Origin of the sequence: Wolbachia endosymbiont (group B) of Ennomos erosarius (genome assembly GCF_964026905.1) — a bacterium.
Lineage (GTDB): Bacteria > Pseudomonadota > Alphaproteobacteria > Rickettsiales > Anaplasmataceae > Wolbachia.
The window spans coordinates 1,095,757-1,211,099 of sequence record NZ_OZ034708.1 but is presented as its reverse complement, the minus strand read 5'-3'; the positions used below and the strand labels follow the sequence as shown (position 1 = coordinate 1,211,099).

The window sequence follows — 115,343 nt, the reverse complement described above, 5'->3', positions numbered from 1 at the left end:
TAACTACCACCTCAAGAGGTATTATCTTGAGCTTTTTGACTAGCTGTTCTCTTTCGTTTAGAGTTTTTATAAAGTGCGTGCTAGTTCCTGCTTTCTCAAGTTTTTCCATGATAAAAGCACTAACATGATTATTAATTATTCCTTTGCCCTCAATAATTTCATATTTTTCCTTATTGAATGCTGTAACATCATCTTTAAAGTGCTGTATAACAGTTAATGGGTCTTCAGTTTCAATAATGGCTTTCGCTTTACCTTCGTATATCGTTTTATTCAGTGACATGCTTAATTTAACTATATATTATATCAATTTACTGTTTTTAGAGTATAGCCCCAAATAACTTAAAATAAACCTTAATGGCATTCAATGTTACAATATTAACCATATTTCCAGAAATGTTCCCTGGGTTTTTGAACTATTCTCTTGCCGGAAAAGCGTTAGAAAAAAAAATATGGAACCTTGAAGTAGTAAATATTCGTTCTTTTGCTAAAGATAAACATTCAACGATAGACGATGTTCCATATGGAGGTGGAGCAGGAATGGTTATGCGCCCTGATGTAATTGGTAGTGCAGTAGATAGTATGCTCTCTGTTCATAAAAACACTAAGTTTATTTACATGACTCCATCTGGCGCAAAGTTTAATCAGAATATTGCTAGAGAATTATTAGAGTTTCCTCATATAACAATATTGTGTGGTCGATTTGAAGGTATTGACCAAAGGATAATTGATGCGTATACTCCTTATGAGTTAAGTATTGGAGATTATATCCTTTCAGGAGGTGAGCCAGCTGCGATGGTGGTTCTTGATGCATGCATTAGGCTTCTTCCAGGTGTAGTAAATAATTCCGATAGTATTACTGAAGAAAGTTTTAATTATGGTGGTGGTATGCTTGAATATCCTCAATATACTAGACCTGAGCAGTGGAAAGGATATAAAGTACCTGAGGTTCTGTTATCTGGCAATCACAAAAAAATAAGTGATTGGAGGCAGAAACAGTCTCAAGTTGTAACAAAAAAGCGTCGGCCTGAATTATTAGATGGAGAGATAAATGACAAATTTACTTGAAAAGTTCAATAAGCAACAAATGCAAATGTTAGCTAAAGAAGTACCAGAATTTCGTCCTGGCGATGATCTGAAGATTACTTTCAAGGTAGTTGATGGTGCAAGTGAGCGTATACAGATATTTGAAGGTGTATGTATATCAAAAAGGAACCGCGGGTTACATTCTTCTTTTGCGGTCAGAAAAGTAAGTCATGGAGAAAGTATAGTGTCTCAATTTTTTGTTTATTCTCCTGCACTGGTTTCAGTGCAAGTGACAAGAAAAGGAAAGGTTCGTAGAGCAAAACTGTATTATCTGTGCAAGCTGTTTGGAAAAGCTGCAAGGATCAAAGAACGTACCACTTATGTTAAAAAGAAATCTAAGTAGGTACAACAGAGAATGATATCAATTGTGTCATCCAAATGTATTTTTTCACTGTCATCTAAGTAGCTGACAATGAGATGACACCTTTGTGTTTGAGGCAAAAGTGGCTATAACATTTAACATACTACCTTCGCAAATAAATGTCCATACGGCTGTGTGTCAACTACTTGGATGACAAAAGAAAAATAAATGAGTATAAAGAAAAAATTCCTTAAATTACTTCAGTCAAGGCGTGTGCACGCTCGCATAAAAAGGAAAAATAGAAAGAACAGAGCGTTACGCTTTTGTTCTTTTACGGCACTAGTTATCTCACTTGGCTGTCCTGTGTGTATATTGTTGAGTATATTAGTTAACTCTTACAGTGCCTTAACAGTAACGAAAATTTTATTGCCAATTGAAATAAGTGCTGATCTTACTTTAACAAATAATCCTGGTGATTTGCGGTATAAGTCCATTGGCTTACTCAACGATTCTTTACGTAAGGTGTTTAAAGGAACTGATTTTAAAGACAGTGACGAAATTTTAAGTCGTAATTCTTACAAAGAACTAGAGAAATTTTTTCGTAAGAAAGTAAAAGATAGTGGTGAATATGAGATCTGGTTTACCGCGTCAAGTATAATTAATTCAATAAATAAAGATAAACATTTGAATGATCATTATGCTAAATTACTTGATTGGCTAAAAGAAAAGAGGAGAGTGAAAAAATTTTTTAATAAGTCTTTATTCCTTAAATCTGACTCTCGTGAACCTGAAAATGCAGGGATTTTAGGAGCGTTTATCGGCTCATTGATGACAATTATAGTGTGCCTAGCATTAGCATTACCAATAGGAATTATGTCGGGCATCTGTCTTTACGAATTTATGCCTAAAAATAGGCTAATGACTAATATTGTAGAAATTAGCATAAATAATCTTGCTGCAGTGCCTTCAATAATATTTGGTGTAGTAGGCTTAACTCTCTATCTTGGCATATTTGGGCTACCACGCTCTTCACCACTTGTTGGTGGAATGACTCTTTCATTTATGATGTTACCTAATATTATAATTGCAACAAAAAATGCCTTTGCGAATGTTCCTATTACGATAAAAGATGCAGCGTTTGCGCTCGGTGCACCTCACATCAAGGTGATATTAGATCACTCTCTGCCGATTGCATTACCAAGAATAATACATGGTACTGTGCTTGCAATTGCAAGGATTTTAGGTGAATCTTCCCCTTTACTTATGATAGGTATGGTAGCATTTATTGCTGATACACCTATGTCCTTCTTCGATCCGGCAACTGTTCTACCTGTGCAAATATACATATGGTCAAGCAGTCCTGAAATTGCATTTGTTGAACTTGCTGCTATCGCAATTATAGCTTTATTATTGGTGTTATTTGCGTTAAATTTAGTAGCAAATTTTGTAAAAAAGAAATTCGAATTTTTTAATTTTTAGCAATTCATGAAAATCACAGTCCTATCTGGTTATGGCTTAAATTGCGAAAAAGAAACTGCATTTGCATTTATGGAATGCAGCAGAAAACTTGGTATTGGTAATATTGAAGTAAAAATCGTTCACATTAACGATATCATAGATAATCCAGGTGAACTGAAATTAAGCAATATACTTGCAATTCCAGGGGGTTTTTCCTATGGTGATGACACTGGTGCTGGTAATGCGTTTGCTTTACGTATTAAAAACAACTTGTTGGATGAGTTTCAAGAGTTTTTATCTCAGGACAAGCTGATTATAGGAATATGTAATGGTTGTCAGATATTAGTAAAGTTAATTCCAGAATTCTCTAGTCTAGCTTTAATCCATAATGATATAGGCAATTATCAATGCCGTTGGATTAGAGTGAGAGTTAATTCAAAGAGTAGTTCTGTTTGGCTACGGGGCCTGAGTGAACTATATCTCCCTATTGCTCATGGGGAAGGCAAATTTTTTATGGATCAAGATATTTTGAACCAATTGATTGAGAGCAATTCCACCGCATTACGTTACATTGATGAAAATGGCAACTATGCTAACCTACAAGTTCCTTACAATCCGAACGGATCTACATACGATCTGGCAGCTTTATCAGATAAAAGTGGGAGAGTATTGGCTTTAATGCCCCATCCAGAAAGGGGAATATTTTTTACTCAGCAAGATAATTGGCCTCTTGAAAAAGAAAAATGTAAACGTTTAGGAAGTGCTATACCAAAATATGGCGATGGAATGCTTATATTTGAAAATGCACTAAAGTATTTTTGTTAAAATTTATTGATAGGGATTTATGGTCGAAATTATCCCCTGATATTGCAAAAAACTTGCTTGACACATTTTGCCAGCCCTCTTATCATGAAACTGAAGCTATTGTATTTGCTTTCGCCAATCTGCAGATTAAAAGGTAAGGATTACTTAATGTATCGGCGTCTTATGTTCAATTTTTTGCAGTATATAGATACTGTATGTCTTTACAAAACTTCATCTACATCTAGATTTTTATCTAAATAAGCTGAACGCGCTTATAAAGCGTTACAAGACATCAAAAAATGCCAATATTTTAAAGCGGATAATAACCACGGGGCTTCTTTTGCCTTTTTTTTCGTTTGGTAAATTTCTTAACATTTGTAGCTAACATGAAGCTAAGTACGAACTTTGTTAAACACAACAAATGGTGTCATCCCAGTGCGTGACACTGGGATGGCTTTGTTGCATATAGCTTAATGCATAAAGGTAGAGACAAAGGTGTAGAGATATGGTAGAGTAGAAAAAACCAAAAGAGAGGTAATAGATGGCATCACCATATCAATATGAGCTAAGGGAAAGAGTGATTTCAGCAGTGGAATCTGGAATGGCAGTAGTAAAAGTAAAAGAAATCTTCAAAGTAGGTAGGGCAACTATTTACAGATGGAAAAAAATCAAACAAGATACTGGAGATATAAAATCGAGGACCTGCTATCAAAAAGGTCATAGTCATATAATAAAAGATCAAGAAGAATTCAGGGAATTTCTCGATAAAAATAATGATAAAACTTTACAAGAACTATCGAAGATATGGCGAAAAAAAGTATCTCCAACAACAATACACCGAGCAATAAAAACACTTGGTTACAGCTATAAAAAAAACTTTTTATCATCCGAAAAGGGATACTGGAGCAAGAAAAAAGTTTCAAGAAATAATTGCAGAAATTCCAAGAGATAAGCTTGTATTTATAACGCGAATTCTGGATTAAAGGAGAATAGAAAAGGCAAGAAAACAGGGTAAACTCAGCAGTTATAAAAAAACAGATGAGGTTAACCATGGAAGATATAACAAACTGTTTTGTTTGGTCGATGATTTTTGCAGAGATATAGAGAAAAATTTTGCAGGTAAACTACTGCCAAATGGTAAAAAACCCACAAGAACAACGGAAATTGAGCACTCCGAAATCATGACAATAATCCTGCTATATCAACAATCTCCGTGTAAAAATTTCAAAACTTTCTATCTACATTACCTAACGTTGCTCTACAAATCAGAGTTTCCAAAGTTGCCTTCATATACCAGGTTTGTTGCTCTAAAGCCTAGGGTTTTGTGGCATTTAGCAATGTTGTTGCATTGGCTTTGTGGACAGTCAGAAAACACTGGAATTTCATATATAGACACAACTCCCATTGCAGTTTGTCATGCAAAAAGAATATCCAAAAACAAAGTTTTTGCTGGAATTGCAAAATTAAGCAAGAGTACTTACGGCTGGTTTTTTGGTTTCAAATTACATATGGTAATCAATGAAAATGGTGAAATTCATTCACTTACGCTAACAAAAGGCAATGTTGATGATAGGATACCTGTGCCAAATCTGACGGAAAAATTAACCGGCCTTTTGTTTGGTGACAAAGGTTATATTGCAAAAGAGCTTTTTCAGAAGCTGTTTGACCGAGGTTTGAAACTTGTTACCAAGGTGAAAAAAGGTATGAAAAATGCATTGATTTCGCTAAATGAGAAGATTTTACTGAGAAAAAGGTCTATCATTGAGACTGTTTTTGGTTACCTAAAAAATAGACTAGAAATTGAACACACTCGCCATAGATCCCCTGTTAATTTTTTGGTTCATATCTTTTCTACTCTCATTTCCTATTCCATCAAATCCAAAAAGCCTTCTATTTCCTATACTTTCTTCCTTCCTTAATCCAGAATTCGCGTTAAAAATACTGTGTTAAACAGTAGAGTGTTATCTGCAACGATTAGCCCATCTCGTTTAATGTATGACTCTGCCCAATCTAAATACTTAGGATAACTGCTTTTGTCAGCATCGATAAATATCATGTCAAATGGTGCCTTTGCTGATAATTCATTAATTTTTTCCAGTGCATCGCCTTCTATTAGAGTAATTTTATCACTTAGATTAAAAGCACTAAAATTTTTTTTGCTATTCTTGAGTGTTGAGGATTATTTTCTATTGTATATATATGACCGTCTTTCAGTAGAGCTTTTGCCATACAAATTGACGAATAACCGTATAACGTGCCAATCTCAACAATACTTTTGATTTTATGGATTTTTATAAATAAACTTAATAGCTTTCCTTCTTCAGGGCCAATCTGAATATGTTGCTTTTTTTCAAGAATACAATACTCTTCTATTGTTTTATATTCTTTTGCAAATAGATTTCTTATGTATGACAATTTTGTACTAGGATTATTACGCATTACGTTTTATATTATAAATTAGAGAGGCTTAATTCATACACAATTTATAAATATAATAATATAGTTTAAAATAATAAAAACATTTATTTTAAGTTATTATTTCATAGTATAAAATTTTAAGTGACAAGAATTATTATATATTGTACTATAGTTAACTAGTATAATAAACAATCGATTATTATGCTAGAATTAAAGGGATTGTTTATGCGCATTTCTCTTTTTAAAATATAATTTTTATAATCAATTAGAGGGGGTTATATGTCTTATACTATTGCTGGTGAAGTTGAAACGTTAAACAAAAAATCTAACAAGAATGAAGGGGTTATGTTACTACATAATCCAGCTTATCGTGAAAAGTATAAAGAACGTTTTAATGAAGCTCAGAAAAAAGTTATGGATATGGTTCAGTTTTATGATGGGACAATAATATTAATAGAGAATAAAATCGCTATGTATTACTACACTTGGCACAGTAAAAAAAGAGAGTTTGAGCGTAAAAAACAACAAACAGTAGTGAAAAACAATGACTCAGCATAGAGTCTTTTATATGGTAAGCTACAGTGGTATTACTTCACTATAGCTTTTCCATATAATTCATCTATTACGTTAGTGAAGTATTTCAGCTCTTTATACCCTTCATGTTTAACTTTATTATGCTCTATATATGACTTACCATCGTTGAGCTTGATGAAAAATATTGGAGTGGCTGTGATACCAAGTTTATTAATTGCCAGTGATTTATCATTTATGATTTTATCCATCATTTTCTTATCATTAATGCATTGGTTAAATGCATCTTGCTTTAAGTTGCTTAGTGCAGCAATTCTTTGTAGTAAAGTCAAATCACTCAAATTGGAGTAATTCCACGAATCTATTGAGTTAAAAACAGCTTTGTTAAAATTAAAGTAGTCTTCTTGTTTTTCGTAGCAATGACTTAGCATTGCAGCCTTTAGCCCTCTGTAATCCAAAGGAAAATGACGAAATATATATAACATCTTACCTGTATCTATATATTTCTCTTTAATTTTAGGAAAAACATTCTTATGAAAAAGAGAGCAGTGATAGCAAGTTAATGAAGCATATTCTATCATTAGAATTGGTGCTTTTGGATCTCCTAATAATTTATCATCAGGTAATAGTGATAGTAACTCCTTTGATGTTATTTCATTAGTTTCTTTTTGAATATGTTGGTTAACAACTGCATAAGAATCAACACTCATAAGAATTAGTAAAAACAATAGTCTAAAAATCATTACAATACAAACACTTAACTTACTAAAAAAATTACATATTTATATTAATAATGTCAAGATAACTTTTGTTTAGCAAGGCTTTCAGCCCTATCTTTAAATGCAGCAATTATTTTACTTTGTGTATATTTATATACTGAGTTTAATAAAGTGGAAAATGAGTTGGACTTAAACTTAAACTCTATATAAAACTTTACCATGGTTTTATTTTCATCTATGGGAATGAATTGCCATTCATTGTATAGATGTTTAAATATTCCATTTGATGATACAGCTTTTATCCAACTTTCATTTGTTCCACTTGGAGAAAGAGAAGTAACTTCTGATGTGTACCTTCCTTTAATTCCATGAAAAGCTGCGAGGAGATCCACAACCATTTGGTTGTTAATTTTTTCTTTTATATAAACGGCTTTGCACCAAGGAACAAAATCAGGATACCTTTCAACATCAATTACAATTTTGAATACTTCATTAGGCGAACATAGGAAGGTACCTTGTTCTCTGTATTGATGAAGCATAAATTTAGTACCAATCAAAAAAGGATCCGTATCTACCGTCAGCCTTAGTAGATTCCTGAGACCTGAAGTTAAGGTGGGCATCGCATATTAGTTTCAACGAAACCAGCAGAGGCAATTCCCTTCTCTAGAAATTATCGCTCGGGAAATTTAACTTAACTCATAACGCATAGCACAGACCCCTACTTGAATTATAGATGATTTACACAGGGCATGTCTATAGGTATATTAAAGTCAGCGATTATTATTTAATCTTTATTAAATTTTGCATTTTAAGTATTATAGTTTATCTTATGAAGATTACTAAAGTTTTAATCATTATTGTTTTTATTGTAATTTCTTCAAGTGCTTATACTAATTGTACAGATCACAAAATTTTTGTGCATACTATGAAGCAACAAGTGGATGGTATATCTACAAAAGGAAATAGAAAAAACCTAGAGCATGTACACGAAAAGCTTCAGGATGTCATTCAGAATAATGTTAACCTCAAAGGAATATCGCAATTCGTTATAGGGAAACATTGGGCTTTAGTTAAACAAAAAGAAAAAGAAGATTTTTTAAGAGAGTATGAAGTGTATCTTACGCGTTTGTGCGTTAAAATTTTATATAAATACATGCATGATAGTGAAATGATCATAATGAGTGCAAAAGCAGTTGACGATGAAACTTGCTTAATTGGTACAAGGTTCTCTTATGGCGATGAAGAATTTACAAATATTGATTTTAAAGTTACTAAAAATAACAGTTCTTTCTTGATAAGTGATGTTGTAATGAGTGGAATAAGTATTGCTATTAATCAACGTTCTCAATTTAGTGAGAAGATTGATACGCATGGTATAGCGAGCGTTATAGATGAATTAAGGTGCAATAATGATCTATATGCCTCATTGGCCTAAGCCACTTGGTAGCAGGCCGAATGATTTTTCTCTTGATCGCATAAAAGGCTTTCTTAGCAAACTAGATAACCCCGAGAAAAAAATGCCTCCCGTAATTCATATAGCTGGAACTAATGGGAAAGGCTCAACACTAGCATTTATAAGATATATAATGCAAGCAGCAGGGTATAAGGTACACGCATACACTTCTCCACATTTGGTGAATTTTAATGAAAGAATAGTTATTGCAGGCAGTTATATCGACGATAATGAATTATATAGCTTGTTAGAAGAATGCCGTGCCGTAATTGCAGAACAACCTATCACTCTGTTTGAAGCTGCAACTATTGCAGCTTTTTTAGCTTTTTCTCGTCATAAAGCCGATATAACTTTAGTTGAAGTGGGTATGGGTGGAAGGCTTGATGCAACAAATGTTATAGATAATCCGATTTTAACAATCATTACTTCCATTGCACTTGATCATACAGAATATCTTGGCCCTACTGTAGAAACCATAGCAGGTGAAAAAGCTGGAATAATGAAACCTAATATTCCTTGTGTAATAGCACCACAAAAAAAGTCTATAATGAATACACTAGAATTCCATGCAATAAATAAGAAATCTCCTTTATATAGAGGAGGCTTTGAATGGAATTGCAAAAAAAAGAACAACAAAATGGTTTTTCAATCAGCTATTCAATCAATAGAATTTCCTTTGCCGTCTTTAAAGGGTGATCACCAAATAATCAATGCAGGAAACGCCATTGCAGCATGTAGCATTTTGAGTGGAAAATATGGATTTGACATTGGAGAAGAGGATATCACTTCAGGTTTACAGCATACCTATTGGCCTGCACGACTGGAGCGTATAAAAGAGGGCAATTTAATTTCTTTATTACCAAAAGATTGGCAATTATTTTTAGATGGTGCGCACAATAATGATGGTGCTAGAGTGCTATCTCAGTGGGTAAGAGATAACTTTGCTGAAGGTGTCTATATAATTTTTGGTGTTACTTGTAACAGAAATGTAGAAGAGTTCTTAGAACACTTAAAACCATATATCAAACTACTATGTGCGGTTTGTGTTAAGTCTGAACCTAAAGCAACAAATACAAATTTGATTAGGGAAAAAGCCAATAACATAGAAATAAAGGCAGTTGAATGTGAATCAATTGGCGATGCAATATCAAATCACATATTAAAAGCCTCTATCTATAATGTAAAAACCATACTAATCTGTGGCTCGTTATTTCTAGCCAGAGATTTGAGTATGGAGAATAATCAACCCACTTCATGAGCTGAGGCGTTAAAAGCACCATCAACGCGAATTCTGGATTAAAGGAGAATAGAAAAGGCAAGAAAACAGGGTAAACTCAGCAGTTATAAAAAAACAGATGAGGTTAACCATGGAAGATATAACAAACTGTTTTGTTTGGTCGATGATTTTTGCAGAGATATAGAGAAAAATTTTGCAGGTAAACTACTGCCAAATGGTAAAAAACCCACAAGAACAACGGAAATTGAGCACTCCGAAATCATGACAATAATCCTGCTATATCAACAATCTCCGTGTAAAAATTTCAAAACTTTCTATCTACATTACCTAACGTTGCTCTACAAATCAGAGTTTCCAAAGTTGCCTTCATATACCAGGTTTGTTGCTCTAAAGCCTAGGGTTTTGTGGCATTTAGCAATGTTGTTGCATTGGCTTTGTGGACAGTCAGAAAACACTGGAATTTCATATATAGACACAACTCCCATTGCAGTTTGTCATGCAAAAAGAATATCCAAAAACAAAGTTTTTGCTGGAATTGCAAAATTAAGCAAGAGTACTTACGGCTGGTTTTTTGGTTTCAAATTACATATGGTAATCAATGAAAATGGTGAAATTCATTCACTTACGCTAACAAAAGGCAATGTTGATGATAGGATACCTGTGCCAAATCTGACGGAAAAATTAACCGGCCTTTTGTTTGGTGACAAAGGTTATATTGCAAAAGAGCTTTTTCAGAAGCTGTTTGACCGAGGTTTGAAACTTGTTACCAAGGTGAAAAAAGGTATGAAAAATGCATTGATTTCGCTAAATGAGAAGATTTTACTGAGAAAAAGGTCTATCATTGAGACTGTTTTTGGTTACCTAAAAAATAGACTAGAAATTGAACACACTCGCCATAGATCCCCTGTTAATTTTTTGGTTCATATCTTTTCTACTCTCATTTCCTATTCCATCAAATCCAAAAAGCCTTCTATTTCCTATACTTTCTTCCTTCCTTAATCCAGAATTCGCGTTGTAAGCTCTTTATCATCAACAAGAGGACTCACATTAATGGATGTTAATTTACTTGATAGGAAGTTTGAATGCAATTCAGCTACTGCTGCTATAGCAAACACTGCAGCCATAGCAAGTAGTCCTGCTCCTATCAATCCTGATGTCATTGCTCCTGCAACAATGCACCCTATTGTGGAGAGAGCACAACCTGCTACAAATGCAACGTGAAGATTTCTGTTATTGGGTTGGTTTTTAAGTAGGATATCTTTCTTAACTTGATCTGGATTTGCTTGACCATCTGAGTTTTCATTTTCTTGCATTTTTGGCTCTTTTTTTACAGTCTGCTCTGGCTGCACTTGAGTCTCGTTTTCTTTTGGGGATTCCAAATTTGATTCTAATAACTCAGTTTTTTCTCCACCCTCTGGTTGTAAGCCATTATCTTCTTCAACAGAGCTCAATGTTGAGTTTAAACTTTCCTCAGATGAAGTGCTTGCTATTGATGTTAAACTGTTTTTTCTACTATTTATTGGTGATATCGAGTTTTTTTCACTCAGTCCAGGTGAGTTTATTCCACTATCTGAACCACTACCGTTACCAAGCTTAGGAGTTTTTATATTCTTCTTTAATTGCTCCATAACTTTACTATATTTTCTAGATACCTCTTTCGGAATATCTAATTGGCCAAGTATTTTAGTATCACCACTTTTTTTCTCAGCTACATTCAAGGGTGTTTCTTGTGTGTTGTTTTGCTCTTCAATATGTCCTAGCTGCATTTGATCTTCAATATTTTCTTCAACAACATTTGGTATTGAGCTTACACTGCTGCTCCTGTTAGTAATATCCAAAATTGTTTTTACTATTTTTCCTCTTTTTGTTTGTGGTCTTTGTGATTGTTCTATTCCATTGCCAAATACTATAGATACAGCTAGTGCTTCTGATTTTATTACTTCATCTTTCAATACAGGAAGAAAGTTTTTGATATAATACTTATAATGTTTTTGATATTCCTCTTGTTTTTCCGGTGATTTTTCTAATTCAATTCGTTCTCTCAGCGATTTTTCTAATTTAGTTAATACCTCAGGGTCAGCCTCTTTCTTGAATAACTCTATGCATTCTTTCAGAGTTCTGTCTTTTTCAGATTGTGGGCTTGGATGTTTGTGCTCTTTTTTTGTTACCTTTTTGTATATAGTGTTGTGCAATTGTTGGTTAATATCTCCTGTATTATTCTGAGATTTTTTTAAAGGACTTAGCATAACATTCCTCCATACATAATAAAATGTATAGATACCTTTTTAGCGTTAATTTTACATTAAAACTGGGCAATTATGCCATATATGGATAATTTGCTTATTGTGAGGTCGCTTAACTATTTGCTTTCTGGGCTTTCTACTTCTACAGATTTGCTCTCAATATAATTGTTTGCATGTTGAACTAACATATTCACTACTTCTTTTACAGGCTTTTCCTTATCAACCATGCCAACACTTTGGCCAGCCATTAAAGATCCCGTTTCAACATCTCCATCAATTACTGCTCTTCTTAAAGCTCCAGCCCAGAATTTTTCTATTTCAAGCTGCCCATCTTCTTTTGAGATCTGTCCCTTTTGGTATTCATCAATAACTTCTTTTTGACGCTTCATAAAGTCATCGCTTGCTTTGTTGGCTATAGCTCTTACTGGAATTACAGGAAAATCAGCACTTATCTGTACAGAAGGTATTGCATTACGTGCGGCTGATTTAATAAACACTTCCTTAAAATTTTTGTGGGCAATTGATTCATTAGTGCAGACAAATAATGTACCTATTTGACAGCCACTTGCTCCCATTTCTAGGTAATTAACTATCATTTCACCTCTGCCTATTCCACCTGCGACAAACACTGGTATTTGTTCATTTTTAAAATGAGGTAATATCTCTTGTGCAAGAACAGAAGTGCTAACTGGCCCTATGTGCCCACCTGCTTCCATTCCTTCTATTATTAACGCATCTACTCCCATTTTTACTAACCTTTTCGCAAGGCTTAATGCTGGTGCAAAGCACATAACTTCAATGCCCGCACTCTTGATTTTTTCTATATTAGGCTTCGTTGGCAGTCCACCGGCAAGAACTATGTGGCTTACTTTCGTTTCAATACACACATCTATCAACTCACTCAACTTTGGGTGCATAGTAATTAGGTTTACACCAAATGGCTTGTTAGTTAATTTCTGTGTCTCTATGATTTCCTTTTCCAGTAAGTCTGGAAACATTGCACCACATGCAATTACACCAAAACCACCAGCGTTTGAGATTGCTGAAACCAAGTTTCTCTCTGAAACCCAGCTCATAGCACCACCCATTATCGCAAACTCACTGCCAAGAAAATCTGTTCCTTTTTTCCAGAGGCTACTTAACATATAACCTATATCATGCGTTTAAAAATGTTTTGTTTATCTATAAATGTGTGCTTCAAAGCGCCAAGTATATGTAAGATTATAAAGAGTACCATAAAATATGCAAGCATCGAATGTAGCTCATTAGCCGTGTTAGCTAGGTCTTTGTTTTGATTAAATCAACAAAGGGATATGAAAAAAATACTTGATCTTTTTGCCAGAAGCAGAAGACATGACATAGCCAGATAGTGGCATTAGCACCATTAAAGAATATAAACCAAAGTGTACTGTTTTACTTGCATTGATTACAAACCGAGAAAAATTTGCTGGAAGTGGTGGAACATAAGTAAAGACGCGAAAAAATATGCGTACTATGATTAATCCAAGAATAGTGATACCGCAAGCCTTATGAATAGCGTATATGTTGAACTTAATCTCATTGCTAAGTGGTAAGCTTTTCATATAAAGTCCAGAGCAAAGCATACCGATAATAAAAACAGCCATCAACCAATGGATAACTCTTAAACCTAGGCTATATTTATCGTTTTCCATTTTGATTACCCTAAAGTAGCATTTATATAATAGAAAAACTATTTTTCAATCAAAATTATTAAAGCAATTTAGATTTACCGACAATGTAGCTATACAAATTCAAGAGCAATCCTGTCATCTAGGTAGCTGATAACGCGAATTCTGGATTAAAGGAGAATAGAAAAGGCAAGAAAACAGGGTAAACTCAGCAGTTATAAAAAAACAGATGAGGTTAACCATGGAAGATATAACAAACTGTTTTGTTTGGTCGATGATTTTTGCAGAGATATAGAGAAAAATTTTGCAGGTAAACTACTGCCAAATGGTAAAAAACCCACAAGAACAACGGAAATTGAGCACTCCGAAATCATGACAATAATCCTGCTATATCAACAATCTCCGTGTAAAAATTTCAAAACTTTCTATCTACATTACCTAACGTTGCTCTACAAATCAGAGTTTCCAAAGTTGCCTTCATATACCAGGTTTGTTGCTCTAAAGCCTAGGGTTTTGTGGCATTTAGCAATGTTGTTGCATTGGCTTTGTGGACAGTCAGAAAACACTGGAATTTCATATATAGACACAACTCCCATTGCAGTTTGTCATGCAAAAAGAATATCCAAAAACAAAGTTTTTGCTGGAATTGCAAAATTAAGCAAGAGTACTTACGGCTGGTTTTTTGGTTTCAAATTACATATGGTAATCAATGAAAATGGTGAAATTCATTCACTTACGCTAACAAAAGGCAATGTTGATGATAGGATACCTGTGCCAAATCTGACGGAAAAATTAACCGGCCTTTTGTTTGGTGACAAAGGTTATATTGCAAAAGAGCTTTTTCAGAAGCTGTTTGACCGAGGTTTGAAACTTGTTACCAAGGTGAAAAAAGGTATGAAAAATGCATTGATTTCGCTAAATGAGAAGATTTTACTGAGAAAAAGGTCTATCATTGAGACTGTTTTTGGTTACCTAAAAAATAGACTAGAAATTGAACACACTCGCCATAGATCCCCTGTTAATTTTTTGGTTCATATCTTTTCTACTCTCATTTCCTATTCCATCAAATCCAAAAAGCCTTCTATTTCCTATACTTTCTTCCTTCCTTAATCCAGAATTCGCGTTTGCAGGTGCGGTTATTTAGGTGATGCAAGTAGATCGTGCAACAAAGCTCCAAAGTGTGGCACAGATTACAAAAACAAAATATCAGGACCATTGCTTGATAGAATAGACATATGCATTGAAATGCCAAACGTTAGCATACTCTCTCCTGAAATCTCTGTGGAGGGAGAAAGTACTAAGATCATGAGAGAAAGAGTGATAGCAGCGAGAAAAATTCAAACTGAGCGTTATAGTAAATTGAATGTTCGTTGTAACGCAGAAGTAAGCGGTGAAGCATTTAATAAATTTACTGAACCAGATCAGGCAGGGTTAGAATTGCTAAAATACGTACTGAAAGAAAATTACATTTCCAATCGAGGCTACACACGCGTATTAAAAGTTGCAAGAACCATTGCAGATCTTACAAAAAGTGAAGAAGTAAAAAGAGCACACATTGCTGAAGCGTTGAATTACAGAATAAGGGTATATTAAAAAATTAGTTTACTTGACAGACAATTTGTTTCATTATATACTGCCCTTAATGAAATTTTAACATTCTATTTAAGGAGTAGAGTTATGACAATAAATATTACAGCAGAAGATTCTTTCATTGGAGCTAATAAAACAGGATATAATAAGTCTGAGAAAGGGTTTTTGAATACAACCAAGGGAGTTGCTAGCGTAAATTGGCAATACGTATGTCACCATCCATACAAAACGGCCGCGACTTTTGTAGCAATTGCAGCAGCAATTTCGCTTACAGCTGCTTATTTTTTGAGCCCAGCTTATGCGGCTTTCGTTGGTACAGTTGGAACAAAAGCTGCAACACTCGTTAGTCCTGCTATTACTGCAGTATCTGCATTTTTAGTTGCTCATCCATTAGTTGCTAGTTTGATAGTTGTTGCTGCGGTGGCAGCTTTAATAGCTGCACCTGTGTATGCATGTCTGAACAGTAGTAAGGCAAGTCAAATTGATGCAGTGAAAGAAGTATTCAATAAGTGTGAAAAAGATAAAGATGGTGATAAGCCTGCAATGGATGGTGATAAGGTTAAAGTAAAGGATGGTGATGCATCAACGCTCTTGACTGAAATTGGAGTAGCAATTGGAGTAGTTCCAGCACCAGCAAAAGCATAATAAAGTAGCTTAAGCAGAATAAAAAGGGATAGGTTTCTATCCCTTTTTATAACATTTTCTATTTTTTTTGTATCGATAGAATGATACCTTCTAAAAATACAAAGTTATTATCTGTTATTTAAAATGTTATTAAGAATAAGTAAACCATATTTACTATTTTATGTCTATAGGAGTGAAAAGTATTTGCTTATTATTAAAAAAGCGGTAACTTATTATCAAGTGAATTCGCTAAATTTGAGTAATTTAAATGTCTATTGATCTTAGTCTGCCAGAGTTACCTATATTACACCCAAGGATTACCGTTGTGGGAGTAGGTGGTGCTGGTGGAAATGCTGTGAATAACATGATCCAATCTAATTTGCAAGGAGTGAATTTTGTTGTCGCAAATACCGATGCTCAAGCACTAGAAAAGTCTTTGTGTGATAAAAAAATTCAACTGGGTATTAACTTAACCAAGGGTCTTGGTGCTGGTGCTTTGCCTGATGTTGGCAAAGGTGCAGCAGAAGAATCAATTGATGAGATTATGGAGCATATAAAAGATAGTCATATGCTTTTCATCACAGCAGGAATGGGCGGTGGTACTGGAACCGGTGCAGCACCGGTAATTGCAAAAGCAGCCAGAGAAGCAAGAGCCGCAGTTAAGGATAGAGCGCCAAAAGAAAAAAAGATATTGACTGTTGGAGTTGTAACTAAACCGTTCGGTTTTGAAGGTGTGCGCCGTATGCGCACTGCAGAGTTTGGACTTGAAGAATTGCAAAAATACGTGGATACACTTATTGTCATTCCAAATCAGAATTTATTTAGAATTGCAAATGAAAAAACTACATTTTCTGATGCATTTAAACTTGCTGATAATGTTCTGCACATTGGCATCAGAGGAGTAACTGACTTGATGGTCATGCCAGGGCTTATTAATCTTGACTTCGCTGATATAGAAACAATAATGAGCGAGATGGGCAAAGCGATGATCGGCACCGGAGAGGCAGAAGGAGAAGATAGAGCAATTAGTGCTGCGGAAGCTGCAATATCCAATCCATTACTTGATAATGTATCAATGAAAGGTGCGCAAGGAATATTAATTAACATTACTGGTGGCGGAGATATGACTCTGTTTGAAGTTGATGCTGCAGCCAATAGAGTGCGTGAAGAAGTAGATGAAAATGCAAATATAATATTTGGTGCTACTTTTGATCAAGCGATGGAGGGAAGAGTTAGAGTTTCTGTTCTTGCAACTGGCATTGATGGTCGCAATAATAAATCAGAAACTTCACCTATAAGTCAGAGCGAAGACTCAGAGAAAGAGAAATTTAAGTGGCCCTATAGTCACAGTGAAAGTACGCAAGACAAAACACTGGAAACAAAACCAACTGAACAGGTAAGCGAAGGAGCTAAGTGGGGCAGCAATATCTATGATATACCAGCTTACTTAAGAAGAAAAAAATAATGCAACTTTGGCTACTCAAGTCAGAGCCAAGTGAATATTCATGGCAAAAAATGGAAAAGGAGCAGGTAGTTGAGTGGGGTGGCGTGCACAATTATCAAGCTCAAAATTACATGAAAATTATGAAAGTAAGCGATCTTGGGTTTTTTTATCATACAGGTAAAGAGAAAGCAATACTTGGAATCGTTGAAGTATTTAAAGAGTATTATCATGTCAATGATCCCAAGTTCGGATTAGTGAATGTAAAGTTTTTGAACCCTTTAAATAACCAAGTAACGTTAAATAATATAAAACAAAACCCACTTTTGAAAAATATGGCTATATTAAAACAACCACGTTTATCAATTGCCCCAGTTTCGGAAATTGAATGGAATGAAATAATAAGCATGAGTGATGTGTAATACCTGTCATTTCAGTTCCTAAATGATGTCATCTCAGCACGCAACGCACAGCTGTATGAATATTTGTCTCGAAGGCAGTGCATTAAACGTTATAGCCGATTTTGCATCAAACACAAAGGTGTCATTCCAGTGCGTGACACTGGAATGGCTTTGTTGCATCGCTACTTATGAAAGGCTAACTATAGTTAGGATTATAAGCAACCTATTGAAAATCTTGTTTTTTTGCAATCAATCTGATCAAATTTAAGAATAGTAATTTATTATTTATATTAATAAACTTAATTCTATTGAAAATAGCTAAAGCATTGAAATTCTTGAATTTTAGCCGGATTAGTGAGTGGTAGTGAAATTTCTTTTACTCAAATTTAGGTATTCACTGACCGTTCTTGTTATAAATACCAGAATAATAAGCTACTGATATTCTCCATCTTTTTTATCTTTAATCCATCATAGCTAGCGATGCAACAAAGCCAGTCCGGTGCTAGCATTTCCTTGAGGATCAAGATCTACCAATAAAGTGCTTTTTCCCACAGCAGCAAAGGCTGTCGACAAATTTATACTAGTTGTGGTTTTGCCAACTCCACCCTTTTGATTTGCTATTGCAATAATCTTGCTCACGCCTTTTATCTTATGTATAGAATAATTCTATTGTATATATGCAAGAAACTTTTGCATTAGAAAATTTTTTTGTTGCTAATCACACTAAAATTAGACTGTCTTTTTTGCTTTGTGTAACACACTTTGAACCTTGTTTCCTAATTCATTCAGAGTGAATGGTTTTGGCAAAAAGTGAAAATCTTCTATATTGATGTCATCACTCTTTAAAAAAGCATCTTCTGCATACCCAGAAATAAAAATAACGTTGATATTTGGCCTATGGATCAATGCTTCTTTAACTATTTCTGGGCCGCTCACCTCTGGCATGATTACATCAGTGATTATAAGATCTATATGTTGACTTTTTTTACTGATTATTTCTAGCGCCTCGCTGCCTATGCTTGCTTCTATTACATCAAATCCTTTTCTTTTGAGTGCTTTAGAGATGAATTCCCTTACTGAATCTTCATCTTCGATTAATAAAATTATACCATTACCTTTAATTTCACTTACTACCGGTTTTTCTGTTTCTTCACTATCTTCCTCTCTATCATTTTCATCTGATATGTAAACCATGGGCAAAAATATGCTAAATTTAGTTCCATGATTTACTTTGCTAGCAACATAGATGTATCCTTCAGTTTGTTTAATAATGCCATATACAGTAGAGAGGCCAAGACCTGTACCGGAAGCAATATCTTTAGTAGAAAAAAATGGATCAAAGATCTTTTCAGTTGTATCACTCGTCATTCCACATCCAGTATCAATTACTTCAATCACAACATAATTTCCATGTTCAATCGCTTCCTTGTCTGGAGAAAACATATCCTGAGGTGTAGAATTTAATGAGTCAATCTTTTGATTAAAGGTTCGTATAGTTAATTCTCCGCCCTTTTCCATAGCAGCACTAGCATTGACTGCTAAGTTAAGTATAACTTGCTCTAATTGCCCTTGATCAGCCCTAACAGCACCCAAGTCTCTACCATAATAAATATTAAATTTTATATTTTCACCTATTAATCTTTTTATCATTTCATAAAGATTAGCTATAGTATTATTTACATCAATAATTTTTAGCTGCAAGGTCTGTCTTCTTGAGAAAGCAAGCAATTGTCTTACTAAATTTGATCCACGCTTTGCATTTTGCTGTATCTGTATTATATCTCCAAAAGATGGATCACCAGCTGAGTGTTGGAGTAAAAGCAAATCGCAAAATCCTATTATCCCAGTCAATATATTGTTGAAGTCATGCGCAATACCACCTGCTAACTGCCCTATAGCTTGCATCTTTTGATAATGCTCAAGCTTTATCTCTAGGTTTTTGTGTTCAGTATTGTCAATAAAATAACAAAGTATGAAGATCATTTTATTATGAAGAAACTTATTGAAATATATTTTTATGTTATTACCGCCGTTGAGCTGTACATCAAAGGACGCATTATTTATTCTATTACTCGAAAAATATTCACGTATTTTCACATGATAACTATCCAATATCAATGTAAAGATTGAATTATTATCTGACCCTGCAAGCTTTATTAGTGCCGTATTTTTCTTTACAAAGTTGCCGTTTATGTCACATTGTGCAATAGCAATTGATGAATTTGCAAAACAAGGGTGTAATTGATAATCAACAAGATTTGATTCGGTTGGTGTTATAAAGCCATATATATAGCTATGGTTGTATTTATCACAAAATATAGCAGTGCTCATATAAGCCTTGAATGGAATACCACTTATAGTAAAAAACAAAATTTCATTATCGGTTATTGTATTGTTATACTTAGATTGAGATATAAAATCACTGATTGAGCTACCTTTTTCCAGTTTTTTCAGTTCAAATATGTCTAAAAATCTTTTATTTACAGATAAAATCACCCCTTTGGCATTTGCAATGTAAGTTCCTATACTGTGTTTTTCTATTAACTCTTCATATATCTGCTCCTTGTTTGTCTGTGTTGCTTTTAACACAAAATACCCATCTGGCCTTGCTATTGGCACTAATGATAAATTTAAAATCTTATTACTATTTATAGCAATTTGGGGATTATCTGGTATCGGCTCAAAGAGCAAAAGAAAGTTAGATACTCTATTCTTCTTGTTTAAGGAAATGCATACCTGTACAGAAGAGTTATTTTTTAGTGCATGATAGAGTACTTTTTTGTCTTCTTCTGAAACATCTCCTATTTCAAGAATCTTGCCCAACGTAATGTCATCATCTATATGATCTTTAAACCTTTCGTAGAACCTTGCATCAGCATAAATAATACCCTCATCTTTGTGTAAAATAAGGCAAAATTCTGTATTATGATTTAGTGCATTTGCAAATATTGCATTTTGAAATTCTATAATATTAAGTAGGTATCTGTAGCGTTTTACATTATATATCATAAAGAGAGTTGTTAGAATGCTAACTAATAAATTAATCTCTATATTAATATGCTGACTATATATATCAAAAAAGTAGAGTATCGATATTGCTACTGGAGGTAAGAGCATAATAACTGCCATCACAACAATTGACATTCCATAATTTCTTAGTATGAAGTCAACCCTGTTCTCTTTTTTGTTATCTATGTATCTTTTACTCATTATTGTTACTTGGCATCGTTGTACATACGAAAATGTTTTATTATATTGATTTAATTATTATAGATTTATTAACGTCTTTGATAGATAATTATCATCCAAATCTAATTAAGTTCCTTAAATATCAGATATAACAATGTTAATAAGCTAGCGAGAGGATATTATGGAAAAACAAAGAACACAAGCATTTAAGTGGTTCTGTGCACTAAGAGATAAGATTATAGAATCTTTCTTATTAATTGAAAAACAATCATCCGCAGAGCCAAAGATCGAAAAGAGAAAGTGGGATCGCCCAGGTGGTGGAGGTGGTGAATCTACAATTATTTTTGGTAATGTTTTTGAAAAAGTTGGAGTAAACGTTTCAAAAGTACACGGAAAATTTGCAGATTCAGCCATTAATGAGATTCCTGGTGCAAGTGAAAGTAACGGAGAGTTTTGGGCAAGCGGTATATCTTTAGTGTCTCATATGCAATCGCCCCTTATCCCTGCAGCGCATATGAACACAAGGCTGATATATACTTCAAAACAATGGTTTGGTGGAGGAATGGATTTTACGCCGATATATAAAAATGAAGAAGATTGCAAGTATATTCATGAATTAATCAAAATGACATGTGATAGATTTGACACCGGATATTATCCAAAATTTAAAGAGCAATGTGACAACTATTTTTTCTTACAACACAGAAAAGAGCCGCGTGGCATTGGTGGTATTTTCTATGATAATCTGAGTTCTGGCAATTGGGAGAATGATTTTGAGTTCACAAAAGCAGTAGGTGAAGCCTTTTTGGAAATTTATTTGCACATCATACGTAAACATATACAAAAATCTTGGACAAAAGAACAACGAGAAAATCAATTAATAAAACGTGGCAGATATGTAGAATTCAATCTGTTATACGATCGTGGCACAAGGTTTGGTTTGATGACTGACGGCAATCCAGATGCAATTATGATGTCAATGCCACCACTTGTTAAGTGGGTGTAAATCACTCTTATTACAAATTGGGATTTCACAAAAACTGCTTGTGTCGTAAAACAATTGAATTGACTTTATGTGCATAATCAATATAACTTGAGTTATTAACATTGACTCTTTCGTCTAGTGGTTAGGACACCACCCTTTCACGGTGGTAACACGGGTTCAAATCCCGTAAGAGTCACTCAAATAGAATATAATTAAAGTTTTAAATGGGAAAAATTAGGCTTTATGTTGAAGAAGCTTTATCACAAGGCGTGAGTTTAGCACTTAATCCACAACAAAGTCACTATATTTGCAATGTAATGCGGCTTAAGAAGTATGATAATCTCTCTCTTTTTAATGGAAAAGATGGAGAATGGTTAGGAGAAGTAGTTAATATATCGCGTAAATTGACAAAAGTTACACTCAAAACGCGAATTCTGGATTAAGGAAGGAAGAAAGTATAGGAAATAGAAGGCTTTTTGGATTTGATGGAATAGGAAATGAGAGTAGAAAAGATATGAACCAAAAAATTAACAGGGGATCTATGGCGAGTGTGTTCAATTTCTAACGCGAATTCTGGATTAATAGATGAGTTTACCCTGTTTTCTTGCCTTTTCTATTCTCCTTTAATCCAGAATTCGCGTTCTTTGCTTACACTGGTATCGATAATAAAGTCACTCATCTTCCTTTTCTCCTCAATAGATAACTGAACATTGGAGATTAAATTTAGCTTTTCTTTATCTATGTTGCGTTCGTTAAGTCTTTGAGCTTGCACAACGCTATCTGCATGGACGAAAACAATAAGGTTGCAATATAAATAAAATTTTGTTTCTAATAGAAGTGGCACATCTAAAACTAAAAGTTTTCTATCGATCTTTATTTCCTTAGCAATAAAAAGTTCTAGTTCATTTCGCACAACGGCATGAACCAAAGATTGAAATTGTTTCCAATTTTCATCGTAGGCTAAGAAATATTTAGACAGTACTGTTCTATCTATTTCACCATTTACTACCACTCCAGGAAAATTTTTTTCTGCATAGCTTATTATGCTTTTATCCACTTTATAAAGTTGGTGTACAACAGAATCAGCATCAAATACAGCAGCACCAAACTCTTGAAAGCAATTAGCTACAAAGCTCTTTCCTACACCAATTCCCCCTGTTAGACCTATGATCATATAGCAAAATACATCAGACTCTTTTCGAAACTATAGCTAAGGTTTCTCTATATATATTAACTAGATTTTCTAGATCCCAGTGGGCTTTGTTGCATAGCACCTTAAACGCGAATTCTGGATTAAGGAAGGAAGAAAGTATAGGAAATAGAAGGCTTTTTGGATTTGATGGAATAGGAAATGAGAGTAGAAAAGATATGAACCAAAAAATTAACAGGGGATCTATGGCGAGTGTGTTCAATTTCTAGTCTATTTTTTAGGTAACCAAAAACAGTCTCAATGATAGACCTTTTTCTCAGTAAAATCTTCTCATTTAGCGAAATCAATGCATTTTTCATACCTTTTTTCACCTTGGTAACAAGTTTCAAACCTCGGTCAAACAGCTTCTGAAAAAGCTCTTTTGCAATATAACCTTTGTCACCAAACAAAAGGCCGGTTAATTTTTCCGTCAGATTTGGCACAGGTATCCTATCATCAACATTGCCTTTTGTTAGCGTAAGTGAATGAATTTCACCATTTTCATTGATTACCATATGTAATTTGAAACCAAAAAACCAGCCGTAAGTACTCTTGCTTAATTTTGCAATTCCAGCAAAAACTTTGTTTTTGGATATTCTTTTTGCATGACAAACTGCAATGGGAGTTGTGTCTATATATGAAATTCCAGTGTTTTCTGACTGTCCACAAAGCCAATGCAACAACATTGCTAAATGCCACAAAACCCTAGGCTTTAGAGCAACAAACCTGGTATATGAAGGCAACTTTGGAAACTCTGATTTGTAGAGCAACGTTAGGTAATGTAGATAGAAAGTTTTGAAATTTTTACACGGAGATTGTTGATATAGCAGGATTATTGTCATGATTTCGGAGTGCTCAATTTCCGTTGTTCTTGTGGGTTTTTTACCATTTGGCAGTAGTTTACCTGCAAAATTTTTCTCTATATCTCTGCAAAAATCATCGACCAAACAAAACAGTTTGTTATATCTTCCATGGTTAACCTCATCTGTTTTTTTATAACTGCTGAGTTTACCCTGTTTTCTTGCCTTTTCTATTCTCCTTTAATCCAGAATTCGCGTATAAAGCCTCTACTCCATTTCCCCTTGGGCAAATTACTCCTTTATTTGTCTGTTTTGCATTGATTGCTGTTGGCAGCACACCTGAAACTGGAATAACTCTGCCATCAAGGGCAAGCTCACCCATAATGATATAAGACTGAACTTTTTCAACTGGTATCACATTCATTACAACAAGTAGTCCAATAGCAATAGCCAAGTCATAATGACTGCCTTCTTTCAGCAAATCCGCAGGGGAGAGATTAACTGTAATTCTTTTTGGAGGTAGTAGTAGATTGATTGAATTTAACGCTGCTCTGATGCGCTCTTTGGATTCTGCAACAGTTTTATCCGGTAATCCAACAATATTAAAAGCTGGAATACCATTTGCCATATGAATTTGTGCATTGACATTTACTGTGCTAATTCCCTGAAGCGCAACGGTATTTATATTTGCAATCATAATATATTATATAAAATTGTTAATATAATATATTAAAGAAGTGATGAAGTAAAGGCTACAGCAATTAAAGATGGCTTAACTTAGCAAAAAAGTGCATAGTATCCTATCGCTTTGCTGATTACAAAATGTTTATAAGGATAATAACTTTTCTTTTGCTATACTCAAGCGCGGTTTTCTGTGGTGATTGTAATTTTAATTTACCATACTGTGGGCTTAGTTGTAATCTGGATCTATCATATAGAAATTTAAGTAATATAAAAAAATTGTTGAATAACGACGATAAGTTTGTTGTGCTTACGTTTGATGATGGACCGTCTAACAATAGAGTAAACGATATTATTAATGTTCTGGAAAGCTATGAAGCAAAAGCAACATTTTTTGTGCTTGGTGAACGTATAAATGAAAAAACGTCTAAAATAGTAAAGAAAATTCATGAATCAGGTCATGAGTTAGGCAATCACTCTTGGTCGCATAGGAAGTTGACATCACTTTCAAGTGAGGAACAATTGCAAGAATTGGAAAAGACAAATACAGCAATTAAAAATGTAATAAAACAAGATGTAAAATGGTTTCGTCCGCCATATGGATGTCATGACGATAATCTGATTGAAAATACTGATCAATTAAATATGTATTCAATATTATGGACAGTTGATTCGCTAGATTGGCAAGGTGATAAACCAGAAGCTTTAGTTGAAAGAGTTTTAAGTAATGTACATAATGGAGCAGTTATACTGTTTCATGATCACAATAACAGATCAAACACAATTGAAGCTTTACCTCATATTATTAAAATACTAAAAAAATCAGGTTACAAATTTGTTACCTTAAGTGAGTGGGAAAAAAGGGTTTGTAATACGGTAAAAGCCAGAAGTGTAACAATAAAAGAGGGGGGAAAAGTGCGTTTTGAAGGAATGTTATGTGGACAAAAAACAAAGTCTTTAACCGCAGAGCATTTATATTAGGCGGTATTCAGCTTACCATTTCCGCTGTTTTTAGCTATAGGTTATATAATTTACAAGTACGAAACAGACAAAAATACGAAACGCTGTCTAATAACAATAGGGTACGAATCACCACTATTATGCCTCAGCGAGGCAAAATTTTAGATAGGAATAGCATTGAACTTGCGATAAACAAAATTTCGTATGTTGTTTTGTTTGATGGTTCTGGTAAGGAAGTTGATTTGCAAACATTATCAGAAGTCGAGTCTAAAATAGCAAAATCGTCAGAAACAAAAGTAACTGCTCTTTATAAACGTTATTACCCGTTTGGTTCAATGTGTTCTCATGTAATCGGATATACAAAAAGACAGCAAGGCATAAGCGAAGTAGGAATCAGCGGTATTGAATATACATATGATCATATATTGAAAGGCAAGCCAGGAAAATCTGAGCAGGAAATAAATTCTAAAAAACGCGTCATAAAAGAATTATCAAGCATACCACAACAAGACGGACAAGATGTACAACTGACAATTGATATTAATCTGCAAGAGAAAATCGCAGAGGTATTTAAAGATCACCAAGGCTCCGCAGTGGTAATTGATGTAAATAATGGAGAAATTTTAGCATTATATAATTCACCTTCTTACGATAATAATCTTTTTGCTAGCAGGCTATCAAATGAGACTTGGGAGAGCTTGAATGCTCCTTCATTGCCGCTCGTGAATCGTGCGTTATCATATCAAATTCCACCTGGTTCAATATTTAAAATAATGGTTGCGCTTGCAGGTTTAAAGGACGGAATAATCACACCAGAAGAAAAATTCTCGTGTAAGGGCTATATGAAAATAGGTGAGCGGAAATTTCGCTGCTTGAAAAGCAAAGTCCATGGATATATATCTTTAAATGAGGCAATGGCATTATCATGCAACACTTACTTTTATAACATAGGAAAAAAAATAAGTGTAGACTCTCTAGTAGAAATGGCCAGAAAATTTGGTATTGGAAGTGGGCCACTGATTGGAACGTTTAAAGAAGAAGCTCCAGGATTGTTGCCCGATAGAGATTGGCGCGCACGAAAGCTATATTCGCAGTGGTATTTAGGTGACACTATCAACCTAGTTATAGGACAAGGGTATATACTTACAACACCACTGCAGCTTGCAGTTCTTTCGGCAAGGCTTGCAACAGGAAAAGAGGTAATTCCCCACATTGAAATGAGTAAAACGATACAAGATTTTTCCGATATTGATGTGAATCGTGAGCATCTTAGCATAGTTCGAAAAGCTATGTTTGACGTGGTGAATTCTAAAACTGGAACCTATAAAAAAGGGCTAAGCGGTATACAAATTGCCGGCAAAACCGGTACACCAGAAATAAACTCTAAGGGCGAAAGTCATAAGTTATTTATCGCTTATGGCCCTTACCATAACCCGCGCTACGCAATCTCTGTGTTTATAGAACACGGCAAAGCCCCACGCCAAGATGTTGCTATAGCTAATGAGATATTTCAGTATATGCTTGAAACTATGAACGCGAATTCTGGATTAAGGAAGGAAGAAAGTATAGGAAATAGAAGGCTTTTTGGATTTGATGGAATAGGAAATGAGAGTAGAAAAGATATGAACCAAAAAATTAACAGGGGATCTATGGCGAGTGTGTTCAATTTCTAGTCTATTTTTTAACGCGAATGAATCCACAACTGTACGAACATTGTGATTTGAGAACAATCTCCGCCAGGAAGGGTGTCATCCCAGTGCGTGACACTGGGATGGCTTTGTTGCATAGCACCTTAAGCAGTGATGGTTTACGACAAATTTATGTAATGATTTCAAATTTAGCCATACCAATATCAGTGAATTTGTTGAGCAAATAGCACTTAATTAGTAATTCTTTTTCACGATTTACTTCAGATTTATTCCTAAAGCTAAATCCAAATACTTGCTTCAACCTTGAGAAAAATCCTTCTATGTAAGATCTCTTTCCATAAATTGCTTCCTTTTTCCACTCTTTTACACCATCTTGTCCATATAATTTTATTAACCTAATAGCAGCATTTCTGTCAGACATATAATCTATTTTTGAATGTTCTGCTGCATCCTTTTTTGGTAGAACTTTTGTCTTTATATCGTATTTCTTACACAATTTATAAAGTTTGTGCCTATCGTATGCCCTATCTGCATATAATGCTTTTATTTTGTGCTGAAAATTAACTTCTTCAAGCAAATCGCAAGCTCCATAGTGGTCAGAGTAGAAGCCATTACTGTATCTTGCAGCTATAGCTTTTTTACTATTTACACTTAACATAACATGTAACTTTCTTACTTGCTCGTAGCTTCGGTACTTTCTATCTGCACTGTTTTCCTTACTGTGGCCAGGAGTGTTACTGTAAATGCTGATACTTGTGCTATCTATGATAATTTCAATATTTTCCATGTTGCTTTTATCAACCCTGCAATCATTTATCTTAATATTAAGTTTTTTAAACCTTCTTGATGCTTGTGAATAGCTGATAACTGCCAAATTTTTTCCTATTTGTTGCAGATATCCTTTTATAAACCCCACCGTTTGTCTTAAACCAATTCTAAAAAGATTGACAATTATATGCACCAAAATTACGACTTTATCACTGTAAATATAGTTGCCGCCCTGCATTTTTGGACTATTTTCATACCAATTTTCGATAGCTTCATCGATGTAACGAAAAATATTTCCCCTTTTTTCAAGGAATTTGTTATATTCGTTTTGGTTACTGACTTTCATTTTCTGTGGCATATTTTTTCTTCAACAGTTAAATGGTTATTTATAATGAATTTTGTCAGTAGCCACCAGATTTTTTCGGTTGCTATGCAACAAAGCCATCCCAGTGTCACGCACTGGAATGACACCATTTGTTGTGCAAATTACCTTTGCAAACAAATGTTCGTACAGCTGTGTGTCACGCACTTTGCTTCAATATTTGCACATTAGCCACTCCTCTGAACAGATACACTCTTCTTTAAATTTTTTTAGATGTTCTTTTTTTTCGCACTCTAAAAGCAGCTCTTCCACACTTTTGTTGTAGCTTTCAGTAGTAATCCTTCCCTGATGATGCATGAACCTTAAGTAAATTAAATAAGTGTTAATTACATCTGTTTCACAATAATCTCGAATCTCTTGTATCTTGCCGCTATCGTATAAGCCCATAACTTGTGACCCATCAACTCCAATTTTACCAGGAAGGTTAAATGCTGCACAAACTTCGTTCATTTTTACTCTCGCAGAAGCTCCAAAATCAGAGAGGGTTTCAAGCAAATCACAATGCCAATCACTGCTATATCTCTGATTGTAACTATTCCACTTATCGCCAGCTTTATGAAAATATTCTGCTTGAATGCCATGGACCATAGCACGATACTTCAGTACCGGTATATCAAAAGTGCGTCCGTTGAACGAAACTAATCTTGGCTTTTTCTCTGATATGTAGTTAAAAAATCCTTTCACTAGCTCCTTTTCACTGGAATTTAGTGTACCTCCAGATCTTATTTCTTGCAGTGTGAACACCTCATAACCGCTCTGGTAGCTTATATTGCAAAGTAAAAAACTAATAACTACAATTTGGTGGAAGGGCTGACGCAAAAAAGAGTTTTGCCCGTTTGTTATTTCAAGATGATATTTTGTTAATGCATCCCTCTTCTCTTCTACACTACTATCATCACTAATATTGAGTAAATTTTTGCAGGAATTTACATCTGGTATAGTTTCAATATCAAATACCAATAAAGAATTAAGCATTGCCTATATACTCCTCAGGACGGTCAATCCAAGGTCGCACTTTCACAAATAAAAAGAGGTGTACCTTGCACTCAAATAATTTTTCTAGTTCAGCACGCGCTTCGATATTAATTTTTTTAATATTACTGCCATCTTTTCCTAGCACTATTTTTTTATGACTATCTTTCAACACGAATATGATCTGTTTTATGACTAAACTCTTATCTTTTTTTTCCTCAAATTGTTCAGTTATAACAGCTGTAGAGTATGGCAATTCTTCACGCAAGTTCAAGAATAATTTTTCTCTCGTAATTTCTGCTGATAAAAAATTTGTCGAGGAATCGGTTATTTGATCTTCTTCATAAAACCAAGGGCTCACCGGTGCAACTTCAGATAAGTAATTCACCAAATCAGAAAGTCCATCATTCTTTAATGCGGATATTGTAAAAACCTTTTCAAATTTATAAAGCAAATTCAGATGCTCATGCGCCATCTTTAATTCAGGCCTTTTTACCAAATCAGTTTTATTGATAACCAAAATGCATCTGCCTTTTGTGCGCTGCAGTCGTGCAAATATAGTCTTAATTCTTTCTATATTTTTCAAATAATTGCTTACATCAACAAGCAACAAAGTGATGTCATCACCCTTGATTGCTGACCATGCAGACTTGACTAAAGCTTTTTCAAGTTTTGTTTCTGCTGAGAAAATTCCTGGGGAGTCAGTAAAGACAATTTGTGTGTTGTTGCATGTTGCAATACCCCTTATTTGCGTCCTTGTTGTTTGCACTTTAGGGGTGACAATTGCAATCTTCTTGCCTATGATGCTGTTAATTAATGTAGACTTCCCAGCATTTGGTAAGCCAGCTATGGTTACAAATAAGGACTTTTGTTCTTTCACAAAGGAAATTATAAAGAAAACTGGATGCGAGCGTCAAGCTACTTGTATGACATCATTCTCCTGTCATCCAAGTAGCTGACACTAGTTCACTCTATAATGGTATCAACGCGAATTCTGGATTAAAGGAGAATAGAAAAGGCAAGAAAACAGGGTAAACTCAGCAGTTATAAAAAAACAGATGAGGTTAACCATGGAAGATATAACAAACTGTTTTGTTTGGTCGATGATTTTTGCAGAGATATAGAGAAAAATTTTGCAGGTAAACTACTGCCAAATGGTAAAAAACCCACAAGAACAACGGAAATTGAGCACTCCGAAATCATGACAATAATCCTGCTATATCAACAATCTCCGTGTAAAAATTTCAAAACTTTCTATCTACATTACCTAACGTTGCTCTACAAATCAGAGTTTCCAAAGTTGCCTTCATATACCAGGTTTGTTGCTCTAAAGCCTAGGGTTTTGTGGCATTTAGCAATGTTGTTGCATTGGCTTTGTGGACAGTCAGAAAACACTGGAATTTCATATATAGACACAACTCCCATTGCAGTTTGTCATGCAAAAAGAATATCCAAAAACAAAGTTTTTGCTGGAATTGCAAAATTAAGCAAGAGTACTTACGGCTGGTTTTTTGGTTTCAAATTACATATGGTAATCAATGAAAATGGTGAAATTCATTCACTTACGCTAACAAAAGGCAATGTTGATGATAGGATACCTGTGCCAAATCTGACGGAAAAATTAACCGGCCTTTTGTTTGGTGACAAAGGTTATATTGCAAAAGAGCTTTTTCAGAAGCTGTTTGACCGAGGTTTGAAACTTGTTACCAAGGTGAAAAAAGGTATGAAAAATGCATTGATTTCGCTAAATGAGAAGATTTTACTGAGAAAAAGGTCTATCATTGAGACTGTTTTTGGTTACCTAAAAAATAGACTAGAAATTGAACACACTCGCCATAGATCCCCTGTTAATTTTTTGGTTCATATCTTTTCTACTCTCATTTCCTATTCCATCAAATCCAAAAAGCCTTCTATTTCCTATACTTTCTTCCTTCCTTAATCCAGAATTCGCGTTTAAGGTGCTATGCAACAAAGCCATTCCAGTGTCAAGCACTGGAATGACACCATTTGTTGTAAACTCACTTTTACTCTATGGTTATACTACCTTGCCGCTATCCTGAACGGATACCTTCTTTCAGCTTTGGATGACAATAGGAAAAAGTTTGTTACTTAAGCTTAAAAAACGTGTATGATAGTGTTATTTCGCTCAAATCTTTTGTATTACTATCAAGTATTATCTCAGGATCTATATAGAAAGATACGGGCATAGCAGCTTTTTGTTTTGGTAGCAACATTTGCTCTTCAAAACAAAAGCATGCAACTTTATTGAAATACTTACCTGCTTTGAAAGGCGTAACGTTATATACTGCCATACCAAATGAAGGCTGATCAGATAGATTTTTTGCGTAATAAAAAGCTAAACTTTGTTCTCCTATGTTTACATCAACGTAGTTAGTTTCTGATTTAAATTCCCAAGGTAGATCGGACATTATATCAGCATTGAAGTGAACCCTGATTTTTTGGTCAGTTGCACTTATTGTTGCATTAGTTACTTTTCTTGTTGTGCCACCATATCCAGTAGCTTTGCAAAAAATGCTGTATAGAGGCACCGATGCATATGCAAGACATAGCATCAACACGACTAAAGATATTAAAAAGAAAACTATAGAATTCTTACTACCTTTCCTTAAAAAGGAAAACATCTAGTCCCTATTATTGAACAAGTTAAGTAACCTGAGTAGATTGAGAAATATGTTAATAAAGTTAAAATAAAGATCAGTTGCACCCAGTATTGCCAATTTAGTAGTAGCGACTTCTGATCCGTCGTTATATTTATAATAAACGTCCTTGATTCTTTGAGCATCATACGCAGTCATTAAGGTAAAGACTATTACTGATATGAACGATATTGCAAAGTAGAGAGGACTACTTCCAAGGAATAAATTTACTACGGATGCTATAATTATCCCCAAGACTCCCATAATCAAGAAAGAGCCCATACTTGTAAGATCTCTTTTTGTGGTATTACCATATAAAGCCATAGAGCCAAACATAATTGATGTAATGAAAAACGCTCTTGCTATATTTTCTGCAGTATAAACTATAAAAATATAAGATAAGGAAAGCCCCATTAACACTGAGAACGAGAAAAATATAGTAACGGCAGACTGAGCACTTAGGTGTTGAATTCTATACCGCATATAGATCACCAATGCAGCTGGAGAGAATATTATCACAAGCGACAGAACAGGATTAGAATGAATTACCTGAAAAAGACCAGAAAATACCGTTAGAAACGCAACAAGCCCTGTAACGCCTAAAGCTAAAGCCATGTAGTTATATACTTTAGTTAGGTAACTTCTAAGCCCAGCACTATAATAAGCGCCTTGAGAGCGAATATCCTGTTCATTTCTCATGTAAGACATAATATAACTCCTTTTGTCTATTATTTAACACATTATAATATAAAACCACATTTTTATCAAGTATTTTTATTATAAACAGCTATGCGCTGGCATTTGTTTTAATATAAATAGAATATAGGCCTATTGCTGCTGCATTTGAAACATTTAAGCTGTCAATTACGTTTGACATTGGGATTTTTAAAAGATAATCACAATTTTCTTTAACTAACCTCCGCATTCCTTTCTCTTCGGAACCAAAAATAATTACTCTTTTTTTCTCAAAGCTCTTTATTTCATCTATATTTTCTTTAGCATTGCAATCAAACCCGTAACACCAGTAGCCGACCTCTTTCAAAGACTGCATAGTTTTTACTATATTTGTAACGTATATTAGCGGGACAATATCTAATGCCCCACTTGCTGCTTTTGCAATAGATGCATTTTCACTCGGTGAATGGTTATGTGGTAAAACCAATGCATTGACATTAAAACAAGCTGAAGTTCTTAAAATCGACCCAATATTGTGCGTGTCAGTGACTTGATCTAAAATGACTATGGTAGAGCTATCGTTCGAGCTTTCAGCTATTTCTTCAATGCTTAAGTTATAAAGAATAGGGGCAACATTTAAAGCAATTCCCTGATGGTTAGCACCTTTGGGTAAAACGTCATTAAGTATTTTGTTTTCTACTAATCGAACTTTAATGCCCTTACTGTCTACACATTGCCTAATTTCTTTTTCGTGTTCTCTATAGAAATTTTCTGTTGCTAACAGTTCTATACACCGCCTATTTTTATTCTTCAGTGCTGACATGCAGGTGTGCTTTCCATACAGCCAAAAATTCTCATTAGTTTTTGACGATTTCATCGTATTATTGAAAATCGGGTTTTTATAGAATAAGCAACATTTTACTATGTTTAGATATTGTTGTAAAATTATACAATTCGATTAATGCGTTTATGTCGGACGATAAGTTGGATTGGCAAAAAAATGTTAAGCCAATAGAATGTAGAAAAGTTACTTTGAAAGTTGATCATAAAGTAAATATAAAGTCTATGGTTGATAAAGGTACCTCCGACTTACAAGGGAATTTTCTTAATACCAATAATGGTAACTCATCATTTTGTCTTGACTACAACACAAAATCAAAGATTGATAGGGGTAAATATTTTATAAGCGATAAGCTCGATTTGCATGGCTATAATATAGAGGATGCTTACTGTAAATTGGTAGATTTTATTATCAAAAATTATCGAGCAGGAAATAGATGTTTATTGGTAATTACGGGATACGGCAGTGCAACAAATAAAACAGACACTATAAAGAGTAACTTAAGTAAATGGTTAAATGACACTAAAATCCAGCATATGGCTCTATACTACCAGCAAGCTACGAAAAAACATGGTGGTAAAGGAGCTTTTTATGTTTTATTAAGAAGGAATAAAAACCTTGAGTCCTGATACTTAAAATTCCTTTTAAGCCTTAATTTTTCTTGTATAACCATATAAAAATCAGTGTTCGGCAGCGCATGACGCACAATTGTACAAACATTGTAGCCGTTATTCAAGTAGCTATAGAAACGAAAAAACTTACTTGACACATTTTGCCAGCCCCCCTATCATGGTACTGAAGGTATTCATTTATCTTCAATCTGTGCAGATCAAACGACAACAGTATTACGTAATGGCGTCTTATTTTTAATTTTTTGCACTATGCGCACCTTATGTCTTCACAACATTTCTAGCTATATAAGCTGAAACGCGCTTATAAAGCGTTTAAGACAGTATAGAACGCCAATTTGCAGGATTAGAGAGTGACAACTAGCTAACACGGAATATCTTTTGCCTTTTTTTTCTGCTTAGTAAATTTCCTAAACATTTAAGACAGTATAGAACGCCAATTTGCAGGATTAGAGAGTGACAACTAGCTAACACGGAATATCTTTTGCCTTTTTTTTCTGCTTAGTAAATTTCCTAAACATTTATGACTAAAGGTTAGTTGCATTAAAAAGCAGCTGAATCGCGGTTATTAGACGTTTAAAAACGCGAATTCTGGATTAAAGGAGAATAGAAAAGGCAAGAAAACAGGGTAAACTCAGCAGTTATAAAAAAACAGATGAGGTTAACCATGGAAGATATAACAAACTGTTTTGTTTGGTCGATGATTTTTGCAGAGATATAGAGAAAAATTTTGCAGGTAAACTACTGCCAAATGGTAAAAAACCCACAAGAACAACGGAAATTGAGCACTCCGAAATCATGACAATAATCCTGCTATATCAACAATCTCCGTGTAAAAATTTCAAAACTTTCTATCTACATTACCTAACGTTGCTCTACAAATCAGAGTTTCCAAAGTTGCCTTCATATACCAGGTTTGTTGCTCTAAAGCCTAGGGTTTTGTGGCATTTAGCAATGTTGTTGCATTGGCTTTGTGGACAGTCAGAAAACACTGGAATTTCATATATAGACACAACTCCCATTGCAGTTTGTCATGCAAAAAGAATATCCAAAAACAAAGTTTTTGCTGGAATTGCAAAATTAAGCAAGAGTACTTACGGCTGGTTTTTTGGTTTCAAATTACATATGGTAATCAATGAAAATGGTGAAATTCATTCACTTACGCTAACAAAAGGCAATGTTGATGATAGGATACCTGTGCCAAATCTGACGGAAAAATTAACCGGCCTTTTGTTTGGTGACAAAGGTTATATTGCAAAAGAGCTTTTTCAGAAGCTGTTTGACCGAGGTTTGAAACTTGTTACCAAGGTGAAAAAAGGTATGAAAAATGCATTGATTTCGCTAAATGAGAAGATTTTACTGAGAAAAAGGTCTATCATTGAGACTGTTTTTGGTTACCTAAAAAATAGACTAGAAATTGAACACACTCGCCATAGATCCCCTGTTAATTTTTTGGTTCATATCTTTTCTACTCTCATTTCCTATTCCATCAAATCCAAAAAGCCTTCTATTTCCTATACTTTCTTCCTTCCTTAATCCAGAATTCGCGTTTAAAACATAAAAAAAACGCCAATGTTTTTAAATAGATATTAGCCGGGGTTTCTTTTGCCTTTTTTTTCGTTTGGTAAATTTCTTAATATTTGTAGCTAGAGACTCTCATCTTTAGCGAGCTTCAAGGTAATTGATTGCTATTTGCGAAAATATTTGCATAATTTAAGCAACATTAATTGATAAAAATTAACTATGGAGCTTAATAAGATTGCAGCATCGATTTTACTTTCTGGGCTAATCATTATGATAGTCAGCAACGTAGTTGATATGCTGTATAGTCCAGAGGAATATAAGATTGAACACCAAACGATAGTAGCTGCTGAGCCTCAGCAAAAAATTGAGCAAGTGGCGCTTGATATTGGAGCGCTCATGCAGAATGCTAGCTTTGAGAAAGGTAAATCAGCAGCGAAAAAATGTATAGCTTGCCACAGTTTTGAGAAAGGTGGAATGAATAAAGTAGGACCAAATTTATGGAACGTAATTGGAAACAAAAAGGCCCATCTTGGCAACTCATTCAATTACTCAAAAGCAGTGCTTGAAAAAGGTGGAAAATGGGGGTATGAGGAGCTATTTGCCTTTTTAAAGAACCCAAAAGCCTATATAAAAGGTACACGTATGGCATTTGCAGGTATTTCCAATCCACAAGAAATTGCAGATCTAGTCAGCTATTTGCGTTCGATGAGCGATAGTCCGGTTGCTTTGCCAAAGTAGTATGGATTATTGTAAATTGTTTGATGGAAATAATGGTCACATAGCATATCGAAAGCTACAAGGAAAGAAAGCTTCTGTAGTTTTTTTCGGTGGATTTGCATCAAATATGAATGGAACTAAAGCAACTGCTATTTACAAATTTTGCCAAGAAAATGACGTAGCACTTGTGCTATTTGATTACTTTGGTCACGGTAACTCAAGTGGTAATTTTGCCGATTATACAATAAGTGATTGGCAAAAAAATTGTGCTAAAGTGATAAGTGAATTAACTAGTGGTAAACAAATAGTTATAGGTTCAAGTATCGGAGGATGGCTGATGCTGCTCACTGCCCTTCAATTTTCAGAAAAAATTGCAGCATTAATCGGCATATCGTCTGCTCCCGATTTCACTGAAGATTTGATATTCAAGCAATTGTCAGGCAAGCAAAAAGAAGAACTAGATTCTAAAGGTGTAATAGATTTTACTTCAGAGCATTGTACATACAAAATAACTAAAAATTTGATCGAAGATGGCAGAAAGAACCTTCTTTTAAACAAAGAGACAATAGATATAAACTGTCCTGTGCACTTATTGCATAGCATTAATGATAAAGATGTTCCTTATCAAACTTCATTGAATTTAGCTGAAAAAATCAAGTCAACTGATGTTGAAGTACACTTAATAAAATCAGCAGAGCATAACATGTCTGACAATCATTCACTGGAAGTTTTATTTAAGACCATTAGGGAATTTTGTAACCGTTCACTTATTTGAGCTTTCTTCAATTTAAAGTAAATACAGAAAATTGCTGCCTATAGCTAAACTGACCTTACCCAGAAAAAGTGGAGAGAAAGTTGAGAATGTTTTTTTATAAAAAGAATGATGAATCAAAATGTTCAGGGATGCAATAGTTAATAGTGACGTTGTTTGTTATAAAAAATTTCTATATATTAAAATATAGCAGTTTTAATATGCTGTTTAGAGTGCTTAGAAACGCGAATTCTGGATTAAAGGAGAATAGAAAAGGCAAGAAAACAGGGTAAACTCAGCAGTTATAAAAAAACAGATGAGGTTAACCATGGAAGATATAACAAACTGTTTTGTTTGGTCGATGATTTTTGCAGAGATATAGAGAAAAATTTTGCAGGTAAACTACTGCCAAATGGTAAAAAACCCACAAGAACAACGGAAATTGAGCACTCCGAAATCATGACAATAATCCTGCTATATCAACAATCTCCGTGTAAAAATTTCAAAACTTTCTATCTACATTACCTAACGTTGCTCTACAAATCAGAGTTTCCAAAGTTGCCTTCATATACCAGGTTTGTTGCTCTAAAGCCTAGGGTTTTGTGGCATTTAGCAATGTTGTTGCATTGGCTTTGTGGACAGTCAGAAAACACTGGAATTTCATATATAGACACAACTCCCATTGCAGTTTGTCATGCAAAAAGAATATCCAAAAACAAAGTTTTTGCTGGAATTGCAAAATTAAGCAAGAGTACTTACGGCTGGTTTTTTGGTTTCAAATTACATATGGTAATCAATGAAAATGGTGAAATTCATTCACTTACGCTAACAAAAGGCAATGTTGATGATAGGATACCTGTGCCAAATCTGACGGAAAAATTAACCGGCCTTTTGTTTGGTGACAAAGGTTATATTGCAAAAGAGCTTTTTCAGAAGCTGTTTGACCGAGGTTTGAAACTTGTTACCAAGGTGAAAAAAGGTATGAAAAATGCATTGATTTCGCTAAATGAGAAGATTTTACTGAGAAAAAGGTCTATCATTGAGACTGTTTTTGGTTACCTAAAAAATAGACTAGAAATTGAACACACTCGCCATAGATCCCCTGTTAATTTTTTGGTTCATATCTTTTCTACTCTCATTTCCTATTCCATCAAATCCAAAAAGCCTTCTATTTCCTATACTTTCTTCCTTCCTTAATCCAGAATTCGCGTCATAAGTAAGCGACCATCTGGAAAATATGGAACCCCCTATTCATAGTAATGAGCACGGCCTGAATTAAAATATCTTGAGCTCATTTGCACAATCAATCACTTCAGCATTTGGAAATTGGTTTTTAAACCAGGTATACTGACGTTTCGCGTAGTGTCTTGTGTTTGTTTGAGCAATTTGTATTGCTTCGTCTAAAGTAATCTCACCTTTCAAGTACTTTATAATTTCTGGCACTCCATGTGCTTTCATAGCTGGCAAATGTGGGGCTAGGTTCATGCTAAGTAGCTTTTTTACTTCATCAATTGCTCCATTTTCAATCATTGTAATGAAACGAAAATTTATTTTTCGGTATACATCTTCACGTTTAGGCAGAATTGTATATATCTTAAAATTATTGAATAAAGGAGGCTGTCTATTTTCTTGCCATACAAAGATTGTCTTACCAGTTTCAGTGATAACTTCAAGTGCCCTTGAAAGGCGGTGCGAGTCATTCATGAACACTTTACCTTGAATCCTTGGATCTTTGCTTAGCGCTAATTTGTAAAACTCCTCTTTACTTAAATTTTTTCTTAATTCACTTACATTTCTCCTCACTTCCTGACTTATTTGTGGCATTGATGATAAGCCTTTGATTAAACTGCTGATGTAAAGCCCGCTTCCTCCAGTGATGATAGGTATTTGAGCATTTTCTAATGCGTGATTAACTTCTTTTTCTAAATCCTCTAACCATAGACCCACGGAATAATTTTCTTTTGCTGAGACATAACCATATAGTTTATAAAATACTTCTTGCTTTGGTGGTTGAGCAGTAATTATGGGAATTTCTTTGTATAACTGCTTTGAATCACAATTTATTATGCTGATATTATTATATTTTTTTATCAGGTTATCACACAATTCTGATTTACCTGAGGCCGTAATTCCTGTAATAATTACTATATTATTTTTCATTTATATTAATTTAATTAACATATGATAGAGTGTAGTAAAAATTTTGGTCCTACAATCTAAAGTTTGGAGATTTTTATGGCAGAAAACAACGACAATAATTCATTTATTAAGCGTTTCACAAACAGGACTCCTGGCGGTACAGGGGAAGGTTTTTCCAGCAAGTATTCGTCTCAAAACACCAAAGAACGTGCATTAGGGGAAAAAGGAAAAATTTCTGAATTAGCAGGCAAAAAAACCGAATCCAAGGAAGCTTTTTCTGAAAGTGGCGGCATAAAAAGTAAAAGCAGAACTGTCAATGAAAGATCTTTTGCTGATGCAACAAAAAGAAGTAGATCAGATCTCGTATATTTAGTGCGTGGTAAAGATCGTGGAAAATCAGCGTGGCATTATGTATTAGTTGATAAAGAGAGAAGAGAAATGTTTCTAGCAAAAAGCAGAACTGGCTCTATAGATGTTGCAGACTATGGAGAGATTTTATATTCAGGATGGGGAGAAGATCCACCACAGGAAATAGTTGACAAAGTCAATGAAGAGTTTGGGCTGTAGCAAATCTGCATAACAAATGGTAAGCTGCGTTGTATTATATTCACAAAAACTAGCAGTTACTATATAAGATACAATGCAACAAAACTGATCTAGTTGTTATGAACAAGTTTCTAGCTATATGGTATCTAAAATAATAAATGCAATACAGAACAACTTGTTAGTGTGTTTTCCAACAGAAACAGTGTATGCTCTTGCTTGTAATGCACTAGATAATGAATCTATAGGAAAAATATATCAGATAAAGAAACGCTCTCAGAATAAGCCACTCTCCATATTTGTTAGTGATATTTACAATTTGACAAAAATAGCAAAGCTAGAGAAAAAGTATATTGGTTTAGTAAATCACTTTTCTCCTGGACCAATTACCTACATTTTACCACTTAAAAACAACAACATATTGCCAAACGAATTCTTTAAAGATAGTATAGGCATCAGAATCCCTGAGCATCCTATTGCAATTTCAATATTAAATAAACTGAAAGTTCCAATAGTTGCAACTAGTATAAATATTTCAGGAGAAAAAAGTGTATGTAAGGCAGACGATATACCACAATCCATTAAGCAACATTTATCTGTAGTGATTGAAGATGACGAACTAGTTTCTGGTATAGAATCTACTATTATTGACTTAACCGAAGATAAGATTAAGGTTTTAAGGGAAGGTGCAATTTCATTACAAACAGTAAACAACGCATTTTCAAACTAAGATCTATAGGAGCAAGAATGAAAAAAGTAATAGGTCACAACCAAGCCAAAAAAAAATTAATGAACAACTTGTCTGTTCAGTCTTGGCTGATCTGCGGTAAAAAAGGTATAGGGAAAGCAACATTTGCAAAATCCTTCTCCTATTGGTTTCTTACAAAAAACTATGACGTGGCAGCATTGGACTTACACATTGTTGAAGGTGATACTATCGGAATAGAAAAAGTCAGAGAAATGAAAAACTTTCTACACTTAAGTCCCATTCAATCAGAACACAAAATAGCTATAATAGATAGCTTAGAGGTAATGACTAATAACGCTAAAAACGCAATATTGAAAATATTAGAAGAGTCGCCAAAAAATTCTAAGATATTTATAATTAGCCATAAGCCATATGATATACAAACCACTATCTTGTGTAGGTGCTTTCAGCTGAATTTACTCCTATTAACTTATGATGAAACAAAGCAAGTTGTTTCATCTCAATGTAAATTTGATGATCAAATATTTGATGAAATCATTACTTTATTTCCTGGAATGCCAGGAATGATAATAAATGCAATAAGTAGTGATGCTTATGAAGCATACAAGTGCTTTTATAAATTCCTTCATGATTTAAAGAATCCCAATATGATTAATAAAGTAATTAATAGCGAAATCGAACTAGAACTAGCATCATATATAATTCAGGCCTTCATTTTAGAAAGCATAAAGAGAGAGGTAAATGATGTTGAAATTCTGCTAAGTCAGTGGAAAAAAATAGATGAACTTTTTGTTGTTGCTAAGCAACTCCACTTAGATAAAAAGCATGTTTTAGCTAATGTAGTTAATATCATGACATAAGTTTACGAAATATAATACTTTTAACATAAATTCATGATAAAATCCTGTTAATTTAATACTTGAAACGCGAATTCTGGATTAAGGAAGGAAAAACTGAAGGGAAAATTGAAGGAAAAATTGAAGTTGCAAAAACAATGTTGGCTAATAATGTTGATGTCAACACTATTGTCAAGTTTACTGGCCTTTCTATTAGTGAGATTGAAGAATTAAGTGGAAATTTGTGAGCGGTTACAAATAATTTACCATTTCTTCTGGTTTCACTATCCTTTCAAACTCCTCCTCAGTGAGCAGTTGAAGTTTTGCTGCTGCTTCTTTTAGAGTGATATTTTCTTTATAAGCAAGCTTCGCTATTTTTGCTGCATTGTCGTACCCTATATGCGTATTTAATATAGTGACCAACATCAACGACTGATTCAGTAAATCTTTTATCCTCTCTTCATTTGCTTTAATACCAACTACACATTTTTCTGTAAAATTTAAACTTGCATCAGCTAAAAGTCTTATAGACTGCAAAACATTGTAAATTATCACTGGCTTAAACACGTTCAGTTCAAAATGACCACTTGAGCCACCAATTGTTACAGCAACATGATTTCCCATAACTTGAGTGCATACCATAGTCACCGCTTCACACTGAGTTGGATTCACTTTACCTGGCATAATTGAAGAACCAGGCTCATTTTCCGGTAACATTATTTCCCCAATTCCGCATCTTGGACCAGAACCAAGCAACCTTATATCATTTGCAATTTTCATTAAACTGACTGCTACTGTATTGAGTGTTCCACTGAGCTCAACTAAAGCATCATTTGCTGCTAGTGCTTCAAATTTATTGCCTGCTGAAGTAAATGGAAGATTAGTAATTCCTGCAACTTGCTTTGCAAAATCTTCAGCAAAACCCTTTTTAGTATTGAGTCCCGTGCCAACCGCAGTGCCACCTTGTGCAAGCTCATATATATCACTTAAAGTTGATTTTACTCTCTCTATCCCCTTTTTAATCTGGACTGCATAGCCAGAGAACTCCTGTCCCAGTGTTAGGGGCGTTGCATCTTGCAGATGAGTACGTCCTACTTTTATTATATCTTTAAATTCCTGAACCTTATTATTCAGCCCCTTATGCAATTTTTCAAGATTTGGAATAAGCAAGCAGTTTATTTGCTCTGCTGCTGCTATATGCATTGCTGTTGGAAAGGTATCATTTGACGACTGACCATAATTCACATGATCGTTTGGATGTATCGGAGATTTACTACCCAAATTACCACCTAAAATCTCTATTGCGCGATTGCTGATCACTTCATTCATATTCATATTAGTCTGCGTTCCGGATCCGGTTTGCCAAACAACAAGCGGAAATTCATTATTAAATTTGCCATCTATTACTTCCCTTGCGGCTGTGCAGATTGCGTCCCCTACCTTATTATCTATGCTACCCTGCTTCATGTTAACATGTGCTGCTGCAAGTTTTACTATTGCTAATGCTTTAATCAGAGGCTCTGGCATTTTTTCTGTGCCAATCTTAAAATTTTCTAAAGAACGCTGAGTTTGTGCTCCCCAATAATGTTCACTTGGTACTTTTACTTCCCCTAAGCTGTCTGATTCTATTCTCGTTTTTCTATCCATATTTTCCTTCTTAGCATCATGCAAACTGGTTCACTATATAATTTTTTCATGTCTACTTCTTGGTTAATTAAATCATACTAGATCCAAGTAGTCAAGTGTACGAACATTGCAATTTTCAGGTAACTTGCATGGTAGATGCAAGTAGCTGACACTGGCATCTACCGTCTTAAACATCAAGATAAAAATTATTGTTTTTTATCATAGCATTTAAACAAATGATGATTTTTCTCATTAACGCGAATTCTGGATTAAGGAAGGAAGAAAGTATAGGAAATAGAAGGCTTTTTGGATTTGATGGAATAGGAAATGAGAGTAGAAAAGATATGAACCAAAAAATTAACAGGGGATCTATGGCGAGTGTGTTCAATTTCTAGTCTATTTTTTAGGTAACCAAAAACAGTCTCAATGATAGACCTTTTTCTCAGTAAAATCTTCTCATTTAGCGAAATCAATGCATTTTTCATACCTTTTTTCACCTTGGTAACAAGTTTCAAACCTCGGTCAAACAGCTTCTGAAAAAGCTCTTTTGCAATATAACCTTTGTCACCAAACAAAAGGCCGGTTAATTTTTCCGTCAGATTTGGCACAGGTATCCTATCATCAACATTGCCTTTTGTTAGCGTAAGTGAATGAATTTCACCATTTTCATTGATTACCATATGTAATTTGAAACCAAAAAACCAGCCGTAAGTACTCTTGCTTAATTTTGCAATTCCAGCAAAAACTTTGTTTTTGGATATTCTTTTTGCATGACAAACTGCAATGGGAGTTGTGTCTATATATGAAATTCCAGTGTTTTCTGACTGTCCACAAAGCCAATGCAACAACATTGCTAAATGCCACAAAACCCTAGGCTTTAGAGCAACAAACCTGGTATATGAAGGCAACTTTGGAAACTCTGATTTGTAGAGCAACGTTAGGTAATGTAGATAGAAAGTTTTGAAATTTTTACACGGAGATTGTTGATATAGCAGGATTATTGTCATGATTTCGGAGTGCTCAATTTCCGTTGTTCTTGTGGGTTTTTTACCATTTGGCAGTAGTTTACCTGCAAAATTTTTCTCTATATCTCTGCAAAAATCATCGACCAAACAAAACAGTTTGTTATATCTTCCATGGTTAACCTCATCTGTTTTTTTATAACTGCTGAGTTTACCCTGTTTTCTTGCCTTTTCTATTCTCCTTTAATCCAGAATTCGCGTTAATAGCAGCATTTCTGTCAGACATATAATCTATTTTGAATGTTCTGCTGCATCCTTTTTTGGTAGAACTTTTGTCTTTATATCGTATTTCTTACACAATTTATAAAGTTTGTGCCTATCGTATGCCCTATCTGCATATAATGCTTTTATTTTGTGCTGAAAATTAACTTCTTCAAGCAAATCGCAAGCTCCATAGTGGTCAGAGTAGAAGCCATTACTGTATCTTGCAGCTATAGCTTTTTTACTATTTACACTTAACATAACATGTAACTTTCTTACTTGCTCGTAGCTTCGGTACTTTCTATCTGCACTGTTTTCCTTACTGTGGCCAGGAGTGTTACTGTAAATGCTGATACTTGTGCTATCTATGATAATTTCAATATTTTCCATGTTGCTTTTATCAACCCTGCAATCATTTATCTTAATATTAAGTTTTTTAAACCTTCTTGATGCTTGTGAATAGCTGATAACTGCCAAATTTTTTCCTATTTGTTGCAGATATCCTTTTATAAACCCCACCGTTTGTCTTAAACCAATTCTAAAAAGATTGACAATTATATGCACCAAAATTACGACTTTATCACTGTAAATATAGTTGCCGCCCTGCATTTTTGGACTATTTTCATACCAATTTTCGATAGCTTCATCGATGTAATGAAAAATATTTCCCCTTTTTTCAAGGAATTTGTTATATTCGTTTTGGTTACTGACTTTCATTTTCTGTGGCATATTTTTTCTTCAACAGTTAAATGGTTATTTATAATGAATTTTGTCAGTAGCCACCAGATTTTTTCGGTTGCTATGCAACAAAGCCATCCCAGTGTCACGCACTGGGATGACACCTCTGGGCACTGCCGTCATAAAGGAACCAGTGTCAGCTACTTTCATGACATCAATAATTGATCTCGACTTATCGCCCAACTAGAAAGTTGTACATAGAATGACAGAAGAGACTCGCGTTAGATATTATTTATTTACTTTCGATCTTTTCTATCAATTTTTTAACTAAGCCTCTTAGCTTTTTACTGGATTCATCGAGCTCTTGAATCTGCGAGCTGCGCTCTTTCATTAGTTCCTTATAGTTACCTCTTATGTAGTCAATCATTTCCTTCATCTGAGCAATCATCTTGTTAACATCCATACTGCCCAAATCAGGTATCATGCCAGGCATAGCCCCTTCTAACATACCGCCAGCCATAAGCTGCTGAGACATTTGCATAAATGGTTTTAAAGTCTGATTAAGCAATTCAGGATCCTTGGCTAATTTTTCTATTTGCTCTTTGCAAGTATCCATACACTGCTTCATAAATTCATCTTCTTGTCCTTTGTCTATCATAATATGCCTACCTTAAAATACGTATTCTCTATTATATATCGTTTTTAAATTAAAAACAATACAAAATACCTATCACAATTGCATTAATACTTTTTAAACAATAAAAAATGCTCCTTTGCTTATAAAGGGTCACATACTTTCTTTAACCACTCCTTATCTTTAACGCTATTTTCTAAGTTTTCATAGACAAATTGATGGTAGCCATTTATCCATTCAATTTCATCTTTAGTAAGCATTTGCACATCTATTAGCCTTCTATCATATGGAATAGAGGTCAGTTGTTTAAAGTTTAAGAAACCTTTTTCATGTTTATCAACATACATCAGATTTTCAATTCTTATTCCATACTCTCCCGGAATGTAATAGCCAGGTTCGTTGGATAGTATCATGCCTGGTACTAATTTTACTTTATTACTTTTTGATATTGCTTGTGGTCCTTCGTGCACTGATAAATAGCTTCCTACTCCATGCCCTATACCATGCATATAGTCCATTCCAAATTTCCATAAATGCGTACGTGCCAATATATCCAATTCTCCACCAGTAGCGCCAGAAGGAAAGATGACACTTGCTACAGCAATGTGAGCTTTCAACACTATTGTATAGTGGGTTATTTGCTCATTGGTCGGATTACCAACTACTATAGTTCTTGTCACATCGGTTGTGCCATTAAGGTATTGGCTACCAGAGTCAATCAAATATAGTCCATCTTTCTGAATTACTTTATTTGTTTTACTGCTTGCACGGTAATGAATTATTGCACCATTTTCATTAAATGCGGAAATTGTTGGAAAGCTCAATTGTTTAAACAAATTCTGCTCTTTTCTGTATTCTAAGAGTTTCTCTTCAGCTTCAAGCTCTGTACCAACATTACTTTCAAGCCAATGTAGAAAATTTGTAACTGCTGCTCCATCTTTAATGTGTGCATTTATAGCCCCAGCTATTTCAGTTTGGTTTTTTACTGCTTTATAAATTAGACAAGGATCCTCTCTTTCAATTACCTGCTTATTTTTTATTATAGCCATGATACTCATTGGAGTTGTGCTTGGATCTATGACTATTGAATTTAGCTTACACAGCGAACTTTCTAGCTCACTAATATCAAAAATATTTATATGATTGCCTAAATTTGCTTCTATAGTTGAATGTTCTTTATCTTGAATAAACAAATCAACATTACCGCTTTTATACAATATAGCACGGCCCAATATACATGGAGTATATTTAGCATTTTCATTTCTTAAATTTAATAACCATGAAATTGAATTTGGATCAGTTAAAAGCACTGCTTCAGCTTCTTTATCTATGCTTTTAGCGACTTTTTCACATTTGTCCTTACTACTTTCACCAGCATATTTAATAGAATGTAAAACCACTGCTTGTTTTCGATAGTCACTTTTTTTTCCAGCTAAACAGGGTATTAATTTACAGATATTCTCATACTTTCTTATATCTTCTATGGTAAAATATTGCAAATAATAACCTAGTGAGGCAGTCGATGTTAAGTTTGCTTTTATCCATTCGCGTGGATCCTCTTCTTGTATATTATATACTTGAAAATTGCCCCGATCGAGCTGATTGCGAGCTTGTGTGATATAGCGTCCATCTGTAAAAAATGGACACTTGTTGTTTTTTGTGACAATGAGCAGCCCATTTGTTCCTGTGAAGCCACATAACTTAGTTAGCTCCTCTGAATACTCATCTTTAGTATGCAACATAAATGCGTCAACATTTGTTTCACGCATAAAAGATCGAAATTCTTCGATTTTTGACATAGAACACCTCATACAAAATTAGCAGCCACTTTCGTTTTCCTGTTTCTCAAATACACTAATATGCTCACTATCGCTGCAGGAGTGATGCCTTGTATTCGCTTTGCAATGCCAATCGTCGCTGGTTTTATCGTCTGCAACTTTTCTATTACTTCACTTGACAGGCCTTTAACTTGTGAATAGTTGAAATCAATTGGAATTTGAGTGTTAATTTCCTCTCGTAAAAACTTCATATCCGCTTCTTGCCTTATTAGATAAGGTTTGTATTTTGCTTCAATTTCAACCGCTTCGCATATTTCATTCTTAGCTCTATTATCCGCTTTGGTGTGTCCCATTTTGCCATTCCAGCGCGTGACGCTGCTTAACTCCGGCCATATTTCTTGTAATTTATTCCAGTCGATATTTGGGTAGCTAAGTAAATCTAGTGCCGTTTTTCTTATCCCATCATAAGATATTTTGATACCATAAGACCTAAGCTGCTCAGGAGTAATCGTCAGACTCCCTAACTTCTCTTCAAGCTGCTTAATGGATTCAAGTTTATTCTGTAAAACAGAGTATCTCTCATGCGAAACAAGGGAAATATCATAACCTTTTTGTGTTAATCTTCTATCTGCATTGTCTGACCTGATAGCTAGCCTATATTCTGCACGTGAGGTAAATAATCTATAAGGCTCGATCACCCCTTTGGTGACCAAATCGTCTATCATTACACCGATATATGAGTCTGTGCGGTGAAGAACAAAGCTTTCTTTTTTGCCAGATGAGGAGAGTGCTGCGTTAATTCCGGCGATAATTCCTTGCCCTGCTGCTTCTTCATATCCAGTAGTGCCATTAATTTGGCCAGCAAAATATAGGCCTTTAACTTTCTTAGTTTCGAGAGTATGGCTTAGTTCTCGTGGATCAATATAGTCATACTCAACTGCATATCCAGACTTCAATATTTCTGCATTTTCAAGTCCCTTGACACTCTTTATCATTTCACGCTGCACTTCAATAGGCAATGAATTTGAAATTCCGTTCGGGTATACAGTATCATCATTCAGGCCTTCTGGCTCTAGAAATATTTGATGACTACTTTTTTCTGCAAATTTTTTAACTTTAACTTCAATTGATGGGCAGTATCTTGGTGCTATAATATCATCCAAATATGAAGAAGCTGATCTGTGCAGATTCTCTCTAATTATTTTATGTGTGTTTTCATTAGTATGGGTAATAAAGCATGATACCTGAGGTTGGTTAATTTTTTCTGTGAGATAAGAAAACGGCACAGGTGGATTATCACCCACTTGTTCTTGCAATATTGACCAGTTTATAGTATTACGATCAAGCCTTGGTGGAGTTCCGGTACGCAGTCTACCTAATTTAAAATTATATTTCTTCAACGTATTTGCAAGTTCTACGGCAGACTTATCTCCCATTCTCCCTGAAGGAGTTGCTTGCTCTCCTATATGAATCACACCTTGCAGGAAAGTTCCTGTAGTTAGAACAACTTTACTTGTTAGTATACTTTCACCAGAACTTATTATTACAGCTTTAATATACGGTTCTCCATTGCTATTACTTTCTATAAGAAAATCGTCAACCGACTCTTCTTTTACTGTCAAATTGTTATAATTTAGAATGATTTCCTGTATTGCTTGCTTGTATAATTTTCGATCTGCCTGTGCACGTGGTCCCCACACCGCTGCACCTCTGCTGCTATTTAAAATGACTGAGTGTATGCTTGCTTGATCGATTGCTCTTCCCATTATTCCATCAAGAGCGTCAACTTCCCTGACTACAACGCCCTTTGCAACTCCTCCGATTGCTGGATTGCAGGACATTTCCCCTATAGTTGAAATTTTATGAGTTATAAGCAGCGTGTTTGCACCAAGGCGAGCTGCCGCTGCAGCCGCTTCGCACCCTGCATGACCTCCACCCACTACCACTACGTCATATTTATGCATGCTTTTTAAGTAATTCGTACCCTACTAATATTCCAACTATTAGCGGTTAATGTCAAATTTTATAGTGATACCTCTCCTGTTACTCCGTACTGCACATACAACTATACGCACATTCGTTTTTGCTAAGGTAATTCGCACGACAAATGATGTCATGCCAGTGCTTGACACTGGCATCTACCGTCTTAAACATCAAGATAAAAATTATTGTTTTTTATCATAGCATTTAAACAAATGATGATTTTTCTCATTACAGCAACTAAAGCGACTTTGCCAGAGTCAACTAAACGCTGGTAAAATACTTTCATTTTTTTATTATGACGCATTGCAACCACAGCAGACATGTATAATGCTTTTCACGCGAATTCTGGATTAAGGAAGGAAGAAAGTATAGGAAATAGAAGGCTTTTTGGATTTGATGGAATAGGAAATGAGAGTAGAAAAGATATGAACCAAAAAATTAACAGGGGATCTATGGCGAGTGTGTTCAATTTCTAGTCTATTTTTTAGGTAACCAAAAACAGTCTCAATGATAGACCTTTTTCTCAGTAAAATCTTCTCATTTAGCGAAATCAATGCATTTTTCATACCTTTTTTCACCTTGGTAACAAGTTTCAAACCTCGGTCAAACAGCTTCTGAAAAAGCTCTTTTGCAATATAACCTTTGTCACCAAACAAAAGGCCGGTTAATTTTTCCGTCAGATTTGGCACAGGTATCCTATCATCAACATTGCCTTTTGTTAGCGTAAGTGAATGAATTTCACCATTTTCATTGATTACCATATGTAATTTGAAACCAAAAAACCAGCCGTAAGTACTCTTGCTTAATTTTGCAATTCCAGCAAAAACTTTGTTTTTGGATATTCTTTTTGCATGACAAACTGCAATGGGAGTTGTGTCTATATATGAAATTCCAGTGTTTTCTGACTGTCCACAAAGCCAATGCAACAACATTGCTAAATGCCACAAAACCCTAGGCTTTAGAGCAACAAACCTGGTATATGAAGGCAACTTTGGAAACTCTGATTTGTAGAGCAACGTTAGGTAATGTAGATAGAAAGTTTTGAAATTTTTACACGGAGATTGTTGATATAGCAGGATTATTGTCATGATTTCGGAGTGCTCAATTTCCGTTGTTCTTGTGGGTTTTTTACCATTTGGCAGTAGTTTACCTGCAAAATTTTTCTCTATATCTCTGCAAAAATCATCGACCAAACAAAACAGTTTGTTATATCTTCCATGGTTAACCTCATCTGTTTTTTTATAACTGCTGAGTTTACCCTGTTTTCTTGCCTTTTCTATTCTCCTTTAATCCAGAATTCGCGTTCTAAGTGGCATTATATAAGGTGGTTAACGGCATAAATTTCAATGGTAATAAAATAAATTAAAAAAGCGCCTTTTTGCCTGTGGTTAGAAGGTTTAAGCGAATTTTCGACGTGGTTTATCTGCTTTCCCAACAACGAAGGTTGATATCAAGAGGAGATTTACATACCATTAATCACCTTGTATGATTGCATTTTCAACACTTATGGATGACACCCCTTTGTGTTTTAGGCAAAACCGGCTATAACACTTAACATACTGACTTTGTAAACAAATGTTCATGCAGCTATGTGCTGCACACTGGAATAACAGAAAAGCTTACTTGGTTAGTTTAAACTGGCTCATACCCCTTCTCTTTTGAAGAAAAACACTCAACTATAGGTGATATAATATATTCATTCACTTTTTTAGCAGTAGATATTATAGCCGCGTTTGCAAGCAACCCTGCAATTGGCGCTATGACTCCTATTGTTGCACCTACTAAAGCTGCAGAGCCCATTCCAAGCATTGCACCAGGAAAAATAGCAGTTGCGGCTGCAGCAAGACCAACTCCAATTGCAGCGCTTGCAACGCATAAAACGGCCATCTCGAAAAGATCTTTTTTGGAGAATTTTCCTTCTTGTACACTACCGCATATAATACATGCAGCGAGTAATATTGCATGAATGGCGGCAATAATTCCACCTATAACCAAAGGTGACAAAGCTGTAAAACTCAATCCCAAACCTGTCAATGCTCCTATTACTGATACTATACCACAAGCTATTAAAAATTCTTTCATACACCCTCCATAATTAATTTGATATGTTACCATTTGTTCATATCTCCGTCAAGCAGAAAATTTTAGTGGGGCGAGCGACCAGGATCGAACTGGCGACATTCAGTACCACAAACTGACGCTCTACCAACTGAGCTACGCCCGCCAAGATATAAAATATCTAACATACGAGCACAAATAGTCAATTGATTATTTAACTCTCCTTTTGTAGAGGGTTTTAAGTTTAGCCAATAAATATTTTCATTGATACTTTTACCATTATAGTTAATTGTATTGACACTAATGAAGTAGTGGTATGTTTAAAAGTATTTTCACATTTAGTTTTTTTACGGCTATTTCAAGGATCTCAGGGTTAATAAGAGATGTATTGATTGCTACGGTTATTGGCGCAAACTCTCTTGCAGACATGTTTTTTTCTTCGTTTCGTTTTGCCAATCTATTTCGAGCATTTTTTGCAGAAGGAGCGTTCACTACCTCATTCATACCGTTATACTCAGCAGAATCACATGATAATAAGAAGGCATTTAATTTTGCAAGTAGTGTAATATCCATTACGTTTATTATCTTAGTAATTTTTTGCCTTATCATGCAAACTTTTTCCCCTTATATGATTCAAATTTTTGCTCCTGGATTTGACCAAAGTAAGTTTATCCTTACTGTTACTTTATCAAGAAGTATGATGCCCTACATAATTTTTGTGTCAATTGCATCACTTATTGGTGGAATGCTGCAAGTAAAGCAGCATTTTGCTTCAACAGCTATTGCACCAATTGTTTTGAATCTCTGTTTAATCATCAGTTTGTTTGTGCCTTACGTAAAAACTCCAGCGCACAACCTTTCTATAGCTGTGCTGATCGGAGGGATTTTACAGTTACTTCTGATACTGTTTAGTGCATACAAGTTAAAGGCAGCTTTTTCTTTTAGCCTTGAATTAAGCAATGAAATAAGGTTGTTTTTTAAGCGTGTGATACCTGCAATTATCAACAATTGTGTAACTCAAATAAGCTTATGGATTGATACAATCATGGCGAGTTTTATACCAAATGCGGTGTCCTATATATATTATGCCGATAGACTAAATCAACTACCGCAGGGAATAATCGGTACTGCAATTGGTACAGTGCTTCTTCCTTTAATTTCAAAACAGGTGAATAATACTGAAAATATAGTCAAAATACAGAACAAGGCTCTCAACATAGGATTAATGTTAATTATGCCAACAACTGCTGCCTTTATCATTATTCCCGACATAATTTTACTTACGCTTTTTTCTTACGGCCGGTTTGATCATTATGCAGTGCAGCAAACTGCTCCCACGTTAATAGCATTTTCTCTTTCTTTACCTGCATTTATTATAAATAAAGTATTGCTACCTACATTTTTTGCTAAAGGCAATCTGAAAATACCAACTATGTTTTCACTAATGTGTCTTGGAATTAATGTAGTACTAAACCTTTTGTTAATGAACGAGTATCAGCATACGGGGATTGCTATTGCTACTTCTGTTTCCACTTGGATAAATTCTATTCTATTAATTAGTTATTTAACAATAAATAAAATGTATAAGGTTAGCCAAGCGTTATTGTTAAATATCATGAAAATTTTTGTAGCAACGGTAGTTATGTCAATAGTTCTTTATTTTGCTAATTCCTTATCGGCAGGATTATTTTTTGATAAAATGTTGGCTCGTATCGTTTATTTAACGACTTTAATAGCTTTGAGTGTTATTGTTTATTTTGGTATTCTTTACCTAACTTTTAGAGGAAGTTTGAAAACATGTATAAATGTAATCTGAAGGTACAACAAATGGTGTCATCCCAGTGCTTGACACTGGGATGACAGGAAAAAGGTGAACTGGGATGACAAGACGAAAGGATGCTGGAATGAGAGGTCTACTATGAGACTTTCTTTATATGCCATATTATCAATCTCGTTGCTATTAATTCTCATGCACGTTGCTGCAACTTTTAAGGATTGGAGTGGCTACAGGAAATATATCATAAAAGAGTTGGAGAGGACGTATGATGCTAAAGTGCATATTGGAGGGAAAGTTAAAGTTTCATTGATTACCCCAAAGCTCACTATCTATAATGTATATATACAATACAACGAAAATAAAGAGCAAAAGTTGTCAGATTTAATTAGTGTAAGAAAAATTGAGGTAAAACCGTCACTCCTATCGTTGTTTTTATTTTCGTTGCAACCAAAGTCAATCACATTGTTTGGTATGAAAAGCAACAAAGAAAATTTACTTAATATTATAAATACAAAAGCCAGTGGTAACACAGTCGATATAGTAATAAAAGACAGCCAAGTAAGTTTTAAGAGTGATTTCGCTGATATTGTTAACATAAAGGAGGTTGCTGTAAAAAAAAATAGGCAATTCTCCGGTAAAGTAAAGGTAGGTGATAATAATTACGATTTTTCAGGAAAGGTTGATATCACAAAAAAGAATGTACACATTAGTGTTGAATCAAATTTTGTAAATTTGCTATTTACAGGTAATAGAAATCAAGAAGAACTCCAGGGTAATTTAACATTAACAATTAATAACAGTTCCGGTTCTGTGAGTGATTTAGCAAAAATCATTAATCTTAGCTTTCTCTCTTGTGTTATTCCTAGCGAAAATATCAAGATATCATCCAATATAAGTCTTAATGAAAGTGAGTTTACGGCAACTGACTTAAAAATTGATTCCAAAAGCATGCAAGCCAGTGGTACAATACAAAATGATAGAAAAGGCAATCACACTAATCTCAATATTAGCTTCAGTAAAGTTGACTTAGATTCCATACAAGACAATTCACAAAAAACAACGAATATAAAAGACCTTCTGGAATGTTTTAGAGCAGTTGTGCCAAAGAACTTGAGCTTAAATTTTAATATGGAAGCTTCTAACATTCAATATCAAAACAAAATATTGGACAATTTCCGTGCTGTACTAAAATCCACTAATGGCAAAGTAAAAGTTAATACGCTTCTCAAATTTCCTGGAATCAATAATATATCTTATTTATCAGGAGAGATCTCAAACAATAATGCCCTATCTGAATTCAACGGTGATTTGTTAGTAGAAGGAAATGATTTTGAGTCGTTCATTTCATGTTTTTTCCCTTCTATAAAGATGAAAGAAAACCAGAAAAATCAATTTACACTAAGTTCTAAACTGCACCTTGCACCAAGAATATTATCTATCTCAGACATTAGACTGCTAAATAATAAGGAATCCTTGCAAGGATCAATTAGAGTAAGCCACACAAAAAAACGCAGTGTGATCGATGGTGAATTTAGCATGCATAATCTTGATGCAGATAAATATGATCATTCATTATTTAGCAGTTTATCTAAAATGCAATGGCTGAAAAATTTTCAGTATGATGCAAATATAAAGGCCAGTGTTAATAACCTTACATTGAATGATACGAAAATTAAAAATTTAGATTTTTTGCTGAAAATGGAAAAAGGTAAGCTAGTTGCAGATAAAATAAAACTATCTGGTGAAGATTTCGATATTACCGGTAATGTAAAAATATTAGTAGATCAAAAATACGCCAAACCTTTATTAGATGTGAACCTCACGGGCAGTAAATTTAATGGAAATATCTTTAAATTACCGAATTTAGTAGAGGTAAAAAGAAATTCAAGAAATGAGATAGATCAAATTCAATGGTCAACAAAGCAGCTTGATTTTTTGGATGACAAAAAAGGCTTTGATGCAAATGTGCAAATCAATACTACAGAATTTAAAACCGAGCAGAATGTTTTGAAAGATTTTAATTTGGATGCGGTAATGAGAAACAACACTATCACTATCAGGCAGGCGAGTTACGTATTAGAACGCGGGCAAGTGTTTTTTCAGGGTTATTTAAGATCAGACTCAATAAATACAAGGTTTTCTATTGTAAATTTGGACACTAAAAAGATTGGTAAGGTTATAGGAATTGACAATGTAAATGGTCAGGTAAGCTTAAATGGTGAAATCAAAACTCAAGGAAAAAGTTTTCATGATTGGGCTAGTAACTTATCAGGAGATGTAAATTTACAAGCGCAGGGAATAGAATTTACTAATGTGGATTTTAATTCATTTATCACTAATTTGTTAAGCAGTAAGAATAAATCTGAAATTTCCACATTTGCTTATGTTGATATATATAATGGCAAGACATTTTTTGAAAATATTAGCGGAAAAGCAAGTATTAAGAGTGGTATATGTTCAACTAGTTTACAATTCGGGATTGATCAAGCATCAGGGTCAATCTCTTCTAATTTAACCTTATCTAACTTCACTTTAAATTCTATATTCAGGTTCTTTTTCATACCACCAGGTTATAGTAATCCAATCTATATCGATATGCATTTGGATGGCCCTATTTGGCGTCCTAAGATGAGTTTTGATGTAGACCAAATCTTCACCGCTTTAGTTAGCAAGAGAAATGGTTGATTTACTTAGGCGTACGGTTTAGGGGACAATGAACTCATCTGAACGGATACAAACTCAACCTAACTCATCACCACCTGGCAATGGTGGCAAGCCAAATGCTTCTCTTTTTTCGTTGAGCGTCATGAAGCTTGCATTTTCTACGTATTTCCACAACTTTTGTCTCTTTTCCATGAGAATTGCTATTGCATCTTTGTCATACGACAAGCACAGATCTTCACCAAATCTTGGTGTCAGCCAAGAATTCAGGTGACAGATAATATTTTCTAGCGTTGGTAAAACTGTCTGTTCCCAGAGGGATAAGCGTGCTTCGACTAAATTGCTCTAAACGCGAATTCTGGATTAAGGAAGGAAGAAAGTATAGGAAATAGAAGGCTTTTTGGATTTGATGGAATAGGAAATGAGAGTAGAAAAGATATGAACCAAAAAATTAACAGGGGATCTATGGCGAGTGTGTTCAATTTCTAGTCTATTTTTTAGGTAACCAAAAACAGTCTCAATGATAGACCTTTTTCTCAGTAAAATCTTCTCATTTAGCGAAATCAATGCATTTTTCATACCTTTTTTCACCTTGGTAACAAGTTTCAAACCTCGGTCAAACAGCTTCTGAAAAAGCTCTTTTGCAATATAACCTTTGTCACCAAACAAAAGGCCGGTTAATTTTTCCGTCAGATTTGGCACAGGTATCCTATCATCAACATTGCCTTTTGTTAGCGTAAGTGCATGAATTTCACCATTTTCATTGATTACCATATGTAATTTGAAACCAAAAACCAGCCGTAAGTACTCTTGCTTAATTTTGCAATTCCAGCAAAAACTTTGTTTTTGGATATTCTTTTTGCATGACAAACTGCAATGGGAGTTGTGTCTATATATGAAATTCCAGTGTTTTCTGACTGTCCACAAAGCCAATGCAACAACATTGCTAAATGCCACAAAACCCTAGGCTTTAGAGCAACAAACCTGGTATATGAAGGCAACTTTGGAAACTCTGATTTGTAGAGCAACGTTAGGTAATGTAGATAGAAAGTTTTGAAATTTTTACACGGAGATTGTTGATATAGCAGGATTATTGTCATGATTTCGGAGTGCTCAATTTCCGTTGTTCTTGTGGGTTTTTTACCATTTGGCAGTAGTTTACCTGCAAAATTTTTCTCTATATCTCTGCAAAAATCATCGACCAAACAAAACAGTTTGTTATATCTTCCATGGTTAACCTCATCTGTTTTTTTTATAACTGCTGAGTTTACCCTGTTTTCTTGCCTTTTCTATTCTCCTTTAATCCAGAATTCGCGTTAACGGTGCTAAAATTAAGAGATATCTGGATAACTTCAGTGGTGGGTGCTATTACTTTTGGAACATTTTTAGCACTTAATACCTTGTGGGCTCCAAGGTTACTGAGCAACTCAGAACTCAATGCAATGGAGTCAGGTATAGCAACCGCAATACTATGGCTTGGTCTTGCAGTTGGTGCTCCAATTGCAGATCGAATCTCAAACTTATTTAAAAATAGGAAACATGTAATTTCTGCTTTTGCTTTATTGCAAGGCGTCTCAATTATTATTTTACTATGCAGCCATTTAACAGTCCACGTTGTGTACTTTTGTATGTTAATGTTCGGGTTTTTTGCGGGAGGACATATGCTTAATTTTACTGTCGGCAGCGAGATTGTGAAACGAAAATACATTAGCACATCATCATCCATTATCAATGGATTTATGTTTATTGGCAGTGGAGTTATAGTGTCAATGTTAGCACTTTTTACAGATTATCAAATGGCGCTTTTTGCAATATTCGTAACGTTGGCAACTGCCAGTATTTTAAATTATGCTACAAAAGAGACATACCCTAAAAAATAAAGTAGCTGAACCTTAAGTCAGTTGCTATATTGTGTTTACATATTGCAATACTTACTCAATTATGGATCACGTTACAACAAAAGACACAACAGTAACTAAGGCAATGATAGCTGAAAATATAAACCAAGAAATAGGATTATCAAAGGAAGACTCTGCTTCGATAATAGACGATATATTGGACGAAATGAAGACGAGCTTGGCAAAGGATGGAATAGTGAAAATATCGTCATTTGGAACATTCTTGGTCAAAAAAAAGAAGGAAAGACCAGGAAATATACCAAATACATCAGAGAAAGTGATGATTCAAGCAAGAAACTCAGTTTCTTTTAGGCCTTCAAAAACTATAAAAAAATCAATAAATAATTAATGAATAAGGAAAAATTATTTTATACGATTAGGGAAGTAGCTGAAGAGCTACATTTGGAACAGCATGTTTTGAGATTCTGGGAAGGTCAATTTCATCAAATTAAGCCTACAAAGCGTAAAGGAAGAAGGCTATATGATCGTAAGTGTATAGAGGCCATAAAGAAAGTAAAGTACATGCTATATGATAAAGGATATACAATAAAAGTAGTGCAAAAGGAATTTGGTAATGATATAAAAGTCAATCGTGATCCAAAGAATTTGTTGCAAGAACTTACCGATTTGAGGGACTATTTAACTAGTAAAATAAATAACGAGGAAAGTAACGAACAGGCGTGAAACACTACGTCTCGCTAGAATTTTGGAGTTTTGTGAGAGTTGATATATCTAAAATGTGGCATATAGCCTCATTTCTTATGTTATTAGCAATATTAATAGGCTGTGGCCTGCAAAAACCTGCACCTGTGCTGCTTAAAGGCGAAGGATTTTACGGAAAAAGAGAGCTGGAATATACAAGAGAGTACCATTTAACTAGGGAGCCTTCAGTGCAAAAAGAAAGTAGAAAAGCCATCATAAACAGGATATACAAAGATAACAATAATGCACAAAACGTGGAAATTAATGGGGTAAATTGTAAATTTGTAATGCCAGTTAAAGGTACAGTTATTTCAGCTACTTCTTCTGATGAAATGTGTAAGGATGGCATAAAAATTGCTGCTCAAAATGGAACGAACGTAGTTGCCTCTGCACCTGGCAAAGTGGTATATGTAGGCAAAGGGCTGAGATGGTATGGGAATTTAATTATAGTGGAACACAAAGATAATTACATGACTGTGTACTCCTATTTAAAAAACATACATGTTGAAATTGGCGATAAAGTAAAGCAAGGTCAAGTAATTGGATCTGCAGGTAAATCAAGCACACAAGATAAAGATCCACAGATGTGTTTCACAATACGGCATAATGGCCAAGCGGTTGATCCTTTGATGCATATGAACTGTAATTGAATTTGGATTTATATGAAATATGATTTTAAAAGTGTTGAAAAATTTTATCAAGATAAATGGGATTTTTCTGTAAGCAAGAATAGTAAACAAAAAAAGTGTTACGTGTTGGAAATGTTTCCATATCCATCTGGTAAAATTCATATGGGACACTTACGTAACTATGCAATAGGGGATGTGATAGCACGTTACAAGAGAGCTAATGGATTTGAGGTTTTGCATCCAATTGGCTGGGATGCGTTTGGATTACCAGCTGAAAATGCAGCAAGGGACAACAATATTAGCCCTGAAACATGGACAAAAGAGAATATAGATAATATGCGTACACAGTTGAAATCTATAGGTCTTTCTTATAATTGGGAGCGTGAACTCTCCACATGTGAGCCTGATTATTACAAACACGAACAAAAATTTTTCCTGGATTTTTTAAAGCATGGGCTTGCCTATCGAAAAGAGTCATGGGTTAACTGGGATCCAGTGGACCAAACAGTGCTTGCAAATGAACAGGTGGTTGATGGAAAAGGATGGCGATCAGGTGCAGTTGTTGAAAAACGTAAGTTGTCCCAATGGTTTTTAAAGATTACTGATTTCGCTGAAGATTTACTCAAGTGCCTGCAAAGTTTGAAAAATTGGCCAGAAAAAGTCAAAACAATGCAGGAGCGTTGGATAGGAAAATCTGAAGGAGCAACTATAGAGTTTGAAATCGTTGGCCTGAATAAGAAATTAAAAGTTTTTACGACTTATCCTCATACTTTGTTTGGGGCTTCTTTTTGTGCAGTGGCAGCAGAGCACCCTATTGTGCAAGATATCAGGCTTCCAAATGCTCCTGAAGTTTTGTCATCCCAGTGCTTGACTACTTGGATCCAGGAAATAGAATCGAAGAGAGGGAGTGACGAAAAAATAGGAGTTTACACCGGATTAAACGTAAAACATCCATTTCTTGATAAGGAATTGCCACTTTACATAGCGAATTTTGTGTTGATGGAATATGGAGAAGGCGCGATTTTTGGTTGCCCTACACACGATCAGCGTGATTTTGAATTTGCGCAGAGGTACAATTTGCCGATTATTCCCGTTATTTCTTCAGCCCACTTAGGTGTCATTCCAGCGCGTGACGCTGGAATCCAGAATTCTTACAATGGATCTCAGTGTCGAAGCACTGGGATGACAAAGGAGGCGTATACTGGCGATGGGGTAATGTTCAATTCTGAATTCTTAAACGGATTAACGGTAAGTAGAGCAAAGGAAGTAATCATTAAAAAGCTCAAAGAAAAAGGGATAGGTGAGAAAACAACAAACTATCGTTTGCACGATTGGGGAGTTTCAAGACAGCGTTATTGGGGATGCCCTATACCTATCATATATTGCAAAGACTGTGGTACTGTTCCAGTACCAGAAAAAGACCTTCCTGTAGTTCTACCAACAGATGTGGAATTTGCAAGTGGTGGTAATCCGCTTGATAAACACCCAACTTGGAAATTTGTTGACTGCCCAAAATGCGGAAAGCAAGCAGAGCGTGAAACTGATACATTCGACACCTTTTTTGAGTCTTCCTGGTATTTTGCTGCATTCTGTAGTGAAGATAAATCAATAGACAAAGATGCATGTAATCGTTTTATGCCTGTTGATTATTATATAGGTGGAATAGAACATGCAATTCTGCATTTGCTTTATTCAAGATTTTTCTGCCGTGCTTTAACCAAATGTGGCTATTTTGATATTAAAGAGCCTTTCTCTACTTTAATCACTCAAGGAATGGTCTGCCATGCAACTTATAAAGACGAAAATGGTAAGTGGCTATTTCCCGCAGAAGCAAAAGAATTAATAGCGCGAGGTGCAAAAGTTCAAGTGGGCAAAGTTGAAAAAATGAGCAAATCGAAAAAGAACACAGTTGATCCAAATTTTATCATAGAAAAGTATGGTGCTGATACTGCCCGCTTGTTTGTGTTGTCTGACACTCCTCCAGAGAAAGATATGGAATGGTCCGATGATGGTGTGGAAGGTTGTTCTCGTTATGTAAATAAATTGTGGCGTATGGTCATGCAGCTTAAGCCTGTGAATATGCACTATGATAACAAAAGTGTTACGGGTGGACTTCTAGAGTACAGAAAAAAAATTCATAAACTCTTACATGGACTTACAGATGACTTGGAAAACTGCAGATTAAACTGTGTAGTGGCAAAATTTCGTGAAATGACGAATTTAATAGCTGAAATAGACGTAGCAGCTGGAAAATCTCTTATTGATGAAGGTATATGCATACTAATCAGAGTAATCGAACCATTCATACCACATCTAGCTGAAAGCCTATGGCAAGAAATAGGAGGTCAACCTTGGCCAAAAGCTGATGAATCATTATTAGTTGACGATACGGTAACTATAGCAGTGCAAATCAATGGAAAATTACGTACAACAATAAAGGTGGCAATTAACTTACCTCAAGAAGAATTGAAGAAAATAGCGATAGACTCTGTGTCCAGTAAGATCGATCAAAGCAAAGTTCGCACTGTATATGCTGTACCAAATAAGATAGTAAATATAGTTATATAAAAAATCCGAGTGTATCTGTTCAGGGGCATCGCAAATATTGAAGCAAAAGTGGTCAGTGCTTGACACACAGCTGTACGAACATTGCAATTTGCAGGTAATTTGCGTAGTAAGTGGTGTCATCCAAGTAGTCGACACTGGGATGGCTTTGTTGCATAGCAACGTAAGTTTTTTCCAGAGTAAATAATTTTATGCGACTATTTCAAATTTAGGCATACCAATTGCAGTAAATTTGTTCATTAAGTAGCATTTAATAAGTAGTTCCTTCTCTCTATTTGTCTCAGATTTATTCTTAAAACTAAACCCAAATATTCGCTTCAACCTTGAGAAAAATTCTTCAATATACGATCTTTTTCCGTAATTTACTTCTTCTTTCCATCTTTTTATACCATTCTCACCATGTAATTTCATTAACTGAATAGCGGCATTTCTATCAAGCATATAATCCAATTTTGGATGCTCTGCTGCGTTGTTTTTCGGAGGAATTTTCGTTTTTATGCCATATTGATTACACTGCTTAAGACGCGAATTCTGGATTAAAGGAGAATAGAAAAGGCAAGAAAACAGGGTAAACTCAGCAGTTATAAAAAAACAGATGAGGTTAACCATGGAAGATATAACAAACTGTTTTGTTTGGTCGATGATTTTTGCAGAGATATAGAGAAAAATTTTGCAGGTAAACTACTGCCAAATGGTAAAAAACCCACAAGAACAACGGAAATTGAGCACTCCGAAATCATGACAATAATCCTGCTATATCAACAATCTCCGTGTAAAAATTTCAAAACTTTCTATCTACATTACCTAACGTTGCTCTACAAATCAGAGTTTCCAAAGTTGCCTTCATATACCAGGTTTGTTGCTCTAAAGCCTAGGGTTTTGTGGCATTTAGCAATGTTGTTGCATTGGCTTTGTGGACAGTCAGAAAACACTGGAATTTCATATATAGACACAACTCCCATTGCAGTTTGTCATGCAAAAAGAATATCCAAAAACAAAGTTTTTGCTGGAATTGCAAAATTAAGCAAGAGTACTTACGGCTGGTTTTTGGTTTCAAATTACATATGGTAATCAATGAAAATGGTGAAATTCATTCACTTACGCTAACAAAAGGCAATGTTGATGATAGGATACCTGTGCCAAATCTGACGGAAAAATTAACCGGCCTTTTGTTTGGTGACAAAGGTTATATTGCAAAAGAGCTTTTTCAGAAGCTGTTTGACCGAGGTTTGAAACTTGTTACCAAGGTGAAAAAAGGTATGAAAAATGCATTGATTTCGCTAAATGAGAAGATTTTACTGAGAAAAAGGTCTATCATTGAGACTGTTTTTGGTTACCTAAAAAATAGACTAGAAATTGAACACACTCGCCATAGATCCCCTGTTAATTTTTTGGTTCATATCTTTTCTACTCTCATTTCCTATTCCATCAAATCCAAAAAGCCTTCTATTTCCTATACTTTCTTCCTTCCTTAATCCAGAATTCGCGTTTGAAATAGTTGAATTTCAGATAGGAGAGCATTTATCTGATAATGATATAGTGAGATTGGATGATGTATATGGAAGATTTTGAAATTCTAATGTTAAAGATACTCTATAAATCTACTAAATTTAAGGAAGCAAAAATCTCTAGTTTTCAAATAAAGAAAAGTCTACAATTATACGAAGTTTCAAAAATATAATGTTTAACCTCAAAATATTTTGTAATGTCCATTGCCTTTGAAATTACTATGGCTGCTTGCTATTTGCGAGCGAAAAATGCCAGATTTTGCTCTATAATGACTTTGTTCTCTATTATCGGCATTGCCCTTGGAGTTGCAACGCTAATAGTGGTGATGTCTGTGATGAACGGATTCAGAGCAAAGTTGCTTGACTCAATACTTGGCATTGATGGCCATATTAATGTTTATTTTGATAGGAACATAAATTCAGATTACTGCACAGTTTCGAAATCTATTGAGAAAATTCCTGGTATATTAAAAGCTACTCCTATGACCAATGATCAAGTTATTATTGTAGCAAATGGTAAAATTGCAGGTAGCGTAGTGCGAGGTGTGTCAACTAAAGATTTGCTTGATAGTACTGCCGTTACAAATAATGTAATTATAGGTGATGTAAAAAAATTTGATGAAGGGATAGTAATAGGAGCACGATTGGCAGAAGCTTTGAACGTTGACTATGGCAACGAAATTACGTTTATATCATCTGAAGAATTTGATGCATTACTTGGTGAAATGCCGCGAATGAAAAAATATAAAGTTATAGCAATATTTGATATGGGTATGTTTGAGTATGATAATACCTTGATATATATGCCTCTAAAATCAGCACAAGCCTTTTTTAATTATGAAAATAGTATAAAAAATATAGAAGTACTTGTAGACGACGTTACTAGAGCTGATAAGCTAGCAGATGCTATAGAAAAAGAAATAGGAATGGAAGCTGAAAGTTGGCAATCACAGCAAAGCCATTATTTTAGTGCTTTAGAAACTGAAAGAAATGTGATGTTTTTGATTCTTACTTTGATTATAGTTGTAGCAGCGTTTAATATTATCTCAAATTTAATGATGATAGTGCAAGAAAAGAAATCCGCGATTGCAATTATGCGTACATTTGGTGCAACAAGTGGAAGCATTATGCGTATATTTTGCGCTTGTGGTCTATTAATCGGTTTTACGGGAACTTGTCTTGGCTGTATTATAGGTGTCGTTTTTTCTCTCAATATCGAAAGTATTAGAGTATTTTTAGAAAACGTTACTAACGTCAAGCTGTTTGATCCTATGGTATACTTTTTTTCAAGTTTGCCAGTGATATTAGTACCCCAAGACGTAGTAAATATTTCTGCACTTGCGTTATTCTTATCATTTTTAGCGACAATTGCTCCTGCATTGCAGGCAGCTGCACAAGATCCTGCGGAGATACTACGTTATGAATGATACTCAGCAAAAGTACATAGGTTGGTTCTTAATTGTATTGTTATTTACCGGTTACATCGCAATAAATAACATAATCTTTTTTAAAATAAATCAGCAAGAGAGTGAAAATAATGTGAAAATTTTAATGGAAGGCATGGATGAGCTTAGAATGTTGCTTGAAGTTAATCAATCTAGAACGGAAAAAAGGATATTTGACTTAAAGAGAAGTCAGCATACTCAGTGTGAGCAAGGTGATAATAACTCAAGATGTAAGAACCTTGCAAAATTGCTATTACTTGTGGTTAAAATGAAGGATTCGTTATTGCGAGAAGCAAAATTTGATAATCATATAAATTCAATAAAGCCTTTGATATCAGAGCTTGACGATCCAGAGATAGAAAATGCAATGAATGAATTAGAAAATGTGAAAGAGATAAATACTTTACATGAATTAAAATTATCTTTTGAAAAAACCATTGCTGTTATTAACTACAATAAAAGTACATTATTAAAAAAAATCATTTCAAACTGGATAAAGGTAGACGACCGGAATGATCCATTAAGAGTAAAATTTGCGGAAATTGAGGAGTCAATAAACGATAATGATTGGCAGAGCATAGCTACTACAATAGGAGATTTAGCACACCCAGAATTCAAGCCATGGCTGAATAAATTGAATGGTCTTATTGTAGCTTCTAAGAATATTTCAACAATATATCATCACTTATTACAATATATCTCATGATTTATTTTATAATTTTCGCTTTTTCGTTTTTATTTGGCATATGGGTCAAGGTAAGTGGTGAAGTAATAAAATTAGAATTAGGCAATTACACTATAAGTATTGATCTATATTTCATTATTTTTACTTGTGTAGTTTTGTTATTTTTATTAATTACACTTGTACGCTTTTTTTCCTCCATTTCATCAACATTTGCCAACATAAGAAATAGAAGAAGGGATAGGGAAGAATTGCTTCTCTTTGAAGCTTTCTTTAGCATAGACTTAGACAATATAGAGAACGCCCAAAAGGTAGTTAAAAGTCTAAATGAGAAGAGCGATAGGTTGTCTTTAATAAAGCTCTTTAACTCAGGTAAGACGGGAAATTACAGCTTTTTCAGTAATGGTTTAACAGACATTGCAAATAAAAATCGTAACTTAGCTCTACTTCTAGCCAACAAGCTAATTGTTTACCTCAAACAAGAAAAGGTAGTCTTTCAAAAATTTATAGAATATTGCTCTAGCTCAATCAACGATAAAATGCTATCTATTCCCTTTCAAATAGAGCATTGCATATTGAAAGAAGATTGGATTAATGCAATTTTGAGATTAAAGGAAGCAGTTAAGTTCAATATTTTTCTTCCCTTTGACCATAAAGAAATGTTTGCAGTTTTTTATTGTGCTTTGGCAAAACAATATGAAAGTAAAGGGGATTTTAAAGGGGCTATAAAGTCTTTATTCAGAGCACAAAGTTATTATGCAACTTTTCGGCCCATCAATTATTTAAAGGCAGAATTATATATTAAACTTGGAAAAATCAGAAAAGCTTCTGCAGTCCTAGAGATAGAATATGCAGTAAATCCTACTCCTCAGTCAGCTAGAATGTACATCAATTTAAATAGTAAAGGTGCTGAAAGACTATACAACTTACGCCCTGATTATTATTTTAGTTACTGTTTACTTGCTTTGTCCTCAATGAGTTCAGGTAAATATGATCTTGCAAGTCAATATTTAGACACTGCTATCAAAAAAGCTAATTACATGTCAATCTACTTTATTGTAATACAGCTCAAGGTTACATTGCAAGAACACGACAAGGTAATTTATTGGCTAAACAAGATGGGCTCAGAAGCTTTGCCTGATCCAGGCTGGAAGTGTAAAAATTGTAACAGAGAACTAAAGCAATGGGATCATAAGTGTTCAAGTTGTAATAGTTTTAATTGTATTTATTATGTATTATAAGATTCCACAAAGTGTGATGCTATAGAAATTACCATTAGGCTACTTTCACATTGATATTGCTGAAGTTAGAACACTTTCTTAATATAATCCTTATCTTCACAATAAACCTGCAAGTTTCTTAGTTAGACTTGGTTTTAATGTCAAAAAAACTTGCTTTTAGACACTAACAGTTATATATTTTTAATAAATAGAGTTGTATACAAAATGAAGAGCTTAAAGGAATTATCCTTAAGAATTAAGAATATTAGGTCTGTCCAGAAAACCACGAAAATAATGCAAATGGTTTCTGCAGCAAAGTTATTACAAAGCCAAAAGAAATTATCAAATTCAAAATTATATATATCTAAGCTGCATAGCATTATTTCTTCATTAATGCTATCAGTTGATCAAAAATTACTGGCAAAAATTCTAAATGTCAGTAACGACAATTCTTATCTAGTATTCATTGTTGCGTCTGATCGTGGCTTATGCGGCAACTTTAACTCTTCTATTGTCAAATTTAGTCAAAATAAGTTAATCGCAAATGGCAAAAAAGTAGATATTGTATTTCTTGGTAAAAAAGCTTTTAATGTAGGTAAAAATAGATTTGACTCTAAAAGTATCTTAAAAATTGAAAATAGTAAGGGAATCACGTTAAAGCACGTAGAAGCTTTGGTTGATAGTATAGATTTAAGTAAATACGATAAAGTTAAAGTTTTTTATAGTAAATTCTATAATACCTTCACGCAAAAACCAATGTTGGAAACAATAAAACCATGGAGTGAAGACTCATCCTTGATTGACAACTCTCTGGCTGGTCCAACAATAGATTACGGCTATGAGTATGAACCACAAAATATTGAATTTATTTTAAAATCTTTGGTTCAAGATTACGTTGTAATTGCTCTTTACTCTGCTTTGCTTGAAAGTGCAACAAGTGAGAATAGTGCTAGAATGGTTGCTATGGAATCAGCAAACAGAAACACTAAGGAGATGCTGAACAAACTAGCATTGCTTTATAATCGTTCTCGTCAAGCAGCAATTACAACTGATTTAATTGAAGTTATAGGTGGTGCAGAGTCTTTATAAAAATCTAAGGGATAGAAAATGAATATATTAAATATTGCAGCAGATATCACTAAATTAATAAAAAAGCAGAATCAAGACGCGGAAGTTACAATATATGAGACTAATAAAACTTCAGTTTCTCAGCGTCTATCAAAAATTGAGCAAATATCACAATCTAAAAATTGCACTGTAGGAATCAGAGCTATAGCAGGTAAAAACAAAGCTGCGTATATTTCTACAAACGATTTGAATAATCTTAGTGATACGGTAAGCCAAGTGGTAGAAATGGCAAAGAATGCGCCAGAAGATCCTTGCATTAATTTTGCTGTAAATGGTAGTAATTATATCTCTTCTGCAGATTTAAGTATCTCAGATAATAATGTTGTAACCGTTGATAACCTAAAAGAAATTGCTGAAGCTGCAGAAAATTCAGCCCTTGCACATAAGAGTATCACTAATTCTGAAGGAGCCTCTTCTTCATACGCTTTAGTGAATACAGTATTATCGACTGTTTCTGGTTTTATTGGCTCGTTTAGTAAATCAACCTTTGCTAATCAGGTCTCTGTTGTTGCTGGAAGAGAAAGTGAAATGAAGGTTGGTTACGATTATGATATAGCATGTAATTTTAGTGATTTAAAGTTGCCAGAGTTAATAGGAAAAGAAGCAGCAAAAAGAGCAGTTGATCAATTGAATTCACGTACAATTAAAACTGGTAAATTTCCAGTTATTTTTGAAAAAAGAGCAGCAAAAGGGCTAGTAAAAAGTTTTGCTTCTGCTATAAATGGGAGCAGTATTATAAGCAACAGTTCTTTCTTGAGGGGTAGTTTAAACGCTCAGATTTTCAACGATAGAATTAATATTATCGATGATCCATTGTTGCCAAGAGGCATAGCATCGAGACCATTTGATGGAGAAGGGATAACTAGCAAAAAAAATATATTTGTAAAAAACGGAATATTACAAAATTGGATTTTAGACTTATACTCGGCTAAAAAATTAGCCTCAGAAACAACCGGAAGTGCAACTCGTGCAAGTAATGCTGCAGTTATTCCTGCAGCTAGTAACTTCTATATTGAGAATGGTAATGTATCGTTTGAAGAATTAATTCAGGAAGTGAAAAAGGGAGTATATGTAACTGATTTATTTGGTTTTGGTATCAATTTAATCAATGGTGATTACAGCCAAGGCGCTTCCGGATTTTTCATAGAAGATGGAAAAATAACGTATCCAATACATGAGATTACCATTGCTAGCAATTTGAAGGATATGTTTAGCAATTTAGTCGTTTCAGATGATCTAACTTTTTGTGGGCAATTTAATTCACCGACAATTAAAGTTAGCGAAATGACGGTTGCAGGTTCGCTTAACGATTAAAAAATTTATTTGCATCAAGTACAACAATTGTGTATTATTGTCATGTAATGTTAAGAATAGACTATGGAGTATAAAGGTTTAGTTTCAATAGCTAAGCTTAAAGCATTCTCAATCGTAATTTCAAAGTTTTTCATCACATTAGTAATATTAGTTAATAATTTAGGAGTTGTTTAAATGGAATTTGGTAATGTAAAATGGTTTAATGCCGAAAAAGGCTATGGTTTCATCAAGCCAGAAGGTAAAGGGGGTGATGTTTTTGTACATATTAGCACATTGGAACGTTCAGGAATAAGACCTGAGACACTTAAAGGAGAGAATAAAGAGAAGGGAATAAAAGGAGAAAGGGTGAGTTATGAGGTTAAAGAGGAGCGCGGTAGAAACGGAGAAGATAAAAAATCTGCAATAAATTTAAGATTGGAAGATTAATCTATTATGAAATCTTTTAACAGGATTAACGTATTGTGAATAATTTTCATGGGATGGGTCTCCCAGCTTCGCTTACACAAGCTCTAGATAAAAATAATCTTTTCGTCCCAACTCCGATTCAAGTACAAGCGATTCCCTTAGCGCTACAAGGTAAAGATATTCTCGGATCTGCTCAAACGGGAACTGGAAAAACTTTGGCATTTGCTATTCCGTTGGTTGCTAAGTTGCTGAATGAGCCTAACACTGGTTCAGCTTTAGTCATCGTGCCAACCAGGGAGCTTGCGCATCAGGTAACAAATGAGATAAGAAAACTCTTATCTCAAAATTCTGCACTAAGGGTTGCTTTGTTGATTGGTGGTGAGCCTATTTTTAGGCAGCTAAATCAGCTTCAGAAAAAACCACAAATTGTAATAGGTACTCCTGGTCGTATTATAGACCATATTGAGCGTAAAACTTTGATTACTCGCAATGTTAGCGTTCTTGTGCTTGATGAAACGGATCGTATGTTTGATATGGGCTTTGGAATTCAAATTGAAGGGATCATGAAATATCTGCCAAAAATACGGCAGACTCTTATGTTTTCTGCAACTCTTCCTAGTGATATAGTTAAACTTACTGAGAAGTACCTTAATCGACCAGAACGTATTTCTGTTGATTGTGAGACTACAACTTCTGTAAAAATTAAGCAAGAAATTGTTTATGCATCAGAATCAGAAAAATATGAAAAGCTTGTTACACAACTATGTCAGCGCGAAGGATCAATCATTATCTTTGTCAAAACAAAGCAAGGAGCGGATCAGCTAGCTAGCAGATTGCACAAAGATGACTATAGCGCTTTAGCAATTCATGGTGATTTAAGGCAGCACAAGCGCGAAAGGGTCATTAATTCTTTTCGTCGTGGCCATAATCAAATCATGGTTGCAACAGATGTTGCTTCTCGCGGCCTTGATATTCCCCACATTCAACATGTTATCAATTATGATGCACCACAATCGCAAGCTGACTATATTCATCGTATAGGTAGAACTGCACGCGCTGGAGCTGAAGGGTATGCGCTATCTTTTGTTACACCTCAAGATAAGAGAAGACTGCCTGCACTGGCAGACAAAGAAGGAGAGCCAAATTTTGATTGTAGTGTGCAATTTAAAAAACGTAACAGCAAAAAGGTCTTTAAAAGGCCAAGTACGTTAAAGACTAAATACGGTAGAAAAAAGATCAATGCATTTAAGAAGAAAAGCAGAGTACTAGAAAAAGCGTATTAAATAGGATTTACCTACAACTTGATAAGCGTAAAACTCGTCATTCCGCTACTCATTAGCGGAATCTATGCTGAGATATCGCGGTGCTATGACGTAGATCCATAGTGGGGATTCAAATTGGCTACAGCGAACTCCTGGATTTCAATTTTTTTAATAATTGTGTGCTATTCATTATATATGAGTTCCCACTTTTAAAGAGAATAGGAGATGATTTCCAAAAACTTAGAGGCAAGTTTGAATAGAGCGCTACTCATTGCTTCTAATTTTAATCTAAAATATGCGAAAGTAGAACATTTATTGCTGGCGTTAACTAAAGACGTGGACGTAAATTACGTTTTATCAAGATGTAATATCAGAGCCGATGAAATCATCAATATGGATAACATTCTATCAAGATGCAATATTAAGGCTAATGATTATAATAATAATATAAAAGGGTTTTTACAAAGCAGTTCTGAATTGATTATCAGTGGAGTTAAACCTAGCTCAATGTTTCAATGCATAATACACAGAGCAATAATACGGGCTCATAGCTTGGGGAAAAAAGAAATAAATGGAGCAAGTGTTCTAGTAGAAATTTTGTCTGGGCAAGATTTCTACGTTGAAGATCTATTGCAGAAACAAAGTGCGAAAGATTCCAATTTGATTTACCATATATCTAATATGAAATACTCTAACGATATAGATGAATACACCACCAATCATAAAGTAAAACTTGATAAAAATAATGACGCTCCTACTACAGTAAATAAAGGTGAGCTACTAAAAGATGAGGAAATTCTACAAAGTTATTGTAAAAATTTAAATGACTATGCAAGAAGCAAAAAAATAGATTATGTTATTGGTCGTGATTATGAGTTAAATCGCACTATAGAAATATTATTGAGGCGTAGAAAAAACAACCCTTTATATGTTGGAGACCCAGGTGTTGGCAAAACAACAATAGTTGAGGGTTTGGTATTGAAGATCATTGAAGGCAGTGTTCCGAGTGCGCTCAGGTCCAGTGTAATTTATGCTTTGGATTTAGGATCACTCCTTGCAGGGACACGCTACAGAGGTGATTTTGAAGAGAGAATAAAATCTATAATAAAAGCGATTGAGGCAAAACCAGGTGCTATCCTTTTTATTGACGAAATACACACTATCATTGGAGCAGGTTCTACAAGTGGTAGCTTTCTTGATGCAGGTAACCTACTCAAACCTGCGCTTGCAAGAGGTACACTGCGTTGTATAGGCGCAACTACATATAGAGAATACAGCACTAGTTTTGAAAAAGATAAAGCACTAGCGAGAAGGTTTCAAAAAATTAATGTTAAAGAATCTTCTGTTAATGAAACGATAAAGATACTAGATGGTATAAAGCACTACTATGAAGGGTATCATGGAGTATATTATACAAAGAATGCCATTAGGTCTGCGGCTGAACTTTCGCATAAGTATATTACTGGGCGAATATTACCTGATAAAGCGGTTGATGTTATTGATGAGGCAGGAGCATATTGTAAATTGCTAAGAAACAGGGGTAAAATTGTAAATAGTAGAGATATTAAGAATACCATTACTAGAATTACAAATGTGCCTTGCGGATCTGAATCTGATGATTTGCAGAAAGTAAAGTCTTTAAAAGCTAATCTAGAGAAGGTGATTTTTGGCCAAGACCAGGCAATAGAATCTCTTGTTAGTTCTATTAAAATTGCTAAATCTGGGTTGAGAAATTACAATAAGCCTTTAGCAAATTATCTTTTTGCAGGGCCAACCGGTGTTGGTAAAACCGAGCTAGCAAAACAATTAGCAGAAAGCATGGGCATGAATCTTATACGCTTTGATATGTCCGAATACATTGAATCTCATACGATATCAAGGATGATTGGTTCTCCTCCTGGATATGTAGGTTATGATCAGGGTGGATTACTCACAGAGTCTGTATCTAACAATCAATATAGTGTTGTGTTGCTTGATGAAATTGAAAAGGCCCATAGCGATATCTATAATATATTGCTACAAATTATGGATTATGGTTGTGTTACAGACACTTACGGACGTAAAGTTAACTTTTCCAATATAATTTTAATTATGACAACTAATGCAGGAGCAGTTGAACGCAGCAAAAGTTTTGTTGGCTTTGGGCATAAAAATTTTAACATTGGTGATAGTGAAAAAGCGATAGAACAGGTTTTTAGCCCTGAATTTCGTAATCGTCTTGATGCGATTATTTCTTTTTCTGACTTAAGTACGGATGTGATTTTGCATATTGTGGATAAATTTGTTCTAGAACTGAAAAAGCAACTGATGCAAAAAGGCATAAACTGCTTGGTAGAGGATGAAGTGAAATCTTATCTTGTACAAATGGGTTATAGTAAAGAAATGGGAGCACGTCCGATAGAGAGACTTATTGAAAAAGAGATAAAAAGTTACTTAGCGGAAGAAATACTGAATCGTAAATTAACAAAAGGAAAGAAATTAAGAATTTATATGAATAAAGTAGCAAATAAAATTGCTTTTGATATAGTTTAAAATCCTTGTATTGAACTTCACCTCTGTTACAATTTATAACTTAAATTTAATTTGAATTATAGTGATAAGTGATAAAGTAAAACAAGTTCTAAGCTACTACGAAAGTGAAAACCCCGGGGTAAAAGCAAACCTTACTCGTATTCTCATGCATGGAAAGCTTGGTGGCACTGGCAAGTTAGTGATTCTGCCTGTAGACCAAGGGTTTGAGCACGGGCCAATAAAAAGCTTTGAAGTTAATCCCGATGCTTATGACCCACATTATCATTTTCAGCTTGCGGTTGATTCGGGAGTAAGTGCATATGCTGCTCCACTTGGTATGATTGAAGCTGGTGCTTCGACTTATGCTGGAATGCTCCCACTTATTTTGAAACTTAATAGTTCCAACTCCTTACATTCAAAAAATCTGACTTCTGATCAAGCAATAACCTCTTCTGTGAAAGATGCGCTGCGTTTGGGCTGCTTGGCTGTTGGATTTACTATATATCCTGGTTCTGCCAAGTGTTTTGATATGATGGAAGAAGCTCGTGAAATCGTAGCTGAAGCCAAATCTTATGGGCTTGCAGTAGTGCTATGGTCTTATCCACGTGGTGAAGGAATTTCCAAAGAAGGTGAAACAGCAGTTGATGTTATTGCCTATGCTGCGCACATAGCAGCTTTACTTGGCGCTAATATAATCAAAGTAAAGCTTCCAACTAGATATTTGGAAAAAGAAAAGATAGAAACAGAAAATATTGAATCATTATCTAAAAGAATTGAATATGTTAAAAAATCTTGTTTTGCAGGGAAAAGAATAGTAGTTTTTTCTGGTGGCGAATCGAAGGAAGTAGATGACATATGCAATGAAGCGAAAGAAATTAAGCAGGGTAGTGGTAATGGTTCAATCATTGGACGTAACACTTTTCAACGCAAAAGGGAGGAAGCTTTATCTATGCTAAAAGATATAATGGATATCTACACATAAAAAACGGCTGGGTGGCAGAATGGCTTATGCGGAGGACTGCAAATCCTTTTATACCGGTTCAATTCCGGTCCCGGCCTCTTTCATTTTCTATATCTTATAAAAGTTGCTCAATTCAACAGTAGCTTTAAGTGTGTAACCTATAACGCGAATTCTGGATTAAAGGAGAATAGAAAAGGCAAGAAAACAGGGTAAACTCAGCAGTTATAAAAAAACAGATGAGGTTAACCATGGAAGATATAACAAACTGTTTTGTTTGGTCGATGATTTTTGCAGAGATATAGAGAAAAATTTTGCAGGTAAACTACTGCCAAATGGTAAAAAACCCACAAGAACAACGGAAATTGAGCACTCCGAAAACGCGAATTCTGGATTAAGGAAGGAAGAAAGTATAGGAAATAGAAGGCTTTTTGGATTTGATGGAATAGGAAATGAGAGTAGAAAAGATATGAACCAAAAAATTAACAGGGGATCTATGGCGAGTGTGTTCAATTTCTAGTCTATTTTTTAGGTAACCAAAAACAGTCTCAATGATAGACCTTTTTCTCAGTAAAATCTTCTCATTTAGCGAAATCAATGCATTTTTCATACCTTTTTTCACCTTGGTAACAAGTTTCAAACCTCGGTCAAACAGCTTCTGAAAAAGCTCTTTTGCAATATAACCTTTGTCACCAAACAAAAGGCCGGTTAATTTTTCCGTCAGATTTGGCACAGGTATCCTATCATCAACATTGCCTTTTGTTAGCGTAAGTGAATGAATTTCACCATTTTCATTGATTACCATATGTAATTTGAAACCAAAAACCAGCCGTAAGTACTCTTGCTTAATTTTGCAATTCCAGCAAAAACTTTGTTTTTGGATATTCTTTTTGCATGACAAACTGCAATGGGAGTTGTGTCTATATATGAAATTCCAGTGTTTTCTGACTGTCCACAAAGCCAATGCAACAACATTGCTAAATGCCACAAAACCCTAGGCTTTAGAGCAACAAACCTGGTATATGAAGGCAACTTTGGAAACTCTGATTTGTAGAGCAACGTTAGGTAATGTAGATAGAAAGTTTTGAAATTTTTACACGGAGATTGTTGATATAGCAGGATTATTGTCATGATTTCGGAGTGCTCAATTTCCGTTGTTCTTGTGGGTTTTTTACCATTTGGCAGTAGTTTACCTGCAAAATTTTTCTCTATATCTCTGCAAAAATCATCGACCAAACAAAACAGTTTGTTATATCTTCCATGGTTAACCTCATCTGTTTTTTTATAACTGCTGAGTTTACCCTGTTTTCTTGCCTTTTCTATTCTCCTTTAATCCAGAATTCGCGTTATTAGCTTCCATATTGCTTGTTGAATTAATTAATGCTACAATATAACGTATTAGGTAATATTTATGCTATGTATGGTGAAAAAGATAAGTTAGCCTACAGAAAGAAGGTACGAACTTACTCGAAACGCTTAGTTACTGCGCTATCTACTGCCCTTTTTATTGGATATATAGCAATATTAGTCTTTAATATTTCTGGGCTAAGTGTACATTCTGCCGCTCTTAGTATCACACTAAGTGCAATTTCACTTGGCTTAAATTTATGGTCACGTACTGATCACTTTCGAAAATGTGAGCTTAATAAGCAGCTTGGTGTAGAAAACTCTCCTGGACAAGAAAAATTAACGAAGATCTATCTTGATATAGTATCCAGTGTTTCATTTCTAATAGGAGGTATTGCATCTATGTCGCTTTTTGAGTCTTCTGTTATCTATTTTGTTTCTACACCTTTTTTTATTTTAGGTTGTGCTATTATGGCAACTAATATCATTCAGACTTTGATCAGCAAACCACAGGCAGAAAAACCTACTGATAACCTCTCTCCAACCGCAAAAGCAGTTTGAGTGTTAACAAGTTAACTTATTTGACTTGTATAGGAATATTAGCTATAATACTAATAGTTTAATAATAAAAGAGGTTAGTATATGGATTTTTCAAACAGTCACCCAGATTTTTTTGAGGATAATGCTCATTATGTAATATCTGAATATAATAAGGATAATCCAGATCTTATAGATCGTAGTGCATATGTAGTAGAACGTGATGAATATGAGAATTTGGTATTCAAAAACTTATATACATATATATGTTCCGATGGAAACGTACATAAAGATATAATGCTTAATCCAAAATCTTTACAAATAGAAGAGAGGATAGAAGATAGCAGAATCAAAAAGTGTTATACAAATAACTATAAGATAGATAATGGAACTTTATCTTTAGATGAGAGAGAATTAGTATTCAATATAACTCCAGGTGAATGGAATGATTCAACAGAGTTCAATGTAATTAGCATTAAAAAAGTATAAGTGAATTTAAAGCTTAGTGGTAAATAGGGGACTGAGTATCCTTATTTCAACATCAATTACTTGAATAGTTGCTCAAGCCATCAAAATAAATTTTTATTCAGTAATTTGTGTATAAAGGGTACTATTTTACTAGTAGTGAAATAAATCAGAATGAAGTCTATTTTATTAACGAGGCCTTTATTGGATTCGTTCAATACAAGAAATATATTGAGAAAGTATGGATACAAAGTTTTTATAGAACCAGTATTCACAATAAAGTACTTAAATCCTGATATATCTGCGTACGAATTTGACGTTGTGATATCTACAAGTAAAAACAGTGTAAAGACTTTTAGTCAAATATGCAAAGTGGATGACTTTCCGATTATTACAGTTGGTAATTCAACCATGCAGGCTGCAAAAAATTTGGGATTTTCTGATATAATCTCAGCAGACAGCAACGTTGATGGTCTGATATCATTCATAAAAGCTCACTATTCAAGTGCAATAAAGTTCTTATATATAAGAGGACAAGAAGTATCATGTGACCTAAAAAAGAGATTATCTGAAGAAGATTTTAACGTAAGAGAAGTTGTACTCTATAAAACAATTATTAAAAGGAGTCTAACTAATAGGTGTAAAAATTTACTGTTGGATGGTAAAATTGATAGCGTTGCTTTTTTTTCCTCACAGACAGCAAGGGTATTTTGTTCATTAGTTCTAAAAAGTGGGCTATCTCATGTGATGAATAACACAATTGCATATACCATGAGTAAGAACATTGCTGATAGTTTAAAGTTAATCAAATGGAAAAAAATTATAACATCGAGGTTGCCTACTGGGGAGAGTTTAATTGATATAATTAATAAGGATTGTTGATGCTAAAGATTGCAACTTGGAACGTAAACTCCATACGTAAAAGAGTTAACCAACTTTGTAGTTTTATAGTTGATAGTCAGATAGATATAGTTTTGCTGCAAGAGATAAAATGTACGGAAGAGCAATTTCCTTATGCAGAGATAGAAAAGTTAGGATATGAATATGCTATCTATGGACAAGTTGCAAGAAATGGCGTTTGTGTTTTATCTAAATATCCAATACTGGAGAAGTTTAAGATTGATATCGTAGAAGGTTATCAAGAAGCGCGTTATATAGAGTGCATAATAAAGCACAATAATCAGAAGGTAAGGGTAGGAAGTGTATACGTGCCAAATGGTCAAAGCCTGGACTCTCAAGCATTTGAATATAAACTCAAGTTTTTTGATAATCTATATGAAAGGATGAGCACTTTGTTAAAGAATGAAGAGTTAACTATTATAGCTGGCGATTATAATGTTGCACCGGATGAAATTGATGTCTTTGATTCAAATTTATTGAATGGCCAAGTGTGCTTTCATATAAAAGAACGTGAGAAGTTAAGAGCAGTCTTGAATCTTGGGTTTAAAGACGCGTTTAGAATATCTCACCCAAATTTGCAACAATTTACTTGGTGGCATTATCAAGGCAATTCACTCAGAAATAATCAAGGAATGCGAATAGATTATATGCTGTTATCACCACAAGCTGTAGATAAATTGGAAACATGCTACATAGATGATAGATTGCGTAAGCTAGAAAATCCGTCTGACCATACTCCTGTTGTATGTGCTATAGAATAATAGTAGACCTCTTACACAACTCACTTTTTGGCAAACCTAGGTCTTACTTGGTTGCTGCTCTATGGTCTCTTCCCTTCGTTTGTTTTCCTTTCCTGCCCAAGATCGATCTTGCTGCTCACTCTTTTCGTTTCCCCTGTTGTTTTCCTGGGAAATTTGCTCAGGAACAGGTTGTTGTTCACTCTTTTCTTTTTCTTGGGAAATTTGTTCAGAAACAGAGGTGCCTTTCTCAACTCCTGTAACTGGGGTTTTTAAAATATCATCAATGCCCTCGAGAATTTTTCCATTCAGTTTTGCTCTCTTTTCTGTATCATCTTTATCTTGTGAGCTAGAGTCATACAAAGTACCTTTTTTGTTATTTGAAAAAAGAACTCCCACTCCTCCTTTTATAGCAAATATTGCACCAATAGCAGCAACAACTACCGCAAGTGTAGTAGGACCAAAAATTGATATTGAAGCAATGGAAAAAAGAATAGGAAAAAAGATCTTGCTTAAGAACGTTGTTGCCATCTCTTCATCACTGAGCGGTGGCTCATCCTCCTCTTTTTTATCTTTACTTAAGAATGGTATTTTTTCTTTCATCCCATTCATAAAAGAGCTAAAAAAGTTTTTAGGATTTACCTTTATTCCAAACAGCCACCCGGGAAGCTTTATGAATGAATCTTTAGCTTCTGTACCCCGTATATCAGCTACACACTTAGCTACTGCTTTTTCTATTTTACCATTCTTTAAATTCTCTTCATTAGCTAAATTTTCTTCTCTAATTTCTTTAAACACAGAAAGTAAAAACTGAGAAAAATTCTCTTCACTGAGTGGTTCTACATCTTCTAGCTTGACATTATTGAATATAGTTTGATTCTGACTTAGCATGAAAGCGAGTACTGCCTCGTCATCTTCCTTTAATTCTTTAGGTTGTACTTTGTTTTTTAGCAATTGTATAAAGGCATCATAGATTACCTGATGTTCCTCTTTTTCAAAAATTTTCTCATCTTCGTTAGTTACCTGAGTAGGTAACTTTGGAGGTTTTGAACTTTTTACTTGTGGGCCTGTCATGGCTGACCTATTTGCATTTGCTATGTTCTATTCTAACATATTTTTCGTATTAGTTCAAATGATTTATACTCCTAGAATTCACGATGTTTAAGTCATAATTAAGGGAATTTAGACCCCAGTTGTCGCCAACTTTTATTTCTACTTCAAGTGGTACAGAAATTTCTATTGCATTTTCCATTATATCTTTCATAAGTTTTGCTGTTTCTTGTACCTTTTCGTCTTCTACTTCAACCAGTAGTTCATCGTGAACCTGGAGGATTATTTTACCTACTTTCAATTGGTCAAAAAGCTGAATCATCGCACGTTTTATTATATCAGCAGCGGTGCCTTGCAGTGGTGCATTTATTGCTGCCCTTTCTGCAAATTGTCTTACATAAGGAATTGTATTGTTTATGTCTCTTACAAAGCATCTCCTGCCAAACAAAGTTTCTACATAACCATGCAATCTCGCGATAGACACTGCTTTTTCCATATAGACTTTTATTTCTGGGTAACAGGAAAAATAGTAATTAATGTATTCAGCAGCTTCCGCAATGGTAATTCCAAGCCGTTTTGCAAGGCCAAACGGACTAATGCCATATATAATTCCAAAATTAATGGATTTTGCTTTGCGTCTTAATTGCTCATCTATTTCTTGCACTCCAAAAACTTGCCTTGCGGTGATATCGTGAATATCTTGTCCGTTTGCAAAAGCTTCTTTAAATGCTGCAACGTTTGCAACGTGTGCCAAGAGTCTCAATTCTATTTGTGAATAGTCGGCAGAAATTATCTTATGTCCTTTTGGCGCAATAAATGCTTGTCTAATGAGATTTCCTTCTTCGCTTCTGATAGGAATGTTCTGTAAATTAGGATTGCTGGAGCTCAGCCTTCCAGTTGCAGTTGCAGTCGTTGAAAAGCTTGTGTGTATTCTACCATCAATGGGATCAACTTGCTTTATTAACGCATCAGTGTAGGTGCCTTTTAATTTACTTAAATGTCGCCAATTTAAGATTTTACTTGCGATTTCCGCTCCTTCTGCTTCAAGCGCCTCTAGAACCTCAGAATTGGTGCTATACGACCCATATTTTGACTTTTTCTTTTTATTAAGCCCCATTTTATTAAATAAGACATCACTTAATTGTTTTGGCGAAGCAATATTAAATCTTTCCTCTGCTAAGTTATATATCTCACTTTCAAGTACAGCAATTACCTGCTGAAATTTATCGGACAATTCCTGTAATTTTTGTATGTTCAGTAATATCCCATTTTTCTCCATATCAAATATTACTTTCATAAGTGGCTTATCGAAGCGCTCGTAAATTGTGAACAATTTTTCCTGAAACAACCTTTGCTTTAGCTTTTCATGAATTGCTATTAAAGTTTTTGCCGAGAAAATTTCTGCATTTTCACTCAAATTATGCGCAACTATGTTTGGAATACTGTGATCATGCTTTCCTGTATCCAAGCTATACGACATTATCATCAAATCATCAACTGAATCTAGCATCTTCTCTACTGCAGGGAAGATTTTCCTGATCTCTTTAATGTTATGTATTATTTTAAGCACCCCATTTGAGAGTAAAGTTGAGTTAATTGTAATGAGTGCATCTTGTATGCTGTCTTGCTCTATATAAAAAATATTACTTTCGCTATAAGATAGACTTAATACATTGTTTTCAAGGTGGTAATGAATTACAATTTTGCCTTCATATCTACAATGCTCCAAAAATTTCTCTAACTCTTCACTACTATATTCTGTTTTCTTTTCTGTGCTAGATCCATTGTAAGAAAAAAGCTTTTCCATTTTACCTATTAAGGAATTGAATTCATACTTCTTTAAAAAGGATAATAGTTTCTCCATATTTGGAGAATGGACTTCATATTTTGCAATATCATGTTGAAGGTCTACTTTTTCGCATAGTGATAAAAGTTCTCTTGAAATTAGTGCTTTTTCCTTATGTTCGGTAAGAATATTACGAATCCTCGTTTGCTCGATGTTATCAATGTTCTCTATAATATTATTCAATGAATCAAATTCATCTAGTAATTTAGCTGCAGTCTTCGGACCTATTCCTGGAACACCTGGAATGTTATCAGATGCATCACCAGTTAGAGAAAATAAATCAAGAAGCTTGTGTGAGTTTACACCAAATTTTTCTATTACTTGTTTTTCATCTATGTATATATTTTTAATGGGATCGAATATTAAAATATTGTGGTTCAAGAGTTGAAATAAATCTTTATCTGATGAAACGACTACCACTTTAAAGTCTTGGTGGTTGGCGTATTTTGCAGCTAGTGTTGCGATTATGTCATCTGCTTCATAACCTTCAATTTCTTCATAGCTGAGGTTAAAAGCTTCTACCGCTTCCCTCAGTATGGTAAACTGTGGAATTAGATCCTCAGGAGGCGTTACTCTGTTTGCTTTGTACTCAGGATATAAATTGTGCCTAAAATTTTTTTTCCCCACATCAAGTGCTATAGTTAAGTAGTCCGAATGGGCAATGTACTTAAGAACCATATTCAGAAAGCCATATACACCACCTATTGGCATTCCTGTTGTGGTAATTAAGTGAGGTAGTACATAATAAGCTCTGAAAAGAAAACCATAGCCATCGATGATTGTGAAAGTTTTTTCTTTCATTGTAGATATTTATGCGTGCTTTTGATGGTCCACTATTTAGCTGCGAAAATCAAGTTTTTGTTTTTCTGCTTTTGAGCGTTGTAAGAGATTTTACCGAAAATAGCATTCATGCATGGTTATACCAATTAGACTTCTTGCATAACCATATAACGAACTTTTATTGGGAATAGAAACAAAAAACTTACTTGACACCCTTCGCCAGCCCCCTTATCATGAAACTGAAGCTATTTATTTATCTTCGCAATCTGTGCAGGTTAATGACAAAAAACTTAGGGTATTTGGCGTCTCATGTTTAATTTTTCGCACTACGTGCATCGCATGTCTTTAAAAATCTGGGTTTTTACCTATGTAAGCCGAAACGCGCTTACAAAGCGTTTAAGACAGCAAAAAACGTCAAATTGACAAGGGAGAATTTGAATGCTAGCTACTACGGGGTTTCTTTGCCTTTTTTCCTGCTTAGTAAATTTCTTAAACACTTGCGGTGTAGGTTAGTTGCAAGTTAAAAGCAGCTAAATCGCTCTTAATCAAGCGTTTTAGAATAAAAAAAACGCCGATATTTTAGTACATAGTAAATAGCCAACCACCAACGGGGCTTCTTTTGCCTTTTTTTTCGTTTGGTAAATTTCTTAAATATTTATAGCTAAACGACAACCGTCATCCCGCTACTTGTTAGCTGATGAGATACCGCGAATGAATCGCGGTATGACGGTTCGCGGCGGCATGACATAGGACTGCTGTCGTCCCGCTACGTGTTAGCGGCTAAGAGATATCGCGGCGGTATGACATAGGGAAACCTTGCTTGGGCCAGCTATAGATTACCTGATCTCACCATCTTTCCAATCACTTTATACATAATTCTCGGATTTTGAAAACTTACTTTGAGTGAATTGCTCATATTCTTCATCCTCTAGTTCTTCAAAAATCTCTGGATGTTGGTCACCTAGACGAACAATTATTGAAATGAGCTCTTTGTTTGTTTTTTTAAGTAAAAACCTTTCAAACGCGAATTCTGGATTAAGGAAGGAAGAAAGTATAGGAAATAGAAGGCTTTTTGGATTTGATGGAATAGGAAATGAGAGTAGAAAAGATATGAACCAAAAAATTAACAGGGGATCTATGGCGAGTGTGTTCAATTTCTAGTCTATTTTTTAGGTAACCAAAAACAGTCTCAATGATAGACCTTTTTCTCAGTAAAATCTTCTCATTTAGCGAAATCAATGCATTTTTCATACCTTTTTTCACCTTGGTAACAAGTTTCAAACCTCGGTCAAACAGCTTCTGAAAAAGCTCTTTTGCAATATAACCTTTGTCACCAAACAAAAGGCCGGTTAATTTTTCCGTCAGATTTGGCACAGGTATCCTATCATCAACATTGCCTTTTGTTAGCGTAAGTGAATGAATTTCACCATTTTCATTGATTACCATATGTAATTTGAAACCAAAAAACCAGCCGTAAGTACTCTTGCTTAATTTTGCAATTCCAGCAAAAACTTTGTTTTGGATATTCTTTTTGCATGACAAACTGCAATGGGAGTTGTGTCTATATATGAAATTCCAGTGTTTTCTGACTGTCCACAAAGCCAATGCAACAACATTGCTAAATGCCACAAAACCCTAGGCTTTAGAGCAACAAACCTGGTATATGAAGGCAACTTTGGAAACTCTGATTTGTAGAGCAACGTTAGGTAATGTAGATAGAAAGTTTTGAAATTTTTACACGGAGATTGTTGATATAGCAGGATTATTGTCATGATTTCGGAGTACTCAATTTCCGTTGTTCTTGTGGGTTTTTTACCATTTGGCAGTAGTTTACCTGCAAAATTTTTCTCTATATCTCTGCAAAAATCATCGACCAAACAAAACAGTTTGTTATATCTTCCATGGTTAACCTCATCTGTTTTTTTATAACTGCTGAGTTTACCCTGTTTTCTTGCCTTTTCTATTCTCCTTTAATCCAGAATTCGCGTTAAGAGCATCGATTACTATCACAAAAAATCTTCAGATTATCCTGAGATAGTAGTTGTATAGTTCAGATTATTAAATAGACTTCTTGCTTGACCACTTGTCATACAAATGACTTGACACTAGGATCCATAGGGCGTATTTTCATAATACGTAAAGTTATTACATTTATGTACTTGCGAGTAAGCGTAAAAGATCACCAATTACAATAAGACATGGAAAATATGAACATAACTATACACTCACAAGAAGATTTTGAATTTATGCACAAGGCTGGCAGGCTTGCTGCTGAAACTCTTGATTTCATTGCACCATACGTAAAGGTAGGGGTGACAACTAGTGAGTTAAATGATCTATGTCATGACTTTATAATTAATGCAGGTGCAATTCCAGCACCACTAAACTATAGGGGGTATCCAAAATCAATTTGCACTTCAAAAAATGCAGTTGTGTGCCATGGTGTTCCCGATGATAAACCGCTTAAAGATGGAGATATTTTGAATATTGACGTTACGGTGATTTTAAATGGCTGGCATGGTGATACAAGTCGCATGTTTTGGGTTGGCAAGCCATCAATAAAAGCAAAACGTTTGTGTGACGCTACTTATAATGCATTGATGGAAGCAATTAAACAAGTTAAGCCCGGCAATAAGCTAAATGAAATAGGGCTTGCTATAGAGAAATATATTAGAGGTTTTGGATATTCTATCGTACACAGCTACTGCGGACATGGTATAGGAAAAGTCTTTCATGCTCCACCGAATGTAGTGCATTTCTATGATCAAGATGAAAATCTCGTCTTGAAGGAAGGTATGTTTTTTACAATAGAGCCAATGATTAATGCTGGAAAACATGAGACTCTGCTCAGTAAACTCGATGACTGGACAGTGACAACACGCGATCTTTCACTTTCTGCTCAATTTGAACATACACTCGGAGTAACAAAAGATGGTGCTGAAATATTCACATTATCACCTAAAAATTGGCACTTCCCGCCTTATAACTAAAACCCTGTAGCTATAATTCTTGTTTTTAGTGATCTTGAAGAAAGCTAACCCTTAACTTGTGATATAGCAACTAGCCCAATTAATGCACAGAAAATCATGTAAAAACTAGCTGAAGTCTCTTGTCCTGTAACTTTGATAATTGTTGTGCATATAAATGGTGCAAGACCACCAAAAAATCCAGCAGCTATATTTCTTGACAAACCAAATCCGCTGTACCGAACCTTTGTTGGAAATAATTCGCACATAAGTGCACTGACAGGACCAAGCGATGCAGCTATTGGAATTATAAAAAGAATGTGTGCCATAAAAGTGAGCAAGTAATCGCCAGTACATAACATTGAAAAAACTGGATAACTTACTATTACAAAAGTTATAAATGCAAACTTCATAACTTTTTCTCTTCCTATCTTATCAGAAAGTATAGCAAATAATATTGTCAATCCTCCGAGCGCAATTTGACTCAGTATTTCCACTATATGATTAAAATGAGTATTTACTGTTAATATTTTATTTGTAAGCACATTGAAAAATACCAAATATATATAGAGAGACGCATTTTCAACCAAGTCAATACCTATTGATATTAGAACAGGCTTTTTGTAATTGTTTAATAACTCTTTTAATGGCAATTTAGATGGATTTTTCTGTCTTTTATACTCTGGGCTTTCATCAAGTATATATCTCATATATATGCTAATTAATCCCATTGCTAAACTGAAAATGAAAGGTAATCTCCACCCCCAAGATTCAAAATCAGATACTTTTTTGCATATGAGTACCGCTATCAGGCTTAATACTGAACCAAAAATTGCGCTTAATACTTCAATGCTGCCAAAAAATCCTTTTTTGTTTTTAGGAGCGTGTTCTATTAAAAATGGTGCATTTCCTGCTTCTCCCCCAAGGGATATACCCTGCAATAACCTTAAACACACTACCAGCATTGACGCTAGTATTCCAATGCTTTGATAACCTGGAACAAAAGCAATTAATACGGTTGATAAAGTCATTAATATAATCGAGAGCAATAAGGCAACTCTTCTGCCATGCTTATCACCAATGTGACCAAATATGGCAGCGCCGACTGGTCTCATTAAGAAACCCACTGCAAACACTCCAAAAGCCTTCAATACGCTGGTTAGTTGATCATCTGATGGAAAAAACACACCACCTATTATGTTTATTAAGTGGCCAAAAAGCATGTGGTCATACCACAATAAAGTGTTACAAATCAAACTCGAGAATATTGCTTTTGTTATTTGCTGCATAATTTTCTATAGTTTGTTTAGTATTTAGTAATATACATTACTTTTTTTTATATAATAGAAAAATTTGAACATTATACTAATAATAGTATCTTATTGAATCTTAATATTTTTATATCATTGACTATATTCAAGTATTTTTATATTATTGCCTATATACTTTCATGAAATATCATGTTTTAGTGGGAAGTTATTTTTATTTGTATGCACAGAGTCTCTTGATGGAGCACTATGACACACACTCCAGTTTTGTTAAAAGAGATGCTATCACTACTATCACCGCAGGATGGTGGTATATACGTAGACGCCACATTTGGAGCTGGAGGGTATAGCAAAGCAATATTGGAGTCAGCTGATTGCAAGGTATATGCAATTGATAGAGATGAAACGGTAACTAAGTTTTATGATGATTTAAGCGTTAGATATCCCGATAGAATAAAACTATTTATTGAGAAGTTTAGTAATATTAAAAATTTATTAGATAGCAACAATATTGAAGGTATCGATGGAATAGTTTTTGACATCGGAGTTTCATCTATGCAGCTTGATAACGGAGATAGAGGGTTCTCATTTTTACATGATGGTCCACTCGATATGAGCATGGATAACTCTTCTTATATAAACGCTTCAACGTTTGTTAACGCTTTACGCGAAGAAGAAATTGCAAATACTATATATAACTACGGAGGAGAGCATCATTCTCGCAAAATTGCAAGAGCAATAGTAAATGCACGGAAGAAGAAAACTATCAAAACTACATTTGAGCTTGCGGATATTGTACGTTCTGTGGTGTTCCGTGGAAAAAGCAAAATTGATCCTGCAACCAGAACATTTCAGGCAATCAGAATATGGGTAAACGATGAGCTGGGAGAACTTGAAAAGGGCATTAAAGCTGCATCTGAGATTTTAAGTGAGAATGGCAAATTAATTGTCGTCACCTTTCATTCCTTAGAAGATCGTATAGTCAAAACTTTTTTTAAAGATTTATGTGCTACTGATTGCAAGACATTCTCTCTTCTAAATAAAAAAGTGATCAAAGCAAGTATAGAAGAAGTAAGTGCAAATCCGCGTTCACGCTCAGCAAAACTAAGAGCTATACAGAGGTTGTCATGAGAACTCTCTGCATCATCTCAATAGTTATGTTTTTTCTTAGCATTGTAGGACTATTTAAGGTAAAATTACATGTTCAGTCGTTAAATAGAGAGCTAATAAAAATAAAAAGTGAAATTAATTTAGTACAAAGTGATATAAAAGTTTTACAAGCAGAATGGAGCTATTTGAATAATCCAAAAAGACTTGCAAGCCTTGTAAAGAAATACCTGAAAAATAACTCTTTAATACTGGCTAGCCAGGTTAAAAATCTTGACTCTTTAAATGGCCGCAGCGTGCTAGCACAACTTAAAACCCAGAATTAAATTGGTTATACTAAGCCTTACCTTTTACAGACAAGCACACCATAATAAACCTTACTTTAGTATGAAATTGCTTGCGTAAGATTTTGGCAGCCTCTTAACATTTTTTGGCATTTCAATTACGTATTTAACGTTGCGTTTTTTTGCGTAGAATACTGCTTTTTCAAGAGAATCAAACTTTAATACAATCTGTTTTTTTGGATCTTTTGAGCCAACCCACCCCATTAAAGGTTCAATGTAGTAAGAGCCAGATTCAATTTTTAGGTGCCAGAATTTTGTATTACCTAAACCAGATTGTGTTGCAGTTCTTGTTGGTTTATAAATCCTAAAAACTACTTTATTATCAATGCCCATAGTTCTTGTTAAATAAGCTTAAATATATATCTAAATAAATCCTTTCACAAACAATTAGTATGAAAGAATGAAGTTTGAAATAAATATTTTTATGTTATATTAATATTAAATTATATTAAAAGGATTAGCTGAATAGGAGTAACCAATGACGCAACAAGAAATAGTAACAATTAATGCAGAGTTACGTGATATAACAAAAACAAAAGCGATGCATTCTCTAAGGAAGAAAGGAAACATTCCTGGGATCATATATGGAAAGGGCCATGATAATGTAAATTTGACATTGTCTGCAAAGGAATTCACGAAGCAATATAAATCAGGCTCTCTTTCTGCACATTTGATAGAGCTGAATATTTCGGGCAAAAAGGAATATGCTCTTGTTCGCGATATCCAATTGCATGTAGTGAAGGATACTGTGCAACATGTTGATTTTCAATTTGTTGATAAAGGCAGCGAAATTAAAATAGACATACCTCTATCATTTGTGAATGAAAGTAAAGCTCCAGGAATCAAGTTAGGTGGAGTGCTTAATGTTTTGTGTCGTTCTATTGCTGTTAAATGCTCTCCTGATAAAATACCTCAGGTTATTGAAGTTGATTTATCCGGTAAAATGATTGGCCAGTCTATACATATTAATGATGTAAAATTACCAGAAGGTGTTAAGTTTGTAGCTCATGAAGAAGAAAATTTTACCATTGTTACAATTTCTGCTGCCGATAGTGACGTTGAAAAACCTCAAGCAGAAACAGAGGAATAGTGCATCTGATAGTTGGGCTTGGTAACCCTGGCAGTCAATATGAGCTAACTCATCATAATATCGGCTTCATCACCGTTGATACAATCTGCAAATATTGGAATTTCCAGTCGTTCTCTAAAAAAGCCGATTATCTAATAACCTCTGGCATAATTAATGATAATAAAATCATGTTAATAAAGCCTTATTCATTTATGAATAATTCAGGCATCCCTGTTGCAAAAATACGCAACTTTTACAAATTATCGCTAGATAATATCGTTGTCATACACGATGACGCTGATTTGGAACTTGGAAGAATAAAAATAAAGAAAGGTGGTAGCTCTGCTGGACATAATGGACTTAAATCCATAGATAGTTTTATTGGCAACGATTATTGGCGCTTGAGATTTGGAGTGGGTAGACCTGAAGATCAAAGAAGCTTAGCAGATTATGTGTTATCAAAATTTTCAAATTTTGATAATGTTACTCCCTTAGTAGAGAAAATAGCGAAAAATATACACTTAATGCTGCAAGGAGATAATACAGCTTTTATCAATTCGATTATATAATATTACGAAACACAAAAATAAATTTCACACAATTAAAATGACAGATTTCTTGCATAAGCCACAATTGTCATTCAATAGAAACTACTTGACAAGCTTCGCCAGCTCCCTTATCATGAAACTGAAGCTATTGTATTTGCTTTCGCCAATCTGCAGATTAAAAGGTAAGGATTACTTAATGTATCGGCGTCTTATGTTCAATTTTTTGCAGTATATAGATACTGTATGTCTTTACAAAACTTCATCTACATCTAGATTTTTATCTAAATAAGCTGAACGCGCTTATAAAGCGTTACAAGACATCAAAAAATGCCAATACTCGACAGAGATAGTAAAAGACTAGCTAACTCGGGGATTCTTTGTCTTTTTTTCTGCTTAGTAAATTTCTTAAACATTTGCAGCGTAGGTTAGTTGCAATTAAAAGCAGCTGAATTTCGCTTGTCAAGCGTTTAAAACATAAAAAACGCCAATATTTTAAAGCGGATAATAACCACGGGGCTTCTTTTGCCTTTTTTTCGTTTGGTAAATTTCTTAAATATTTATGACTAAAAGAGCCCGTGAAACGCGAATTCTGGATTAAGGAAGGAAGAAAGTATAGGAAATAGAAGGCTTTTTGGATTTGATGGAATAGGAAATGAGAGTAGAAAAGATATGAACCAAAAAATTAACAGGGGATCTATGGCGAGTGTGTTCAATTTCTAGTCTATTTTTTAGGTAACCAAAAACAGTCTCAATGATAGACCTTTTTCTCAGTAAAATCTTCTCATTTAGCGAAATCAATGCATTTTTCATACCTTTTTTCACCTTGGTAACAAGTTTCAAACCTCGGTCAAACAGCTTCTGAAAAAGCTCTTTTGCAATATAACCTTTGTCACCAAACAAAAGGCCGGTTAATTTTTCCGTCAGATTTGGCACAGGTATCCTATCATCAACATTGCCTTTTGTTAGCGTAAGTGAATGAATTTCACCATTTTCATTGATTACCATATGTAATTTGAAACCAAAAAACCAGCCGTAAGTACTCTTGCTTAATTTTGCAATTCCAGCAAAAACTTTGTTTTGGATATTCTTTTTGCATGACAAACTGCAATGGGAGTTGTGTCTATATATGAAATTCCAGTGTTTTCTGACTGTCCACAAAGCCAATGCAACAACATTGCTAAATGCCACAAAACCCTAGGCTTTAGAGCAACAAACCTGGTATATGAAGGCAACTTTGGAAACTCTGATTTGTAGAGCAACGTTAGGTAATGTAGATAGAAAGTTTTGAAATTTTTACACGGAGATTGTTGATATAGCAGGATTATTGTCATGATTTCGGAGTGCTCAATTTCCGTTGTTCTTGTGGGTTTTTTACCATTTGGCAGTAGTTTACCTGCAAAATTTTTCTCTATATCTCTGCAAAAATCATCGACCAAACAAAACAGTTTGTTATATCTTCCATGGTTAACCTCATCTGTTTTTTTATAACTGCTGAGTTTACCCTGTTTTCTTGCCTTTTCTATTCTCCTTTAATCCAGAATTCGCGTTATTACAGCTTGCAGATCTTCTCAACGGTAGAGTTATTCCATTTTTGGATGAGCAGAAAATTCCATTATTACGCATTCTAACTGATAGGGGTACGGAGTATTGTGGCAAGCCCGAAAATCACGCTTATCAGCTATATTTGGGAATAGAAAACGTTGATCATTCTAGAACCAAAGCCAACTCTCTACAAACTAGTGACATATGCGAAAGGTTTCACAGAACTATGCAAGATGAGTGTTACAATATTATCTTTAGAAAAAAAATCTACAATTCTTTGACAGATTGATGTTGATCACTGGTTGCGTTCTTACAATGAGACAAGGCCTCACTCAGGCAAATATTGCTATGCCTATGCAAACGTTTTTGGATAGTAAACATATTGCTTTTCAGAAAAATATTAGTAGCATTAAACAAGAGCATGATATTAGTTTTAATTCTTCTGTCAGTTAATTCTTGTCTTTTACAAAATTATTAATCATACCAGATCTTAAGGGTGTAGTTAGTAATAAATATGCAGTAAAAACAAGTTCTAGTACTATCGCGGATAGAACAAGAACAGCTACACTAATTGCTTGACCATTGTAAACGTAGCTTGTTAAGCCGATAAAAATAGCCATGATAAAAGCTCTAATGACCGAGAGTGCAGAAGAAGCCGTACCTTTAATTTCAGGGAAAACATTTATTGATGCGTTCAAAACCACTGGCTGGCACATTGCACAACCGATAGAAAAAATAATCATAGACAGTGTTACTAAGTAGGAAGAATGGGGCATGATTACACTGAATATTACAAGCAATAGAGACCCAATAGCACCTACGCTCGTACCAGAAATTACACACCATCTTGCTCCAAATTTTTGTAGGATTTTACCGGAAAATAAGCTGGTTAGAGAAAAGGAACCTACAATCAAACCTTGATGTAGTGCATAAACTTTGCTTGGTAATCCAAAAGTTTCCATGTATAGAAATGGCCCACAAGTAATGAATGACATATATTCAGAAGTAAAGAGACTTGGTATTAAAGACAATGCAACGAATTTTGAACTCGATAATAATTTCCCGTAATCTTTCACCGTTTTTTTCAAACTGAAAATATCGCGGTCCTTTTTTGTTTCTGGTAACGCTAAAAGTAGTAAAATCCAAGAGATCAAACAAATTACTGCAACAGTTGCATAATTACCACGCCACCCTACAGCTTCGTTAATAAAGCTTCCTAAAATAGGTGCAATTGCCATGACAACTGTTAGAACAGAATTCATGATTCCAATAAATTTTATTGCTTTGTTACCCTGATAACTGTCTGCAACAATTGCAAACACAACTACAGATGTGCTAACACCAATGCCCTGAACAAAGCGAGAGATAAAAAGCCAAAAAACCGAAGGTGCAAAAACGCAACCAACAGCACCGATTAATAACAAAGTGTTACCTATGATCATAATTCTCCTTCTGCCATAGCATTCAGACAATGGACCGAAAAACAACCCTCCTATGCAAAAGCCTAAAAAATTATAAGCAATAGTTAATTGAATTGTTCCTTCCGATACGTTAAAATAGCGCACTATATCCGGAAAGCTAGGCACGGAAATATCAATTTCAATGAACTTGGCAATTAGAGACAGGATTAACAGAAATGGTAGTAACATTTAGAGACAGGATTAACAGAAATGGTAGTAACATTTGAAATTTTTAATTAATGAATAAAAATATCACATTTAAAGCATTAAAAGAAGAACATTTTCTTACTTTTTCAACAGTCCGTCTGAATTACCACAAGCAGTTTAATTTTTCATCATTATTTAAAAATATGCAAGAAGCTTTACAGAAACTTAACATAATTTTATCATAAAAATATCATTCTTAAGTCCTATATAAAAACAAATTTTGGCACTAAGTGAATCTTTTTTAATTAACTATGAGCTGGATAAATTGGAAAATAAATTTTGTTTACTTTTACAATACCTTAAGATCTAATATCACTTTATCAGTCAAAAGTATCACAATAGGCTAGTATGTTCTTTACTCTTTTTCTAAAAATATTACCTATTTATATTACAATGTTTATTGGTTATTTAGCAGGAAAATGTCTTAAAATTGATAGAAACACTCTATCTCAAATACTCTTTTATATAGCTAATCCAATAGTGATTTTATATGGAGTCTCTCATACAGAAGTTAATTTAAAAGTAATTTCTCTGCCGATTTTGATATGGTTTATAGGTAGCACTATGTCCTTATCAGTGTATTATCTTTCTTCTTTTTTATTTAAGGATAACACAAGAAACATATTAGCATTTAGCTCGGGCAGCACAAGTATGGGTTATTTTGGCCTGCCGATTGCCATGGCTTTATTTGATGAAGATTCAGTATCTGTATATGTTGTTTGTTATATAGGGATGGCATTGTTTGAAAATAGCTTAGGATTTTACATAGCCGCAAATGGTATTTATACCGCAAAAGAATGCATATTAAAGTTGTTCAAACTTCCTTCGCTTTATGCGATGATTCTGGGCTTCTTTTTAAGTATATACGATATACAAATACCTACTTTTTTAACAGATGTTATGATGAACATTAGAAGTACATTTGTTACACTAGGAATGGTGCTACTTGGAGTGAGCATTGCAAATATTGCAAGCTTTAAAGTAGATTGGAAGCTTGCTTTGATCACTATTACAGCAAAGTACGTATTCTGGCCACTGTTTGTTCTAGGAATTGTCCTTTTAGACAAGCATGTTATAGGTATATACGATGAGAGCATATATAAAGCACTGATGTTGCTGGCTATTATTCCAGTTTCTGGGTCCAGTATAATACTTGCTAATATTTTGAATTATCAACCAGATAAAGCTACTCTATTGCTTCTAATCAGTACTGCAGTGGGACTGTTTTATGTTCCACTAATAATATCATTATTTTTTACCAAACTTGTTCTTTTTTGATCAAAAATTCAAGCACTTGCACAACCATTATTTGGGTAACAACACAAGACATTGATAAAACTTGAATTTATAGCTAAAGCAACTTCTACAATTTGGTAACCCGTCATTCCGCTACTAACGCGAATTCTGGATTAAGGAAGGAAGAAAGTATAGGAAATAGAAGGCTTTTTGGATTTGATGGAATAGGAAATGAGAGTAGAAAAGATATGAACCAAAAAATTAACAGGGGATCTATGGCGAGTGTGTTCAATTTCTAGTCTATTTTTTAGGTAACCAAAAACAGTCTCAATGATAGACCTTTTTCTCAGTAAAATCTTCTCATTTAGCGAAATCAATGCATTTTTCATACCTTTTTTCACCTTGGTAACAAGTTTCAAACCTCGGTCAAACAGCTTCTGAAAAAGCTCTTTTGCAATATAACCTTTGTCACCAAACAAAAGGCCGGTTAATTTTTCCGTCAGATTTGGCACAGGTATCCTATCATCAACATTGCCTTTTGTTAGCGTAAGTGAATGAATTTCACCATTTTCATTGATTACCATATGTAATTTGAAACCAAAAAACCAGCCGTAAGTACTCTTGCTTAATTTTGCAATTCCAGCAAAAACTTTGTTTTGGATATTCTTTTTGCATGACAAACTGCAATGGGAGTTGTGTCTATATATGAAATTCCAGTGTTTTCTGACTGTCCACAAAGCCAATGCAACAACATTGCTAAATGCCACAAAACCCTAGGCTTTAGAGCAACAAACCTGGTATATGAAGGCAACTTTGGAAACTCTGATTTGTAGAGCAACGTTAGGTAATGTAGATAGAAAGTTTTGAAATTTTTACACGGAGATTGTTGATATAGCAGGATTATTGTCATGATTTCGGAGTGCTCAATTTCCGTTGTTCTTGTGGGTTTTTTACCATTTGGCAGTAGTTTAGTATGCCCTATCTGCATATAATGCTTTTATTTTGTGCTGAAAATTAACTTCTTCAAGCAAATCGCAAGCTCCATAGTGGTCAGAGTAGACGCCATCTTGATGCTTGTGAATAGCTGATAACTGCCAAATTTTTTCCTATTTGTTGCAGATATCCTTTTATAAACCCCACCGTTTGTCTTAAACCAATTCTAAAAAGATTGACAATTATATGCACCAAAATTACGACTTTATCACTGTAAATATAGTTGCCGCCCTGCATTTTTGGACTATTTTCATACCAATTTTCGATAGCTTCATCGATGTAACGAAAAATATTTCCCCTTTTTTCAAGGAATTTGTTATATTCGTTTTGGTTACTGACTTTCATTTTCTGTGGCATATTTTTTCTTCAACAGTTAAATGGTTATTTATAATGAATTTTGTCAGTAGCCACCAGATTTTTTCGGTTGCTATGCAACAAAGCCCACTGGGATCCAGGTTACTATATATGAAAAGTTATTATGTTTATATACTTGCAAGTGAACGAAATGGAACCCTGTATATAGGTATAACATCAAATTTAATTAAAAGAATTTGGGAGCATAAAAGCAAAGCCATTTCCGGTTTCACGTCAAAGTACAATGTTAGTAAATTAGTCTACTTTGAGGAGTTTCAAGACATAAATTTAGCAATTAGTAAAGAAAAGCTTCTAAAAAGCTGGCAGAGAAAATGGAAAATAAACTTAATTGAAAAAACAAATCAAGAATGGAAAGATTTATATGATGAAATCGTATCTGGATTCCAGCGGGCTTTGTTGCATCGCTACTTATGAAAGGCTAACTATAGTTAGGATTATAAGCAACCTATTGAAAATCTTGTTTTTTTGCAATCAATCTGATCAAATTTAAGAATAGTAATTTATTATTTATATTAATAAACTTAATTCTATTGAAAATAGCTAAAGCATTGAAATTCTTGAATTTTAGCCGGATTAGTGAGTGGTAGTGAAATTTCTTTTACTCAAATTTAGGTATTCACTGACCGTTCTTGTTATAAATACCAGAATAATAAGCTACTGATATTCTCCATCTTTTTTATCTTTAATCCATCATAGCTAGCGATGCAACAAAGCCATTCCAGCGTCACGCGCTGGAATGACAGGAGGTAACGCAAGAAGTCTATTGATTGTGAAAACAATAACTTTGCAAAATATTAATTATTAGATAACATAATCAAAGTTTTTATCTTACATTCATCATGGTTAGAGCTATACAAATTAAAAAAACTGGGGGACCAGAAGTATTAGAATTTGTAGATAAGAATATAGGTGAGCCAAAAGGCGAGGAAGTTTTAGTACGTCACACAACTATTGGCTTAAATCGTTATGATTTAGAGCACAGAAAAGGTACGCGCAAAATTAAAAATTTACCATCAGTGCTTGGGGTAGAAGCAGTGGGAGTTATTGAAAAGCTTGGTAAAAAAATCAGTGATAGATTGAAGGTTGGAGATAGAGTTGGATATTGCACAGCTCCTCCAGGGGCATATTGTGAAAAGCGCGTTATACACCAGAAATATCTGATAAAAATTCCAGATGACATATCTGATGAAGTTGCTGCTGCAGTGCTGTTTAAAGGTATGACAGCTCACTATTTAGTTAATCAATCTTATAAAATTAGGCCTGGTGCTTTCGTGCTAGTTCATGGGGCTAATGGTGGTTTAGGACAAATAATATGCCAATGGGCAAAGGATAAAAAAGGTGTAGTGATAGGCTCTGTAAGCTCTGATGAAAAAATGAAGACAGCTTTACAAAGTGGCTGTACATACGCAATAAACTACAATGATAAAGACTTCGTTTCTAAAATTATGGAGATTACGCAAAACAGAGGAGTAGGTGCAGTGTATGACCCCATAGGTTACGCTACAAGCAAGCTCTCTTTTGAATCTTTAGGCAGGTTCGGCATATACGTTTCCTATGGGCAGATATCAGGTAACGCTCCTATTAGTTTTTCTTTACTTAGTTCACGTTCGTTATTTGCAACTGGAACTTCAATATACCATTATAAGCATAATAGATTCACATTAGTGCTTACCACAATGGAAATCTTCGAGATGCTAAGAAAAAAACTTTTAACTGTACGGATCAATAAAAAATATAAATTTGATGAAATAATTCAAGCCCATCGCGATATGGAAAATAGAAAAGCGAGTGGATTAAATATTATCAAAATTTCTTAAGTAATTAGTAATTTAAACTAACCATTCATTAAATTATATCAACTAGAATCTCATATATTTAATTCTCCTTTTGGGGGAATTAAAAGCATATAGCTAAACTGACTTAGGCTTACCGACAACCGTCATCCCGCTACGTGTTAGCGGAATCTATACCGCGAATAGACTTCTAACGCGAATTCTGGATTAAGGAAGGAAGAAAGTATAGGAAATAGAAGGCTTTTTGGATTTGATGGAATAGGAAATGAGAGTAGAAAAGATATGAACCAAAAAATTAACAGGGGATCTATGGCGAGTGTGTTCAATTTCTAACGCGAATTCTGGATTAAGGAAGGAAGAAAGTATAGGAAATAGAAGGCTTTTTGGATTTGATGGAATAGGAAATGAGAGTAGAAAAGATATGAACCAAAAAATTAACAGGGGATCTATGGCGAGTGTGTTCAATTTCTAGTCTATTTTTTAGGTAACCAAAAACAGTCTCAATGATAGACCTTTTTCTCAGTAAAATCTTCTCATTTAGCGAAATCAATGCATTTTTCATACCTTTTTTCACCTTGGTAACAAGTTTCAAACCTCGGTCAAACAGCTTCTGAAAAAGCTCTTTTGCAATATAACCTTTGTCACCAAACAAAAGGCCGGTTAATTTTTCCGTCAGATTTGGCACAGGTATCCTATCATCAACATTGCCTTTTGTTAGCGTAAGTGAATGAATTTCACCATTTTCATTGATTACCATATGTAATTTGAAACCAAAAAACCAGCCGTAAGTACTCTTGCTTAATTTTGCAATTCCAGCAAAAACTTTGTTTTGGATATTCTTTTTGCATGACAAACTGCAATGGGAGTTGTGTCTATATATGAAATTCCAGTGTTTTCTGACTGTCCACAAAGCCAATGCAACAACATTGCTAAATGCCACAAAACCCTAGGCTTTAGAGCAACAAACCTGGTATATGAAGGCAACTTTGGAAACTCTGATTTGTAGAGCAACGTTAGGTAATGTAGATAGAAAGTTTTGAAATTTTTACACGGAGATTGTTGATATAGCAGGATTATTGTCATGATTTCGGAGTGCTCAATTTCCGTTGTTCTTGTGGGTTTTTTACCATTTGGCAGTAGTTTACCTGCAAAATTTTTCTCTATATCTCTGCAAAAATCATCGACCAAACAAAACAGTTTGTTATATCTTCCATGGTTAACCTCATCTGTTTTTTTATAACTGCTGAGTTTACCCTGTTTTCTTGCCTTTTCTATTCTCCTTTAATCCAGAATTCGCGTTAGAAAGGGAGTCAGGCGATTTAGTGTATGATAAGCAAAAGCATGTAAAGTGTTACACAACAAAGCTATCATATGATGATGTGCATATTTACAATAACGATAAAGTTTCAACATTTAGCATAAAATACGACGTGCCAAATGATCCGAAATACAGTTTAAATATAACATTTACAAAGGTTAATGATAATAAACCAGGATTTTGGCAAAAATTTAAAAACATGTTTTAACCTGACCGTTCACTGGTTTTTACTCAATCAACCAACTACATTCTGTAATATTTGGGACGTCAAAAATTGACTTTATTTTTCTTGAGCTTTTTTTAATTTAAAATAAATACAGAAGCTTGTATCTTGAAATTTGCTGCAAGTGCAATTGCTTTCTAGCTATCTTTTATGGTATCTGTTCAGCTAAGCGGTGTGAGAGATAATATAGCTAAACTGACTTAGATTTACCGATAATTTGAAAAACAAAAATTCGTCATTCCGCTACTTGTTAGCGGAATCTATGCTGAGATACCGCGGCGGTATGACGTAGGAAAACCTTTCTTGGGTTAGCTATATCAGTTAATATTAAATTTTTATAATTAAAAAATATGCTATTTTTTAAAACTTTCATTCTCCTTGACTCTGTCAACTTCACAAAACAACTCTTGGACCAAATGTATCTGGCATAACACCTTTTGGTAACTTGCTACTTCTTTTTTTTCCGCATCTCCAACAACGGCCATTGATATTCCACCACATAAGGCTTAATTTTTGGTAGATCAACTTTTTTATGAATAATACTATGCTTCTCCTTAAATTGACCATTTCCCCTAAACGCTATTAGCTTCCTTAAAACTTACATTAATGCCTATTTTGCCTAAACTGAAGCGTTTTTTCCAATTTTTTCTAGCATCAACTCAGCAGCTTTTTGTTCAGCAATCTTCTTACTAGAAGCGCATGCAGAAACTTTACCATAATCTTCTATGCAAACTGATATAGTAAATTCAGGATTGTGTGCTGGTCCAGTTTGTTTTACAAGCTCATATTCTGGTAAAGGCAATTTGCTTTTCTGAGTCCACTCTTGCAGTGAGGTTTTAGGATCTTGAGGGGGGTCAAGCATACTTTTAGCTAGCTTTTCCCAATATTGGATAATAAATTTTTCAACATTTTCAAGCCCGCCATCAATATAAATTGCACCTATTAGTGCTTCAAGCGAGTTTTCTAAATTTTTTAGGTTACATCTTCCTCCATTGCAGCGTTCACTATTATTCATGATGATAAAACTGCCTAATTTTATCTCTTTAGCAACATTAGCAATGGTGTTGCCACAAACTAAATCCGTCTTTCTTTTTGCCAATGCTCCTTCTTTTTCTTCAGGAAATAGTTTAAACAGTATGGCAGATACGACCATATTCAAAACACTGTCGCCCAAAAACTCTAGTCTTTCGTAGCTTACGATCTGGTTTTTGCTATTCCTTTTATTTACGCTTGGGTGAGTTAGTGCCTCTTCTAATATTGCATAATTTGTAAATTTATAATCAATGATCTTAGATATTGCATCATTCAAACTCTTCATACCCATTATTTAAAATAAAAGCACTTTCTACCACCTTTATACCAGAGAATTAGTTTTATTTTATTAAAATAATACCACCAACTTCCAAAATTAATGTATACAACCCACCACCTCACTAATGTTACTAAATCCATCTCTCCTTATTAGTTCTGCAAGTTCTAGATTAATTTTGTTTACAACTTGAGGTCCGTGGTATATGAGAGCAGTGTACAACTGCACCAAAGAAGCTCCTGCCTTTATTTTTTTATATGCATCAGCACCACTTGAGATTCCTCCGCACCCTATCAATAATATTTTGCCCTTAGTAAATTTGTACATATCGCCCAATAACTCGGTTGAAAGTTTGAACAGTGGTTTGCCACTCAATCCGCCACTTTCGTTGTGGTGGGAATGCAGATTATCTCTACTTACCGTAGTGTTGCTTACTGTTAATCCGTCAATCTTATATTCCAACGCAAGCTCAGCGATATTTTCTTTCGTTTGCTGATCTATATCTGGTGAGATTTTTAATATTATTGGTATGGATTTAGAATTATCAATTGATTTCCGGATGGATTTCAACAATTCCGATAATTCTTGCTTATTGTGCAGATTGCGTAAATTAGGCGTGTTTGGGGATGAGATGTTCAGCACTATATAATTGCTTTTTCCATATACCATCTTTATTAAATCAACATAATCACGGATTTGGTCTTTCGATGCACTATTTTTTCCTATATTTATACCAAAAATGCAGTCATCAAGCTTGGTTTCATCTATTTGTTTAAGAAAATAGTCTATTCCTTTATTGTTAAATCCCAATCTGTTAATTACCCCTTGATCTTTAATTAACCGAAAAATTCTTGGTTTTTTGTTTCCATATTGTGGATTACGAGTTACAGTACCAGTTTCAATAAACCCAAAACCAAATGAAAGCATAGGCTTTATAACTTCTGCATTTTTGTCAAAACCTGCAGCCAAGCCTACGGGGCTTCTGAGCTTATTACCAAAAAAATTCACACTCAAAGATTCTGGTAGCTCTATAGGATTCTTATAAGGTATTTTCTTTAATGCCATGATTGCCAAAGAGTGAGCAACTTCAGGCGGCAGTAAAAACAATAAATTACGTAATATCATTTTGTAAAACACTTTGCTTATTTTTAGTTTATTTTTTACCATAAAACGCTATTAACGCGAATTCTGGATTAAGGAAGGAAGAAAGTATAGGAAATAGAAGGCTTTTTGGATTTGATGGAATAGGAAATGAGAGTAGAAAAGATATGAACCAAAAAATTAACAGGGGATCTATGGCGAGTGTGTTCAATTTCTAGTCTATTTTTTAGGTAACCAAAAACAGTCTCAATGATAGACCTTTTTCTCAGTAAAATCTTCTCATTTAGCGAAATCAATGCATTTTTCATACCTTTTTTCACCTTGGTAACAAGTTTCAAACCTCGGTCAAACAGCTTCTGAAAAAGCTCTTTTGCAATATAACCTTTGTCACCAAACAAAAGGCCGGTTAATTTTTCCGTCAGATTTGGCACAGGTATCCTATCATCAACATTGCCTTTTGTTAGCGTAAGTGAATGAATTTCACCATTTTCATTGATTACCATATGTAATTTGAAACCAAAAAACCAGCCGTAAGTACTCTTGCTTAATTTTGCAATTCCAGCAAAAACTTTGTTTTGGATATTCTTTTTGCATGACAAACTGCAATGGGAGTTGTGTCTATATATGAAATTCCAGTGTTTTCTGACTGTCCACAAAGCCAATGCAACAACATTGCTAAATGCCACAAAACCCTAGGCTTTAGAGCAACAAACCTGGTATATGAAGGCAACTTTGGAAACTCTGATTTGTAGAGCAACGTTAGGTAATGTAGATAGAAAGTTTTGAAATTTTTACACGGAGATTGTTGATATAGCAGGATTATTGTCATGATTTCGACGCGAATTCTGGATTAAAGGAGAATAGAAAAGGCAAGAAAACAGGGTAAACTCAGCAGTTATAAAAAAACAGATGAGGTTAACCATGGAAGATATAACAAACTGTTTTGTTTGGTCGATGATTTTTGCAGAGATATAGAGAAAAATTTTGCAGGTAAACTACTGCCAAATGGTAAAAAACCCACAAGAACAACGGAAATTGAGCACTCCGAAATCATGACAATAATCCTGCTATATCAACAATCTCCGTGTAAAAATTTCAAAACTTTCTATCTACATTACCTAACGTTGCTCTACAAATCAGAGTTTCCAAAGTTGCCTTCATATACCAGGTTTGTTGCTCTAAAGCCTAGGGTTTTGTGGCATTTAGCAATGTTGTTGCATTGGCTTTGTGGACAGTCAGAAAACACTGGAATTTCATATATAGACACAACTCCCATTGCAGTTTGTCATGCAAAAAGAATATCCAAAACAAAGTTTTTGCTGGAATTGCAAAATTAAGCAAGAGTACTTACGGCTGGTTTTTTGGTTTCAAATTACATATGGTAATCAATGAAAATGGTGAAATTCATTCACTTACGCTAACAAAAGGCAATGTTGATGATAGGATACCTGTGCCAAATCTGACGGAAAAATTAACCGGCCTTTTGTTTGGTGACAAAGGTTATATTGCAAAAGAGCTTTTTCAGAAGCTGTTTGACCGAGGTTTGAAACTTGTTACCAAGGTGAAAAAAGGTATGAAAAATGCATTGATTTCGCTAAATGAGAAGATTTTACTGAGAAAAAGGTCTATCATTGAGACTGTTTTTGGTTACCTAAAAAATAGACTAGAAATTGAACACACTCGCCATAGATCCCCTGTTAATTTTTTGGTTCATATCTTTTCTACTCTCATTTCCTATTCCATCAAATCCAAAAAGCCTTCTATTTCCTATACTTTCTTCCTTCCTTAATCCAGAATTCGCGTTAAGAGTGCCCGAGAGAAGACTTGAACTTCCACAACTTAAAAAGTTACTAGCACCTGAAGCTAGCGCGTCTACCAATTCCGCCACCCGGGCTTTTTATAGTTTACTATGTTAAAGTTAAATAATATACTTAAACAATTTTTAGTTCAAAGGTAATGCCAAATCTAGATCAAATATTTTTCGCTCAAAACAATGTTAATATTAATAACGTATATAAAATAGTCAATAGCGCTTTGAGCAATAGCGATGGTGGTGAGCTGTTTCTAGAATTTTGCCAGTCGGAGTCCCTGCTTTTTGAGGATAACATATTAAAACACATGGACTTGAATACTAGAAGGGGATTTGGTTTAAGGTCTTTTTGTGAGGATAGTACATCTTTCGTTTGTTCTTCTGAGATTAGCGAAAAAGAAATTAGTAATGCTGCTTCTATGGTAAAAAGCTCAGTGTCTTTAAACAAGACAAATTCAATAAATTTAAACGAAGAGACGACAAGCCTATATTCGAGGATTAACCCCATAAATGAAATGGATCTGAATTCAAAGATTAAACTACTCAATGAGGTTAATGAGTATGTAAGGTCCAAAAATAACTGCGTGAAGCAAGTAAAAATAACTTTAAGTGGAGAATGGCAAGTCGTACAAATAATAAAAGGTGATCACAGATTAAGCGATATCAGGCCTCTGGTACGTTTCAATGTGCTAGTCATTGTAGAAAAAGATGGTCGTACCGAAAGAGGTTCTGCAGGGCATGGTGGAAGGGACTCTTATAGTAAGTTTATTTCTGAGAAAAAGTGGAAAGAAGTTGCAAACCAAGCGTTAGAACAAGCACTGGTAAATCTTGAAGCAATTCCAACTCCAGCCGGAGAAATGACAGTCGTTTTAGGTCCAGGCTGGCCAGGAATATTGTTACACGAAGCCGTGGGTCATGGACTTGAGGGCGACTTCAATCGTAAAAAAGTTTCAGCATTTTCAAATTCTGTGGGTAAACAAGTAGCGGCTAGTGACATCACAGTAGTTGATGACGGAACTCTGCCTAATTTGCGTGGCTCTATCAGCGTAGACGATGAAGGCACTCCACCCAGTTATAATATATTGATAGAGAATGGGATCCTCAAAGGATACATGCAGGATCATATGAACGCTAAACTCATGGGTGTAAATCCAACCGGTAATGGTAGAAGAGAAAGTTATAAAGAAGTTATTATGCCGCGCATGACAAACACCTATATGCTGCCTGGAAAACATACACCGGAGGAAATAATATCTAGCGTAAAGAAAGGTCTATATGCAGTAAATTTCGGTGGTGGGCAAGTTGATATAACGTCAGGAAAATTTGTTTTTTCATCTTCGGAAGCTTACCTAATAGAAAATGGTAAAATTACACAGCCAGTCAAAGGAGCAACACTAATTGGTGACGGTCCAACAGTGTTGAAAAAAGTATCTATGGTTGGTAATGATCTAAAGTTGGATCCTGGTGTTGGCACATGCTCAAAAGATGGACAAAATGTACCCGTTGGAGTTGGTCAGCCGACACTCAAAGTCGACGCAATAACTGTTGGTGGAACTGAGATATAGATAAGGGCTAAAACGGATTCCAGCGTATGACGTACAATTGTACAAACATTGTAGCCGTTATCCAAGTAGCCTGCAGAAACGAAAAAACTTACTTGACACCCTTTGCCAGCCCCCTTATCATAAATATGAAGCTATTTATTTATCTTTTCTGTACAGATTAAATAACAAAAAAACTCAACGTATTTGGCGTCTCATGTTTAATTTTTTGCACTATGTGCACCTTATGTCTTTATCAAATTTCTGGGTTTTTACCTACATAAGCTGAAAAGCGCTTAAAACATAAAAAAACGCCAACTTAAAAAATGGATAGTGAGTAATTAGCTACCCTAGGGTTTCTTTTGCCTTTTTTTCTGTTTAGTAAATTTCTTAACGTTTATAATTTAGATTAGTTGCGGCTTAAAAGCAGCTGAGTCGCGGTTATTAAGTGTTTAGAATGAAAAAACGCCATACTTGAAAGTATAATGTAAGTAACTAGCCAACCACGGGGTTTCTTTTGCCTTTTTTTTCGCTTGGTAAATTTCTTAATATTTATAGCTAAACGACAACCGTCATCCCGCTACGTGTTAGCGGCTAAGAGATACCGCGGCGGGACTCCGCCAACAATATTGCAAGAAACCTGAAACTAGAGAAAACTATTTTCCAAAAGCTTCTACAAAAAGAACGGAGAGTTGAATTTATTTATAACGCGAATTCTGGATTAAAGGAGAATAGAAAAGGCAAGAAAACAGGGTAAACTCAGCAGTTATAAAAAAACAGATGAGGTTAACCATGGAAGATATAACAAACTGTTTTGTTTGGTCGATGATTTTTGCAGAGATATAGAGAAAAATTTTGCAGGTAAACTACTGCCAAATGGTAAAAAACCCACAAGAACAACGGAAATTGAGCACTCCGAAATCATGACAATAATCCTGCTATATCAACAATCTCCGTGTAAAAATTTCAAAACTTTCTATCTACATTACCTAACGTTGCTCTACAAATCAGAGTTTCCAAAGTTGCCTTCATATACCAGGTTTGTTGCTCTAAAGCCTAGGGTTTTGTGGCATTTAGCAATGTTGTTGCATTGGCTTTGTGGACAGTCAGAAAACACTGGAATTTCATATATAGACACAACTCCCATTGCAGTTTGTCATGCAAAAAGAATATCCAAAAACAAAGTTTTTGCTGGAATTGCAAAATTAAGCAAGAGTACTTACGGCTGGTTTTTGGTTTCAAATTACATATGGTAATCAATGAAAATGGTGAAATTCATTCACTTACGCTAACAAAAGGCAATGTTGATGATAGGATACCTGTGCCAAATCTGACGGAAAAATTAACCGGCCTTTTGTTTGGTGACAAAGGTTATATTGCAAAAGAGCTTTTTCAGAAGCTGTTTGACCGAGGTTTGAAACTTGTTACCAAGGTGAAAAAAGGTATGAAAAATGCATTGATTTCGCTAAATGAGAAGATTTTACTGAGAAAAAGGTCTATCATTGAGACTGTTTTTGGTTACCTAAAAAATAGACTAGAAACGCGAATTCTGGATTAAGGAAGGAAGAAAGTATAGGAAATAGAAGGCTTTTTGGATTTGATGGAATAGGAAATGAGAGTAGAAAAGATATGAACCAAAAAATTAACAGGGGATCTATGGCGAGTGTGTTCAATTTCTAGTCTATTTTTTAGGTAACCAAAAACAGTCTCAATGATAGACCTTTTTCTCAGTAAAATCTTCTCATTTAGCGAAATCAATGCATTTTTCATACCTTTTTTCACCTTGGTAACAAGTTTCAAACCTCGGTCAAACAGCTTCTGAAAAAGCTCTTTTGCAATATAACCTTTGTCACCAAACAAAAGGCCGGTTAATTTTTCCGTCAGATTTGGCACAGGTATCCTATCATCAACATTGCCTTTTGTTAGCGTAAGTGAATGAATTTCACCATTTTCATTGATTACCATATGTAATTTGAAACCAAAAACCAGCCGTAAGTACTCTTGCTTAATTTTGCAATTCCAGCAAAAACTTTGTTTTTGGATATTCTTTTTGCATGACAAACTGCAATGGGAGTTGTGTCTATATATGAAATTCCAGTGTTTTCTGACTGTCCACAAAGCCAATGCAACAACATTGCTAAATGCCACAAAACCCTAGGCTTTAGAGCAACAAACCTGGTATATGAAGGCAACTTTGGAAACTCTGATTTGTAGAGCAACGTTAGGTAATGTAGATAGAAAGTTTTGAAATTTTTACACGGAGATTGTTGATATAGCAGGATTATTGTCATGATTTCGGAGTGCTCAATTTCCGTTGTTCTTGTGGGTTTTTTACCATTTGGCAGTAGTTTACCTGCAAAATTTTTCTCTATATCTCTGCAAAAATCATCGACCAAACAAAACAGTTTGTTATATCTTCCATGGTTAACCTCATCTGTTTTTTTATAACTGCTGAGTTTACCCTGTTTTCTTGCCTTTTCTATTCTCCTTTAATCCAGAATTCGCGTTTCAAGCGTTCCACCAGAAGAGGAGAGAAAATTATCCAGATCTTCAAGCTTTGATGAAGGATATGATAGCAATGAGGAGAATTGTGATAATGATTTATCTTCCAAAAGTCCTATGAGTTTGTTTGAGGAGGTGGAGGTGGAAAAGAGTAGAAATGTAGGTAGCTCGCCTTTTCTCGGTTAGGTTGGAGAAAGTGAAAAATACAGGTTCGAAAGCATTATTGTGAAGATGGTTGGGGTTAAGTTGCAACTTAAGTGGGGTGCAAAAGGTCTTTTGTGTTGATAATAATTTAAAATCTATAGTAGACTGAAAAAGATTATTAAATTATAATATAACATATGATAAAAGACGAGAAATCGAAAACAATTTTTGAAGTGGAAGGGGCAGTAACTGCTTTACTACCTGCAGCAGAATTTAGAGTGAAACTGGACAATGAACATGAGATTATCTGTCATGTATCAGGGAAAGTGAGAAGAAGTAAAATACGCATCATTATAGGGGATAGGGTGTTAGTTGAGATGAGCATTTACGATAGGAATGCGAAAAAAGGTCGGATCATTAGAAGGCTTAAAGGTACAAGTGACAGAACGATCTCTAAATAATCTTATTCTTGCTTCATCATCGAAAAGGCGTATAGCTTTACTAAAACAAATAAATATTGAGCCAGGTTTGATTTTGCCAGCAGACATAGATGAAGCCCCTTTAAAAAAGGAACTTCCGAAGGATTACTCAATCCGTATGGCAAAAAGTAAAGCTGAGAAAATACGAAGTTCAAATCCAAATTACTTTGTGCTTGGTGTTGATACAGTTGTTGCTTGTGGTAGAAGGATATTGCTTAAAGCTGAAAACGTTGAGCAAGCAGAAAAATGCATCCGCTTGTTATCAGGAAGAAGGCATAGAGTATATACTAGTGTATGTCTATTAACTCCCGATCAATCCAAACAACATATTAGGACTGTGGTTACAATAGTGAAATTTAAACGTCTCAGTGAACAAGAAATTAAGTATTATTTAGTATCAGAAGAGTGGAAAAATAGGGCAGGGGGATGCAATATACAAGGCCTAGCTGGAGTGTTCGTATTGTTCTTACGCGGCTCCTACTCTTCTGTTATAGGGTTACCGTTGCATGAAACCTATTGTTTGCTAAGCAATTATTTTAACCTCAATTTATATTGAAATACCTTTATTGGTATCTTTTTTTTGTTGTGACTCAGCAATACGTTTAGTCCAATCCAGTGGTCTTTTATTTCTGTTACCTAATGCGATTCTATCGCGATCATAACTATCAGTGTGTTCTGTTAAAGTATCTTCTCTTTCTTCTTTTATTACTCCAACTTCCAGTTGTATCTTATCTTTTTCTAGCAATTTATATAGTTCGCTATTTTTATCTACGGTTGGACTAGTGTCAGGATTTTCTCGTTCTGCCACTGTTTTTACATCTGTTGAACTATCTTTTAGTAACCAGGCTGCCAATAAATGTTCTTTAGTTTGTTCACTAATTCCTCTTTGATCCACTGGTTTTAGTGGGAACTTCTGAGTTTCTTTATCCAACTTACTGGTAAATTCCGTAAGTAGAGTGTCATCTTTTTGTTCAACATTCATTAGGCTCGCTTTTAACTGTTCAGGATTTACTTGAGATTGTTCATGATTGGCATGAATTGGAGATGAATAGCCCGAATCATTTGTTTTTACATCTGTTGAACTGTCTTTTAGCAATCCATCTTCTCTCAAGCGTTTTTTAGTTTCTTCGCTAATCTGACTCTGATCAGCTGGTTTTAACCCGAGATTTTCTTGACCTAATGTATTTTTAAGTTCTTCAAATAGAGTTAGATTAATATGTTCTTCTAATTTCCTTCCTACCTGTTTTAAATCTGTTTGAGATTTACTATCATTATTAGTTGGAGATATATAGCCTGAATCACTTATACTATTTGGTGTTGAAGCAGAGACATTAACGGTTGGACCTTCCACTGTTTTTACATCTGCTAAATTGTCTTTTTGCAACCCATCTTCTTTATCTTGTGACAGTTTATCAGTAGGATCAACTTGCCTTAATCCTCTATTATCTTGCTGTGATCTATCTCTGATTTCTTTAAGAAGATTTTCAGGCGGAGTTTGATCACTTTGTTCAATGTTCTCTAAGCTCCTCTTTGGCTGCTCAGGATCTACTTGAGGTTGAGCATGAATTTGAGATGAAGAGCCCGAGTCACTTTTGCTATTGGGTTTTGGAACAGAAAATGACTGTTCACTTTCTTTCCACTCAGCACCACTAGCACTTTGGTTATCACTGTTATATATATCTGGATCTGGAGAAGGTGAATAAGGAATTCTGTCCTTTAATGTCTCTAACGGTGATGGGTTATTTTTTCTACTTCCTGCAATTGATGTTTCTCTATCATAAACATCAGTGTGCCGTAAGTTGTTTTTCTTGAAATTCCTGATCTCTTGTAATAGATCGCTTTTGCTATTTCCTTCTTGTTGCGGGATTTCAGGTTGTTGCTGATCATTAGGTGTTTGCTCACTTCTATCTGGTTTTTGGCTTCCAGGTACAGCATATCCAAATGTAGGATTGTCATAACGTCCATCTTCTTGCCTATTATCTTGATTGTGGCTTACAGACTTGGTGAAAGTAGAACTATCTGAAGGATCAGAAGTTGCACCTTTTTGCTGATCATTAGGTGTTTGCTCACTTCTATCTGGTTTTTGGCTTCCAGGTACAGCATGTCCAAATGTAGGATTGTCATACCGTTCATCTTCTTGCCTATTATCTTGATTGTGGCTTACAGACTTGGTGAAAGTAGAACTATCTGAAGGATCAGAAGATGGAAAATCATAGTTATCTCTACTATCAGACCGTGATACAGTGGTTGCACCTTTTTGCCGATTATTAGGTGTTTGCTCATTTCCGCGCAAGCCATCTGGTTTTTGGCTTCCACTCCCTTGCTCATTGAAAACATCTTTTTCAGGTGTAGTTCTAAGTGGTGGCAGTGGAGGGGTCTGAGACCCAATTTCTCGATTCATATGAGTAGCTTGGTGTTTTTGAACAGGTTTTTTGACCTCTTGTTCAATATCTCTACTGTTACTTTTTATTGCGATTTCAGATGATTTGTTAAGGGCTTGATTGTCTTTTCCGTCATGTTGCACCTCATTCACTTTTCCTTTTTCCCTGAATTCTATTTCATGCAAGAATAAACCACCTATTTTTACGTCTTTATTTGCTTTTAGCTGATCTTCAGTAACGCCATTACCTTCAATAAGTTCTATACCATCTTTATCAATATTGATTTTGATAGTACACTTTTCCCCATTCACATACCAATTTAGCGTCATCTCATATGAACCATCGGTTACGACATAATGTCTTATTTTTTTCCCTCCTTCCTCGGCAACAAAACCATGCATTCCGCTCTTTCCATCACTATGCAACGTTGAAAATCCCGAGATTCCATTCTTCTGACAAAAATCACTGTTTAAAAATTCGCTGATTTTGAACTCTTTCTTGTTATCCTCCAGTGTAATACTTGCATGATTACCATATATTGAAACTTTTTTATCTTCAACATCATCATTAATGTTATTAGCACTAGTAATATATTTATTCAACTCTTCTTTAGCTTTATCTTCAAGCTCTTGTCTAGCTGTCTTGTCGCATTCCTGAAGAATAACTCCACATGCTTTATTTTTGTCTTTATCTTCGTTCCAATCCCAATCGGCGCGTTCTGTTAAAAACTTTACTGTGTTAAAATCAACTCTAGCATTATAAATTGGGTCGTCCTTTTTATCAAATAAAGGAAAAAATTCTTGAATGCGCTCATTATAAATGTGTTCTTGTTGTGTATCGTTAGTGCTCATATACCCCTCACTAATAACCCTCTGCCTTTAGTTCTAGCTAATACTAGCTAATATAATTATCACGAGCATTGGTTGAATTTTTATTAAGGAAGGTTGTGTTGTTACTCAGATGGCAACTTTTAGTTGGCGCCTAATTTTAAATATCTGTTGCTCATAGTGAATACTTCTGGATCTTTAGAAGTTAGCTTGAGTATAGCAAGTATGTTGATAAACAACAAAGCAGCAATCGAGATATCAGCGACATCCCATAGCAACCGGACTTTACCTATCGCACCAAGCGGAATGATCATGGTAAAAATTACAATCCAGATTTTAGTGTATTTATTATCCATAGACACATAACGTATTGTCTGTTTTGAGCAAAAAAACCAAGTAAAAATAGTAGTGAAAGCAAAACAAAACATTATGGCCATAATTAAATAGTCAATATAGGGCCAATTCATAGCTTTTCTAAAAGCAAATATGCACATGTTAGTACTCTCTAAATCAGTGACCCAAGAATCTGTGACAAGCAGTACCATTGTTGTAATAAACACTATGAATGCAACTATAAAAGGCGATATTATTGTGATTAGGCTCTGTTCAATAATAAATTTATTGTTATTTTTCTTAGGAACAATTGAAGAGTGCACGATTCCTTCGAGGCCAAGCCCTATATCTGTTGCAAAAATACCTCGCAAAGTTCCGACTTGAATAATAGTCAACATTTCTAAAATCAAACCTAGAGATAAACCAGAATTAAAGCTACTAGTTGTAAAAAAACTGCTTGTTATTAATTTTAGAGAAGGAAGGATATTTTCACTAAACTTAAATAATATGATACCGCAAAGTATGAGGTAACTTACCGTCATTATCGGTATCATAGCCGATATAAAAATTTTAATTTTTTTAAAGCTGAGAGCTGCAACAACAAAAAATATTATGGCCATTACAATGCCACCAACAACTGCAGGCACATCTATCATGTTAAGTGGTATTGATAGAGAATTTACCTGAACAAGGTTACCAACTGTTATTGAAACCATCATCATAACAACTAGAAACACAATTGTAGCTTTTCTAGAGTTAAATGCATCAGCCATGTAGGCTACGGGGCCACCTATAAACCGTCCGTTCTTTTCCTTTCTGGTTTTTATACTTAGATAACAAGTGACATATTTTATCACAGAAGTGATAACAATAATTATCGCCATCCATAAAATAGAGCCCGGTCCCCCGGTTTTTAGAGCAACAGCAGTTCCTGAAATATTTCCTACTCCTAAATTTCCCCCTAAGATTGTAAACAGGGCGGCTATAGAAGAAAATTTATTTTCTCCTTTTTTAGCTCCAAGGAGTGAAAGGGCGTATGGTAATCTAAATATCTGTAGCCATTTTAGTTTAACCGATAGGTAAACACCAGCAACTAGCATGAGTAATATTGTTGGCAGTAATAAAACAAACTTTACTGTATCCATCTGTAAAAGTGAGTGTTTTGACTTAAGTATACATACAAAAGTTGAAAATACCTAACCTATTTTCTATGGGAGTTCGTATGACTTCGTTTCTGTCATCCTAGCACCCCTTTCCTGTCATCCAAGTAGCTGATACTGGGACCAGTTTTCCATATCAAAAAATTTTTTTTTAACATAATACTAGCTGCTCTCATACTCAGTTTTTAGTCAAAGTCAGTGTCAAGCTCTACAAACGCGAATTCTGGATTAAAGGAGAATAGAAAAGGCAAGAAAACAGGGTAAACTCAGCAGTTATAAAAAAACAGATGAGGTTAACCATGGAAGATATAACAAACTGTTTTGTTTGGTCGATGATTTTTGCAGAGATATAGAGAAAAATTTTGCAGGTAAACTACTGCCAAATGGTAAAAAACCCACAAGAACAACGGAAATTGAGCACTCCGAAATCATGACAATAATCCTGCTATATCAACAATCTCCGTGTAAAAATTTCAAAACTTTCTATCTACATTACCTAACGTTGCTCTACAAATCAGAGTTTCCAAAGTTGCCTTCATATACCAGGTTTGTTGCTCTAAAGCCTAGGGTTTTGTGGCATTTAGCAATGTTGTTGCATTGGCTTTGTGGACAGTCAGAAAACACTGGAATTTCATATATAGACACAACTCCCATTGCAGTTTGTCATGCAAAAAGAATATCCAAAAACAAAGTTTTTGCTGGAATTGCAAAATTAAGCAAGAGTACTTACGGCTGGTTTTTTGGTTTCAAATTACATATGGTAATCAATGAAAATGGTGAAATTCATTCACTTACGCTAACAAAAGGCAATGTTGATGATAGGATACCTGTGCCAAATCTGACGGAAAAATTAACCGGCCTTTTGTTTGGTGACAAAGGTTATATTGCAAAAGAGCTTTTTCAGAAGCTGTTTGACCGAGGTTTGAAACTTGTTACCAAGGTGAAAAAAGGTATGAAAAATGCATTGATTTCGCTAAATGAGAAGATTTTACTGAGAAAAAGGTCTATCATTGAGACTGTTTTTGGTTACCTAAAAAATAGACTAGAAATTGAACACACTCGCCATAGATCCCCTGTTAATTTTTTGGTTCATATCTTTTCTACTCTCATTTCCTATTCCATCAAATCCAAAAAGCCTTCTATTTCCTATACTTTCTTCCTTCCTTAATCCAGAATTCGCGTTAATAGGTTACCGCAGTTTCAATAAGCATCACCAGAGGATTCTCTATATAATGCTTAAAGGCATTTAAAAACTTTGCTCCGAGTGCCCCATCAACTGCTCTATGGTCAACAGAGAGCGTTACTGTCATTATTTCTGCTATTTCTATTTTCTCATTCATAACAATTGGTTGTTTTTTAGATGCACCAACTGCCATAATGCAAGATTGCGGCGGATTGATTATAGCACTGAAGGCTTTTATACCAAACATCCCTAAGTTGGAGATAGTAAACCCTCCTCCTTGAAACTCTTCAGGTTTCAATTTTCCAGATCTTGCTCTGCTTACTAAATCTTTCACTTCTTTTGATATAGATAAAATACCCTTTTTATCAGCATTTTTTACTATAGGAGTAATTAGCCCATCTTCAAGTGCCACAGCGATTGAAATATCTATATTTGAATATCTCAGTATTTTATTATCTATCCACGAAGAATTTATATCAGGAAATTTTTTCATACTGAAGGCCACAGCTTTTATTACTAAGTCATTGATTGTTACTTTATTGTTTTCATCTGCTGAGTTAATCTCGTTTTTTAACGATATTAACTTATCAACCTGGCAGTCTATAGCTAAATAAAAATGTGGAACATTCTGTTTTGATTCAGTCAGGCGCTGCGCTATCACTTGGCGTATGTTGCTTACTTCAACTATGGTATCTTTCTCAGGACTTTCAGTGTGTATACCACTGCCTAAAGACTCCAACACATCAGCCTTAATTATGCGACCATATGGTCCTGTACCTTTTAATTGCTGCACATTAACCCCTTCATTTTGAGCTATTTTCTTAGCTAATGGGCTTATTTTTATTCTACCTTCTACATAACCATCTGTCATCTGAGTAGCTGACACTGGTTCTTTTCTTCTGGATTCCAGCGTCACGCGCTGGAATGACACCGAAGAATGACTTGTTGGCTTTCCGTTTAAATCTTGGTGTTCTGATTTTTGATTATCAACAGCACTTTTTGTCACTTCCTTTTTAACTGCACTATTGATGGAAGTTGAGGTATAGTTATTAAGCACACTGCTATCTTCTCCTTCTTCCAGCATTAAAGCTATTGGTTGATTTACAGGTACGCCACTTGTTCCTTCTGTTACTAAAATTTTTGCTACAACTCCTTCATCTACAGATTCAAACTCCATTATGGCTTTATCAGTCTCTATCTCAGCAATTACGTCGCCTACTTCAACTTTATCTTGTTCTTTTTTATGCCACTTTACAATTTTTCCTCCAGTTTTGCTCATTGTCGGTGAAAGAGCAGGCATTAATATTTCTATAGGCATTAATTTTGCATTTAAAGATCTATTCAATTTTTAATTTACTCTTTATCTTATGTCAATCTAATCGTGAATTATGATGAACAAATCTGTTACACTATCACTCACGTCATCCCAGTGCGTGACACTAGGATCTTGGTTCAGTACTATTATCCTATTATTTTTATTATTTAGCCATAGCTTGTTTGCTAATAACTTTGTTTCAACCAAATCAAATAAGATCAACATGAGAACGGGGCCAGGGTTTCACTATCCTGTAAAATGGATATACACTTGCAAAAATCTGCCCCTGAAAGTGATAGAAGAGTTTGAGAGTTGGAAAAAGGTCTGTGATATATATGAAGACTGCGGATGGATAAAAGGCAATCTGCTTAGTGATAAGCACTACGCGATTGTAAAAGAAGACGCTTATGGATATCAAAAACAGAGTGTAGACAGCAAGATTACTATGAAAATAGACAAGTTTATTGTAATGAAAATAGAAAAGTGCAACGAAGAGTGGTGTTTTCTTTCTACCCCAAAACGTAAAGCATGGGTACAAAAAAAACATATATACGGAGTTGATTAAGTTGAAAAAGGATCTGGACTAACGCTAGTTTCCGGACCTTCTGTAGCAGGCTCTTCAGATGAAGCAGAGGGTTCTTGAGGCTCTGGAGACTGTACAGGGCTATCACAGAAACTTTTTAACATCTCCTCAGCAGATGAATCTAAAATTTGTACAATAGACTTTTCACTCTGCTCTTTTAGCGATTGATCCATTCTAGAAATCAACTCAGAAAACTCGCTACCTGATTTTTCAGCTTCACTTTTTATTTTACTTTCTATACTTGCAATATTACCTTGATCAATTTCTCCTTTTGTTATGTTGAATGAATTTGCAACATCTTGATACTTGATCTTGCAATCACTACCGCCAGTTATACAAAGAGCAATAGAATTAGATATTTCACTTGCAGC

102 protein-coding genes, 4 tRNA genes, 1 other RNA gene and 22 pseudogenes (2 of these 129 only partly in view) are annotated in these 115,343 nt (G+C 34.6%); 72 read left to right on the top strand and 57 right to left on the bottom strand.

What is annotated here, in order from left to right; all coding sequences use genetic code 11:
- A protein-coding gene (gene purC, locus AAGD95_RS06400) for a phosphoribosylaminoimidazolesuccinocarboxamide synthase (RefSeq protein WP_265026041.1) crosses the window boundary here: on the bottom strand, nt 1-280 show its start. It extends 443 nt beyond the left edge of the window; the window shows 280 of its 723 coding nt (coding positions 1-280); its start codon is at nt 278-280; the stop codon falls past the left edge of the window.
- Between the two features lie 74 nt (nt 281-354).
- Between purC and trmD the strand changes: the two genes are divergently transcribed.
- The 6 genes from trmD to AAGD95_RS06370 all read left to right on the top strand — a co-directional run bounded on the left by trmD (nt 355) and on the right by AAGD95_RS06370 (nt 5,565).
- Nucleotides 355-1,065 (top strand): tRNA (guanosine(37)-N1)-methyltransferase TrmD, encoded by a 711-nt coding sequence (gene trmD, locus AAGD95_RS06395; protein ID WP_265026040.1) that lies wholly within the window; start codon nt 355-357, stop codon nt 1,063-1,065.
- Nucleotides 1,049-1,426: a 50S ribosomal protein L19 gene (gene rplS, locus AAGD95_RS06390; RefSeq protein WP_265026039.1), complete on the top strand. Its 378-nt coding sequence runs from the start codon at nt 1,049-1,051 to the stop codon at nt 1,424-1,426. The genes trmD and rplS overlap by 17 nt, the downstream gene beginning before the upstream one ends.
- A 186-nt stretch (nt 1,427-1,612) precedes the next feature.
- Entirely contained in the window at nt 1,613-2,863 is a 1,251-nt protein-coding gene (pstA, locus tag AAGD95_RS06385; RefSeq protein WP_341818505.1) for a phosphate ABC transporter permease PstA, read from the top strand.
- 6 nt (nt 2,864-2,869) lie between these two features.
- Entirely contained in the window at nt 2,870-3,667 is a 798-nt protein-coding gene (locus tag AAGD95_RS06380; protein WP_341818504.1) for a phosphoribosylformylglycinamidine synthase subunit PurQ, read from the top strand.
- Nucleotides 3,668-4,187: 520 nt separating this feature from the next.
- Nucleotides 4,188-4,598, top strand: a complete 411-nt coding sequence (locus AAGD95_RS06375; protein ID WP_341818218.1) for a helix-turn-helix domain-containing protein — start codon at nt 4,188-4,190, stop codon at nt 4,596-4,598.
- A gap of 115 nt (nt 4,599-4,713) precedes the next feature.
- On the top strand, nt 4,714-5,565 hold the full coding sequence (locus tag AAGD95_RS06370) for an IS982 family transposase (protein ID WP_410542088.1): 852 nt from the start codon (nt 4,714-4,716) through the stop codon (nt 5,563-5,565).
- 14 nt (nt 5,566-5,579) lie between these two features.
- On the opposite strand, the pseudogene AAGD95_RS06365 reads toward AAGD95_RS06370, so the two are convergent.
- A pseudogene (locus AAGD95_RS06365) lies at nt 5,580-6,085 on the bottom strand (O-methyltransferase); the annotation flags it as partial.
- A gap of 258 nt (nt 6,086-6,343) precedes the next feature.
- Between AAGD95_RS06365 and AAGD95_RS06360 the strand changes: the two are divergent.
- Entirely contained in the window at nt 6,344-6,622 is a 279-nt protein-coding gene (locus AAGD95_RS06360; protein ID WP_250295262.1) for a DUF2671 domain-containing protein, read from the top strand.
- A 29-nt stretch (nt 6,623-6,651) separates the two neighbouring features.
- Here AAGD95_RS06360 and AAGD95_RS06355 read toward each other — a convergent pair whose 3' ends face one another.
- The 3 genes from AAGD95_RS06355 to ssrS form a co-directional block, all read right to left on the bottom strand.
- A complete protein-coding gene (locus AAGD95_RS06355) occupies nt 6,652-7,338 on the bottom strand; it encodes a DsbA family protein (RefSeq protein WP_265034546.1) in 687 nt (228 codons plus the stop codon).
- A gap of 53 nt (nt 7,339-7,391) precedes the next feature.
- Nucleotides 7,392-7,853, bottom strand: coding sequence for a type II toxin-antitoxin system RatA family toxin (locus AAGD95_RS06350; RefSeq protein ID WP_341812822.1), 462 nt, complete (start codon nt 7,851-7,853; stop codon nt 7,392-7,394).
- A 19-nt stretch (nt 7,854-7,872) separates the two neighbouring features.
- Nucleotides 7,873-8,034, bottom strand: a non-coding RNA gene (gene ssrS, locus AAGD95_RS06345) — 6S RNA.
- Between the two features lie 109 nt (nt 8,035-8,143).
- Between ssrS and AAGD95_RS06340 the strand changes: the two genes are divergently transcribed.
- The 3 genes from AAGD95_RS06340 (at nt 8,144) to AAGD95_RS06330 (ending at nt 11,003) form a co-directional block, all read left to right on the top strand.
- Nucleotides 8,144-8,749, top strand: coding sequence for an ABC transporter substrate-binding protein (locus AAGD95_RS06340; RefSeq protein ID WP_341818503.1), 606 nt, complete (start codon nt 8,144-8,146; stop codon nt 8,747-8,749).
- A complete protein-coding gene (locus AAGD95_RS06335) occupies nt 8,724-10,025 on the top strand; it encodes a folylpolyglutamate synthase/dihydrofolate synthase family protein (RefSeq protein ID WP_341818502.1) in 1,302 nt (433 codons plus the stop codon). The genes AAGD95_RS06340 and AAGD95_RS06335 overlap by 26 nt, the downstream gene beginning before the upstream one ends.
- Nucleotides 10,026-10,151: 126 nt before the next feature.
- Nucleotides 10,152-11,003 (top strand): IS982 family transposase, encoded by an 852-nt coding sequence (locus tag AAGD95_RS06330; protein ID WP_410542088.1) that lies wholly within the window; start codon nt 10,152-10,154, stop codon nt 11,001-11,003.
- On the opposite strand, the gene AAGD95_RS06325 is transcribed toward AAGD95_RS06330, so the two are convergent.
- The 3 genes and pseudogenes from AAGD95_RS06325 to AAGD95_RS06315 all read right to left on the bottom strand — a co-directional run bounded on the left by AAGD95_RS06325 (nt 11,000) and on the right by AAGD95_RS06315 (nt 13,920).
- On the bottom strand, nt 11,000-12,250 hold the full coding sequence (locus AAGD95_RS06325) for a hypothetical protein (protein WP_341818501.1): 1,251 nt from the start codon (nt 12,248-12,250) through the stop codon (nt 11,000-11,002). The genes AAGD95_RS06330 and AAGD95_RS06325 overlap by 4 nt on opposite strands.
- Nucleotides 12,251-12,363: 113 nt before the next feature.
- Nucleotides 12,364-13,392 carry a nitronate monooxygenase gene (locus tag AAGD95_RS06320; protein WP_341818500.1) on the bottom strand — a complete coding sequence of 343 codons (1,029 nt, stop codon included), beginning with the start codon at nt 13,390-13,392 and terminating at the stop codon, nt 12,364-12,366.
- Between the two features lie 5 nt (nt 13,393-13,397).
- Nucleotides 13,398-13,920: pseudogene (locus AAGD95_RS06315) on the bottom strand (cytochrome b).
- Between the two features lie 234 nt (nt 13,921-14,154).
- On the opposite strand from AAGD95_RS06315, the gene AAGD95_RS06310 reads away from it, so the two are divergent.
- The 6 genes and pseudogenes from AAGD95_RS06310 to AAGD95_RS06285 all read left to right on the top strand — a co-directional run bounded on the left by AAGD95_RS06310 (nt 14,155) and on the right by AAGD95_RS06285 (nt 17,973).
- Complete coding sequence (locus AAGD95_RS06310; protein ID WP_410542088.1) at nt 14,155-15,006, top strand: IS982 family transposase; 852 nt, start codon at nt 14,155-14,157, stop codon at nt 15,004-15,006.
- 6 nt (nt 15,007-15,012) lie between these two features.
- Nucleotides 15,013-15,096: pseudogene (locus AAGD95_RS06305) on the top strand (hypothetical protein); the annotation flags it as partial.
- Nucleotides 15,097-15,111: 15 nt separating this feature from the next.
- On the top strand, nt 15,112-15,489 hold the full coding sequence (locus AAGD95_RS06300) for a hypothetical protein (protein ID WP_341818499.1): 378 nt from the start codon (nt 15,112-15,114) through the stop codon (nt 15,487-15,489).
- An 84-nt stretch (nt 15,490-15,573) separates the two neighbouring features.
- Complete coding sequence (locus AAGD95_RS06295; RefSeq protein WP_341818498.1) at nt 15,574-16,131, top strand: hypothetical protein; 558 nt, start codon at nt 15,574-15,576, stop codon at nt 16,129-16,131.
- 247 nt (nt 16,132-16,378) lie between these two features.
- Nucleotides 16,379-17,575: a cell division protein FtsZ gene (ftsZ, locus tag AAGD95_RS06290; RefSeq protein ID WP_341818497.1), complete on the top strand. Its 1,197-nt coding sequence runs from the start codon at nt 16,379-16,381 to the stop codon at nt 17,573-17,575.
- The gene (locus AAGD95_RS06285; RefSeq protein WP_341818496.1) at nt 17,575-17,973 is read left to right on the top strand and encodes an EVE domain-containing protein; all 399 of its coding nucleotides are present in this window, start codon (nt 17,575-17,577) and stop codon (nt 17,971-17,973) included. The genes ftsZ and AAGD95_RS06285 overlap by 1 nt, the downstream gene beginning before the upstream one ends.
- A gap of 456 nt (nt 17,974-18,429) precedes the next feature.
- Here AAGD95_RS06285 and AAGD95_RS06280 read toward each other — a convergent pair.
- Nucleotides 18,430-18,591 (bottom strand): annotated as a pseudogene (locus AAGD95_RS06280) (ParA family protein); the annotation flags it as partial.
- Nucleotides 18,592-18,681: 90 nt separating this feature from the next.
- The gene (locus AAGD95_RS06275; protein WP_341818495.1) at nt 18,682-21,162 is read right to left on the bottom strand and encodes a response regulator; all 2,481 of its coding nucleotides are present in this window, start codon (nt 21,160-21,162) and stop codon (nt 18,682-18,684) included.
- Between the two features lie 160 nt (nt 21,163-21,322).
- Here AAGD95_RS06275 and hemF point away from each other — a divergent pair, with 160 nt between their 5' ends.
- The 3 genes and pseudogenes from hemF to AAGD95_RS06260 form a co-directional block, all read left to right on the top strand.
- The gene (gene hemF, locus AAGD95_RS06270) at nt 21,323-22,147 is read left to right on the top strand and encodes an oxygen-dependent coproporphyrinogen oxidase (RefSeq protein WP_265026170.1); all 825 of its coding nucleotides are present in this window, start codon (nt 21,323-21,325) and stop codon (nt 22,145-22,147) included.
- 103 nt (nt 22,148-22,250) lie between these two features.
- Nucleotides 22,251-22,322, top strand: a tRNA-Glu gene (locus tag AAGD95_RS06265).
- Between the two features lie 28 nt (nt 22,323-22,350).
- Nucleotides 22,351-22,557: pseudogene (locus AAGD95_RS06260) on the top strand (RNA methyltransferase PUA domain-containing protein); the annotation flags it as partial.
- An 8-nt stretch (nt 22,558-22,565) separates the two neighbouring features.
- Here the strand turns inward: AAGD95_RS06260 and AAGD95_RS06255 are convergent.
- The 3 genes and pseudogenes from AAGD95_RS06255 to AAGD95_RS06245 all read right to left on the bottom strand — a co-directional run.
- Nucleotides 22,566-22,688 (bottom strand): annotated as a pseudogene (locus AAGD95_RS06255) (IS982 family transposase); the annotation flags it as partial.
- Between the two features lie 51 nt (nt 22,689-22,739).
- Complete coding sequence (gene coaE / locus AAGD95_RS06250) at nt 22,740-23,300, bottom strand: dephospho-CoA kinase (RefSeq protein WP_341818396.1); 561 nt, start codon at nt 23,298-23,300, stop codon at nt 22,740-22,742.
- Between the two features lie 119 nt (nt 23,301-23,419).
- Nucleotides 23,420-24,271 carry an IS982 family transposase gene (locus tag AAGD95_RS06245; protein WP_410542088.1) on the bottom strand — a complete coding sequence of 284 codons (852 nt, stop codon included), beginning with the start codon at nt 24,269-24,271 and terminating at the stop codon, nt 23,420-23,422.
- 15 nt (nt 24,272-24,286) lie between these two features.
- Here AAGD95_RS06245 and AAGD95_RS06490 point away from each other — a divergent pair, with 15 nt between their 5' ends.
- Nucleotides 24,287-24,436 carry a hypothetical protein gene (locus AAGD95_RS06490; protein WP_410542076.1) on the top strand — a complete coding sequence of 50 codons (150 nt, stop codon included), beginning with the start codon at nt 24,287-24,289 and terminating at the stop codon, nt 24,434-24,436.
- Here the strand turns inward: AAGD95_RS06490 and AAGD95_RS06240 are convergent.
- Nucleotides 24,363-24,812: pseudogene (locus tag AAGD95_RS06240) on the bottom strand (magnesium chelatase domain-containing protein); the annotation flags it as partial. The gene AAGD95_RS06490 and the pseudogene AAGD95_RS06240 sit on opposite strands and share 74 nt — an antisense overlap.
- 125 nt (nt 24,813-24,937) lie before the next feature.
- Between AAGD95_RS06240 and AAGD95_RS06235 the strand changes: the two are divergent.
- Both AAGD95_RS06235 and AAGD95_RS06230 read left to right on the top strand, forming a co-directional pair.
- Nucleotides 24,938-25,777 (top strand): polysaccharide deacetylase family protein, encoded by an 840-nt coding sequence (locus tag AAGD95_RS06235; protein WP_341818493.1) that lies wholly within the window; start codon nt 24,938-24,940, stop codon nt 25,775-25,777.
- Entirely contained in the window at nt 25,732-27,429 is a 1,698-nt protein-coding gene (locus AAGD95_RS06230) for a penicillin-binding transpeptidase domain-containing protein (protein ID WP_341818492.1), read from the top strand. The genes AAGD95_RS06235 and AAGD95_RS06230 overlap by 46 nt, the downstream gene beginning before the upstream one ends.
- A 145-nt stretch (nt 27,430-27,574) precedes the next feature.
- Here the strand turns inward: AAGD95_RS06230 and AAGD95_RS06225 are convergent, their stop codons facing one another.
- The 3 genes from AAGD95_RS06225 to era form a co-directional block, all read right to left on the bottom strand.
- The gene (locus AAGD95_RS06225; protein WP_341818409.1) at nt 27,575-28,531 is read right to left on the bottom strand and encodes an IS5 family transposase; all 957 of its coding nucleotides are present in this window, start codon (nt 28,529-28,531) and stop codon (nt 27,575-27,577) included.
- Nucleotides 28,532-28,708: 177 nt separating this feature from the next.
- Nucleotides 28,709-29,530, bottom strand: coding sequence for a 3'-5' exonuclease (locus AAGD95_RS06220; protein WP_341818491.1), 822 nt, complete (start codon nt 29,528-29,530; stop codon nt 28,709-28,711).
- Complete coding sequence (gene era / locus AAGD95_RS06215; protein ID WP_341818490.1) at nt 29,523-30,407, bottom strand: GTPase Era; 885 nt, start codon at nt 30,405-30,407, stop codon at nt 29,523-29,525. Before era ends, AAGD95_RS06220 begins: the two co-directional genes overlap by 8 nt.
- 207 nt (nt 30,408-30,614) lie before the next feature.
- Between era and AAGD95_RS06210 the strand changes: the two genes are divergently transcribed.
- Nucleotides 30,615-31,466: an IS982 family transposase gene (locus AAGD95_RS06210; protein ID WP_410542088.1), complete on the top strand. Its 852-nt coding sequence runs from the start codon at nt 30,615-30,617 to the stop codon at nt 31,464-31,466.
- A gap of 166 nt (nt 31,467-31,632) precedes the next feature.
- Here the strand turns inward: AAGD95_RS06210 and AAGD95_RS06205 are convergent, their stop codons facing one another.
- The 3 genes from AAGD95_RS06205 to rlmB all read right to left on the bottom strand — a co-directional run bounded on the left by AAGD95_RS06205 (nt 31,633) and on the right by rlmB (nt 33,736).
- The gene (locus AAGD95_RS06205; protein ID WP_341818489.1) at nt 31,633-32,169 is read right to left on the bottom strand and encodes a cytochrome c oxidase assembly protein; all 537 of its coding nucleotides are present in this window, start codon (nt 32,167-32,169) and stop codon (nt 31,633-31,635) included.
- Nucleotides 32,170-32,892, bottom strand: coding sequence for a Bax inhibitor-1/YccA family protein (locus AAGD95_RS06200; protein ID WP_265026377.1), 723 nt, complete (start codon nt 32,890-32,892; stop codon nt 32,170-32,172).
- Between the two features lie 79 nt (nt 32,893-32,971).
- Nucleotides 32,972-33,736, bottom strand: a complete 765-nt coding sequence (gene rlmB, locus AAGD95_RS06195) for a 23S rRNA (guanosine(2251)-2'-O)-methyltransferase RlmB (protein ID WP_341818488.1) — start codon at nt 33,734-33,736, stop codon at nt 32,972-32,974.
- 92 nt (nt 33,737-33,828) lie between these two features.
- Here rlmB and AAGD95_RS06190 point away from each other — a divergent pair, with 92 nt between their 5' ends.
- From AAGD95_RS06190 to AAGD95_RS06170, 5 genes are all read left to right on the top strand, one after another.
- The gene (locus AAGD95_RS06190; protein ID WP_341818487.1) at nt 33,829-34,329 is read left to right on the top strand and encodes a Smr/MutS family protein; all 501 of its coding nucleotides are present in this window, start codon (nt 33,829-33,831) and stop codon (nt 34,327-34,329) included.
- 684 nt (nt 34,330-35,013) lie between these two features.
- Complete coding sequence (locus AAGD95_RS06185; protein ID WP_410542088.1) at nt 35,014-35,865, top strand: IS982 family transposase; 852 nt, start codon at nt 35,014-35,016, stop codon at nt 35,863-35,865.
- 207 nt (nt 35,866-36,072) lie between these two features.
- The gene (locus AAGD95_RS06180; RefSeq protein ID WP_265034440.1) at nt 36,073-36,591 is read left to right on the top strand and encodes a c-type cytochrome; all 519 of its coding nucleotides are present in this window, start codon (nt 36,073-36,075) and stop codon (nt 36,589-36,591) included.
- Nucleotide 36,592: 1 nt separating this feature from the next.
- A complete protein-coding gene (locus tag AAGD95_RS06175) occupies nt 36,593-37,345 on the top strand; it encodes an alpha/beta hydrolase (protein WP_341818486.1) in 753 nt (250 codons plus the stop codon).
- Between the two features lie 321 nt (nt 37,346-37,666).
- The gene (locus AAGD95_RS06170; protein ID WP_410542088.1) at nt 37,667-38,518 is read left to right on the top strand and encodes an IS982 family transposase; all 852 of its coding nucleotides are present in this window, start codon (nt 37,667-37,669) and stop codon (nt 38,516-38,518) included.
- 78 nt (nt 38,519-38,596) lie between these two features.
- Here the strand turns inward: AAGD95_RS06170 and miaA are convergent, their stop codons facing one another.
- The gene (gene miaA, locus AAGD95_RS06165) at nt 38,597-39,481 is read right to left on the bottom strand and encodes a tRNA (adenosine(37)-N6)-dimethylallyltransferase MiaA (RefSeq protein ID WP_341818485.1); all 885 of its coding nucleotides are present in this window, start codon (nt 39,479-39,481) and stop codon (nt 38,597-38,599) included.
- 75 nt (nt 39,482-39,556) lie between these two features.
- Here miaA and AAGD95_RS06160 point away from each other — a divergent pair, with 75 nt between their 5' ends.
- From AAGD95_RS06160 to AAGD95_RS06145, 4 genes and pseudogenes are all read left to right on the top strand, one after another.
- Complete coding sequence (locus AAGD95_RS06160; protein ID WP_265034860.1) at nt 39,557-40,027, top strand: hypothetical protein; 471 nt, start codon at nt 39,557-39,559, stop codon at nt 40,025-40,027.
- 118 nt (nt 40,028-40,145) lie between these two features.
- Complete coding sequence (locus tag AAGD95_RS06155; protein ID WP_265026062.1) at nt 40,146-40,733, top strand: L-threonylcarbamoyladenylate synthase; 588 nt, start codon at nt 40,146-40,148, stop codon at nt 40,731-40,733.
- 17 nt (nt 40,734-40,750) lie between these two features.
- Nucleotides 40,751-41,572 carry a DNA polymerase III subunit delta' gene (locus AAGD95_RS06150; RefSeq protein WP_341818484.1) on the top strand — a complete coding sequence of 274 codons (822 nt, stop codon included), beginning with the start codon at nt 40,751-40,753 and terminating at the stop codon, nt 41,570-41,572.
- 80 nt (nt 41,573-41,652) lie between these two features.
- Nucleotides 41,653-41,796: pseudogene (locus AAGD95_RS06145) on the top strand (transposase); the annotation flags it as partial.
- 4 nt (nt 41,797-41,800) lie between these two features.
- Here the strand turns inward: AAGD95_RS06145 and fumC are convergent.
- The 8 genes from fumC to AAGD95_RS06105 all read right to left on the bottom strand — a co-directional run bounded on the left by fumC (nt 41,801) and on the right by AAGD95_RS06105 (nt 50,672).
- Nucleotides 41,801-43,195 carry a class II fumarate hydratase gene (gene fumC / locus AAGD95_RS06140; RefSeq protein ID WP_341818483.1) on the bottom strand — a complete coding sequence of 465 codons (1,395 nt, stop codon included), beginning with the start codon at nt 43,193-43,195 and terminating at the stop codon, nt 41,801-41,803.
- A 248-nt stretch (nt 43,196-43,443) separates the two neighbouring features.
- Complete coding sequence (locus AAGD95_RS06135) at nt 43,444-44,295, bottom strand: IS982 family transposase (protein WP_410542088.1); 852 nt, start codon at nt 44,293-44,295, stop codon at nt 43,444-43,446.
- A 132-nt stretch (nt 44,296-44,427) separates the two neighbouring features.
- Entirely contained in the window at nt 44,428-45,126 is a 699-nt protein-coding gene (locus AAGD95_RS06130) for a transposase (protein ID WP_341818201.1), read from the bottom strand.
- A 241-nt stretch (nt 45,127-45,367) separates the two neighbouring features.
- On the bottom strand, nt 45,368-45,733 hold the full coding sequence (locus AAGD95_RS06125) for a hypothetical protein (RefSeq protein WP_341818482.1): 366 nt from the start codon (nt 45,731-45,733) through the stop codon (nt 45,368-45,370).
- Between the two features lie 119 nt (nt 45,734-45,852).
- Nucleotides 45,853-47,508, bottom strand: a complete 1,656-nt coding sequence (locus AAGD95_RS06120) for an aminopeptidase P family protein (RefSeq protein ID WP_341818481.1) — start codon at nt 47,506-47,508, stop codon at nt 45,853-45,855.
- Nucleotides 47,509-47,516: 8 nt separating this feature from the next.
- Nucleotides 47,517-49,451 (bottom strand): tRNA uridine-5-carboxymethylaminomethyl(34) synthesis enzyme MnmG, encoded by a 1,935-nt coding sequence (gene mnmG, locus AAGD95_RS06115; RefSeq protein ID WP_341818480.1) that lies wholly within the window; start codon nt 49,449-49,451, stop codon nt 47,517-47,519.
- A 182-nt stretch (nt 49,452-49,633) separates the two neighbouring features.
- Complete coding sequence (locus tag AAGD95_RS06110) at nt 49,634-49,792, bottom strand: hypothetical protein (RefSeq protein ID WP_341818479.1); 159 nt, start codon at nt 49,790-49,792, stop codon at nt 49,634-49,636.
- Nucleotides 49,793-49,820: 28 nt separating this feature from the next.
- Nucleotides 49,821-50,672, bottom strand: a complete 852-nt coding sequence (locus AAGD95_RS06105; protein ID WP_410542088.1) for an IS982 family transposase — start codon at nt 50,670-50,672, stop codon at nt 49,821-49,823.
- Between the two features lie 15 nt (nt 50,673-50,687).
- Here AAGD95_RS06105 and AAGD95_RS06100 point away from each other — a divergent pair, with 15 nt between their 5' ends.
- Nucleotides 50,688-50,810 carry a hypothetical protein gene (locus AAGD95_RS06100; RefSeq protein WP_341818478.1) on the top strand — a complete coding sequence of 41 codons (123 nt, stop codon included), beginning with the start codon at nt 50,688-50,690 and terminating at the stop codon, nt 50,808-50,810.
- A 292-nt stretch (nt 50,811-51,102) separates the two neighbouring features.
- Here AAGD95_RS06100 and AAGD95_RS06095 read toward each other — a convergent pair whose 3' ends face one another.
- Together AAGD95_RS06095 and AAGD95_RS06090 are read right to left on the bottom strand one after the other, a co-directional pair.
- Entirely contained in the window at nt 51,103-51,465 is a 363-nt protein-coding gene (locus AAGD95_RS06095; RefSeq protein ID WP_341818477.1) for a hypothetical protein, read from the bottom strand.
- Between the two features lie 153 nt (nt 51,466-51,618).
- Nucleotides 51,619-51,694, bottom strand: a tRNA-His gene (locus tag AAGD95_RS06090).
- A 150-nt stretch (nt 51,695-51,844) separates the two neighbouring features.
- On the opposite strand from AAGD95_RS06090, the gene murJ reads away from it, so the two are divergent.
- Nucleotides 51,845-53,344: a murein biosynthesis integral membrane protein MurJ gene (gene murJ / locus AAGD95_RS06085; RefSeq protein ID WP_341818476.1), complete on the top strand. Its 1,500-nt coding sequence runs from the start codon at nt 51,845-51,847 to the stop codon at nt 53,342-53,344.
- A 102-nt stretch (nt 53,345-53,446) separates the two neighbouring features.
- Nucleotides 53,447-55,990, top strand: a complete 2,544-nt coding sequence (locus AAGD95_RS06080) for an AsmA-like C-terminal region-containing protein (protein ID WP_341818858.1) — start codon at nt 53,447-53,449, stop codon at nt 55,988-55,990.
- A gap of 54 nt (nt 55,991-56,044) precedes the next feature.
- On the opposite strand, the pseudogene AAGD95_RS06075 reads toward AAGD95_RS06080, so the two are convergent.
- Nucleotides 56,045-56,311: pseudogene (locus AAGD95_RS06075) on the bottom strand (phage portal protein); the annotation flags it as partial.
- 18 nt (nt 56,312-56,329) lie between these two features.
- A pseudogene (locus AAGD95_RS06070) lies at nt 56,330-57,222 on the bottom strand (IS982 family transposase).
- 66 nt (nt 57,223-57,288) lie between these two features.
- Between AAGD95_RS06070 and AAGD95_RS06065 the strand changes: the two are divergent.
- The 5 genes from AAGD95_RS06065 (at nt 57,289) to leuS (ending at nt 61,763) form a co-directional block, all read left to right on the top strand.
- Entirely contained in the window at nt 57,289-57,846 is a 558-nt protein-coding gene (locus AAGD95_RS06065) for a hypothetical protein (RefSeq protein ID WP_341818475.1), read from the top strand.
- Nucleotides 57,847-57,907: 61 nt separating this feature from the next.
- On the top strand, nt 57,908-58,213 hold the full coding sequence (locus AAGD95_RS06060) for an integration host factor subunit alpha (protein WP_265025836.1): 306 nt from the start codon (nt 57,908-57,910) through the stop codon (nt 58,211-58,213).
- Nucleotides 58,213-58,548, top strand: coding sequence for a MerR family transcriptional regulator (locus AAGD95_RS06055; RefSeq protein ID WP_341818474.1), 336 nt, complete (start codon nt 58,213-58,215; stop codon nt 58,546-58,548). The genes AAGD95_RS06060 and AAGD95_RS06055 overlap by 1 nt, the downstream gene beginning before the upstream one ends.
- A gap of 53 nt (nt 58,549-58,601) precedes the next feature.
- The gene (locus AAGD95_RS06050; RefSeq protein WP_341818814.1) at nt 58,602-59,216 is read left to right on the top strand and encodes a M23 family metallopeptidase; all 615 of its coding nucleotides are present in this window, start codon (nt 58,602-58,604) and stop codon (nt 59,214-59,216) included.
- 12 nt (nt 59,217-59,228) lie between these two features.
- Complete coding sequence (gene leuS / locus AAGD95_RS06045; protein ID WP_341818473.1) at nt 59,229-61,763, top strand: leucine--tRNA ligase; 2,535 nt, start codon at nt 59,229-59,231, stop codon at nt 61,761-61,763.
- 186 nt (nt 61,764-61,949) lie between these two features.
- Here the strand turns inward: leuS and AAGD95_RS06040 are convergent, their stop codons facing one another.
- Nucleotides 61,950-62,369, bottom strand: coding sequence for a transposase (locus AAGD95_RS06040; protein WP_341818291.1), 420 nt, complete (start codon nt 62,367-62,369; stop codon nt 61,950-61,952).
- A gap of 15 nt (nt 62,370-62,384) precedes the next feature.
- Here AAGD95_RS06040 and AAGD95_RS06035 point away from each other — a divergent pair.
- From AAGD95_RS06035 to AAGD95_RS05985, 11 genes and pseudogenes are all read left to right on the top strand, one after another.
- A pseudogene (locus AAGD95_RS06035) lies at nt 62,385-63,235 on the top strand (IS982 family transposase).
- A 230-nt stretch (nt 63,236-63,465) separates the two neighbouring features.
- A complete protein-coding gene (locus tag AAGD95_RS06030; RefSeq protein ID WP_341818472.1) occupies nt 63,466-64,695 on the top strand; it encodes a lipoprotein-releasing ABC transporter permease subunit in 1,230 nt (409 codons plus the stop codon).
- Complete coding sequence (locus AAGD95_RS06025) at nt 64,688-65,419, top strand: hypothetical protein (RefSeq protein ID WP_341818471.1); 732 nt, start codon at nt 64,688-64,690, stop codon at nt 65,417-65,419. Before AAGD95_RS06030 ends, AAGD95_RS06025 begins: the two co-directional genes overlap by 8 nt.
- Nucleotides 65,416-66,636 carry a heme biosynthesis protein HemY gene (locus AAGD95_RS06020; RefSeq protein ID WP_341818469.1) on the top strand — a complete coding sequence of 407 codons (1,221 nt, stop codon included), beginning with the start codon at nt 65,416-65,418 and terminating at the stop codon, nt 66,634-66,636. Before AAGD95_RS06025 ends, AAGD95_RS06020 begins: the two co-directional genes overlap by 4 nt.
- 204 nt (nt 66,637-66,840) lie before the next feature.
- Nucleotides 66,841-67,704 carry an ATP synthase F1 subunit gamma gene (gene atpG / locus AAGD95_RS06015; RefSeq protein WP_341818468.1) on the top strand — a complete coding sequence of 288 codons (864 nt, stop codon included), beginning with the start codon at nt 66,841-66,843 and terminating at the stop codon, nt 67,702-67,704.
- Between the two features lie 18 nt (nt 67,705-67,722).
- Nucleotides 67,723-69,057 carry a TldD/PmbA family protein gene (locus AAGD95_RS06010; RefSeq protein WP_341818467.1) on the top strand — a complete coding sequence of 445 codons (1,335 nt, stop codon included), beginning with the start codon at nt 67,723-67,725 and terminating at the stop codon, nt 69,055-69,057.
- A 174-nt stretch (nt 69,058-69,231) separates the two neighbouring features.
- Nucleotides 69,232-69,483, top strand: coding sequence for a cold-shock protein (locus AAGD95_RS06005; RefSeq protein WP_064124857.1), 252 nt, complete (start codon nt 69,232-69,234; stop codon nt 69,481-69,483).
- A gap of 35 nt (nt 69,484-69,518) precedes the next feature.
- Nucleotides 69,519-70,745, top strand: a complete 1,227-nt coding sequence (locus AAGD95_RS06000) for a DEAD/DEAH box helicase (protein WP_341818466.1) — start codon at nt 69,519-69,521, stop codon at nt 70,743-70,745.
- 204 nt (nt 70,746-70,949) lie between these two features.
- Complete coding sequence (locus AAGD95_RS05995; RefSeq protein WP_341818465.1) at nt 70,950-73,256, top strand: AAA family ATPase; 2,307 nt, start codon at nt 70,950-70,952, stop codon at nt 73,254-73,256.
- 64 nt (nt 73,257-73,320) lie between these two features.
- Nucleotides 73,321-74,217, top strand: coding sequence for a class I fructose-bisphosphate aldolase (locus tag AAGD95_RS05990; protein ID WP_341818857.1), 897 nt, complete (start codon nt 73,321-73,323; stop codon nt 74,215-74,217).
- Nucleotides 74,218-74,222: 5 nt separating this feature from the next.
- Nucleotides 74,223-74,294: transfer RNA gene (locus AAGD95_RS05985), tRNA-Cys, on the top strand.
- 293 nt (nt 74,295-74,587) lie between these two features.
- Here the strand turns inward: AAGD95_RS05985 and AAGD95_RS05975 are convergent.
- A pseudogene (locus AAGD95_RS05975) lies at nt 74,588-75,438 on the bottom strand (IS982 family transposase).
- A gap of 171 nt (nt 75,439-75,609) precedes the next feature.
- Here AAGD95_RS05975 and AAGD95_RS05970 point away from each other — a divergent pair.
- The 4 genes from AAGD95_RS05970 (at nt 75,610) to AAGD95_RS05955 (ending at nt 78,203) form a co-directional block, all read left to right on the top strand.
- Nucleotides 75,610-76,101, top strand: a complete 492-nt coding sequence (locus AAGD95_RS05970; RefSeq protein WP_341818464.1) for a hypothetical protein — start codon at nt 75,610-75,612, stop codon at nt 76,099-76,101.
- Nucleotides 76,102-76,182: 81 nt separating this feature from the next.
- On the top strand, nt 76,183-76,566 hold the full coding sequence (locus tag AAGD95_RS05965; protein WP_265034410.1) for a hypothetical protein: 384 nt from the start codon (nt 76,183-76,185) through the stop codon (nt 76,564-76,566).
- Between the two features lie 150 nt (nt 76,567-76,716).
- Complete coding sequence (locus AAGD95_RS05960; protein WP_341818463.1) at nt 76,717-77,424, top strand: uroporphyrinogen-III synthase; 708 nt, start codon at nt 76,717-76,719, stop codon at nt 77,422-77,424.
- Entirely contained in the window at nt 77,424-78,203 is a 780-nt protein-coding gene (locus AAGD95_RS05955) for an exodeoxyribonuclease III (protein ID WP_265034411.1), read from the top strand. The genes AAGD95_RS05960 and AAGD95_RS05955 overlap by 1 nt, the downstream gene beginning before the upstream one ends.
- Nucleotides 78,204-78,239: 36 nt before the next feature.
- On the opposite strand, the gene AAGD95_RS05950 is transcribed toward AAGD95_RS05955, so the two are convergent.
- The 3 genes and pseudogenes from AAGD95_RS05950 to AAGD95_RS05940 all read right to left on the bottom strand — a co-directional run bounded on the left by AAGD95_RS05950 (nt 78,240) and on the right by AAGD95_RS05940 (nt 83,741).
- Nucleotides 78,240-79,253: a hypothetical protein gene (locus AAGD95_RS05950; RefSeq protein WP_341818462.1), complete on the bottom strand. Its 1,014-nt coding sequence runs from the start codon at nt 79,251-79,253 to the stop codon at nt 78,240-78,242.
- 49 nt (nt 79,254-79,302) lie between these two features.
- Entirely contained in the window at nt 79,303-81,876 is a 2,574-nt protein-coding gene (polA, locus tag AAGD95_RS05945) for a DNA polymerase I (protein ID WP_341818461.1), read from the bottom strand.
- Nucleotides 81,877-82,890: 1,014 nt separating this feature from the next.
- A pseudogene (locus tag AAGD95_RS05940) lies at nt 82,891-83,741 on the bottom strand (IS982 family transposase).
- Between the two features lie 321 nt (nt 83,742-84,062).
- Between AAGD95_RS05940 and map the strand changes: the two are divergent.
- A complete protein-coding gene (gene map / locus AAGD95_RS05935) occupies nt 84,063-84,845 on the top strand; it encodes a type I methionyl aminopeptidase (protein ID WP_341818460.1) in 783 nt (260 codons plus the stop codon).
- 44 nt (nt 84,846-84,889) lie between these two features.
- On the opposite strand, the gene AAGD95_RS05930 is transcribed toward map, so the two are convergent.
- On the bottom strand, nt 84,890-86,110 hold the full coding sequence (locus tag AAGD95_RS05930) for an MFS transporter (protein WP_341818459.1): 1,221 nt from the start codon (nt 86,108-86,110) through the stop codon (nt 84,890-84,892).
- A gap of 228 nt (nt 86,111-86,338) precedes the next feature.
- On the opposite strand from AAGD95_RS05930, the gene rsmH reads away from it, so the two are divergent.
- Nucleotides 86,339-87,220, top strand: a complete 882-nt coding sequence (gene rsmH, locus AAGD95_RS05925; protein ID WP_341818458.1) for a 16S rRNA (cytosine(1402)-N(4))-methyltransferase RsmH — start codon at nt 86,339-86,341, stop codon at nt 87,218-87,220.
- A 353-nt stretch (nt 87,221-87,573) separates the two neighbouring features.
- On the opposite strand, the gene AAGD95_RS05920 is transcribed toward rsmH, so the two are convergent.
- A complete protein-coding gene (locus tag AAGD95_RS05920) occupies nt 87,574-87,873 on the bottom strand; it encodes an ETC complex I subunit (RefSeq protein ID WP_265026079.1) in 300 nt (99 codons plus the stop codon).
- A 145-nt stretch (nt 87,874-88,018) separates the two neighbouring features.
- Between AAGD95_RS05920 and AAGD95_RS05915 the strand changes: the two genes are divergently transcribed.
- Together AAGD95_RS05915 and pth are read left to right on the top strand one after the other, a co-directional pair.
- A complete protein-coding gene (locus tag AAGD95_RS05915) occupies nt 88,019-88,630 on the top strand; it encodes a 50S ribosomal protein L25/general stress protein Ctc (RefSeq protein WP_164224796.1) in 612 nt (203 codons plus the stop codon).
- Nucleotides 88,630-89,178: an aminoacyl-tRNA hydrolase gene (pth, locus tag AAGD95_RS05910; protein ID WP_341818457.1), complete on the top strand. Its 549-nt coding sequence runs from the start codon at nt 88,630-88,632 to the stop codon at nt 89,176-89,178. The genes AAGD95_RS05915 and pth overlap by 1 nt, the downstream gene beginning before the upstream one ends.
- Before the next feature lie 573 nt (nt 89,179-89,751).
- Here the strand turns inward: pth and AAGD95_RS05905 are convergent.
- Nucleotides 89,752-90,602 (bottom strand): annotated as a pseudogene (locus tag AAGD95_RS05905) (IS982 family transposase).
- Between the two features lie 15 nt (nt 90,603-90,617).
- Here AAGD95_RS05905 and AAGD95_RS05900 point away from each other — a divergent pair.
- A complete protein-coding gene (locus AAGD95_RS05900) occupies nt 90,618-90,785 on the top strand; it encodes a hypothetical protein (RefSeq protein ID WP_341818456.1) in 168 nt (55 codons plus the stop codon).
- Nucleotides 90,716-91,152, top strand: a pseudogene (locus AAGD95_RS05895) (integrase core domain-containing protein); the annotation flags it as partial. The gene AAGD95_RS05900 and the pseudogene AAGD95_RS05895, both read left to right, overlap by 70 nt.
- Here the strand turns inward: AAGD95_RS05895 and AAGD95_RS05890 are convergent.
- A complete protein-coding gene (locus AAGD95_RS05890; protein ID WP_341818455.1) occupies nt 91,149-92,348 on the bottom strand; it encodes a multidrug effflux MFS transporter in 1,200 nt (399 codons plus the stop codon). The pseudogene AAGD95_RS05895 and the gene AAGD95_RS05890 sit on opposite strands and share 4 nt — an antisense overlap.
- A 366-nt stretch (nt 92,349-92,714) precedes the next feature.
- On the opposite strand from AAGD95_RS05890, the gene AAGD95_RS05885 reads away from it, so the two are divergent.
- Nucleotides 92,715-93,644: an AEC family transporter gene (locus AAGD95_RS05885; RefSeq protein WP_341818454.1), complete on the top strand. Its 930-nt coding sequence runs from the start codon at nt 92,715-92,717 to the stop codon at nt 93,642-93,644.
- Between the two features lie 131 nt (nt 93,645-93,775).
- Here AAGD95_RS05885 and AAGD95_RS05880 read toward each other — a convergent pair.
- Nucleotides 93,776-94,572: pseudogene (locus AAGD95_RS05880) on the bottom strand (IS982 family transposase); the annotation flags it as partial.
- Nucleotides 94,573-94,652: 80 nt separating this feature from the next.
- Nucleotides 94,653-94,952 carry a transposase gene (locus AAGD95_RS05875; protein ID WP_341818453.1) on the bottom strand — a complete coding sequence of 100 codons (300 nt, stop codon included), beginning with the start codon at nt 94,950-94,952 and terminating at the stop codon, nt 94,653-94,655.
- Between the two features lie 108 nt (nt 94,953-95,060).
- Between AAGD95_RS05875 and AAGD95_RS05870 the strand changes: the two genes are divergently transcribed.
- Together AAGD95_RS05870 and AAGD95_RS05865 are read left to right on the top strand one after the other, a co-directional pair.
- Nucleotides 95,061-95,384, top strand: a complete 324-nt coding sequence (locus tag AAGD95_RS05870) for a GIY-YIG nuclease family protein (RefSeq protein ID WP_341818856.1) — start codon at nt 95,061-95,063, stop codon at nt 95,382-95,384.
- A 425-nt stretch (nt 95,385-95,809) separates the two neighbouring features.
- A complete protein-coding gene (locus tag AAGD95_RS05865; protein WP_341818452.1) occupies nt 95,810-96,787 on the top strand; it encodes a quinone oxidoreductase in 978 nt (325 codons plus the stop codon).
- 183 nt (nt 96,788-96,970) lie between these two features.
- On the opposite strand, the gene AAGD95_RS05860 is transcribed toward AAGD95_RS05865, so the two are convergent.
- The 7 genes and pseudogenes from AAGD95_RS05860 to AAGD95_RS05830 all read right to left on the bottom strand — a co-directional run bounded on the left by AAGD95_RS05860 (nt 96,971) and on the right by AAGD95_RS05830 (nt 101,637).
- A complete protein-coding gene (locus tag AAGD95_RS05860) occupies nt 96,971-97,228 on the bottom strand; it encodes a hypothetical protein (protein WP_341818347.1) in 258 nt (85 codons plus the stop codon).
- A pseudogene (locus tag AAGD95_RS05855) lies at nt 97,110-97,960 on the bottom strand (IS982 family transposase). The gene AAGD95_RS05860 and the pseudogene AAGD95_RS05855 overlap by 119 nt, the downstream one beginning before the upstream one ends.
- Before the next feature lie 746 nt (nt 97,961-98,706).
- Nucleotides 98,707-98,842: pseudogene (locus tag AAGD95_RS05850) on the bottom strand (IS66 family transposase); the annotation flags it as partial.
- 81 nt (nt 98,843-98,923) lie between these two features.
- The gene (gene rnc / locus AAGD95_RS05845) at nt 98,924-99,622 is read right to left on the bottom strand and encodes a ribonuclease III (protein WP_341818855.1); all 699 of its coding nucleotides are present in this window, start codon (nt 99,620-99,622) and stop codon (nt 98,924-98,926) included.
- A 90-nt stretch (nt 99,623-99,712) separates the two neighbouring features.
- Nucleotides 99,713-100,780: a quinone-dependent dihydroorotate dehydrogenase gene (locus AAGD95_RS05840; RefSeq protein WP_341818451.1), complete on the bottom strand. Its 1,068-nt coding sequence runs from the start codon at nt 100,778-100,780 to the stop codon at nt 99,713-99,715.
- Between the two features lie 26 nt (nt 100,781-100,806).
- A pseudogene (locus tag AAGD95_RS05835) lies at nt 100,807-101,549 on the bottom strand (IS982 family transposase); the annotation flags it as partial.
- Nucleotides 101,506-101,637, bottom strand: a complete 132-nt coding sequence (locus AAGD95_RS05830; RefSeq protein WP_341818450.1) for a hypothetical protein — start codon at nt 101,635-101,637, stop codon at nt 101,506-101,508. The gene AAGD95_RS05830 and the pseudogene AAGD95_RS05835, both read right to left, overlap by 44 nt.
- A gap of 15 nt (nt 101,638-101,652) precedes the next feature.
- Here AAGD95_RS05830 and AAGD95_RS05825 point away from each other — a divergent pair.
- Nucleotides 101,653-102,503 (top strand): annotated as a pseudogene (locus AAGD95_RS05825) (IS982 family transposase).
- A 20-nt stretch (nt 102,504-102,523) separates the two neighbouring features.
- Here the strand turns inward: AAGD95_RS05825 and AAGD95_RS05820 are convergent.
- Nucleotides 102,524-102,608, bottom strand: a tRNA-Leu gene (locus AAGD95_RS05820).
- A gap of 62 nt (nt 102,609-102,670) precedes the next feature.
- On the opposite strand from AAGD95_RS05820, the gene tldD reads away from it, so the two are divergent.
- Both tldD and AAGD95_RS05810 read left to right on the top strand, forming a co-directional pair.
- A complete protein-coding gene (gene tldD / locus AAGD95_RS05815; protein WP_265026344.1) occupies nt 102,671-104,089 on the top strand; it encodes a metalloprotease TldD in 1,419 nt (472 codons plus the stop codon).
- 785 nt (nt 104,090-104,874) lie between these two features.
- Nucleotides 104,875-105,623, top strand: a pseudogene (locus AAGD95_RS05810) (IS982 family transposase).
- On the opposite strand, the pseudogene AAGD95_RS05805 reads toward AAGD95_RS05810, so the two are convergent.
- Nucleotides 105,620-106,470: pseudogene (locus tag AAGD95_RS05805) on the bottom strand (IS982 family transposase). The pseudogenes AAGD95_RS05810 and AAGD95_RS05805 sit on opposite strands and share 4 nt — an antisense overlap.
- Before the next feature lie 15 nt (nt 106,471-106,485).
- Between AAGD95_RS05805 and AAGD95_RS05800 the strand changes: the two are divergent.
- The 3 genes from AAGD95_RS05800 (at nt 106,486) to AAGD95_RS05790 (ending at nt 107,746) form a co-directional block, all read left to right on the top strand.
- Complete coding sequence (locus AAGD95_RS05800; protein WP_341818449.1) at nt 106,486-106,626, top strand: hypothetical protein; 141 nt, start codon at nt 106,486-106,488, stop codon at nt 106,624-106,626.
- A gap of 282 nt (nt 106,627-106,908) precedes the next feature.
- On the top strand, nt 106,909-107,172 hold the full coding sequence (gene infA / locus AAGD95_RS05795; RefSeq protein ID WP_164224845.1) for a translation initiation factor IF-1: 264 nt from the start codon (nt 106,909-106,911) through the stop codon (nt 107,170-107,172).
- Nucleotides 107,150-107,746: a Maf family nucleotide pyrophosphatase gene (locus AAGD95_RS05790; protein ID WP_341818448.1), complete on the top strand. Its 597-nt coding sequence runs from the start codon at nt 107,150-107,152 to the stop codon at nt 107,744-107,746. The genes infA and AAGD95_RS05790 overlap by 23 nt, the downstream gene beginning before the upstream one ends.
- On the opposite strand, the gene AAGD95_RS05785 is transcribed toward AAGD95_RS05790, so the two are convergent.
- A complete protein-coding gene (locus tag AAGD95_RS05785) occupies nt 107,738-110,422 on the bottom strand; it encodes a hypothetical protein (RefSeq protein ID WP_341818446.1) in 2,685 nt (894 codons plus the stop codon). The genes AAGD95_RS05790 and AAGD95_RS05785 overlap by 9 nt on opposite strands.
- 119 nt (nt 110,423-110,541) lie before the next feature.
- Nucleotides 110,542-111,876: an alanine:cation symporter family protein gene (locus AAGD95_RS05780; protein WP_341818445.1), complete on the bottom strand. Its 1,335-nt coding sequence runs from the start codon at nt 111,874-111,876 to the stop codon at nt 110,542-110,544.
- Nucleotides 111,877-112,207: 331 nt separating this feature from the next.
- Between AAGD95_RS05780 and AAGD95_RS05775 the strand changes: the two genes are divergently transcribed.
- Nucleotides 112,208-113,059: an IS982 family transposase gene (locus tag AAGD95_RS05775; RefSeq protein WP_410542088.1), complete on the top strand. Its 852-nt coding sequence runs from the start codon at nt 112,208-112,210 to the stop codon at nt 113,057-113,059.
- 13 nt (nt 113,060-113,072) lie between these two features.
- On the opposite strand, the gene AAGD95_RS05770 is transcribed toward AAGD95_RS05775, so the two are convergent.
- Nucleotides 113,073-114,392, bottom strand: coding sequence for a pyruvate dehydrogenase complex dihydrolipoamide acetyltransferase (locus AAGD95_RS05770; RefSeq protein ID WP_341818854.1), 1,320 nt, complete (start codon nt 114,390-114,392; stop codon nt 113,073-113,075).
- 70 nt (nt 114,393-114,462) lie between these two features.
- On the opposite strand from AAGD95_RS05770, the gene AAGD95_RS05765 reads away from it, so the two are divergent.
- Nucleotides 114,463-114,954, top strand: coding sequence for an SH3 domain-containing protein (locus tag AAGD95_RS05765; protein WP_341818444.1), 492 nt, complete (start codon nt 114,463-114,465; stop codon nt 114,952-114,954).
- Here the strand turns inward: AAGD95_RS05765 and AAGD95_RS05760 are convergent.
- A protein-coding gene (locus AAGD95_RS05760; RefSeq protein ID WP_341818443.1) for a hypothetical protein crosses the window boundary here: on the bottom strand, nt 114,951-115,343 show its 3' portion. It continues 93 nt past the right edge of the window; the window shows 393 of its 486 coding nt (coding positions 94-486); its start codon lies off the right edge, out of view; the stop codon is at nt 114,951-114,953. The genes AAGD95_RS05765 and AAGD95_RS05760 overlap by 4 nt on opposite strands.

Coding starts and splice junctions, on each gene's coding strand:
- AAGD95_RS06190 (WP_341818487.1), top strand. CDS start 33,829: ATGTCGGACGATAAGTTGGATTGGCAAAAAAATGTTAAGCCAATAGAA.
- AAGD95_RS06155 (WP_265026062.1), top strand. CDS start 40,146: ATGGTATCTAAAATAATAAATGCAATACAGAACAACTTGTTAGTGTGT.
- AAGD95_RS06125 (WP_341818482.1), bottom strand. CDS start 45,733: ATGATAGACAAAGGACAAGAAGATGAATTTATGAAGCAGTGTATGGAT.
- AAGD95_RS05890 (WP_341818455.1), bottom strand. CDS start 92,348: ATGTTACTACCATTTCTGTTAATCCTGTCTCTAATTGCCAAGTTCATT.
- AAGD95_RS06225 (WP_341818409.1), bottom strand. CDS start 28,531: ATGCCACAGAAAATGAAAGTCAGTAACCAAAACGAATATAACAAATTC.
- rplS (WP_265026039.1), top strand. CDS start 1,049: ATGACAAATTTACTTGAAAAGTTCAATAAGCAACAAATGCAAATGTTA.
- AAGD95_RS05865 (WP_341818452.1), top strand. CDS start 95,810: ATGGTTAGAGCTATACAAATTAAAAAAACTGGGGGACCAGAAGTATTA.
- AAGD95_RS06235 (WP_341818493.1), top strand. CDS start 24,938: ATGTTTATAAGGATAATAACTTTTCTTTTGCTATACTCAAGCGCGGTT.
- AAGD95_RS06005 (WP_064124857.1), top strand. CDS start 69,232: ATGGAATTTGGTAATGTAAAATGGTTTAATGCCGAAAAAGGCTATGGT.
- AAGD95_RS06220 (WP_341818491.1), bottom strand. CDS start 29,530: ATGCTTAATTCTTTATTGGTATTTGATATTGAAACTATACCAGATGTA.
- AAGD95_RS06320 (WP_341818500.1), bottom strand. CDS start 13,392: ATGTTAAGTAGCCTCTGGAAAAAAGGAACAGATTTTCTTGGCAGTGAG.
- AAGD95_RS05900 (WP_341818456.1), top strand. CDS start 90,618: ATGGTTAACCTCATCTGTTTTTTTATAACTGCTGAGTTTACCCTGTTT.
- AAGD95_RS06040 (WP_341818291.1), bottom strand. CDS start 62,369: ATGGTTAACCTCATCTGTTTTTTTATAACTGCTGAGTTTACCCTGTTT.
- AAGD95_RS06110 (WP_341818479.1), bottom strand. CDS start 49,792: ATGTCTGCTGTGGTTGCAATGCGTCATAATAAAAAAATGAAAGTATTT.
- mnmG (WP_341818480.1), bottom strand. CDS start 49,451: ATGCATAAATATGACGTAGTGGTAGTGGGTGGAGGTCATGCAGGGTGC.
- AAGD95_RS06020 (WP_341818469.1), top strand. CDS start 65,416: ATGATTTATTTTATAATTTTCGCTTTTTCGTTTTTATTTGGCATATGG.
- AAGD95_RS05915 (WP_164224796.1), top strand. CDS start 88,019: ATGACGCAACAAGAAATAGTAACAATTAATGCAGAGTTACGTGATATA.
- AAGD95_RS06230 (WP_341818492.1), top strand. CDS start 25,732: ATGTGGACAAAAAACAAAGTCTTTAACCGCAGAGCATTTATATTAGGC.
- AAGD95_RS06030 (WP_341818472.1), top strand. CDS start 63,466: ATGTCCATTGCCTTTGAAATTACTATGGCTGCTTGCTATTTGCGAGCG.
- AAGD95_RS06375 (WP_341818218.1), top strand. CDS start 4,188: ATGGCATCACCATATCAATATGAGCTAAGGGAAAGAGTGATTTCAGCA.
- AAGD95_RS05770 (WP_341818854.1), bottom strand. CDS start 114,392: ATGCCTATAGAAATATTAATGCCTGCTCTTTCACCGACAATGAGCAAA.
- AAGD95_RS05950 (WP_341818462.1), bottom strand. CDS start 79,253: ATGACAGGCCCACAAGTAAAAAGTTCAAAACCTCCAAAGTTACCTACT.
- AAGD95_RS06060 (WP_265025836.1), top strand. CDS start 57,908: ATGGATCACGTTACAACAAAAGACACAACAGTAACTAAGGCAATGATA.
- infA (WP_164224845.1), top strand. CDS start 106,909: ATGATAAAAGACGAGAAATCGAAAACAATTTTTGAAGTGGAAGGGGCA.
- ftsZ (WP_341818497.1), top strand. CDS start 16,379: ATGTCTATTGATCTTAGTCTGCCAGAGTTACCTATATTACACCCAAGG.
- map (WP_341818460.1), top strand. CDS start 84,063: ATGAACATAACTATACACTCACAAGAAGATTTTGAATTTATGCACAAG.
- fumC (WP_341818483.1), bottom strand. CDS start 43,195: ATGGATAGAAAAACGAGAATAGAATCAGACAGCTTAGGGGAAGTAAAA.
- AAGD95_RS06055 (WP_341818474.1), top strand. CDS start 58,213: ATGAATAAGGAAAAATTATTTTATACGATTAGGGAAGTAGCTGAAGAG.
- AAGD95_RS06120 (WP_341818481.1), bottom strand. CDS start 47,508: ATGTCAAAAATCGAAGAATTTCGATCTTTTATGCGTGAAACAAATGTT.
- trmD (WP_265026040.1), top strand. CDS start 355: ATGGCATTCAATGTTACAATATTAACCATATTTCCAGAAATGTTCCCT.
- AAGD95_RS06285 (WP_341818496.1), top strand. CDS start 17,575: ATGCAACTTTGGCTACTCAAGTCAGAGCCAAGTGAATATTCATGGCAA.
- miaA (WP_341818485.1), bottom strand. CDS start 39,481: ATGAAAAATAATATAGTAATTATTACAGGAATTACGGCCTCAGGTAAA.
- murJ (WP_341818476.1), top strand. CDS start 51,845: ATGTTTAAAAGTATTTTCACATTTAGTTTTTTTACGGCTATTTCAAGG.
- AAGD95_RS06150 (WP_341818484.1), top strand. CDS start 40,751: ATGAAAAAAGTAATAGGTCACAACCAAGCCAAAAAAAAATTAATGAAC.
- AAGD95_RS06205 (WP_341818489.1), bottom strand. CDS start 32,169: ATGTTTTCCTTTTTAAGGAAAGGTAGTAAGAATTCTATAGTTTTCTTT.
- AAGD95_RS06050 (WP_341818814.1), top strand. CDS start 58,602: ATGTGGCATATAGCCTCATTTCTTATGTTATTAGCAATATTAATAGGC.
- AAGD95_RS05920 (WP_265026079.1), bottom strand. CDS start 87,873: ATGGGCATTGATAATAAAGTAGTTTTTAGGATTTATAAACCAACAAGA.
- AAGD95_RS05800 (WP_341818449.1), top strand. CDS start 106,486: ATGGTTAACCTCATCTGTTTTTTTATAACTGCTGAGTTTACCCTGTTT.
- AAGD95_RS05780 (WP_341818445.1), bottom strand. CDS start 111,876: ATGGATACAGTAAAGTTTGTTTTATTACTGCCAACAATATTACTCATG.
- AAGD95_RS06160 (WP_265034860.1), top strand. CDS start 39,557: ATGGCAGAAAACAACGACAATAATTCATTTATTAAGCGTTTCACAAAC.
- polA (WP_341818461.1), bottom strand. CDS start 81,876: ATGAAAGAAAAAACTTTCACAATCATCGATGGCTATGGTTTTCTTTTC.
- AAGD95_RS06025 (WP_341818471.1), top strand. CDS start 64,688: ATGAATGATACTCAGCAAAAGTACATAGGTTGGTTCTTAATTGTATTG.
- AAGD95_RS06355 (WP_265034546.1), bottom strand. CDS start 7,338: ATGATTTTTAGACTATTGTTTTTACTAATTCTTATGAGTGTTGATTCT.
- AAGD95_RS06200 (WP_265026377.1), bottom strand. CDS start 32,892: ATGTCTTACATGAGAAATGAACAGGATATTCGCTCTCAAGGCGCTTAT.
- AAGD95_RS05885 (WP_341818454.1), top strand. CDS start 92,715: ATGTTCTTTACTCTTTTTCTAAAAATATTACCTATTTATATTACAATG.
- tldD (WP_265026344.1), top strand. CDS start 102,671: ATGCCAAATCTAGATCAAATATTTTTCGCTCAAAACAATGTTAATATT.
- coaE (WP_341818396.1), bottom strand. CDS start 23,300: ATGATCATAGGTCTAACAGGGGGAATTGGTGTAGGAAAGAGCTTTGTA.
- AAGD95_RS05875 (WP_341818453.1), bottom strand. CDS start 94,952: ATGCCACAGAAAATGAAAGTCAGTAACCAAAACGAATATAACAAATTC.
- AAGD95_RS06010 (WP_341818467.1), top strand. CDS start 67,723: ATGAATATATTAAATATTGCAGCAGATATCACTAAATTAATAAAAAAG.
- AAGD95_RS06130 (WP_341818201.1), bottom strand. CDS start 45,126: ATGCCACAGAAAATGAAAGTCAGTAACCAAAACGAATATAACAAATTC.
- AAGD95_RS06335 (WP_341818502.1), top strand. CDS start 8,724: ATGATCTATATGCCTCATTGGCCTAAGCCACTTGGTAGCAGGCCGAAT.
- leuS (WP_341818473.1), top strand. CDS start 59,229: ATGAAATATGATTTTAAAAGTGTTGAAAAATTTTATCAAGATAAATGG.
- AAGD95_RS06490 (WP_410542076.1), top strand. CDS start 24,287: ATGGTTAACCTCATCTGTTTTTTTATAACTGCTGAGTTTACCCTGTTT.
- AAGD95_RS05830 (WP_341818450.1), bottom strand. CDS start 101,637: ATGGTTAACCTCATCTGTTTTTTTATAACTGCTGAGTTTACCCTGTTT.
- AAGD95_RS06340 (WP_341818503.1), top strand. CDS start 8,144: ATGAAGATTACTAAAGTTTTAATCATTATTGTTTTTATTGTAATTTCT.
- rnc (WP_341818855.1), bottom strand. CDS start 99,622: ATGAAGAGTTTGAATGATGCAATATCTAAGATCATTGATTATAAATTT.
- AAGD95_RS05840 (WP_341818451.1), bottom strand. CDS start 100,780: ATGGTAAAAAATAAACTAAAAATAAGCAAAGTGTTTTACAAAATGATA.
- AAGD95_RS06080 (WP_341818858.1), top strand. CDS start 53,447: ATGAGACTTTCTTTATATGCCATATTATCAATCTCGTTGCTATTAATT.
- AAGD95_RS05960 (WP_341818463.1), top strand. CDS start 76,717: ATGAAGTCTATTTTATTAACGAGGCCTTTATTGGATTCGTTCAATACA.
- pstA (WP_341818505.1), top strand. CDS start 1,613: ATGAGTATAAAGAAAAAATTCCTTAAATTACTTCAGTCAAGGCGTGTG.
- rsmH (WP_341818458.1), top strand. CDS start 86,339: ATGACACACACTCCAGTTTTGTTAAAAGAGATGCTATCACTACTATCA.
- AAGD95_RS06275 (WP_341818495.1), bottom strand. CDS start 21,162: ATGAGTAAAAGATACATAGATAACAAAAAAGAGAACAGGGTTGACTTC.
- AAGD95_RS06360 (WP_250295262.1), top strand. CDS start 6,344: ATGTCTTATACTATTGCTGGTGAAGTTGAAACGTTAAACAAAAAATCT.
- hemF (WP_265026170.1), top strand. CDS start 21,323: ATGGAAAAACAAAGAACACAAGCATTTAAGTGGTTCTGTGCACTAAGA.
- AAGD95_RS05930 (WP_341818459.1), bottom strand. CDS start 86,110: ATGCAGCAAATAACAAAAGCAATATTCTCGAGTTTGATTTGTAACACT.
- AAGD95_RS05965 (WP_265034410.1), top strand. CDS start 76,183: ATGGATTTTTCAAACAGTCACCCAGATTTTTTTGAGGATAATGCTCAT.
- AAGD95_RS05955 (WP_265034411.1), top strand. CDS start 77,424: ATGCTAAAGATTGCAACTTGGAACGTAAACTCCATACGTAAAAGAGTT.
- atpG (WP_341818468.1), top strand. CDS start 66,841: ATGAAGAGCTTAAAGGAATTATCCTTAAGAATTAAGAATATTAGGTCT.
- AAGD95_RS05785 (WP_341818446.1), bottom strand. CDS start 110,422: ATGAGCACTAACGATACACAACAAGAACACATTTATAATGAGCGCATT.
- AAGD95_RS06100 (WP_341818478.1), top strand. CDS start 50,688: ATGGTTAACCTCATCTGTTTTTTTATAACTGCTGAGTTTACCCTGTTT.
- AAGD95_RS06350 (WP_341812822.1), bottom strand. CDS start 7,853: ATGCTTCATCAATACAGAGAACAAGGTACCTTCCTATGTTCGCCTAAT.
- AAGD95_RS05870 (WP_341818856.1), top strand. CDS start 95,061: ATGAAAAGTTATTATGTTTATATACTTGCAAGTGAACGAAATGGAACC.
- AAGD95_RS06295 (WP_341818498.1), top strand. CDS start 15,574: ATGACAATAAATATTACAGCAGAAGATTCTTTCATTGGAGCTAATAAA.
- AAGD95_RS05970 (WP_341818464.1), top strand. CDS start 75,610: ATGTATGGTGAAAAAGATAAGTTAGCCTACAGAAAGAAGGTACGAACT.
- AAGD95_RS06180 (WP_265034440.1), top strand. CDS start 36,073: ATGGAGCTTAATAAGATTGCAGCATCGATTTTACTTTCTGGGCTAATC.
- AAGD95_RS05995 (WP_341818465.1), top strand. CDS start 70,950: ATGATTTCCAAAAACTTAGAGGCAAGTTTGAATAGAGCGCTACTCATT.
- AAGD95_RS06325 (WP_341818501.1), bottom strand. CDS start 12,250: ATGCTAAGTCCTTTAAAAAAATCTCAGAATAATACAGGAGATATTAAC.
- AAGD95_RS05765 (WP_341818444.1), top strand. CDS start 114,463: ATGATGAACAAATCTGTTACACTATCACTCACGTCATCCCAGTGCGTG.
- AAGD95_RS06380 (WP_341818504.1), top strand. CDS start 2,870: ATGAAAATCACAGTCCTATCTGGTTATGGCTTAAATTGCGAAAAAGAA.
- AAGD95_RS06175 (WP_341818486.1), top strand. CDS start 36,593: ATGGATTATTGTAAATTGTTTGATGGAAATAATGGTCACATAGCATAT.
- rlmB (WP_341818488.1), bottom strand. CDS start 33,736: ATGAAATCGTCAAAAACTAATGAGAATTTTTGGCTGTATGGAAAGCAC.